This is a genomic window from Paraglaciecola sp. 20A4 (assembly GCF_011378905.1).
GTDB lineage: Bacteria > Pseudomonadota > Gammaproteobacteria > Enterobacterales > Alteromonadaceae > Paraglaciecola.
Map to the genome: position 1 here is coordinate 1 of NZ_WTPY01000010.1, position 112,591 is coordinate 112,591.

Here is a 112,591-nt window from a genome sequence, read left to right on the forward strand (position 1 = left end):
GTGCTTAAAAGTATCAAAAAATAGATATCCGGTTGCCAAAAGTAAATATGCCGTTCACCTTAAGTGAACGGCATTACGCTGATAGCGGGCGTTCGTCGTTCAATAACGTTAGGTAATTAGCCTTTGTAGCGCTGCATCACTAACGTACAGTTGGTGCCACCAAAGCCGAAGCTATTTGACATAACCGTGTTTAACTTAGCATCACGCGTGGTAGTGACTACGTCCATACCTTTTGCGGCTTCATCTAGGGTTTCTATGTTTATAGAAGGGGCGATAAAATCGTTTTCCATCATTAATAAACTATAGATCGCCTCGTTTACTCCCGCAGCACCAAGCGCATGACCAGTCATCGCTTTAGTTGCACTTAATGGTGGTACTTTATCGCCGAAGACTTGACCAATAGCCCATAGCTCTTTTACATCACCGACTGGAGTAGACGTACCGTGAGTATTAATATAATCGATAGGTTCATCAAGCCCTTCCATTGCCTGATGCATACAACGAACTGCGCCTTCACCTGAAGGGGCAACCATATCAGCACCATCTGACGTAGCACCATAACCGACAATTTCGCCGTAAATTTTAGCGCCACGAGCCAATGCATGCTCTAGTTCTTCAACGACAACCATACCGCCGCCGCCTGCGCCGACGAAACCATCGCGATCAGCGTCATAGGTACGTGATGCCTTACTCGGCTCATCATTGTACTTAGTAGAAAGTGCACCCATAGCGTCAAATTCCATAGACAATGTCCAATGTAACTCTTCACCGCCACCAGCAAAAATAATATCTTGCTTACCTAGTTGAATTTGCTCTAGCGCGTTACCAATACAGTGTGCGCTGGTAGAACATGCAGAACTAATCGAATAGTTAACACCTTTGATTTTGAATGGCGTCGCCAAACAAGCAGATACCGTACTGCCCATACAGCGTGTCACCATATAAGGACCAACGCGCCGTAAACCTTTTTCACGCAAAATATCGACTGCTTCGACTTGGTGCTGAGAAGAGGCGCCGCCTGAACCGGCAATAATACCAGTGCGAACGTTAGACACCATTTCAGGCGTAAGGCCTGAATCTTCTACCGCTTGCTGCATAGCAATGTACGCATAGCCCGCCGCATCACCCATAAAGCGTAACGTTTTACGGTCGATGTGGTCAGCTAAGTTAATATCAACTTTACCCCAAACATGACTACGCATGCCATTTTCGGCAAACTGTTCAGAATATGTGATGCCAGAACGCCCCTCTCTAAGGGACTTCGTGACTTCATTTTTGTTGTTACCAATACTAGAAACTATACCTAGTCCGGTGATAACCGCTCTTCTCATGATTAACCCTTCAAGCAAAAAATTGCTGCTTATAAAATTGCCGCATATGGTAACGATTTTAACGTCGCAACTGGTCTGCTCTTCTGTGTATAAATATCATACACAGCGCAAACTGTTCAACAAATCATCACCGGTTAAAAATAGCAATACAGTTTGGTTTATATACACTGTTTGGTTTGTTCAGACAGTTACCTTAAACTATCGCGCTTTTGAAGACTAGTCCAAGCATACTCGGAGACCCACCCGATTGACCATTAAAACAGCATATATTGAATTTAATGCCGATGGCACACCATTGGCCACGGATTTTGACGATATTTATTTTTCCGCTGCCGGCGGCGCGGCCGAAGCCGAACACGTCTTCATTCTGAATAATCAACTGCTGGATCGCTGGTCACGTTGGTCCAAAAATACCTTCGTGATAACCGAAACTGGCTTTGGCACAGGGTTAAATTTTTTAGTTACCCTAGCGACGTTCAGCCAATTTATTAAACAGAATCCCAATAGTCATTTTAGCCTACATTTTGTTAGTACCGAAAAATTTCCGCTAAATCGCAAAGACTTAGTGCAGGCGTTAGGGACTTTTGTACAATTTAATGACTTAGCAGAGGAACTTATTAGTCAGTATCCCATGCCGTTAACTGGCTGTCATAGAATGAACTTTTGTAACAATCGGGTGATTTTAGATTTATGGCTGGGTGATATCCACGATTCACTGCCGCAAATATATGTGGATCAAAAGGGCTTAGTCGATGCCTGGTTTCTGGACGGCTTTGCCCCCAGTAAAAACCCACAAATGTGGACCCACGCGTTATTTGAGCAAATGGCCAGACTCGCCAGTAACGGCTGCACATTTTCTACATTTACCGCTGCGGGCTTTGTTAAGCGCGGCTTGCGGGATGTCGGCTTTACTGTAGAAAAACGTAAGGGCCATGGTCGAAAACGTGAAATGCTCGCGGGACATATTCTTCATCCAAACAGTGAACGACAACAAGCCAAGTATTATCATCGCTCGGCCTATAGGGCGGCGCTATCGAAGTCGTTTAATTTGGACAAAAAACCGACTGTCGCTATTATAGGTGCAGGTATTGCTGGGGCGACAGCAGCCTATGCATTAGCGCAAAGAGGCTATCAATGCGATATCTATTTCAACGACTCAGCTCCTGCCCAAGGCGCCTCCGGTAACCCTCAGGCTGGGTTTTACCCTCAGTTGAATGCAGATGCTAGCCACAGCAGTCAAATTAATGCCCATAGCTTCGTATACGCCTCAGGTGTTTACCGAAAACTGTTAGCTGACGGTTACGATTTTGCTCATCAATGGTGCGGTGTATTGCAGCTTGGATTCAAGCCTGCTTTAGCAGCACGCTACGCAAAGCTAATTGACAATAATATCTGGCCAGAAGATCTAGTCCGATATGTTGACTCACAGCAAGCCCAACATATCAGTCAATGCGCTATGCCCTACAGTGGTCTATTTATGCCTTTAGGCGGCTGGATAGACCCAGTCCAGTTAGTCAAAGCGCTATTTAACGCCGCTGGGGATTTAAGCAAAACCACATTACATAACAATCAGACATTGACCGGACTTGAACGACATAATGAGCAATGGCAATTAAACTTTGATTGCTTAGCTGAAAATACCCCTAATAGACAATATCAAGCCATCGCCGATATTGTTATCTACGCCACGGGGGCCAAAAGCCAAAGTGTTACTGATTTAGATGACTTCCCTTTACGTATGGTTCGCGGCCAAGTTGAAGCCATTCCTGCTCAGCCAGCCTTAGCTAACCTCAATACGGTACTGTGTCATAAAGGATATTTAACCCCAGAATATCAAGGACAACATGCGTTGGGTTCGACTTATATAAAAGATGATCTGGCGACGGATTATCGACTCCAAGAGCAAACAAAAAATTTGGCCACTCATTATCAATCTCTTGAAAAATGTCCATGGGCACAAAATGTTGAAGGAAATGGAGCTGGCCGTGCAGCGGTGCGTTGTAGCTCACCAGATCACTTACCATTAGTCGGTGCATTGGCGGATATTGCCAAGCAAAAAATTGAGTTGGCGGATTTATATAAAGCCTTTCCGCAGACTCAGTACCCTCAAGGAAGCGATCTGCCGAACCTATATATGCTCACCGGTTTGGGCTCTAGAGGATTAACCACTGCCCCACTGATGGCCGAAATACTGGCCAGCCAAATCAGCGCTCAGCCATTACCTTTACCAAATGATTTACTGAATACCTTAAACCCTAACCGCTTTCTTATTCGACAGCTTATTCGCCGAGAAATATAGCCCGGTTAAAAGATGAAAAATCAGCAAACTAAAAGGCATAAAAATGAGGGTAATCCAGCTCTCATTCTTAGCGAAAATCAGCCTAGACTTTATTCAGCCCGACTAAACAATTGTTGCCATAAAGCTGAGACTTCGATTTTATCTTGGCCTAACACTTCTTTGTTTACGTACGCCTTTTCTAAGCTTTTTAACATGTAGGTATTCAACGTATCTAGGGAGAAGTCATCTAATCTTAAGGCGTTGCTGCCTACTAATGAAAAATGCCCCGTTAGATAACTGGCAATAAACAATTCTTGGTCATTACCGTCAATTACCACGCTGTCAAGATAAGCTTGGGTGGAATCCACAAAGTCATCAAACGCTTGTTTTGTCACGTCACAGTTTACTGATTCAATCATTGAGGTTTCTAATGTCCTATAACAATGTAAGTTGATAAATGGGCCAAAAATAGTTGTTCAGCCTATTAAAATTTGGCAATCGGATACAAAACTTGGTCTTTATACCCAGTGGTTACACTTATCAAGCCCGCGAGCTGTGCATCTAGTGCGATATCACCGGTATCTGCGATAAGAGGTTTATTATTAAGAGCCTGTAACTTTCCCTTCGTCGCGACAACTAAAAAGTTCTCGCGACCAATTTGCCGCAATACACCAGGGCTAAGTTGTTGATTACCTCGCCCAAAAATATGCCCCTGGCCACCAATTAAGGTAATCACTAGGGTGGTAGGGGCCATTGCAGTATGTTTCAGTAACACATCAGCGGACACATCGTTGGCGACTAGTCGGCCGCCTTGCACCATATCGACCCCCAATAAGGTATTGGCCAAATTGAGCTCTTGCATGATGAAGTCAACCGTGGAACCTGATCCCATCACAAATAAACGCTCGGGGTGCTCATCCATAAATTCGATCACTTGGGCGGCGATATCGGCTAACACGAGTTCATTGGACTCTCTTCCGCCCATTTTAACCGCCTGCATATAACGCAACTCACTGGGTACGCGCATCTCACCGTAATGGCGTGCGTTAACACGGCCTTGACGAAACAATACTTCATCTATATCCATAACATCAGCGTCTTGCAGCGTGACAATTTGTCCTTGAATCAACATGGCCACCACACGCCCTGCAGCTTGCGGCGTCACGGCATAAACACTTGAATGAATTTTACAGCCTGCTGGCACGCCCAACACAGGTAACGTGGCACCGACAATATGACAAATATTGCGTGCGGTTCCATCCCCCCCTGCAAACAACAGTAAGTCGACATTATGTGCTTGTAACACTTGCGCGCACTGCTCGGTATCGATCGCTTCGCTTTGCAACGTTTGTGGCTGGTATATCACTGTGTAGCTAAAGCCTAGCTCGGCGACTAAAGTTTCGCCCATTTCACCGGCTGCGGTAAAAATATGTATCTGCGTTTTAAAAGGAAGTAATTCTTCAAGGGCTAATCGTGTGCGACTATTTGCTAGTTTTTGCGCTCCTAGCGCCAAAGCTTGCGCGCGGGTATCACTGCCGTCACTGCCTTTTAAAGCCACACTGCCACCAATACCAGCAAACGGGTTTATGATTAGACCTAGCGAAAATGGCGCTTTATTGGTCATAATGCCTCCTCAATTGGTTTATCTGGATGACTCCCATCCGCATTTGGCAACGCAAACTTGGCCGCAATGATATCGTCAGTTCCATAAAATTCAGCCAAGCGCTTAATAAACAATGCCGCTCGCGGAGGAAAGCCTTCTTGTAAGTAGCGCATCACTTGCTCGTACACGTTTAACGTAAAGTGTTTCGTATCCGGTTCAACACCATTTAAGTTATCTGTACTGACACGAAATGGTTTATTCGCAGCGACGGAAAATGCCCATTCAATTGCTTGTGGTTTTATTTCTACTTGCTCGAATTGTTTTTGTTGTTGCTCGTTACGACCATCAGGGCAATACCAGTAACCGTAATCGTTGAGTAAACGACGCTGGGCGCCTGCTATGCACCAATGCGCTATCTCATGTAGTGCACTGGCAAAATAACCATGCGCAAAAATCACCTGATGATAAACACAATTATTGCCTGCTGGGATATATTCGGGCTCATCTAAGCCTTTGACCAACTGAGTATTTTCACTTTCAGCAAAGGCTGCGTTAAATAGCGCGATAGCGTCTTGGAAACGATGCGACACGTGATGCAATTCGCAGTGACTTAGATCACATGACGGTTCTGGGGAATTTAAGGTATTCATTAGGGCGGCATTCTACCGAACCCCATACTATAAACTCAAGCCGATAAACGTTCTATTGTGTTACCTCTTGCTTTACGTCAAGCTATAGCCACGACTATTTTCATCTCACCTACAAGGACATATCATGTTAAAAGGTATCGTAAAGCCGCTATTAATCGCCTGCACGTTCAGCGTGGCCTCTGCTCAAGCATTTGATGTTAAACATACTTCAGTGGCACCCATCATAGATGGCCAACAAGACGCCGTTTGGCAGCAAGCAAAGTGGCATGATATGCCGTATTTGATGGACGGCACCTTGCCTGAAAAAGCAGATTTTAATGGCCGTTATCGTTTATTATGGGATGAAAATTACTTGTACTTACAAGCTGAAATTACCGATGACATGTTAATTGACACCCATGCAGATCCCCTAGATCGTTATTGGGATGATGATGCGCTTGAGATTTTTGTTGATGGAGATGCATCAGGTGGAATTCACCAGTTCAACCACACCGCGTTGGCATATCACATTGGTCTTGATAACCAAGCAGCTGATATTGGTGATGATGAAAAGGCGCATCTGTATAATGACCATATCAGCAGTATCTGGAAGCGCCAATTAGGTACACCCAATACCGTATTATGGGAAGTGGCCATAAAACGTTATCCGAATGACTATACTGATGCAGACCCAAAAGCAGCAATTTTGCTTAAGGCTGGTGACGTTATGGGTTTTATGTTGGCTTATTGTGACAACGATGGCAGCGATGTGCGGGAACATTTTATGGGCGACCATGACTTTGAAGCGCAAAATGGTAGCAAAAACCTAGGCTTCATCACCGCCGACGTATTCGGTAAGATAACCCTTAGAAAATAATGCCTATTTTCGCTGGGGCTCACCCAAGTCTAAATCACGCTTGTTAATTATATGCCTGATTTAATTTCACAAATTTCTCGCCACCTGCGTACGGTGGCAGACGTGCAAAATATTGCCCTGGAAGCGGGTTTACAGCCACTTGTTCAGAGTGTACAAAAATGGCAAACGCTCCGCATGCACGCCACCCATCAGGCCCTGCTGAATGATCCTCTTCATGCACCCGCCCTGCAATTTTTTGTAGAACAAATATACGGTCCCCAAAATTTTAGCCAAAGGGATGCTGATATAATCCGAGTTGTACCGAAAATGCATAAGTACATGCCTAATAAAGCACTTAGTTCGTTAGCGTCTGCTCTTCGCTTACAGGCCTTGTCTTTTGAATTGGATTACGCTGTAGCCATTAAATTTGTTGAACAAGCTACATCTGAATTCATCGTAATTGACCGACAGAGCTACGCACAGGCTTATCTGGCTGGTGATAATTTATCTCTACGCCAAGAGCAAATAGCATTATTAAATACCTTAGGGATTAACCTACGCGAGGCCGTTGCGGTAAAAGGTGTGACCATGATGCTGGCCCTATCAAAGCATCCAGCTAAAGTGAAAGGCCTATTCACCCTACATCAATTTTTACAAAATGGTTTCAAAGCGTTTAAGAAAATCCCTAATAGTGAGCTGTTTATGCAAAATATAGTGACGAAAGAGCAGTGCCTTGCGTCACTATTATTTGCCCCGCAGGGGGAAAACCCGTTACCTTATGTGCCTAGTATTGAAATGACACTCGAGACCTAAACGAATATGCCGACCCCATTAGAGCACCTTCCTTGGCTACACCCAAAGCCCTTTATTTGCCAATGGCAAATCAGCCCTGAACAAATCGACCACTACAATCATGTAAACAATGTGGCCTATGTCAGCCAACTTGAGCGCACAGCTTGGGCTCATTCGAATTCATTAGGACTAAGTATTCAGCAGTATCAGGAACTGGATAGAGGTATGGCGATTAGCCGTCACGAAATTGATTACCTCGCCGCAGCATTGCTTGGAGATACCCTCGCCTGCGCGACGTGGATAATAAGCTGTGACAACAAACTAAAACTCGCCCGACACTTTCAATTTATTCGGCTTAGTGATGGCTTAACCATGCTAAAAGCGAGAACAGAATTTGTCTGTATTGCCCTAAGCTCAGGTAGACCGAAGCGAATGCCAAAAATATTTACCGACACGTACGTTGGCGCAATGATCACTGATAACGATCAATGAGCCCAGATGGAGATACGCAGTGTGACTAGCCGCGCCCGCCCTCAAAATTATGATGCTTTCAAATTGATGAGTTAGCATAGCATGACTAAAACGCACACTACCCTATTGATACTGCTTATCGCTTCAGTGGTCATTAACCTCTATCAATACAGAGAACGAATCGATACAACAAAAATTTATTTACCTGAAAGAGTTGACGCAGCAGACCAAGATACCAAAGCTGCAGTACTCGGTGAACAGGAAAGATTAGAGACCAACTTCCCCCCCACTTACGAACGTCTTGATAACGACCGATTATATCAACAAGAGCCTAAGCAAGATTTTACTAACAAACGCCCTCTCGCTCGCCGAGAGGCATACTTAGCTCAAGCCCGACACTGGTTGGCGGCTCAGGAATACGCCAAGTTAGACGAATTCCTGCCGCTTTATTTGCGTCAACATCCACAAGATATCGACTTTTTATTGCTGGAGGCTGAATATATCGTCCACACCAGCTTATTAAGTGACGCGATTATTCATTATCAAAGCTTATTGAGCTTACCATTGAGTGCCGCCCAACAAGAGCATGTGCAGCAAACGGTAACCCGTTTAACTGAAGAAACGGTAGCTGCACTTACACAAGCTAATTCTTGGGATATTTTAGCACAATTTATCGAGCCATTATTGCAGGTTAGTCCTACCAGTCGTTCACTTATATTGGCTCTTGCTACAGCTTATGCACGCCAGCAACAAGCTAACTTAATGGAAAATGTGTTGGCGTCAATTCGCTATGATGATCCTCAGGCTATCCGTATTCGACAGCTCATTGCACGACCCTATCAATCATTAACTGAACCTAATCATGACTCTCGACTTTCTGAGCCATTTACAGATCCATTTCGTCACAATGAAGATACCCCCATAGCACTACTCAAATATGGCGATCAATATGTGGTAACGACCCGCCTAAGCGGTCATCAAGTGAATTTTTTAATTGATACGGGTGCATCAACAACTGCAATTTCACGCCAAAAATTTAAGCAGCTTTTCAAGATAGTCCAAACCAAATTTGTCGGACAATTTAACGTGCAGACGGCCAATGGCACTGTCCGCTCACCTATGTATCAATTTGCCTCACTAGAGATTGCCAATCTTCACGTGAAGAATATCAATATAATGGTGTTACCGCTTGGCGAGTTAGCGCACAGTGATGGCTTATTGGGTATGAACTTTTTGCGGGAGTTCGATTTTCGAATTGATCAACAAAATGCGCAACTCTATTTACGCTAAGTTGACTTAGTTAGGTTTAGTCGAAAGAAACAGTTAAAACGGATAGCTGATGCTATCCGTGACGAAGCGGTTATTTGCTAGCAAGTAAAATCCTGCTAGCTATTCCTCTTCGCTAGGGCCTGCTATACGCGCCTTACGTTCTTGCTCTTCCTCGAACGCAGCTTTAATTTCTTCTAGAACAGTGTCTACATCCGCTTCATCGTCAGGGAAATCAAAATGTCCTGTCAACTGGGTATCAGGTTCAAGTTCACCGGATTCAAACAACGCCCACATTTCTTCCGCATAGTGCGTATCTTTCAACTCTGGAGCAAATTGACCGTAATACTCAGTCATATTGCGCACGTCACGCTGCAACATACTAAACGCATTATTATTCGCTGCAGCGTCGACCACTTGTGGTAAATCGATAATAACCGGGCCGTATGCATCAACTAAAACGTTAAATTCGGATAAATCCCCGTGCACTAAGCCAGCCAAAAGCATTCGCATAACATACACCATCACCACAGCATGATCTTCTATGGCCTGCTCAGCAGACATAGCGACGTCATTTAGGCGCGGCGCCACATCACCGTCATCGTCAGTGATTAGCTCCATTAGCAATACGCCGTCATAGCATCCGTAAGGTTCAGGCACACGCACACCGGCTTTTGCCAACGTAAATAATGCATCGACTTCGGTGTTTTGCCAAGCATCTTCCTGTTGCTTACGACCAAACTTAGAGCCCTTTTCCATGGCGCGAGCGCGGCGGGTATTACGCACTTTACGGCCTTCTTGATATTGCGCTGCTTTTTTAAAGCTACGCTTCATCGCTTCTTTATATACTTTGGCACAGCGGATTTCTTTACCACACAGTACAGCGTACACGGTGGCTTCTTTACCACTCATAAGCTGGTAAAGCACCTCATCAACAAGGCCATCATCAACCAGTGGTTGGATTCGTTTTGGTATTTTCATGGCGCCGTTATACAGCAGTTAAGGCATGCTTGGAATAGCAGCAAAAGATTGTCATACACTTACTCAATGAAACACCTTAGAAATGAAGTTAGATATTGGCTTTGAACGGACGCTTAGTCACGACTCTGTTTAGGTCACTTTTAGCGTCTCGTCATCAATTAAAAGCAGGTTAAAACACTCACACTTTGTAGTAGATTAATCTGCTAATGTTTCAATATCAAGTGCTTAAACGACGTCTCGACAAAATCAGTTAAGTTGATCCTAACAAACTTAATTTAACAAACTTTCCTCAAGCAATTTGACAATTAATGTTGCTTGAAAATCAAGATTTTAAAGCAACCTACAACACAAACCGCACATCAGTGTTGCCGGAGTGCGCGAAGTGCTATGCTGCAACCTAGGCTTTGTTGTTCACGCCATTAGGAACCCTATGAAGATAAAAATACCGAAATGTTTTTTGTTAGTTAGTTACCTTTCATTAGTCAGCTTGGGCGTAGCCCACGCCGCGATCGTTCATCCATTAGAACAAACCACTGGATTAAAACGCTTTGATGCATCTCAGCGTTTAGGTACCGACCAAAATAGCCGCAGTACCATGGACATAAAACATATCCATATTGGGGATAACGCCCTCGCCAGTGCCATGATGCTGTATGACCAAGGGGCAAAACTACACCATATTGCCCGCAGTACCCGCAGCGATAAAGTTCGCCTAAGTTTCTATCAACCCTACCAAACCTCGCGCTTAGAACAGCGAATAGAGCTGCACTTCAATAAATTTAACGGTTTCATCAATGAAATTAAAAGCCTGTATACCGTTGAGAGTGCTTATATTGGCATCAAAGAAGTATTGAAAGATGTGCTCGCATCAGCAGTTTCTAAGTATGGAGAACCTCTGACGATTGAGACTGCACGCAAGCAAATCAGCACGCAGCAAGGTGATGTGCCGCTTCATAGTTTTGTAGCAGCGTTAAACCCAAGAGAAGATGTTGCGAATGACGTTATAGAATACTTCGAAGCGTTGGAAGTATCACGCAGTGCTAAATTTGTCAGTGATGATACCGGGTACGCTGTATTGCACAGTGGCTTTAACCGATGCTATGTATGGCAAATGCACAGTTACAATGAAGTACTAACGTTGTGCTCGTTCGACCCATCGGCAGCCAATTCAGCTAATCGCGGGGTAGAATTGTCGTTGATTGATTTTGCAGTACAGGAAAAAATTGCTTCCACTGAAAAAATCAAAAGTGAATTATCGTTAAGCTTGTAAGCTGTGACAGCTATTTATCGGCACTAAAAACCGCGAATATTATAATTTATAAGCAAAATGGGGCTGTCAAATGTGTCGATTCAAGACATAATTCGGTTTCTGTCCTTAAAACGAACAAACTAGGAAAAATAAATGACTGTAAAACGTATTGGTCATCGTTACATCGATGCCGCCAGTGGTAAAACGTTAGATGTGTGGTTCCCACGCGCAAACACCCAAATTGCGCGTAGCTGCCTAGCCCAAAAAGTGGGATTGATTAGCAGCGATTTCGTTGAAATTGAACTTGAAATTGACGGCGCGCCAAAAACCATCGAAGACGCTTACCTGCGTTTGCATTTGTTATCTGAAGGCACAGTGCAACCAAATTGCATCAACCTAACTGGCATATTTGGTTTATTGACGAATGTAGCCTGGACCTCAGCAGGCCCGGTATTACCGAACAAAGTCGACGAGCTTCGTGGTGCCATTGCCAATGAACACCACCATTTAAGCATTACCTCTATTGACAAATTCCCGCGCATGACCGATTACGTTATTCCTGAGGGCGTACGAATTGGTGATGCAGACCGTGTACGTTTAGGCGCACATTTAGCTGCTGGCAGCACCGTAATGCACGAAGGTTTCGTTAACTTCAATGCAGGTACACTCGGTAGCTCTATGGTTGAAGGACGTATTTCTCAGGGCGTAGTCGTAGGCGACGGCTCTGACATAGGTGGCGGTGCATCCACTATGGGCACATTGTCTGGTGGTGGCAAGAGCATTAACGCTATAGGCAAAAACAGCATGGTAGGTGCTAATGCAGGTATCGGTATTTCACTCGGTGATGATTGTATCGTTGAAGCGGGTCTGTATATTACCGCGGGGACTAAAGTAAAGACCCCTGATGGTGAAGTGGTATCCGCACGCCAGTTGTCAGGTATGAACGGTTTGTTATTCCGTCGCAATAGCCAAACGGGTTCAGTTGAAGCGATTGTTGCAGATTCTTCTAAGTGGGGCGGTCTTAATGCCAGCTTGCACAACAATGACTAATTCGTTTTAAGCCGCTGATAAATAAGACGTTTAGTTAGAATTTAAAAATAAAACCAGCTGAAAAGCTGGTTTTTTATGCTTACAATGAATATTAGGCCCAAGGGATTATCTGCGCATTAATACCATTTCGATGCCGATTTTTATCAATCAAACCACTGACGAGTACGGTTGGCAAAATACACCAAAGACAACATAACTGGCACCTCAACTAAGACCCCCACTACTGTGGCCAGCGCAGCGCCTGAGTGAAGCCCAAACAACGATATTGCTACCGCGACGGCCAATTCAAAAAAGTTAGATGAGCCAATCATACTGGCTGGTGCAGCTACATTATGGGGTAAGCGCAGGCGTTTTGCTGCGTAGTAAGTAATGGCAAAAATACCATAGGTTTGCAGCAACAAAGGGATCGCAATTAAGACGATCATTTGTGGTTGTTCCAGGATTGTTTGTGCTTGAAATCCGAATAGTAAAACGACTGTCGCTAATAGACCAATAATTGACCAAGGCTTCAGTACACTCACAAATTTAGTAATCCTCGCATCATCGGTTTGCGACTCAGCAGTACCAGTCCCTTTATTCAACCACGAACGTGTCATCGCTCCCGCGAGTAAAGGTAAGAGCACGTACAACACCACTGAAATAATCAACGTTTCCCAAGGTACTTGAATATCACTCATACCGAGCAACAACGCACTAATCGGTGCGAACGCGAAAATCATGATGATATCGTTCACCGATACTTGCACCAACGTATAATTTGCATCGCCTTTTGTCAGTTGGCTCCAGATAAAAACCATGGCGGTACACGGCGCTACGCCAAGTAAAATCATGCCAGCTATATATTCGTTCGCAGTTTGCGGGTCGACCCAATCGGCGAATATTCCTTTAAAAAATAGCCAACCTAATGCGGCCATGGTAAAGGGTTTAACCAACCAATTAATAACCAATGTCAGTATTAAGCCTCGGGGTTTACGCCCCACATCTTTGATCGACGAAAAGTCAATTTGGATCATCATCGGGTAAATCATCAACCAAATCAGTACCGCCACCACCAGATTAACGTGTGCATATTCAAAACCAGCTATCTCTGCAAATAACTCCGGTTGCATACTGCCTAACAGCACGCCCGCAGCAATACCTAGCGCGACCCAAACTGATAAATAACGTTCAAATAAGCCCATAATACTCGCCTTACCCTTTGCTTAAAATTATATCGACCGCTGATTTACGCGCTGGCTAACCTTTTCAGCGCTTTCTACTCTCTCAGAATAACGATCTACCAAATAATCGGTGTTATCTCGCGTCAGTAAAGTAAACTTCATCAGCTCTTCCAGCACATCCACAATACGATTGTAATAAGGTGATGGCATCATCTGATCATTTTCGTCGAACTCCATAAAGGCTCTTGCCACTGAAGACTGATTAGGTATGGTTAACATACGCATCCAGCGCCCCAAAATGCGCATCTGATTTACCGCATTAAATGACTGGGAACCACCGGAAACTTGCATAACCGCCAAGGTTTTACCCTGAGTAGGCCTCACCCCACCTAATGACAAGGGCACCCAATCAATTTGGCTTTTCATAATGCCCGTCATGGCACCGTGGCGTTCAGGTGAACACCATACCTGTCCTTCTGACCACAACATAAGGTCTCGCAATTCAGCGACTTTAGGGTGCATTTCATCTTCTGCGTCCGGCAAGGGCAAACCTGTCGGATCAAATATCCGGGTATCTGCGCCCATGGCGTTGAGTAATCTAGCGCTCTCTTGCACCACTAAGCGACTAAACGAGCGCGTTCGAAGTGATCCGTACAACAACAGGATCCTTGGTTTGTGTTTTGACCCCGCACTTTTGAAATTACCTGAAGACGGAACGACGAATGACTCTGTCGCTATATTTTCTGATAAGTCTGCTGGCACCTCTGGTGCGTCAATGGGGTTAAAATCGGACATTATTGTGCTCCCAGTACAGCAAAGGCATCACGCAATGCTTGAGGATTTTTCCTGTCTAACGCCAAGCGCGACATAGCGTGTACTCGTTGAGTAATTTCTTCGATTGTCGCGCGAAAAGCATGGGCGATTTCCTCATCATTACCCGTTAATTTTGATGGATCTGATAAGCCCCAATGCACCTTAACGCTATCACCAAACCATAGTGGACAAGCCTCACCCGCCGCACTGTCACAAACGGTAATGACCACATCTGGGGCAAACGCTTCAAATTCATCCCAAGACTGGCTCTTTAGTCCGTCGGTGGCAATGCCCGCTTCCTGTAAGTATTTAATAGATAATGGGTGCACTTCACCAACAGGCTGGCTGCCTGCGCTGCGGGCGTCAAACTCGCCTTGCCCAACATGATTAGTAATGGCCTCAGATAAAATGCTGCGACAGCGATTGTGGGTACAAATAAAAAGGACTTTTAACATGATATAGCTCTACTATTTTCCGTTATTTAGTGGGTAATGGTTTTACAGTGTTAGCGAATTTTCCATACTGGCGATCCGTCAATCACAACATTCATTTTGCTTGGCAATATTCAAATTGGTAATGCAGTCATTCAAATAGGCCTCTGTATTATGGGCAGTGGTTTGCAGTACGGTCATAGCCCAATCCGGCATCTTTGGATTAATGGAATAATAAACCCACTTCCCTCGGCGCTCATCAAGCAAAATATGGCAACGGCGTAGATCAGCTAAATGACGCGACACTTTAGGCTGACTCAATTTCAAGGCAGTAATTAAATCACATACACACAACTCTTCTTCGAGATAAATTAACATTAACGCCTTAAGTCGTGTGTCATCAGACAAGCATTTATAAAACGTAAGAGGGGACAAAATCGGGGTAGACATACAACGCTCCGCAGCTTGATATGCGAAATATCATATATATGTTTTTACGAATGTCAATTATTGATTTCTGCATATAGAATGAATGTTATCAAGGGATCATTCGAAACCTAATCATTGTTACTTTTATCTAAGAGACTGGCATTTGCCTGCAATAACGAGGTATAACAAACACCTACCTCGTAGATAAAACCATTACTGATACGGAAAAAATATGCTTACAAGCAACAACTTCATCGGTGATTGGCTTCCCGTTGTCATCACATTGGGTATTTTTGGGTTGCTCACTTGGTTAGTGCAAGCCGTGTTCTTTAATAAGCTAAAGCGCACGGGAGATGAGAATATATTTGCTCGTCAGCTTGGTATGTTAACGCTTATGCTAGTGGGCCTGATCACAGTGGTGATTATGCTGCCGGTATCAGAAAGTCTAGAGCTACAGATATTAAGCTTAATAGGCTTAGTACTCTCTGGTTTGCTGGCATTTTCCTCTACCACTTTGTTTAGCAACTTGATGGCCGGAGCATTAATGCGCTTCACTCAGCCTTTTCGCACTGGCGACTTTATTAGTTTTGATACCTTCTTTGGCCGCGTAACTGAATTAGGTCTGTTTGACTGTGAAATTCAAACTGAAACCCGAGAACTGGTGTCTATTCCTAACAACCTGTTGATCAATAAACCCCTTAGCGTCATTCGCCGTTCAGGCACTATTATCAGTGTCGAATTATCTTTAGGTTATGATTTGCATCACAGCAAGATAGATGCGTTATTATTACAAGCGGCTAAACAAACTGGACTAGAAGATCCTTTTGTGCACGTTACCCAGCTTGGTGATTTTTCGGTCACCTACCGGGTCAGCGGTCTACTTGTTGAGACAAAGAATCTGCTTACTGCCCGTTCAAATTTTCATCGACATGTGCTCGATTGCTTACATGACAATGATATAGAAATAATGTCGCCTACCTTTGTTAGCCAACACGCAGGCCCAGACGTAGAGCGAAAAATCGCCCACTCCCCAGGCTTTAATCAGATACAAAACGACAGCACAGCAGAAGACGTGGTCTTTGACAAAGCAGAGCAGGCCCAACAACAAGCGACTGACAAAGTCGACTTACTCGAACAAATTAAAACCTTAGAAAGCAAAATCCCCGAGGCCGAAAAAGATCAGCGCAGAGCCATGGAGAAGCGTATCGATACGTTAAAACAAGAACTCGCTGATATTAAAAGCGTAGTAGAAACGCCAGAGGATGAATAGTGAAAGGGCCAGTGGCTAGCCTAAATAGATGAATAGCCAGCGAAATAAGTATCTATTGGAATGAAGCAGTCCATGCTCTCAAAATCCTCAGTAAGTTCATCAATCGATTGGATTGATTTTTAATTTGGTTAGTGCGCATGTTTCGTCTGCGATGTTTTCTTAAAAAACTTAAAACTCACTTCGTAAAGCCCGTCTAGATGCCTTATCCACCAAGGTAAAGCGTTTATCCACTTCCGCTTTATTATTAGTAACTTGGTGACCTTTGACTTTCACGAATACACATTCAATTTTGCATATTAAACAATAGAAGTCTTGATATAATTGATAATTGCTCAGTCGTTTGTTGCGAGCAGAGAAATAATCATTTTGTTCTAGGCTGGCCTGCCTGCTCGGTAAGTCAATGATATTCTGTGAGTCAGTATACACAGTCAAACTTGAACCTTGACCATTCACCAAAGCATCTATTTCTGACAATGCCCATAACAGGGTTTGTAATTCAAGTTTAGTCGAACTTGTTTGTTCGAAACGTTTTATTTTAACTCGTTCTTTGAGGGTATCAATCGGCAGATTCTGATCAGATATAAGTAGGTAAGCGCCATAACCCACTTTTCGCTGAGAATTAACACTACCGTCAGTAAATAGTTGTAAATCCGGCATTATTTATCCGTTTAAAAATGGCTAAGCGTGAACATTAACGTTTGCTTTTACAGCAATTTAATAATCAACGGATTGGGCGAATGAAGGTATTATATATTAAGAATATACCTATTAAGGTAACACGCATCCCGTTACACTGGCTTTTTTTCCTTTATATAAAAAACCGATGACCACAGCATTTACCTACTCCACGACCTATTTACTCGATAAAAGCCATTATATTGAAACTTACGAAGCATCGGTTCCAGCAGATAATTCAAAAAAAGTCTATCTGATTGCGGCTCTACTAGCGCTAGTAGGCTTAGCAGTACTTATGTTAACCGAGATAAACGCATTTGTGGCTTGGTTTATCATCGCCCTAGGCGGCCTAGAAGTATTTAGTATTCGTTTTAAAAAACCGTGGTGGCTGGCCAGACAATTAATCAGCAAGGCAGCCAATACAGAACTGACGTTAACCATCGATGAAGACGCCGTCAGCAGCAAATCTATTCATATTGAAAGTATCATACGATGGGCCGATATCAGCAAAATAGAAAGCACCGAAAATGGCTGGCTGCTCTATCATAACGATAGCAAAAACTACCTATCGGCCAGAGCCCTAACGGAAGAAGCAAAAGCGTTTGTTATGGCAAAAACACAATTAATAAACCCTAAAGCGAATTAAGAAAGATACCGAACGTATAGTTAATCATCACGCACTTGGCAATGCGGTAATCATCTTAACCTTATAGGTATATTAGCCGGTAAACCTTAAGTGTCAGATACATCTGATCTGTAGCGTGCTAAGCCTTTGGCTAATTTCAGCCAACTAAAAAGTGCACTAAATTTGAACTCTATATCGATGAAATAATCTGTATCGCAGCAAAATGACAGCTAAACGTAAATGCATTCGACGCGTCACTATTACTTTGACGAGATTCCATTTTTGATAGGATGTTATTAAAAATGGAAGTGCGGCAAACTAAAACTTATCATAAGACCTATTGCTTTTGTAAAAGACAAAGAAAACACGGTTTTTTACCGTAGTAGAAATTGTCCTCCTTAATTACTTCTGTTCACTGTATTCCTTATGGCATTCGGTAGAGAATACCTGATGAAATTCATTGCAGGTTTTTCGAACAAGATAAAAGACAAAATTGACGCTATCGTTAAGATAATAAAAAATAATGTAAAATGAACGAGTGGCGATAAGCCTAAATCACCTACGATGTACTTTTCGTAAATTTGATGAATGGGTATCTGTAATATGTAGAGCGAAAAACTCGCCTCACCTAAGAGCAAAAGTGGCCTTGCACTAAACATTCGAATTAACTTAGAGCGGCAAATAGAAACGGCCACAATAAAAACAAGAAAAATCGGCGCGAAAAAGCTTGAGCTAAAAGCAAACTCTAGCTCAAAAAAGTTTGAAATTTTAGATTCGTTGTTAAGTAACATCACTAATGTTGCAGTAATCATTCCCACAATAAAAAATGAAGCTGTATTATTTGTAATCGAACACTTCTTTTCTAAAACCCACATTGCACCATAAACCCCTAAGATAAAACTGCAAAAATGTGTAAGAGGAAAATAGTAGATTAGATCGTGGGAAAACGACGGGAAACCACCGTAAAAACCAGCAGATAATGCCCCTGTCGTTATTGCTTGTGTAACCCCCCACACAAATAGTGAAGCTATCATCATATGCCTAACCGACATACTCCTAGACTTAATACCATATAACAAAAATGGAAATGTTAAATAAAAAAAAGCTTCTACAGAAAGTGACCAGCCAGGACCATTTATAGATAGAGGATGAGGAGGAAACCAGGCTTGCAGAAGTGATAAATTCAAAAATAATGAAAGGTTATTTACCTGCTTCCCTTGTAAATAAGATGATAACACCATCAAAACTATTGCTAATAAATAAACTGGCATTATTCTAGCTATCCTTGCCCACCAATAGGATTTATTAATTATGTCTCTATTAAAATAGGATATACCCATAACAAATCCTGACAAAACAAAGAAAAATGTTACCATTTGTGGTCCTGCCGCTAATGCACCGGCAAAGCCGGTTGCATCGCTTCCAAAATGAAAAACAACAACAATTGAGGCTGCTATAAATCTAAAAAAAGTTAATTCATCAATTCTCATTATACACTCATACCTGAAATTATAAAAAAGCGCTCCCCCGCGCTACTGCGACAAAAATTGCTTAGCCGCTTCAAAAAGTGACCGCAGATATGTGTATAGTTTTACTACAACAGTTAAATTATTAACTAGTAATCCTTTTCATTTTTATACAATCTGCTAGAGATAACGAATACTAGGATAGTCAGTAATATTATTTGGTTTGCCGACACCTAACTGCAAAAACGATCCGCTTTTAGGCCTCTGGTAACAAGATGTAAGAACCCTGTTTTGATTCATGTATTGACGCTATAGACATATCGTAGACCGATCCGAGACATCCTAAAAAAATCAAAAAATTGCTGACCTATTATGTATCATTTATCGGCTCTAAAAACATAAGATAAGTTTGGCAAGAGCCAAACTGCTTATTAATTTAATAAAATTTTCTTAGCCGAACAAACATATTGACAGAAGGGGAAGCTCACCCAAAATTAGGTTTTGAAGGAACATACCGGCAAAAATAAAAACGCAGATTTTGCCACACCCGCCCCTTAGAGTCGATTCCAGCATTTATGCTTTTGCAAAAAAACTATTCTGCTTGGCATATAACCACGTCACCACCAGAAAGACTAAAGTAACAACACCACAAACTAACTCAAACTGATCCCCAAGTATCTCTCGATATTTCTTGGACCAAAACAATGCAAAAAAGCCATGAGAGGTCAGTAAGAATCCACACCAAAAATTAATCCGTTTTGCCCAATTGGTTTGGGTCAAACCATACCAAGCCAGATTCCCTAGCAGTACAGTGGCGACCAATAATATAGTTGGAATAATATAATGCCTACCTATTATAAAAGTTTGCAATACCGCCAAACCCGCTAATAAAGCCAACAGCGCCATAAACCAATCTAAAGAATTCGCCCAACCAAGTGATTTTTTCATAATGCCGCCTTTATTATTATTGTAGGGCTTATGCTACTGCAAAATATTAGGCAAACGCCAGTACGAAATAAGCCTAGCTCAAACATAGCAGGCATGTAGTTATAAACTTACTTCTTTACGAGCATCAAGTCATTGGCAACATCATCAAGCATACAGTCACTTTCAATGGCAGTTATTTTATTGTCGAGTGTTTTATCAAACGCTCCTGTTGCAATGGCAGCACGACTACCGTACTCCCCTAAGATAACGTTTAGTAAAATTGAAGTTGGCAAGACAGAAGCAACGCCATTAACTAATTTTTCTTGAGTCGTCGTTTTTTGTAATTCAAGGGTCGCAATATCGAGATGTGCGTCAGCACAATCAACGACCTTGTTCAAATGCCCCTTAACTAGTTCGTGGCGCTTTACGGCTGACGCGCAGCCTGACAAAAAGAATAAAGCCATAGTCACGAGCATAAGTAATGGTTTCATAGAAAATAGCCGTCAGTTTAAAAATTAATGACAGCAGTGTAGACAGGTTATTTTTCAAACAAAAGGGTGTCGCAGTTATTGTTAATGAATAGTGATAGTCGGCATACTTTTGTGATAATTATCAGCGCAAAGCGAGCCAACTCACTGCGCGAAGATTTAGTGCACTAATACGCTAATAATCCAAAGCAGCGACCTCGTTAATCCAGTTCTTTAATTTCCACATTTTTAAACTCGATGGGCTGCCCTTCACTTTGCAGAGCAATATATCCAGACTGTAATACTTTGCCGTCTTGTTTGAATATAGCGCTCTGGCCGTTCACTATTTTATCGTTGCCGTCCAGAGTGGGATGACTGTATTGCAACACGACCTGACCATTAATTAACTGAGTAATCGAATCGTCTTCGACCAATAACTCAGCAGTAACCCATTGATCTTTTGCTAATGCGGGATAATTTGAGGACAGACAATGGGCGGGATACACTTCACCTTGATACACAATGTTGGTAGCTGGGGAGCACATATTCCCCGTCATACGCTTACCATCACCTAAATCAGCCAAAAATTGCATCTCCACTGACACTGGCCAGTTTTGGTCTTTATTAATGGATTCTGGAGATTGGCTATAAAACATCAAACCGCTGTTTAATTCAGCGTATTTAGCTCCCCCCTTGGCAAATTCCCCACTAAAACGATAATCAACACGCAGATGAAAGTTTTTAAAAGATGTCTTGTAAAATAAGTGCCCAAACTCATCAGTAAATTCGTATTGATCGTAACGGACTTTCAGCAAGCCATCCTCTACGCGAAAGGTATTACCGTAATTATCCCCTGCTGGGTGGTGATTAATTTTCATCACCCAATCATCTAAATTTTTGCCATTAAATAGGGTTACCCATTTTTGTGACTCGTTGTTATTGGCGCAGCCTAATAGACCTAAGGTCATAGTGCACAATAGCAAAAGTGGTTTAACTGACATATGTGTCCTTATTTTAGTGCGCATATAGGTTAGAATTTATATAAATAGGCCAACATGAATTTATTTTCGGTGGCACTATCCACCAGCGGACTGTCCTTTATTTCATCACCTAGACTCGTGATACTGCCATCAATAAAAACTGAACTGCGTTTATCAAACAAGTACGCCACGCGCATCCCATATTCTATGTTCACCGTAGCCTCACCTTTATACATCGAGCGAGCAGCAGTAGCCTCATAAGACCGAACACCGTATTGAAAATCAACATAATTGTCATTCAAAAAAACAGCGACAATGCGCGGCGATAGCATAATCTGCTGTCCAAACATCCACGTTTTGTCGACACCAAGACTGAAAAAATAACCTTCTCTATCGCCAGATACATCGCTCATCCACTGGGCATTCACATCAAGCCAAGGATTTTGCCAATGGGCTTTAGCCCCAATACCAAAGCCTCCTTCCCGTTCGTCCATTCCCTGTAGAATAGGGGTATCTTCAATATCATCATTATCGTAGCCTCCAAAATCGTAACGGCCAGTGAGACTAAATTTTATTTTCTGAGTGCTATCGATTATTAAGCTAGGCAGTTTGATATCAATACTTGGACCAAACCAACGAATATATTGGCTTTCGTAACTTAGAAATGGAATGACAACGGTGTTTCTATCAATACCTTCAATTCCCTGCTGCTGGCTTATTGCACCTATGCCAATTCCCCACTGAGAGACATTAACATCTGGTCTACTTCCTTTATATTCAGCCACATTAGCAAACGCCGTTATAGGCCCACAAAACCCCATTAGCAAGATAACAGCATTTATCGCTATTCTCTGCTTGGGGACAGTTAAATAGGGTATTGGCATAAAGCGCTCTCCAAGCTGTATTAAATCAGCTATAATAATTTCGTGATCGCTAATAATCACACATATACAAGCATTGCTTGCAATACAGGCTCCAACACACGGCTAAAAGTGGCATTAAAACATTCCCAACGTCACTATTAACTTGCCATTTTCTACCACTACCGACTCCAGCGTTGCTTTAGCCAATTTCTGTTTTAGATCCGCATCATTTAACACATAGATAGGACGTGACTCTAAAATCGTTCCCACAACAGATTGCAGCAGTTTCTTGATCTCATTTTGCTGGCTCTGAGACACTTTATGTAGATTCAGCTCCACCAGCTTGGCATTGGTAAAATACAGCGCGCCCTGCTCTTGATTGTAAGCGAGGCTGCCTGTTATGTAGCTACTGCCAGTGCCACTATATGCGCCTAACGCACTGGCCTTAATATTTGCCCCGATCCCTATTTCGTTAGTCGCATCGAGTAAATTTAGCCGTGGTTCAGACAACGTCATGGTCACAAAAAACTTAGTGCGCGTCATGGGCATGATGGTATTTACCATCTCTTGTAGTTCGGCTTCAGTAAACTCTTTGGTATAGGCGTGCGCCTGTGACCAACTAAGCGTTAAGGAAATTATAAGGCCAAATAAATACTTCAATCATCACCTCTTGTTCTGCTACGTATTACTTGAAATCGTCTGGTATTGATACTACCTCTTGCTATTGGTTGTATGCCAGCTTTTCATTTAAACGCGAAGGTTAGTGACCATTCACTTTCTAAATAATGTCGAATAGTCTAATTTAGCGCAGAAAATTCTTATAAAAGGCTAGTTTTTGGGCAAACCTTTGATAATGTAATTCCTTTGCTTACTCAACTTTACAAACTGACTCAACATAAGGAGCATTCCCATGAAAAAGGAAACGATCTGCATTCATGAGGGTTATGAAACTGACCCCACAACTAAGTCCTGCGCGGTGCCTATTTACCAAACCGTCGCGTATGAATTCGACAATGCTCAACACGGTGCAGACTTATTCGATCTAGCCGTGCCTGGCAATATTTACACCCGTATTATGAATCCAACATGGGATGTACTTGAAAAACGGGTTGCAGCCCTTGAAGGGGGTGTTGCGGCACTTGTTGTTTCTGCAGGCAGTGCAGCAATTAACTATGCCATTTTAACGATTGCCGAAGCAGGCGATAACATAGTAGCGACGCCACAATTATACGGGGGTACCTATACCTTATTCGCGCATTTATTGCCTAAATTAGGGATAGAAGTACGCTTCGCTGATTCAGACAAAGCCGAAGATTTAGCCAAGCTAATGGATGATAAAACCAAAGCGGTGTTTTGCGAAACTATCGGCAACCCAGCGGGTAACATAGTCGACATTGAGCCCATTGCCACAATGGCTCATAAACATGGTGTCCCTTTGATAGTCGATAATACCGTCGCCACTCCTGCACTATTAAACCCAATTGAATATGGCGCAGACATAGTCGTGCACTCGTTGACCAAATACATGGGTGGCCACGGTAATTCATTGGGCGGTATTATCGTTGACTCAGGTAAATTCCCTTGGACTGAACATAAAGAGCGCTTCGCTATGCTTAATGAGCCTGAACCGGCTTATCACGGCGTGGTATACACGCGTGATTTTGGTGCGGCAGCGTATATTGCCCGAGCCCGCACTGTGCCTCTTCGCAACACAGGTTCCGCTTTATCTCCTATTAACGCATTTATGCTGATGCAAGGCATGGAAACTCTGCCCCTGCGCATGGAGCGTCACTGTGATAACGCCATAGCAGTTGCTAAGTACCTAAAAGCCCACCCGAAAGTTGAATGGGTCAGTTATGCGGGTCTTGAAGGCGATAAGTACTATGATATGGCACAAAAATATCTCAATGGTCGCCCGTCGTCATTAATGACGTTCGGCATAAAAGGTGGTTTTGATGCAGGGGTGAAGTTTTACGATGCCCTCAAGCTTATCAAGCGCTTAGTGAATATTGGTGATACCAAAACGCTCGCTTGCCACCCGGCCTCGACAACTCATAGACAATTAAATGAAGAGGAGCTAAAAAGTGCAGGTATCAGTTCAGAAATGCTGCGCTTATGTATCGGTATTGAACACATTGACGATATAGAAGCAGACCTAGCTCAAGCGTTCGACGCAGTATAAGTGCGCTAACCATACCAAACCACTGTTTCTAGTAAATGAAGCAGTGGCTTTTGCACACCTTAGAAACCTATCAAGTACTTAACTTGCATTGCCCATCTGACAAAAAATATCTAAAAGCCATGATATTTTAAAATTACTCAACATATAATCCAGCCTAGTTAAGAATAAACCTATCCACGGAACTGGAAAATATGACCTACCTGCAACTCGCCTATTTTCACCTTGCCACGGTATTGCCAGCATTTTTAATAGGAACATATTTGTTGGCCAATCGAAAAGGTACGCCAGCACACCGTTTATTGGGCAAAGTTTATATGACTCTAATGCTGATAACGGCGCTGGCTACGTTGTTTATGGCAGCCGAAGTTGGCCCTATAATTATTGGCCACTTTGGCTATGTGCATTTGTTTAGCTTACTTGTTTTATATGCGGTACCCAGCGCTTATATTGCGGTACGTAAAGGTAATATCGCTAAGCATAAACGCAGTATGGTGTTGCTATATATTGGGGCGATACTCCTCGCTGGCGTTTTTACCTTTATGCCGGGCAGAATGATGCATACCTGGTTTTTTGGCTGATTGCGGACGATAGCAAACAATACTATAAAAGAAGTAAAGAGATACGAGACTAGGCCTTTGCTTTTAGGCCTAGTCTCGCTCAAAGTATCCGATTACTTTATAAGGAAACTTCCTGCTGCATTTTTACAACACCTGTATCATCTTTAATGCTCATCGTCACTTTTGGATGCTTGTCACTCCAGTCAATATCCAGCACACCATAATTGGCTTTGGAAAACCCTTTACCCACTCGATGCTTATTTGGGCTCACTTGCTTCCACTCTTCCGTTAAACCCGACGAGGTCATTTCCCAAAGAGCTTGACCGTTTTCAAAACGGACTTGACTAAGCTCACTCCAGTGCGTATCGCCACTGACAATGACCAAATTTCTGATTTCATACTTCACTAACAAATCAAGCAAGCGTTGACGCTCTGTTGGGAAGTTGGCCCATGACTCCCATCCACTAAATTCCGGTAAGAGCTGCAAACTTGAGGCTAAAATTCGCACATCTGCCGGTTGTTGCAACTGTTCTTCTAGCCACTGCCATTGAGCATTACCGAGCATTTTTTGACTTGCATCTGTGTGCGGCAAATACGGTCCTAAATGTTGCGGGGCTTTTACCTGCCTATACTCGCTAGGCGTAACATGAGCTAATGCATCTCGGTTCCACCGTAAATCTGGCATGATGACTTGTATCCGCTTGGGGGCGCTGCCGAACATGTAGCTAGTATAAATACCATCAGACCGGGTACGTCTGATGCTATCTTGTGGCTCGTTAAAATAATCGAGCATAATTTGACGTGAGGCTTCTTTTTGCGGATAGGTTTTCCCCCCATCGTTTTGACCGAAATCGTGATCATCCCACATACCAATGGTTGGCGTAGCAGCAAGCATTCTCTGCATGCCGGGCTTAGCCCATTGCTTTTGGTATTTAGCCTTCAGCAAAGCCATATTTTCGGTATCACCGTAAATATTATCCCCCAACAACATTAATAAATCAGCCTGCTCTTCTAGCATCGGTTGCCAAATAGGCTGGTCTTTGTCTTGGTGTGAGCATGAGCCAATTAACACCTTGAATTGATGTTTGTCTGCAGAACTGACTGTAAGTACATTAGTACTACTGGGTGCTGGTGCATTGCTGCTAACGGGCATTGATGTAGTAGTGCAAGCAACACTGGTGAGACAGAATGCACTCGCAATACATATCTTAATTGATTTCATCATATTTACTTTTTGTTATTAACGGGGCTGGGACTAATCAGCATGGCCTGACCAATAGGGCGACCATTGACGCTAGCAAATGTTGCTGGATTTTGTTTGAGTAACTGTAACACAGTTGCTGCAACCTGATTGAGGCTGAAAGTGTTGCTGTTTTGTAGCTCCCCCTTAGATGCTATATCGGGACCGATAGCCGCCATCCACACTTGATTTGAACCAACAATGCCCTTTTCATATTGCGCTAAATTATCTAAGTAACCTTTTGTCGCTTTAGGGCTAGCATGGTGCTGCCAAGTCTCATTAGTCTCTCCGCGTCCATGGTCGACGGTAATGATCAAGTTAGTGTTATCTTTATATTGTGCCATCGACTGCAGTTGCTGCCATAAGCGCGCAATGAACTGGTCACTGCGATGAGCCGAACTAAGATAAGCTGGGTAATCACCATCATGAGCAAAGTCGTCTGTTTCACCTAATGCCACATAAATGACTTTAGGCTGCTTAGCGCTAATATACTCTTGAGCAAAACCCACTGTAAACCCGTCGAGTCGCACATTATGCCAAGGGCTTGGTATATCACTTTGCAATTGATTTAACCATTGGGCGTAGGGCGTTAAGCCAGCCCAGTCTGCAGGCATAAAACCAGCGTTGAGCGGTAAATTGCTACGTTCTGCATTGATAATGGCCGGAAATACAGCCCAACTACCAAATGCCGCTACCTGACCTTCGTACCCTTGCTGGGTGTTCAACCATTCTAAAAATGTCACATTAGGATTAGCAACTGGCTTATTAGAATCAATGCGTGGGTCCGCCTTACCCGTTAATATTTCATTGTATCCCGGGTAAGAAAACCACCAACTGTTACTCACATCCATGGCCGATTGCTTATCACGATTGCCGATGAGCAAACCATTTTTGGCAATTACGTTCCATAAAAATGGCATCAGTTTTTGGCGCTTTTCGTTTAGTGTCTGACCGTTGAATTCATGAGCTATTATCTCAGCATGGTTGGTAAATTCTGGCTGCTCTAACAAGCTTGCTTCATAACCTCGAAAGACTTCTTGCCAACGTAGTCCATCGATACTGATAATTAACACATTATCCGCACTGTATGCCGGTGAACTGAGTAAAATAGCCAGCAAGGTTTGGCACAATATCGCAAGTCGTTTTAACTGTTTCATAAGGATCTCATCAGTATTAAGTGAAGTGGAGTGGACTGAACTGAACTGAACATAAATAAACAAGGCGAGCTTAAGCTCGCCTTGTTTTTAGCATTCACACAGCGTTTTAGAAACGTGCTTGTGCGTTAAATGCAGCTGTGCGTGGTGCGCCAATCCAGGCTGATTGACCTGCAATCCCGCCTAAATAACTTTCATCAAACATATTGTTTACAGTGAAACGTAAATCAATCGATTGAATTCCTTTTATCGGTGCATCTAAGCTGACACCTGCATAAAAGTCAGTGACTAAATAAGCTTCGGCAACTTGGGTATTCCCCGCATCGATGAAACGATCGTCAACCCATTTAGTTGAGGCACCGATAAAGTAATTACCACGTGTCCAATCAAGGGATACAACCGCCATGTTTTCAGGAGAACCAAAGACGGTATTACCTTCTGGGAAGTCAATTGAACCGTCTGTGTATTGTGAATCATTGTATGTGTAAGAACTATAGACAGATAACTCATCAGTCACATTGAACGACAACGATGCTTCGAAACCAGATGATTCAATACCACCTACGTTGACGTAACTACCATTAGTACCAATAAGGTAATCGATGCCATCCGGTGAATCAGGGGCAATAAAGGTTAAACGGTTATCAAACTTAATACTGTAGTAGGTCAAGCTCGCATTAATGTTTTGTGAGACATAACGTAAGCCCACATCAACATTTTCTGCCGTTTCTGGCTCTACTTGGGTCAACGTCGACGCATCACGCTCAAGTACGGTATCTTTAATCGCCGCGAAGTTCTCTGCGTAACCCGCGAATACTTCTAAGCCATCAATAGGAGTTTGGGCCACGATACCACCAGAAAACAAAGTGTCTGAATCCGAATTCAACTTAGCTTTGTTCGCTGCATCAAAGTTATCTTGGCGCTCTAAGTCGACAAAGAAACGCTTTATGCCTAAGCGCACACTTGCCCAGCCCATATCGAGCTCGTCTTCTGCGTACACCATCAAGGTTTCAACTGGGAATTCACGTGAATATTGTACCCAGTAAGGGGTATGATCAAATTCAAAACTACTACGAGAATCTAAGATTTTATGCCAATCGCGAGACTCTTCGCGGTTGTAATCTTCATACCAAATACCGCCGCGTAACGTGTTATCCATGTCATTGATTTGCGTGTACCATGCAAAATCGGCATCAAAACCAAGACGTTCCTTTTGATAATGGGTGTGGCGGTATGAACCAACAGGTATAGCGCCCTGGGCATAGCAACCTGGGTCATACTCAGGTCCGGCACCACCGTATGGAGCAGTGATGGAGCTTTCACAACCGTCAATAGGGTTAACTGCTAAGCCACTCGCGTTAACAAATAATAATTGACCTAATGCGCTACCACCATAGACCGTGTTGCCTGAAGTAAGCTCAGAATGCCCAACGCCTTCACCGTCTGCGGTTACGTCGACGACATACTGCGGTACCCAATCACCGCGACCTTCGTTGTCGTGATAATAAACGTTACCCGATACTTCGAAGTTGTCGGTTTTATAATCGGCACTTAAATAAGCAAACATGTTTTCACGCAAACTTGACCAGGCTTGGCGAAAAACCTGATCCACATAAGGAATACCAACCCATTCACCTGATAAACCATCTGACTCTGGGTTTTGCTCAAATTGCGCTAGGCTAACGCGTTGATAGTTATCTTCATGAACGTCATCCCAAGAGAAATACCCTTTGATATCAACGTCGCTCACCACTGTCATAAACTTAGCCGCTAAATGATCGCGCTTGTTTTCAGCAGTCTGGGTTACCCAGTCAGTGTTTTCGCTGGTAGATGCACTAAACCATGCATAAGTATCAGCGGCAATTTCGCCGGTTTCGTAGCGTACGAAATATTTCTGCGCATCAAAACTGCCACCAGAAATACTCACCACCATAGACTCTTCCATGCCTGGGTCGATGGTTGTAAAGTTAAGCGTACCGCCTAAGGCTTCGTTTGAACGCGATGCAATATCACCGGTACCTTGAGATACCTCAACACGGCCTAAATTTTCAGTGTCGATGTAACGGTTAGCCTTCGCACCGCCGCCATAATTTGAGTTACCGTTGGCAATGCCATCAATAGTGATACCGATTTGCTGCTCATCTAGGCTTAATTGAAAGCCACGAATAGACACAGTTGTTGACCAATCATCAGAGCCAAACGTATCCCCTTCATTGATCAATACGCCGGGTAAATTATCGATAACAGCCAGTGCACTGGTTAATGAACTTTGCTGTTTTGCCATCTCATCAGACGTTTGGTTGTTTGCGTAAGAAACGCTTTTACCCACCACTGTGATTTCTTCAATTGCGGCATCGTCTGGCGCCTCTTGAGCAACGGCTGAACTGATTAAAGATTGGCTACCTATGGCCATAGCAACGCAAAGTGCTAAGTGTGTTTTAGCGGTCGTTTTCATGTGTGTGTATTCTCTTAGGATTATAAAGACCGCAACAATGTGACGACTTACCGTTACAGTTTAAGTGCAAAAATGTTGCACTTTTATGAAGTCGTAAACGTCTGGAATTGTAAAAAAAAGAGAAATATTACTATTGAAAAATAAACGACGACTCAGAAATTACATATGTTAATGGAGTGTTTTTTTACACTACTAGGCAAGCGGTATTTCTTCATTTGGAAGACAAATGAAGGTGATAGGAGTATCGGTAACGTATAGGTCTTGTACATGCAGTAACCACGTACAGAGAGTTCGATGTGATCTGCTAACCTTGCTTAGTCTTTGGGTACAAAAGCAAGGTATCTCAGTATCATGAGCAAAGCAGGCTTAGCGCATCCCGCGTTTTTCTTTGACCATCTCATAAGCGGCCTGTATGTCTTGGGCCTTGTTCTTTGCCAGCTCTAACGCCTGCTTAGGTAAACCTTTTGAAACCAGTTTATCCGGATGATTTTCACTCATAAGCTTACGATAAGCTTTCTTAACCGCTTTATCATCATCTGACTCGCTAACACCCAAAATCTGGTAGGCATCATTTAATGACTGCTGAGTAGAATAAGTGGATTGACTGCCTTGTTGTCCGCGGCCACGCTGGGATGAATGCGCCCCAGAACGTTGCCCTCCGCGTTGACGAAAACGTAACTCAGCTTCGTAAACGGATAGCAAATACAGTAATTCACTTTGCTTGAAACCGAGATGAAGTGCTGCAGTCTCCAGTACTTTTTGCTCTGCTTTGTCCATACGGCCATCGACGTAGGCAGCTTGGATCAAGATTTCGATAAAGACTTGCATAATATCCCGGCGGCCATGGCATGACTCTTTGAGTTCTAGCAGAATTTCGCGTAGGGCAAAATCAGCTTCTTTGCCTTCACGAAATGCTTGCTGAGCTTCTTTTCGTGTATCGCCTTCTAACCCCATTTGATCCATCAAGGCGCTGGCCATTTTTATCTCGACATCGCTTACCTTGCCGTCAGCTTTGGCAATATGTCCCATAACCGAGAACAAAGCGTGGAAGAATATCGCTTGCTTCTTAAAATCGTCCTGACTGGTGAAAAAACCGCTAAAACCACCCATTTGATTAAAGTCTTGGCTATAGCCTTTGTCGAACATATGCCCAACCACAAAGCCTAATATTGCTCCGGGGATACGTCCGAACATAAAACCAAAAATGGTGCCTAAAATCTTGCCGATCATTGTCTACCCTGTGTTTAAATTAATATGACTGCGTTGTGTTATTTCAATTGTGCTAGTTTAATTGCGCTAATCGTTGGGGGGTACCTATATCAATCCAAGTACCTTGGTATAAAGCGCCGGTGACTCGCTTTTGGGCCATAGCATCGATTAATACTGGCGCCAAGCGCAACTTGCCTTGTGGTAAATGACTAAACAATACACTGCTGTATATTCCAATCCCGCTAAAGGTGTATTTTGTCGCGTTAATGCTCTTGGGGATCTGCTTGAAAACGTGTTGGTCTTGCAAATAAAAATCGCCATCTCTGTTGTGTGGGGGGTTAGGAACTAAAATCAAGTGGGCAAGCAACGATGTATTCCCCTGACAGGAAATTTTTAATGGGGTGTTAGCAAGTATGTGAGCAAATGAAATGTCAGTGAAAACATCCCCATTTATCACTAAAAAATGGCTTTCGTTATGGGATGGGCCTAAAAGAGGCAACGCATGAATTATGCCCCCAGCTGTTTCTAATGCAGTCTCCTCCTTCGAATACAGTATGTCTAAATTGTATCGACTGCCATCTCCTAAGCGCTGTATTAATTGCTCGCCTAACCAAGCATGGTTTATCACTACTCGTTCGATACCTGCGGCAGCTAATCGCTCCAAATGGTACTCAATTAGTGCTTTACCCTTGACCTCTAACAACGGTTTCGGGGTGACGTCGGTTAACGGGCGCATCCGCTCCCCGCGCCCAGCAGCTAATATCATGGCGGTATTGATTTGTTTCATCGAAACTTACCTTTATTCAGCACACTTCATCGACTTACCCTTTGCCACCGGCAAGGGATACAATTTTTGTTTTTTCTGAATTCTGGCTAGCGAGTACATGGGGTAAAACGTCTTGCTCAATAAAGTCTGAGAAGGCACTTAATTGTGGGTACAATCTGCCAATATCAACTAAATAACCAAGCGTACGCGGAATATCGCCCAAATAGTCACTCTTACCGTCACGATGATGCAAGCGAGCAAAGATGCCGCTGGCTTTAATATGGCGCTGCATACCGGTTAAGTCAAACCAACGGGTAAATTGCGCAAGTGGATAGTGTGCATAGAATTGACCGTGAAATGCTTGCAACCAATCACTTACCCACTCATCAGGCCAGCGACGATAACAATCTCGTAACAAGGAAACGGCATCATAGGTAATGGGACCCACTACAGCGTCTTGAAAATCGATGACACCAATTTCATCATTAACTAACATCATCAAATTACGTGAATGAAAGTCACGATGCACACCTACTTTAGGTTGCTCGAAAAAATTGTCGGCAAGTACATTGAACGTATCAGATAGTAACGCCTGTTGCGTGGTCGTGATCGTTAGCGCTAAATGCACATTGAGCAGCCATTGGGTAAAGATTTCAAACTCCGCACTAAAAAGTTTGTGGTCATAGATTGGTAAAGGTGCTTGAGATGTAGCCACACATTGCTGTACCTTTGGCAAAAGTGCCAATGCTTGTGGGTAAAGTCGGTGGCAACTTTTTTCGTTCAGGCGATGGGCTAATTGCACATCACCAAAATCGTTGAGGCAATAAAAGCCTAAATCGTGATCAGCGGCCAATATGTCAGGCACTTTTAATCCATTGGCTGCAAGTAACTCAGCGACTAACGCGAATTTATGGCTATCTTCAAATTTTGGTGGGGCATCGACCGCAATGATGGTATGCCCTTCAAAGGTAAAGCGAAAATAACGCCTAAAGCTGGCATCACCGTAAACCATGTGTAATTGTTGACACAAAAAAGGTGTGGAATGATTAATCCAATCCATCAATTGTGCTTGTCTTTGTGCCAATGGGCTCACTTAGGACCTCGTGTTGGGGTATTATTTGACAGCGAAGAATGGCGAAATCTAGCTTTTTTTGCAAGTTTACTAGTAAATCTGTGCGAAACCCTTAAAATTGGAGCTTAACTCCCATGACTTTAACCATTATCAGGCTGCCTTTTTACCCTACCGTATGAAAATTAAGCAACCTCTTTACGTGCTCTTTCTCTCAGTCGGCTCGCTTAGCGCTGTAGCCCAAGAAACATGCCCAGCACCCAAAAATACTTTCGTGGTAGAGAAACGTCTGCCTAACGGACAAATTCAAGTTATATCTAATATGACCTCAATACAGCAAGATAATTTTGCAGAATTCGAGGGTAATGTAGAAATATTATCGCAAGACTCACAAATTATTGCCAACAAAGCGCGAATCAATCGCACCACTCAGCAATTAATTGCATCTGGGGATGTGACCTATCAAACCCCTCAATTGAGTGTCACCAGCCAGAAGGTCCTGCTCAATACACAAAATAATCGTATGGAAATTGCTGACACCCAATACGAATTCACCACAATGAATGCCAGAGGTCAGGCCGAACTATTAGTTGTCGATCAAACTCAGGGAATAGAACTCAATGGGGTGACCTTTTCTACTTGCCCAAAGGGTGACGAAGATTGGTTGGTGCATGCCGATAGCATTAAAGTAAAGCCTGATGAAACTCGAGGTGTTGCACGCAATGCTTTTTTCTATGTGCAAGATATCCCTATCTTTTATCTGCCGTATTATTCATTTCCGGTGACTGATGCCCGTGAAACTGGCTTGTTATTTCCTCAAATCAGCAGTAGCAGTAGTAATGGATTTGACTTTGAGCAACCTTATTATTTAAATCTTGATCCCCAGTATGATGCTACGATAAGCCCTAGATATATGAGTAATCGAGGCTTGCAGCTAAAAACAGAGTTTCGTTATTTGACGGAACAAAATAGTGGCCAAATTGATGTTGAATACTTGGCCAATGATTCTGATAGTTCCACTGGTGAAGATCGTTACTTTTATCGTCTTGTTCACAAAGGTGCTTTATCGGAAGACTGGCAAGTCAACGTAGATTTCAATGGCATTAGCGACGACAACTACATATCTGACCTTGGATCCGATTATTACAGCTCAGCGGATACACATCTGTATCGCACCCTAGGACTACATTATTACTCAGATGCATTAAACATGAGCCTGCAACTGAGGGATTTCGAAATCTTAGGCGACCACGACGACACCTACCGAGCGTTACCCGAGCTGAAGTTAGATTACCAAACCGACCTACCGGCAGGATTCCAATTCGATATACATTCTGAATTAGCCAGATTTGATAACGCTAACGGCACTAGTCCTAAAGCAACTCGAGCGCACATAGCCCCTACCCTTAGTTTTCCTTATGAAAACAGTTGGGGTGAATTTTTAGCCGAAACGTCTATTATGCATACGGTTTATCGTCAGGAAGATATTGAAGAAACGGCATTAGCCCGCAATGCTTCACGCACCTTGGGGCAGGCCAAGTTATATGGCGCTTTAATATTTGAACGCGATGGAAATTGGCTTGGTAGTGATGTTACCCAAACGCTAGAACCACGAGTTCAATATCTGTATACCAGCTTTGAAGACCAATCTGATATTGGTTTATATGATACTACTCGCTTATTTAATGACTTCGCAGGTTTATTCAGAGGTCAGGAGTTTACTGGGCTAGACCGCATAAGTGATAAGAATCAAGTGACCTTCGGGGTCACTTCGCGAATAATAGATAAAGATAATAGGGAACAATTTAAACTTAGCTTAGGTCAGATTTTCTATCTTGAAGACAACAAAGTGACTGCAGCAAGTAAAGAAGACGACCGTTCTGCCTTAGCCGCAGAGTTAGATTGGCGTATTGGCAGTAAGTGGTCAGCCCACACTGAAGCACAAGTATCCACTCAAACTGACAAAATTGAGCGCAGCAGTGTTGGCCTTGAATATCGGCTCGCACATGACAAAATGGTGCAAATTAGCCATCGTTATGTTCGCGATTTATCCGGTGAAAAAATCAGTCAAATGGGGTTAACGGCAAGCTGGCCAATAACACAGGATTGGTATTGGGTTGGGCGTTGGTACAGAGATATGGACCGTCACCGCACAATTGAAAGCTATACAGGATTGCAATATGAGTCTTGTTGTTGGGCACTGCGTATAGTCGCTCAGCGTCAGTTAACGAGTCGTTTTGATGATAATGGTTTGCAAAGCACGGATGAGTTTGATTCGGGTATCGCGGTGCAATTCTTGTTTAAAGGAATTGGTGGCGATAGTTCAGGGCGCGATATGTTAGAAGATGGATTGTTCGGCTATCGACAGCCTTATCTGTTAGATTAGCCCCAAGCACAATAAAAATATAACCCAAACACCTAGGTGTAAATTTAAATTAATAAGTAACCTTAAATATGAAATTAACTGTAGTCACCTTTGCCCTTTTGGCATTTATTTCGTTAAACACGTTCGCTAAGCAAACACGCTTGGATAACGTCGCAGTCATCGTCGATCAAGGTGTTGTTCTTGAGAGTCAAATTGATGAATTAGTCAGTACCGTAAAACGTAACGCATTAACTAACAATCAAACCCTGCCTTCAGACAAAGTGTTGCGTACGCAAGCAATTGAACGTTTGATTGTTGATAGCCTTCAAAGCCAAATGGCCGAACGTATGGGCATTCAAATTAGTGATCCGCAACTCGATCAAACCATCGATAATATTGCCAGAGAAGACGGCATGAGTGTTGACCAAATGCGTCAGAAGCTCGCATCTGAAGGCGTGGCGTATGAAGTTTATCGCGAACAAGTGCGAAAAGAGCTCATTACGGGTGAGGTTCGCCGCGCCAATGTTCGTCGTCGTGTATATATTACCCCACAGGAAATTAGTAATTTGGTTAAGCTCATCGATGAGCAAGGCGGTCAACAAGCTGAATACCATTTAGGCCATATCCTTATTGGATTCCCGCCAGACCCGACAGATGAAGACGTTAATAAATCCAAAGAAACGGCCACCAAAGTGTTGGAGTTACTCAATAATGGTTCTGAATTTGGCAAAATAGCGACGGCTTCTTCATCTGGATCTAAAGCCCTTGAAGGCGGTGATTTAGGTTGGATGAACATCAACTCAATGCCAACGCTTTTTGCTGAAGCCGTACAAGGTAAAAGCAAAGATGAGCTTATAGGTCCTATTCGCAGCGGTGCTGGTTTTCACGTGTTGAAAATTCTAGATGTGCGTGGGATCGAAAAAGTCGAAGTCACAGAGCTCAATGCTCGTCATATTCTGATTAAACCTTCGGTTATATTGAGCGATGAGAAAGCAGAAAAAATGCTCAAAGAATTCAGAAAAGAAATTATTGCTGGTGAAGCAGACTTTGCAGAATTAGCCAAAGAGCACTCCGCAGACCCTGGTTCTGCCTTGCGCGGTGGTGAATTAGGTTGGTCAGATCCTAATAAATATGTACCTGAATTCAGGGATACCTTGCAGACACTGGAAGTAGACGAAATAAGTCAACCGATTCGCACAGTTCACGGTTGGCATCTAATGCAACTTACAGGCAAACGCGTAAAAGACGCTACGGAAAATCTTAAAGAAGATAAAGCCTATCAGTTGCTCTTCCAACGTAAATTCGCTGAAGAAACGGAAGCATGGTTAAAAGAAATGCGTGATAGTGCTTATGTTGAATTGCTTGATAAAAAAGACAATAGCTAGTTTATGACCATTAAACTTGCGATTACACCGGGCGAACCCGCTGGGGTTGGCCCAGATTTAATTATTTCCTTGGCTCAGCATCAATGGTCGGCCATGCTGGTTGTTTTTGCCAATGCAAAGCTTATGCGCACTCGGGCTGAAACCTTGGGTTTGCCGCTTATATTGTTACCTTACGATTCATCCTGTCAGGATATTCAGCAAGCTGGAGCGCTCTATATTGTAGACATTCCTTTGCGCGCTGAAGTAAAGCCTGGGGAATTAAATCAAGATAACAGCCATTATGTTTTGGACACCCTTTACCAAGCATGCCAAAAGAATTTAGACGGTGAGTTTGATGCTTTGGTCACCGGACCAGTGCATAAAGGCATTATTAATCAAGCGGGGATCCCGTTTAGTGGTCATACTGAGTTTTTTGCTGAACAATCAAATACCCCTGACGTGGTAATGATGTTGGCGACCACTGGATTGAGAGTTACCTTGGTAACGACCCATATCCCAGTTACTGCAGTATCAGCCGCTATCACTACGTCACGGCTAAATAAAGTTATACGCATTATTGATCATGATTTAAAAACCAAATTTGGTATCGCCCAACCGCACATTTTTGTATGTGGACTCAACCCTCACGCAGGCGAAGACGGGCATATTGGCCGAGAAGAAATTGACACAATTATTCCGGCGTTAGATTCGCTTCGACAAGAGGGCTTTACCTTAACCGGTCCCTTGCCTGCTGACACTATTTTCAATCCCAAATATTTAGCCCAAGCCGATACGGTACTCGCTATGTATCACGATCAAGGGTTACCCGTGTTAAAGTACAAAGGATTCGGCCAAGCCGTCAATATTACATTGGGATTACCCTTTATTCGCACTTCCGTTGACCACGGAACCGCGCTCGATCTAGCCGCATCTGGCAAAGCTGATGCCGGTAGTTTCGACATTGCTATCAAGGAAGCCATTTCATTGGCAAAAAGTAAAAAATGAGCAAACAACACTTAGGCCACACAGCCAGAAAACGTTTTGGACAGAACTTTCTTCACGATGCGTATGTTATCGATCAAATTGTGTCAGCAATTAACCCGCAAGTCGGGCAAAATGTAGTTGAAATTGGCCCAGGATTAGGCGCATTAACCGAACCTGTTTGCGACATTATTGACAAGCTTACTGTGGTTGAACTGGATAGAGATTTGGCCCAGCGTCTTCGCACCCATCCATTTATAGCCAATAAACTTAATATTATTGAACAAGATGCACTGAAGTATGATTTTTCTGAATTATTCAGTGAAGAGCAACCATTACGTGTTTTTGGTAACTTGCCATACAATATTTCAACCCCGTTAATGTTTCACTTATTTTCGTTTGCGCATAAAGTGCAAGACATGCATTTTATGTTGCAAAAAGAAGTGGTTAATAGACTAGCAGCTTCACCTGGCAATAAAAGCTACGGTCGGCTGTCTGTTATGGCCCAATACCACTGCCATATTATGCCTGTTATCCATGTTCCACCTAGCGCCTTTAATCCACCTCCCAAAGTTGATTCGGCGGTCGTTCGTCTTATGCCCCATAAGGTTAAGCCGGTCAGCGTGATAAGTGAAGAATCCTTAAATAAGGTTTGTGCTCAGGCATTTAATCAACGCCGTAAAACAATTCGCAATAGCTTGAAAGAGAGCCTGACCGAAGCCCAGCTCATTTCTCTGGATATTAATCCTGACTTAAGAGCCGAGAATCTTTCGTTAGCACAGTTTGGCCAAATAGCGGATCTTGCCGTTAACCTTCAGGAAGAATAGATGACAACGTCTCTTAGCACTGGCCACGAGCTCAGCAATAAAATTAATATTACGGTTAATACCCAATACTTGACGGATCACCCGGCCAATGACGCAGACAAGTTCGCTTTCGCCTACGAAATTAATATTGCCAATAATAGCGATGAGAACGTGCAACTCATTAATCGCTATTGGCTCATAATTGATGGCAATGGTAAACAAACAGAAGTTGAAGGTGCAGGCGTTGTCGGTGAGCAACCATACATTGAAAACGGCACGAGCTTTCAATACAGTAGCGGCGCGGTGCTTGATACGCCTGTAGGCTCCATGCAAGGCTATTATGAAATGCAAGACAAAGACGGCGCGATATTTCGTGTACCTATCAATATTTTCCGTCTTGCCGTTCCCCATCTTATCAACTAAACCTTAGGTCTCTTATGGCTGATTATATTGTTGGCGATATTCAAGGCTGCCTAAGTGGTTTAAAAGCCTTATTAAGCAAAGTTGATTTTAACGCCCGGACCGATACCTTATACGCAGTAGGCGATTTAATTGGTCGTGGTCCTGAAGCACTCGATACCCTCGCTTATCTCTATTCCTTAGGTGATAACTTTAAAACCGTGCTCGGGAATCATGACCTTAATTTACTGGCAATACGTTGCGGCGCTAGGCGGGCCAAAAAAGCCGATAAGCTCGATGAGGTCATAGCCTCGCCAGATTTCGATAAATATTGCGATTGGTTGCGGCAAAAACCCTTAGCCATGCTGCTAAAGAGAGATATTTTACTCACTCACGCTGGCTTATATCCCGCTTGGAGCTTTGATAAAGCAATGGCCTTAAGTACTGAAATAAGTGAAGTGCTGCAATCACAACAGTGGCAACTTATGGTAAATAGCATGTACGACGACAAACCAAATATCTGGGACGATGGGCTGAGTGGCAACGACAGACAACGGTTTATCATCAACGCGTTTACCAGAATGCGTTTCTTAGAAAAAGACGCGCGATTAGAATTCAATTGCAAAACGAAACCCAGTGACGCGCCAAAATCTTTGCTTCCGTGGTTTAACATGCAAAACCCCAATATGACAGCTACGCAAAAAGTAGTATTCGGTCATTGGGCTGCCCTTAATGGCGAGACTGACACCGAACAATTTTTTGCGTTGGATACCGGTTTTGTTTGGGGTGGTAGTATGACATTACTCTGTATAGACACTATGAAACGACTGCACAGTTAAGTGTTTATATTAACACATTAGTTTCGCTTCTAACTTTTGATGACTCTTACTCTTACTCTGTCCTAACATCTCGTTAGTCACCCAAGACCCCCTAATATAGCTATGCAACTAGAGATCTGTTCAAAGAAATATATTTACCCGAAACCTATAAAGTTCATTAATGTTACCTTATATTATGCCGATACTACCAAGTACGATATTATCGTTTTTTACAAAAATGTTATCGTTTTTAATAAGTAAGCGTCAAATAACATATTTTATCTCGATAGGATCGCCATCAATAGTGTGCAAGACTAATACATAGCTTTTTAAATAGCTGAAAACAACATCATCTAATAACAATAATAATAAATACGCTTATTTGGAGATCATAAATGAAAATGACTGTAGCTACGCGCGTAGTGGGTGGCTTTGCCATTATAACTTCGTTGCTTATCGTCATGGGAATATTTTCACTCACCACTTTGAGTAATATTGACGAAGCAACCGAAGAAGTTAGCAATCTAGCCTTTCCCACTGTCAGCGGCAGTAGCCAGCTTAAAGTGTCATTTTTGAACATGGGCCGCCTTACCGCAGAAGCTTATTATGGCAATGAACTGAAAGCGCTCGAAGAAAAAAACCAAGCATTTGAAGATAGTCAAAGTATCTTTGAAAGTGAGTTTGCTACGCTTAAACGCGTCCTCAGCCAAGAGCCAGATTTAAATGCATCTTTAGCTGAAGTGGATACCATTTATGAAGATTACAAAATCAATGTCATGAAACTATTTGACAGTCGTCAAGCGGATCTAAGCATGCGCAATAAACTAAATAGTCAACTCGGTGATATTGAAGACAACGCGGACGATACCTCTTCACTTATTCTAGATTTTGCAGACCTCGATGAAGTCCAAAATAGTCCCCAGCTAAAAAATGCAGCCGAGTTAACTAACCGTCTCGAAACTAATCTAATGTCTTTGCTTACAGTAGGTGGGGAATATGTCAAAACTCAAAATCTTGTTAGAGCCGACACGCTAGGTAATGAAGTTAAACTCGTGGTTAACCAAATACGTGAAACATTAGATGAAATCCAAAAAGCAGCTGGAGCCAATGATCCCGGAGGTTCGCTTGCTGAAATATACCAAATGACAGGTTCAGTATTAGATCTAATCAGTTCTTCAACGGGCTTATTGCAAAACCAAATAAAGAAAATTAACAAACAAAATGATGCCACGGCAGCTTACAGAGCATCGGATGCCAATATAGAGTTAGCCATACAAAAACTAAACACATTATCTACCTTGGCTGATGATAAAGCCTCTGTGGCCAAAGAGTTGGTTAAAGAATCAATCGATTCCGGTAATATGAAGACTATTTTTATTGCGCTAATATCCGTGTTAATCGCCAGCTTTATTGCATATCGCAGTATTCGCGCCATCATTCGCCCTCTCAACAGAGTTAACGAGATGCTCAATATTGTCTCTTCTGGCGATCTAACCCGCCGCTTAGATGATTCTTCGGATGATGAATTTGGCACCTTGGCGAAAAACTGCAACAACTTGGTTGATAGTTTAAAAACGCTCATTTCAAGTATTGGGTCGCGTTCAGCACAATTGGCCGCTGCGTCTGAAGAAACCTCAGCCATTACCACGCAAACCACAACATCTATTCAAGAACAGAAATCACAAATTGCTCAAGTGGCCGCCGCGACAACTGAAATGCATAGTACTTCTTTGGTGGTTAGTCAAAGCGCTGAAGATACCCTGCGTCAAATTCAACACGCTGACGAAGAAGCAGAGAAAGTAAAAGCGATTTCTGAAGAAAATATTCGCACTATCGAAGTGCTTGCTAGAGATGTGGATGAAGCCGCTCAAGTTATCAATAAATTACATCAAGATAGTGCAAGTATCGGCGGAATTTTGGACGTTATCCGCGGAGTGGCGGATCAAACGAATTTGTTAGCCCTTAACGCTGCAATTGAAGCGGCCCGCGCTGGTGAGCACGGACGAGGCTTCGCAGTAGTAGCCGATGAAGTCCGCACGTTAGCTAGTCGGACTCAGCAGTCAACCCAAGAAATTAACTCCATGATTGAAGTGCTGCAAGCTGGAGCTGAAAAGGCCGTTGCGGTAATGAATCAAGGTAAAGAGCAGACTTCTGTATGTGTAGAAAAAACGGAACAATCAACTCAAGCGTTACAGTTAATTTCAGATGCGGTTCATAAAGCGTACGATGTAAGCTCACAAATTGCTCAAGCAGCCAAAGAGCAAAACGTGGTGTCTCAAGAGATTAGCGAAAAACTAGAAAATATAGTGAATATTGCCGAGGAAACCTCTGTAGGCGCTCACCAAACGTCTGCATCAAGCCATGAGGTAGCGAAGCTAGCTGAAGAGCTTCAACACTCAGTACAGCAGTTCAAAGTCTAATTACAGCTAATTATTCCACTACCCAAAAAATAAAAAGACCCCCAGCAATTGGTATGTCCAACTATTGGGGTCACTTCACAACAGGTAGCGGTTTTCTACGTCTGTGATACCTTATATTCGTCTATAAACTAACTGACTATATAAGCAGTCGTTACATCACTAATCTTCAAATAAGTTTCTATGTAGTGCTTTTACCACATCGGTACTGTCTTTCTCGCTCACTAACATCGACATGTTATGAACGTTTGCGCCGAAACAAATCATGCGTAAGTTAAAGTCAGAAACAGCAGCAAAGATACGGCTAGAGACCCCGGCAGCACTGTGCATATTATTACCTACGACCGTAACTAAATCGAAATGCTCTTCAAGCTGCACCTCACAAATTTGGCTTAACTCCTCAATCGTTTCTCGATTAAGACGCTGTAGTACAGAATTCGGAGGGTTGTCTAAGGTAAACGATACACAGATTTCAGATGTGGTCACCAAGTCAACGCTCAAATTATGTTTAGCAATAATGGTAAATACATTCTGCAAGAAACCTTGGGCATACATCATTTTCGGTGTTTTAACGGTCACCATCACTTGGTCTTTGCGACGCGTTATTGCACGATAAGACGGTTCATGTACACAATCACGCACAATCCAGGTGCCGCCTTTTTCAGGTTCTTTGCTTGAACCGACGAACACTCTAATATTTTGACGTAAGGCTGGCTCCATCGTTGCAGGATGCAATACTTTCGCACCAAAGGTCGCCATTTCAGCCGCTTCTTCAAAGCTAAGCTCGGGTAAAGGACGGGCGGCATCGGTAATACGCGGGTCCGTTGTATAAACGCCTATTACATCCGTCCAAATTTCGCAGCTCTGGGCACCTAACGCTTCAGCTAATAAGGCAGCGGTAAAATCTGAACCTCCACGGCCTAAGGTAGTCGTATTGCCCGCTTCATCAGAACCGATAAAACCTTGCGTAACTAATACTGTATTCGCAATCTCCGGCGCCATTAACTGAGTGGCACGCTGTTTTATGCCGTCGAGTTGCGGCGCCGCCTGACCGAATTCGCTGTCGGTTAGTAACACTTTGCGTATATCGAAATTATCAGCAGGTACACCATTTTGCGACAACACTTCGCTAAACAACAGAGACGCCATACGCTCGCCGTGAGATAACAGGGCATCTTTTAAATCTGGCCGATGTAGCATTTCTTCGTGAAAGGCCAGTTGTTTTAATGACTCAAGTAACTCCATTAGCTTATCGGCCACTAATGTTGGGGCACCTAAGTCATGTAATATTGCAAACTCAATTGCTTGAATTTGTTCAATATAAGCGGTAATTTCGTCTTTTGTTAGCGCCTTATGAGCTAACTCAACCAAAATATTGGTTACGCCTGCGGAAGCGCTAACCACTACAACTCTAGTGTTGTGGTTAGCTTTAACAACCTTAGCGCAATTAAGCATCGTTGCGTGAGTTGCGACACTGGTGCCACCAAATTTTGCTACGTTTATCGAAGAGTCACTCAATGTTTTTCCTAATTAAAATTTGAACAAAAAAGATGCCATAAATTACCAGTTTTTTTGCTCATATAAAGCATATTTTGTGAGTTTATGTGCACTTTTTGGAATAGGCTATACGTAAGCGCGTCTGCTAAAGCCGCTTAAATGTTCAAATTGACAATCAACGCATGAGAATTCTGCTTAAAATTTGACACACCGTGCAATAAAAATAAAATTAAGGATCCATGCTATGCTTTTCAACCGTTTCTATCGACTCACTCTAGCCACAGGGCTACTTAGCACCATAATGGTAGCCAACAGCCTCGCAGAACAACCTCGCAAAGCTGCGGCTCCTCTATTGAGTGAACTGACCTTAGCGCAAACCCAAACACTGCTGCGCACGCAACAAGTTAGTATGGCCCAGCTAAGTGATTATTATTTACAACGAATACAGAAATTTGATGAAAATGGCGCACAGCTCAATTCAGTGGCAACACTAAGCAATCAGCTTGATCAGCAAGTAAATGTTTTAGAACAAAAACTAAAAAGTGGCCAGCCTCTTGGTTCATTATTCGGCGCAATAGTGTTATTGAAAGATAATATCGATGCTACGGGTATGCCAAATACCGCTGGCTCATGGCTGATGCGTAATCACGTTCCCACAGAAGATGCTTATTTAGTGAAACAACTCAAAGCACATGATGCGATTATTCTTGGTAAAACCAATTTGTCAGAATGGGCAAATTTTCGCTCAAACATGTCCTCTAGTGGTTGGAGCAGCTTGCATGGACAAACCTTGAATCCTCATGATCCAACACGCACACCTTGTGGCTCAAGTTCCGGCTCAGGCGTCGCCGTCGCGGCAGACTTTACCTTGCTTGCGGTAGGTACAGAAACCGATGGCTCAGTTACTTGCCCTGCAGCAGTCAATGGCATAGTCGGCATCAAACCGACATTAGGATTAGTGAGTCGCAGCGGTATTATTCCCGTCGCCCACTCACAAGATACCGCCGGCACCATGGCTCGAACGGTAACGGATGCAACCATTATGCTAGAAGCCATGATGGGCGTAGATCCTAAAGATGCCAGCACGTTTGAGCCGATAGCATTAGCAACTCATCTAAAAAAGGATGGCCTTAAAGGCAAACGTATCGGTATCGTACGTAATCTGATGGGCTATCATCCGCAACTTGATGAGGTGTTCGACGCCCAACTCGCCACGTTAAGAGAAGCTGGAGCGATAATCGTAGAAAACACCAATATCGAAAATAAAGGTAGTTGGAACGACGATGAATTCATCGTGTTGTTAACTGAATTTAAGGCAGATTTAAATCATTACCTATCGCAAAGCAACGCCCCTATTCGTAGCTTGCAAGAAGCGATTGAAAAAAATATTATGGATAAAGAACGTACCATGCCTATTTTTGCTCAAGAAACATTTTTACGCGCTGAGCAATCCCCCTCGTTATCTGACAAAATCTATACTGATGCATTAGCAAGTGCCAAACGTAAAGCAGGAAAAGAAGGCATTGATGCCACATTAGCTAAGTACAACGTTGATTTACTGATAGCACCCACAACCGCACCAGCATGGAAAATTGATCATATAGATGGCGATCATTTCTTAGGCTCAGCAATCGGAGCGGCGGCCGTCGCAGGTTACCCGCATATTACAGTGCCGATGGGGGATGTAAGTGGCATGCCAGTCAATATTAGCTTCTTCGGTGCGGCAAAATCTGAAGGAATATTAATAGAAGCTGCCTATGGTTTCGAGCAAATTACCAAAGCGCGTATCACGCCTCGATTGCACTAGTTCATTGGGGGTGCACTAACAATAAAAGGGAGCGGTAAAAGGGATCATTAATTGAAGCAGGCGTAGGCAGTTACTGCGCCTTTATGACCATTTTATCGCCAACTTTTATACCGTGTTTAGCGTACCAGCCTTGATTCATCTCAAGGGCATAAAGTACTGCTTGTGACGCACCCACTGATGTTAAGTCCTGAGGCTGCATGGGCTTAATATCGGTGATTACACCGTCGCTGCGAATAAATGCCACGTCTAACGCGAGAAAAGTATTTTGCATCCACATACTGGCTTTCTTCGAACCAGAAAACTTAAACAACATTCCGCATTGTTCGCACATTGACTTACGATACATCAACCCCATTGCCCGTTGTTCGAACGTATAGGCATATTCAACCTTTAACGGTAAATCACCCACTGTAATCTCAATTAAGGGTAGTGTCTGATATTGCCCATCATCTACCGAACTTACAGCTTGAAACGTAGTTAATCCTAAGCATCCAGTTAATAAAACCGGTAGAAATAAACGTAAAAATTTTAACGACATAAATATTCCATTCGATTAAGTACAACACGACGATGACTGCCAACATATTTTCACGCGGCACTCTACTAGTCATTACAATCTACTCGCATATTAATTCACACGAAAAAACCAACTAAAACAATGAGTTAGTTTATTCACCAAGGGGTAAGTTTACTGCACCTGAGCCTATAAGTGAATAAGCCATTTTGATTAGATTGGTTAAAAATAAAATTTCATGCACAAAAAAGCCGAACAAAGCATTAACTTGTTCGGCTGTAGTTTTTTACCCTGATTTAGTTAAATCAATCAGTGTTTATGCAATGTTCAATGCAGGGATAATATTCTCTTTAGCTGCTTCGGCTGCTTTAGTGAACTCATCAATACGATCAAAGTTCAAGTAGCGGAACACATCGCCAGACATAGATTCAATCTTGTTAGCATATTCCATATATTCAGCGGTGGTCGGAATGCGACCAACAATTGCGCCAACGGCCGCAAGCTCAGCAGAGCACAAATATACATCTGCCCCGTCACCTAAACGGTTAGGGAAGTTACGTGTAGAGGTCGATAATACTGTCGAGTTAGCTAATACACGCGCTTGGTTACCCATACACAATGAACAACCAGGCATTTCAGTACGCACACCCACACGACCGTAGATGTTGTAATAACCTTCTTCCATCAACACAGCTTTGTCCATCTTCGTTGGTGGAGAGATCCACAAACGAGTCGGCAACGTTTTGTTGAATTGCTCAAGCAGTTTACCTGCTGCACGGAAGTGACCGATGTTCGTCATACAAGAGCCGATGAACACTTCATCAATCTTAACGCCAGCCACGTCAGACAACGTTTTGGCATCATCTGGATCGTTCGGGCAACAAAGAATTGGCTCGTTGATTTCAGCCAGATCAATTTCGATGGTTTCAACGTACTCAGCGTCTTTGTCTGCTTCCATTAACTCTGGGTTAGCAATCCATTCTTCCATTTTGCGTGCGCGACGCTCAAGAGTACGTGGGTCTCCGTAACCTTCGTTGATCATCCAACGTAACATCGTAATGTTAGACGTTAAGTACTCAGCAATAGATTCTTTAGACATCTTGATAGTACAACCAGCAGCTGAACGTTCTGCAGACGCATCTGATAATTCAAATGCTTGCTCAACGGTTAAGTCATTAAGACCTTCAATCTCAAGGATACGACCAGAGAAGGCATTTATTTTACCTTTCTTAGCCACGGTCAAAAGGCCTTGCTTGATACCGTACAATGGAATGGCATGCACCAAATCACGTAAAGTAATACCCGGCTTCATTTTACCTTTAAAGCGCACTAATACTGATTCAGGCATATCAAGCGGCATAACACCCGTCGCAGCGGCGAAAGCAACCAAGCCAGAGCCTGCTGGGAAAGAAATACCCATAGGGAAACGAGTATGTGAATCACCACCTGTACCAACGGTATCAGGCAACAACATGCGGTTTAACCACGAGTGGATAATACCGTCACCAGGACGTAATGAAACACCACCACGATTCATGATGAAATCAGGTAACGTGTGCTGAGTATCGATGTCCACAGGCTTAGGATAAGCAGCTGTGTGACAGAAAGACTGCATAGTCAAATCAGCTGAGAAACCTAAACACGCTAAATCTTTAAGTTCGTCACGGGTCATAGGACCAGTAGTATCTTGTGAACCAACGGTAGTCATCTTAGGTTCGCAGTAGGTACCAGGACGGATCCCATCAACACCACAGGCTTTACCAACCATTTTCTGAGCAAGGGTATAACCTTTGCCTGTATCTGCAGGTTGATCAGGCTTACGGAACAAGTCAGATGCCCCTAACTTCAACGATTCACGGGCTTTGTCCGTTAAGCCGCGGCCAATGATTAAGTTGATACGGCCACCAGCACGTACTTCGTCTAATAATACCTCAGACTTGTACTCGTACTTAGCTAGTTCTTCGCCAGTTTCAGCGTTAGTGATACGACCTTCAAGTGGGAAGATATCAATCACGTCGCCCATATTCATTTTGTCTACGTTAGCTTCAAATACTAACGCACCAGCATCTTCCATTGTGTTGAAGAAGATTGGCGCTACATTGTTACCAATACACACACCACCACCACGTTTGTTTGGCACGCCGGGTAAATCTTCACCGAAGAACCAAAGTACAGAGTTAGTCGCTGATTTACGCGAAGAGCCTGTACCGACTACATCACCAACAAACGCCACTGGATGGCCTTTGGCTTTAATTTCTTCGATTTGTTTTAGAGGACCTACTTCGCCATGTACTTCAGGTGTTAAGCCATCACGAGTCATCTTATAAGCAGCACGAGCATGCAAAGGGATATCAGGACGAGACCATGCATCTGGAGCTGGAGACAAGTCATCGGTGTTTGTTTCACCGGTCACTTTAAATACTGAATAGGTGATTTTTTCTGGCATATCAGGACGAGAAGTAAACCATTCAGCATCGGCCCAAGACTGTAAAACGTCTTTAGCGTATTCGTTGCCCGCCTGAGCTTTTTCTTCAACATCATGAAATGCGTCAAACATAAGCAAAGTATGCTTAAGTTCTTCGGCAGCCAATTCAGCCAAGTCGTTATTATCTAAGGCCTCAACCAAAGTAACGATGTTGTAGCCGCCATGCATGTTACCCAATAACTGGATAGCCGCATCTTTACTAATAAGCGGAGACGTCGCTTCGTCATTAACGATAGCGCTTAAAAAGCCTGCTTTTACATATGCAGCTTCATCTACGCCCGGTGGAACTCGCTCTGATAACAACTCAAGTAAAAAGTCACCTTCGCCCGCAGGCGGCGCTTTAAGTAACTCAACCAAACCAGCAACTTGCTCGGCATTTAATGGTTTAGGTGGGATACCTTCGGCAGAACGTTCTTCAACATGTTTACGATATGCTTCTAACACAATTAGGACCTCTTGATTGACTCAAAGAACACCGGACGTTCTTGAGTATGTAAATAAAACCGGACAAGTATAAGGCTTAACGCTGTAAAATAAAAACAACCAGTTTATTTACGGCCTTATACCGGCTATTCCCTATAAAAATAGGGGTTAATAAGATGTTAAGTATCGAGAAAAAGCATTTTACTACAGCCAAAATGCGACTAAATTGAATTTTACCAATCTAATATCATCAAAAAGTGCTAGAAACTTAAAAGCACTCACTCAATTTGAGTCTACTTCTTGTCTATGTCAGTTAAATAACAATTTAACGTTCGAATAAGGTTAATAAATATACCTGAATAATTAGTGTCAATTTAACCCAAAAACAACAATATGTTATATATGAAATATCATTTTTATCAGGAAGATAGCATGAAAATTTTCAAATTCAGTATTTTGCTTGCAGTTGCATCCGCAGCCTATTTGCTCCTGTGGCCCGTTCCCATTGAACCAAAGGCTTGGCTAGCGCCAAAAGAACGTGGCTATACAGGCCCTTATACTCAGAATAAAAAGTTAGCTAATATAGACACCTTATCACTGCAAGGTCAACAAGGTCCGGAAGACTTTGCCTTGGCCAGCGACGGAACAATCGCTACTGCCACCCATTCTGGCAATATCATGCTCTTAAAGCCCGGTGCTGAACGATTTGAACCTTGGCTCAATACAGGAGGACGGCCATTGGGAATCGAATTTGATAAACACGGTAACTTATTGGTAGCAGATGCAGAAAAAGGGTTGTTAGCCATTAATTCCCAAAGCGAGATAATCGTACTTAGCAATGAGGTGAACGGTAGTAAAATAGTGTATGCAGATGATGTGGATGTGGCGCAAAACGGCATGATTTATTTTACAGATGCCACCACTAAGTTCTCAGCCCAAGAATTTGGCGGAACATTAGCCGCAAGCTTATTGGAAGTGATAGAACACGCGGGTAATGGACGGTTATTAGCTTACGATCCACAAAGTAAGGAAACAACAATATTGCTCGACGGATTAGTCTTCGCCAATGGGGTAGCCGTGAGTCATGATCAACAATCTTTATTGGTTAATGAGACAGGCAGTTACCGAGTCCTGCGGTATTGGTTAAGTGGTCCAAAAGCTAAACAGGTCGATATTGTTATCGATAACTTACCTGGTTTTCCCGACAATATTGCCCAATCCCCTACTGGTGGTTACTGGCTCGGGTTTGCGTCACCTCGCTCAAAAAGCCTAGATGCATTAGACGATTCGCCCTTTCTGCGTAAAGTCATGCAGCGTTTGCCTGCATTTATGCGCCCGGGAGCCATAGATTATGGGCATGTGGTTAAAATAGATGAAAATGGTCAAGTCATTAAGGATTTACAAGATCCAAGCGGCGCATACCCGTTCACCACTGGCGTACTTGAAACGGATGACGCCATATATATCAGCAGTTTAACGGCTGATAGAGTAGGCCGAAAAAAACTAACCTTACTCTAAGCCTTACTCTAAGCCTTAATCCAGCTTAAGACATAATTGATGGATCACCTTACGTCACCCAGTCGGTGCTTTCCGCCCGTGGTCTTTTTGTTGACAGGTTGGATTTGCTCCCCAGCGCCGTTTATCATCAATACTTTTCTTTATTCTTTGCCCTGCATCGTCAGCCTGTAAAAATTTCTTAGCTCTATAAAAACACCCTACTTTTTTACCTTTAATAGGAGACATATTTTCATAGGCATCACTTCTTTGCCCTTTATTTCCGGCGTTTGGCGAGCATTTTAAGCTAAAGACGCATCTCTGGCACGTCCCTAGCAACAGCCAATAAGTTAATAAAGAGCAAATAACGCTTATAGAGCGCTTCTCGCAAATAATTTTTTAGCTTAAGAACAAAGGAGACATCATGAGTAATTCCTTGGAAAATAAACGGGTAGCTATTTTAGCCACCAACGGATTCGAGCAAAGTGAGCTTTTTTATCCGTTAAACGCTTTAAAGGAGGCTAACGTAAGTGTCGACATCATCTCGCTACAAAAAGGCTCTATTAAAGGCTGGGACGAAGACAATTGGGGAGATTCCATTAAGGTCGACCTAACCATACAAGAAGCTAAAAGTGAAGATTACGATGCCTTGGTACTACCCGGCGGTTTGTTCAACCCGGATACGCTTCGCACCAGTAAAGCAGCCATTGCCTTTATCAAAGATTTCTTTAGTGACGAGAAACAAAGACCAGTCGCGGCGGTGTGTCATGGACCTTGGTTATTGATAGAAGCGGGAATAGTAAAGGGTCGTAACTTAACGTCTTACCCAAGTATCAAAACTGATTTACGCAATGCTGGTGCCAACTGGCAGGATGCTCAAGTGCTGATTGATGGCCAAATCATTACCAGCCGAAATCCAGATGATTTACCGGCGTTTAGCGAACAAATTATCAAAGCGCTGAATCAATAGACCGTCATTAGCCCAATTTCCGAGACGATAACAGACGCAAATATGTGGCTGTTGTCGTTTTGCCCGCCTGATAATATATGCATAATCCCTCTTGCAACGCTTCTATATACCCATGTGGATTAGTAAAGCCTCGCCCAACAACAGTACACCGCCCATTTACCCTATTAAATGTCGAAATTTCTTACATCTATGTTGACTAAGAATTAAGTCATAAATTTAAGTAATTGAAATAATACCCTATTTTGGGTTTGGCCTAATATGTGCTGTTCCTCGGTATATGTTTAATATTACTTAGCATACAAAATCCCATATTGGGCATTTTAACTTAACTCAATTTATTACGTCTTGATGCCATAAAACCAAGTACTTGTTGTCCGAATTGAAATTACCGGAGACTTAACACTATGTTCAAATTTACCAGCTCAGCTCGATTTTTACAGTTAGTCATGCTCATGACAGTGATGGCTATTGCTCCGGCAAAAGCCAGCTTAATTTCTTTTTCTGCCGCGATTGATGGGCTTCAGGCCAATGCGGGAAACGGTACCGGCAGCTTAGCAACCGGCGTAGCGAATATGTGGCTTGACGATATAACGAATGACTTTTCTTGGATGGTCAGTTGGACCGGCTTGGCTGACGTAACTGCGGCCCATTTTCATGGTCCGGCAACACCCATGCAAAATGCAGGGGTTCAATTAGCTCTCGATAGCACCATAAACCCATCCATGGGCAATGCACTATTATCAAATCAGCAAGCAACCGATTTACTGGCTGGAATGTGGTATATAAATATACACACAGCGACCTATGGCGGCGGCGAAATACGTGGTCAAGTGTTACGGGAGGTCTCTACGCCAGGCGCGTTTTCATTATTAATGTTGCCATTGGCAGCGCTAGTATACTTGCGCCGCCGCCGTCAATAAGTCAAACATTGTCTATCACGTTACCAAAAGTCACACTTATTTAGCGTGGCTTTTAGCATTAGGCTTAGATTTCTTGCGGCTAGTGGCGTCGGCGGCAGCCGCTTTATTGTGCGGTTGATTATCACTAAAGCGGGTCAATCCTTGTTGCGCCTTTTTGGCGTTAGGCGAATGAGATCCTTTGCCTTTAGCGTAAGCTTTATTCGCTGCGCGTTTTGCGTATTCTTTGTGATCGCGCCCTTTAAGCTCGTTACGCCCCTCTGCCGGCACTAAGCACTGCGCGCCATTTCCAATCAGGTATGCCTTACCCATCTCGGTCAATGTCTTACGCAATAATGGCCAGTTGACCGGATCGTGGTAACGCAAGAATGCCCGATGCAGACGACGATGAATTTCACCTTTAGGGATCGACACATCTTCACTCTTATGCGTCACTTTATGGATTGGGTTTTTACCCGTGTGATACATAGTTGTGGCATTTGCCATCGGCGATGGATAGAAGTTTTGCACTTGATCTAATTTAAAATTACGCTCTTTTAACCATAGCGCCAGATTCAACATATCTTCATCTTCAGTGCCTGGATGGGCAGAGATAAAATACGGGATGAGGTACTGATCTTTGCCGGCTTCTTTGGTGTATTTGTCGAACATTTCTTTAAAGCGGTCATAGGTACCCATGCCCGGCTTCATCATTTTATCAAGCGGCGCTTTTTCAGTGTGCTCAGGGGCAATTTTAAGATAACCACCTACATGATGGGTCACCAGTTCACGTACATAATTAGGATCTTCAATGGCTAAATCGTAGCGCACGCCAGATGCAATCAGAACCTTTTTAACACCTTCGACCTTTCGGGCTTTACGATACAGCTCTACTGTAGGCGTTTGGTCTGTATCTAGATGGCCGCAAATTTCTGGCCACACACAGGATAAACGGCGACACGCCTGTTCAGCCTTAGGACTTTTACAGCGCAATTTATACATGTTTGCGGTAGGTCCGCCCAAGTCTGAAATAACGCCGGTAAAACCAGGCACTTTGTCACGAATTTGTTCTATTTCTCGAATAATCGATTCTTCAGAGCGACTTTGTATCACCCGCCCCTCATGCTCAGTGATCGAGCAAAATGTGCAACCGCCGAAACAACCACGCATAATATTCACCGAGGTTTTTATCATGTCGTAAGCGGGTATTTTGGCTTTGCCGTAGCTAGGGTGTGGTACTCGGGCATAGGGTAAATCGAATACGGCATCCATTTCTTCGGTTTCAAGTGGATAAGCAGGTGGATTAATCCAAATAATTCTATCGCCATGTCTCTGCGCCAAGGCACGGGCACAACCTGGATTGGTTTCTTTATGCAAGATGCGAGAAGTGTGTGCGTAATGGGTTTTTTCAGCGCGAACCACATCATAGGGCGGCAATAACACATAGGTTTTATCCCACGGTTTGCGTCTTTGGGTTTTTGAGGTAAAAGGTTGTACCACAATCGGCTGAGCTTTTTGCTCTTCAATAGCAGCCTGTTTTTCAGCTTCAGAAGAGATTGCGCACTTGTCTTCAATCATCTCATAGGGACTAATGACGGGATCAATTTTTCCAATGCTATCAAGATGCGTTGAATCAACCCCTTGCCAACCAGGCAGCGGTTCTTTGCGAATAACAGCAGTACCGCGAATATCCTGCATTTGCTCGATGGTTTCACCCGCAGCAAAGCGGTGTGCCATTTCAAGCAATGGCCGTTCAGCGTTACCAAACATGAGCATATCGGCTTTAGAATCAAATAATACAGAGCGACGTACTTTATCTGACCAATAATCGTAATGAGCAATACGTCGTAAACTCGCCTCTATACCACCAATGACGACAGGTTTTTTATAAGCTTCTTTACACCGCTGGGTGTAAACGGTTACCGCGCGATCAGGGCGTTTGCCTCCTTCATTGTTAGCCGTATAGGCATCGTCATGACGCAGTTTACGCTCAGCAGTGTAACGATTGATCATGGAGTCCATATTACCTGCGGTTACACCAAAAAATAGGTTAGGCTCACCGAGCTGCATAAAGTCATTCTTATTGGTCCAATCTGGCTGGGAAATAATCCCCACACGGAATCCTTGAGACTCAAGCACACGACCAATCACCGCCATACCGAAACTAGGGTGATCAACATATGCATCCCCAGTCACAATAATAATATCGCAGCTATCCCAACCTAAGATGTCCATTTCTTTGCGTGACATGGGTAAAAATGGCGCAGGGCCAAAACACTCAGCCCAATACTTGGGATAAGAAAAAAGGCCGCGTTCGGCTTTCATACGCCCTACAGGTTGGCGTTTAACAGGCGATTTGGCGACAGGTTGACTCAGGTTGGACATACAACTCCACAAAAAAATAAAAATGTGCTTAAAATTTGACCGCAGGAGTATATACCTAAAGTGCTTTTTAGCCCAGTAAAGTCGTTCGAAAAAGGGAATTAAAGACGCGGTGACATAGAGTGTACATGCCCATCAAAATCGATGGGCATTAAGGCTATCAAAACACTAACCTAAGAGTTAGTTGGTAACGGCTGGCTCATTAAGGCATCGAACACATTACGGGCAGGATAACCGTCTGCAATCATGTCCTGGGAAAGTTGAAATTGCCGAATACCACTGCGAGTACCGGGACCTAAAATACCGTCAGCCTTACCCACATCAAAACCCAGCTCATTTAATTTGTCTTGCAACTGGCGCATTTCATCCACTGTGTAACTCGGCAAATGCGGCAATGGTTTTGAGAGCGTACCTAGTCCAGCAATTCGATCAGCAAGATGCCCAACGGCAATGCCGTAATATTCAGAGTTATTCCAACGCAAGATCACGTTAAAGTTTTTATAGGCTAAAAATGCTGGTCCGTCATGGCCCGCAGGGACTAACAATGCGCCCTTAATATCGCCTGTACCGATAGCCTTACCATCGGTACGCGTGACGCCCGCTGTATTCCAAATGGATAACGGCTTCGGGTCGTTTTTACCGGCCAGTAAATAATTAAACGATGCAGGTAAACTAACTTCCCGCCCCCATTTATATCCTGACTGCCACCCCAAATTTTTTAAGAAGTTAGCAGCTGATGCGAGGGCGTCTTTCTCACTATCCCACAGATTTATCTGCCCATCTTTATCACCATCTACCGCATATTTCATATAAGCCGATGGCATAAATTGAGTATGCCCCATTGCCCCAGCCCATGAGCCAACCATTTGCTGATCATCTAATTTTTCACGATCGATAAGAAGTAAGGCTTGCATCAATTCACTAGAAAAATAACGGCTCCGGCGATTATCGCACGCCAATGTCACCAAAGAATCAATCACCGGACTTTTACCTTTGTAGGATCCGAAATTAGTTTCGAGCCCCCAAAAAGCTAATAAATATTGTGCAGGTACACCGTATTCTTTATTCAACTGAGCGAGGAACGCGCGATGTTTAGCCATCATTTGTTGGCCTTTCTCAATACGCCATGTATTCACGCGCTTATCAAAATAATCGGTAAACGTTTGCACGAATTCTGGCTGATTGCGATCCAGCGAAATAATTTTTTCTTTATATTTTGCGTTACCCAATACGTCCTGAGTCACCCGCGTTGATACGCCAGCCGTTTTAGCTTGGCTTTGCAGCTCAATCACGCATTGATCAAAAAGCTCACGAGGACTGTTCCCATCAGCAACCTCTTCTTGAGGTTTATCGTTAGAAGACACCTGTGAATAGACCGGTAGACTCATGCTACCCATCAGCGACAACAAACCAATAACCGAATATCTACTTAACACTGTATGCAACTTATACTCTCACTCATTATAAATACCTGAAACCATGGGGTATCATGCTAAATCACTAGCGGAAATTAACAGATTTGGGCAGAGTTTACCTACACAAATTCAGCTTTATTTACCCCCATGATATATCAACGCAGACATACTAACTGTCGTCTTCAATCCCTGCAATAACACGTCGCCAAACTGATTCAGCCATAATGTCAGTGTTGGCTTCCACATGGTCAAGCCACGTTTTACCAATCAAGTGATCATATTCGTGTAAAAAAATTCGTGCCACAAAGCCTTCTAATCGCAGGGTAACTGGCTCACCTTCTCGGGTTTGATACTCAATTTCTACCCACTGTGCTCGGCGGATATAACCTCGTAAACCAGGAACCGACAAACACCCTTCCCAATCTTTTACGGTTTCGTTAGCGCTGTGTATCACTTTTGGGTTAATCAGTACTAGGGGTGCCATGTTTGGCGCATCGGGATACCGCGGGCTAGGTCGTGATGCAATAATCATTACGGCACGTTCGTCAAAAACCTGTGGCGCCGCAATACCTACCCCATTGGCTACTTGCATGGTCTGCATTAAGTCGTCAATAAAGGTTTGCAAGGCTGCGTTGTTAATTTCGCTGTCAGTAACAGGTTTGGCCATGCTACGCAGTATGGGTTCTCCCACTTGAGCAATTTTCATATAAATGTTCTCGATATACATTGATTCGTACAGCGTTATTGTATGCGGTTTACACTAACGCACTGATATTTAACTGACCAACTGCAACTGAGCAAATTCTCGATACAGTGCATTATTCTCAATCAAATGTTGGTGCTTGCCAATCGCCACAATTTTGCCCTGATCCATAACAACAATACGATCTGCGTTGATCACGGTAGACAATCGATGAGCAATAATTAAGGTGGTTTTACCGCGCATTAGTTCATCTAGCGCTAGTTTAATATATTGCTCATTTGCTGCATCAAGTGAACTGGTCGCTTCATCAAGTAATAAGATTGGTCGGTCAGCTAGAATCGCTCGTGCAATTGAAATACGCTGTTTCTGCCCCCCCGAGAGCCGCACACCCCGTTCCCCCAAGTAAGTTTGATAACCGTCAGGCAGCAGCTGAATAAATTCCTCAGCTCTGGCCGCTTTGGCAGCAGCTTGCACCTCTTCATCACTTGCATCAGGACGTCCATAACGAATATTGTCAGCCACACTAGTAGCAAAAATGACGGATTCTTGAGGCACAAGGGCGAATTGTCGACGCAGAGTATCTAGGGCCAGTTGGGTGATGTCCACTCCTTCAAGGGTTATCTGCCCGGCTTGAATATCATAGAAACGCAACAGTAATTGAAACAAACTTGATTTCCCCGCTCCGCTAGGTCCCACCAACGCTATACGCTCACCGGCCTCAATGGCTAAACTTATTTGTTGCAGTGCTAATACGCCCTCTCCCGTTGGATAAACAAAATCAACCTGAGAAAGTGTAAGGTTACCGGATACGATTTTAGGTAATAACTCTGGGGTCAAAGGCTCTATTACTGCGCTATTGGTGTTAAGCAGCTCCATTAGTCGCTCACTCGCCCCCGCCGCTTTTTGTATTTCTCCGATCACTTCACTGATTGTGGCGACTGCCCCACCTGCCATTACCGCATAAAACATAAAAGCGGTTAACTCGCCAGCACTTAAACTACTGTTCAAAACTTGCTGCGCCCCAAGCCATGCAACAATAGTAATGGCAGTGATACTGATACCCATGATGCAAGATACCAATAACGCCCTAAAATGAATTCTACTTTTTGCCGCCAGCATCACATCTTCTACCCGCCCTTCGAACATGCTTTTATCTAAATATTCATGTGAATAGGCTTGAACGGTATGTATTTCATGTAGCGACTCGTCAACGTAAGCCCCTAAATCAGCGACTCTGTCTTGGCTGGTACGGGCGTAATAACGCACTTTTGTGCCGAAAATCCGAATGGGAAGCAATACAATAGGCACAGCAATTAACACATATAACGTTAACATGGGGCTGGTGACCAGCATTAACAGTAAGGCGCCAATAAAGGTGATGCTTGCCCTTAGCGCCATTGATAAACCCATACCCACGACTGATTGTAAGACAGTTGTATCACTGGTAAATCGTGAAATGACCTCCCCGGTGCGTGTTTTTTCAAAAAATGCGGGGGGCAATGTCAGTAAATGCGCATACACCGATTGGCGAATATCAGCACTAACACGCTCTCCTAACCAAATCATTAAATAGAAACGAAAATATGCAGCTACGCTGCCAATCAGTGCTATCGCCATAACGATAAGCATCATTTGATTAAGCTTATCGGCATTATTCGCCACAAAGCCTTCATCAACGACCACTTTTACGCCTTGACCGAGCAATAACCAAGAGCCCGAACCAATTATCAAGGCGATAATGGCGCAAATTACTTTGGCTTTATAGGGAGCAAGCTGGCCAAATAACCAACGCATTAAGGTAACAGTTTTAACGGATTTCACAGGCGTCCTAATAATCTAAATAGATAAAAGTAACGGCTAATCAGCTTGTTACTTAACGTTTGACTAAAACTAACGTTTTACAAAAAAGTACTTGAATGGATCTGGGGGCGCTTAGTACAAATTTAAATAACGCCTTAAGATAATGTTAAGTTGGCAAGACTAAGATGCCTGCACGCTCAACTGTCACTCTAGCGATTATCGAGTGCTGAATAACGTGGTGACTAGCAGTATGAAAGTTCAACACCTCCGGTTTGTATCGTGATAAGCATAATTAAACACCCTATACAGATAATGCAGAAATGTCAGTTTAGCCCCCAGCTAGCGATAGTACTTGGCGCGTTATTTGTTACACTTACTGGAAATAGCACATTTTTCAACCACTTAGAGGCAATATATCCTTGGCCTGAAAACGCGTTATTTATAGGCTCGGTGGGAATGACGCTATGGGCACTGACCAGTATAATATGTGTCCTGTTTAACTGGTTTATGCCAGTTAAACTAGCCATATCAATCGTTTTGCTTACGGGTGCAATATGCAGTTATTTCACTGACGGCTTCGGCGTTATATTTGACGTGGAAATGATCCGCAATATGTTCGCGACCAATACCGCTGAAGCAACCGATCTATTCAATGTCGGTATGTTAGGTCACGTTACGCTACTCGGTGTACTGCCCGTTATATTTTTTAACGCCATCACCATTAAAAAACAAGCAAAGTTAAAAGATATTAAACGCCGATCTGTTTTCACCGGCATTACCTTGCTTAGCAGTGTTGCGATTATCGTCGCTAATTTATTTACCTTTAGTGGCCAATACGCCAGCTTCTTCCGAGAACACAAACCTATTCGTTATTACAGCAACCCCGTTCAACCCATATATTCTTTTGCCGCACTGGCCTTACAGAATTTGCGCTCAGTGTCAGCCACTGATTTTGTATTTGAAACAAGCCGAGCCGCTATTCCTGATACAGACTTACATCGTGAGTTAGTGATAGTCGTCGTGGGGGAAACAGCCCGAGCCGATCATTTTTCATTAAATGGCTATACCCGTGAAACCAACCCACTACTGGCCAAAGAAAGCGACCTAGTATCATTTAGCCAAATCAGTAGCTGCGGCACATCAACAGCTATATCTGTCCCGTGTATGTTTTCGATCATAGGCCGAGAGGGATTTGATGTCGGCAACAGTAAGACCACAGAGAATGTTCTCGATATCGTTGCAAAAGCGGATATTAGTGTATTGTGGCGCGACAATAACTCTGATTCAAAAGGCGTCGCCGACCGCGTGCCTTACGTGAGTTTCAAAAACCAAGACACCAATCCAGTATGTAACGATGAGTGTAGGGACGAAGGAATGCTCTATGGGTTACAGGAGTATATCGACGCCCAACAACAGGATATATTGATTGTGCTGCATCAAATGGGTAGCCATGGACCAGCATACAGTAAGCGTTACCCTTCAACGTTTGAAAAATTTACCCCTGCTTGTCAAACCAGTGAATTATCAATGTGTACTAATCAAGAAATCATTAACGCCTACGACAATACTATTCTGTATACAGATTACTTTTTAACGAAAGTCATTGGCTTTTTGAAGCACAATACGCCTCGCTATGAAACCGCTATGATTTACGTGAGCGATCATGGCGAATCGCTAGGCGAAAACAATGTATATCTGCATGGCATGCCATATATGTTCGCTCCTGAAGCACAGACTCATGTGCCACTTATGGTCTGGGCTGGTTCGTCATCAGATATCGACATTGATAAAACCCGTACCTTGAAAGACATACCCAACTCTCATGATGCTCTCGCTCAGGCAATTTTACTGAGTCTAGAGGTAGATTCTGATGTTGAAGTAACGCCCGCACCTCCGTTACTGGGTATAAAAGCAGAAGATTAGATTGAGAAATGGGCTAATGAAGAAGAGAAGACCCTCGATATAAACAAGCAGCTAGGATGCGGCCTAGTATCTCTATTTATGCCCGAAACGAGGCTAGACGATTAAGATATATTAGTAGACAAGTACCCAGTGAATATCATCCCCGTAGATTATATTAGCCGTTTGTAGCGAACTGAAAATTAATCATCTCTTTAGCCGGTAAGGGGCGACTAAAATAATACCCTTGTATTAAGTCGCACCCGAGTTCACCTAATAACTTGAGTTGTTCGTGGGTTTCAACGCCTTCAGCCACCACCAATAAATCCAAACTGTGGGCCATGGCTATGGTTGCTTTTACGAGGTCAAAATCTTCTTTTTTCAAAGTTATTCCGTTAATAAAACTTCGGTCTATTTTTAATATATCAAACGAATATTGGCGTAAATAACTTAATGATGAATACCCTGTTCCAAAATCATCCATTGATAATTTGACTCCCAGCTTATTGATTTCATCTAACGCATCATCAATATAAGAGTTACCGATCATTAAGATCCCTTCGGTAATTTCAAATTCTAAGCTATTAGGTTTAATACCTTCTTCACTAAGGGATTTTTTGATAAAACTAATGAGCTCTTTATCTCTAAATTGTCGCGGAGATAGATTAACCGCCATGGTGTAATTTCGTTGATGAACGTTTCGCCACTCATTTAAAAATTTGAGGGCCTGCTCAACAACATACTTACCAATAGGCACAATTAAGCCGGTATGTTCCGCGATAGGAATAAACTCATCTGGCGTCACATTACCTAAGGTTGGATTGCGCCAGCGAAGTAAGGCTTCGGCACCAACCACTCGTCCATTTTTGACATCAATTTTGGGCTGATAATAGACTTCAAATTCGTTATTTTCTAACGCATGACTCATCTGCCCCTCTATTTCAAAACGGCGTAACATAATGTCGTTCATTTTTTTGGTAAAAAATGAATAGGTATTACGTCCTAATAATTTTGATTGATACATTGCGGCGTCGGCATTACGCAGCAAATCAGAGGTACTATTACCGTTTTCAGGATAGGTAACTATGCCGATACTTAAGGTCAAAATGAGCTCTTTGCCATCAATTTGAAAAGGTTCACGAAATATTTTGAGTAAATGTTCAGCAATCTCAATTGCGTCACGATCATTTGCCAACGCGCGTAGCAACACAATAAACTCATCGCCCCCTAAACGGCCGACAGTGTCTGCTCTGCGTAATGCGAGTGTTAATCTATTGGAGGCCTCTATCAGCAGTTTATCGCCCACTTCATGGCCTAATGAATCATTTACCTTTTTAAAATCATCTAAATCTAAAAACAGTAACGCGACTTTTTCGCGATTTCTTTTCGCTTCCTCAATCATTTGCGTTAAACGGTCGAGGGATAAAAAACGATTGGGTAATAAGGTTAAGCTGTCAAAATATGCATGTTGCCGTATTTTTTCCGCTGCTTTATGTTGTTCAGTAATATCTCGAACAATGATCACGACTTGCTTAAATGCTTTTAAGTGGCTAAGTCTCGCTTCAAAGTAACTCACGCCATTCGGCATAGTTAACTCATACTCAAAACTCGCCCCTCCCCCATGAGACATTGCTTTTGTGTTGTAAACTTTAAACTTTCTAGCGACCTTATCAGGAAATAAGTCTTTTATCGTTTTACCAATAAATTCCTTTGGTGTAGCGTAGAGATCTTTGTTATCGCCCGCGTGATAATCAATGATAGTGCCATCTTCTTCTATTAAGAAAAACCTGTCAGGCGTCGCTTCAAACACAGCTTCAAGCATATTTTCTTTAAATTTCGCTTGAGCTTGGGCCTGTCTTACCTCTGCCAAGTTAATATCAATACAGTACATTTCGTGTTTGTTATATTCATTGGTAAACAATACATGACTTGAAAAGACGCTTACATCATCACCACTTTTATTGCACAACGTGATTTCAGCTGCAGGAATTTTGATACCCCGTTCGAGCCAATCTTTGTGCGCAGAGACAACAAATTGACGCATATACTCAGGGAAAATGATGTCTTCTAGTTTTTTGCCTAGGGCTTCTTTTTCGGTGTAACCGTAAAGTAATTCGCTACCCAAATTCCAATAAATAACCCTGCGCTCTTCATCGTATCCTTGCACTGAAAGAACATCCACCGTATCAAATAATTGATAAACAGCATCTTTTATGGCTTTTTCAGGGATTAACATATCGCTAAATTAACTGCCTATTGATTTGACGGAATAAACAATGTTCTATCTCGCTACATAAATTAATAATCTATATTGCGTCTTAAAACAAGAATTTGATAACAAAAATGCTTAGTAATAATACTGAAAGGATAAACGCTATATATGATCTATGCAATGCGCAACAGACTGATTTCGAACTGTAATCTAGAAGAAATAGGAGGTCAATAAATTAACCACCAGATTTATCGAGATGTCCATGTGTTTAATTATTTATTAACAACAAAACACCTGTTAAAGCGCAATCTTTATACATAAAAGGGGCGTTTAGGCGATAGTAATCCAAAATGCTTCACCGTTAGGCGGCGATTTGAACTCTGTGACCTTCAATTGAATGCTCTAGCGCGCCTAAACTATATATCGCCAAAGCGCTTCTCCCCAGACCAACAAGACAATAAACATAGCGATAAAGACCCCAGACGAGCCCATATCTTTGGCACGGCCAATAAGAGGATGATGATCAAGGGATATACTGTCGGCCAAAGCTTCCAATGCAGAGTTAATCATTTCTGCGAACAACAAAAATAGCAAACTGATGATTAAGGCTAGCCAATGAAATGCGGATTGTTTAAGTATCAATGAGCAAGGCAATAATAGCGCACACAATATGAGTTCTTGCCTAAATGCCGATTCGAATAACCACGCCGCTTTAAAACCTTGAAAAGAACACTGCGTGGCTTTAGCAATCCGGCGCCAGCCAGTCCCATTTAGTTTATTTGATGGAATATACATATATACCTATTGTTGAAGAAGAAATAACAGAATGTATCAGTGATTTATATTGACGTGAGTGAGTTCACCTCGGATGAAAAAGCCCCAATAAAGTAACGCGCAAACACTCCAGCAAATAAGTGCACTGGCAATATCATGAGATAAAAAATGTGCTCCGCGTAATTGCTGGTCGATACCAAATACAGCCCCAAGCACTGCTCCTGGCAAAAACCAGAGATTGTTAGATGAGGATTGAAATGAATGACGCCGCCAAACCTTAGCAGCAAAATACAGGCTAAAAAAGGCATAACCACCAGAGGCATGACCCGCAGGAAAACAATGCCCAGTGACTAAATCACTAGCAAATATATCGTACAGATAAACTGGTGGTCTATTTCCACCCAATCCTTGGATATCCCAAGGGCAAGGTAACGTCGTTACGCCTTTTAAAAACGACACGATGCCAATAGCACTTAAAGTCGCGACGCACACATACGCCCCGACCTTGCGCTGCCACGGTTGCCATAAAGCCCACCAATAACTAGCAGTCGTCAGGCTCAAGAACGATAGCATCATAATGATCACCAAATATCGTCCGCCTTTATGGGCAACGGCGTCTAGCCACCAATTATTTTTAGACTGCCAATGATCAGTATAAACATACAGCTTTGTCGCTAACCATTCATCAATGCCACTGAGTTGAAGGGTCACCATAAGCAGCAGCCCTAAACTGAGGAAAAAAATAATTGAAAATAAGCGCGCCAAAATACTAACCCTAAGGATTACACAACGATCCCAGTTTACATGGCAATTATTAACACAGACTTAGGAAGATGACTTAAGGTAGCGCTTGAGTGGAGGCAGAAGTCGCTTTTGGATCTGAGTTCAACATGGCAAGGACCAATACAAAAAAGCATAAGACAAGGTTAAAAAGGGGGATCTGCAATACTGGCGGCATAAGATATATAAGCAAAACCGCGGGGATCCAAACTAACCAATTTGTCACTATAGTTGTCGGTAGATAAAGTAGAAACAAACGCTTATTTAGGGTCTGTAAAAAAGCTTCAAAACTAAATTGCGCATCTTTAAACTGATAACTTAATGTCAAAAATGGACACGTCAGTAAGGCACTAAACACAAACTGATCAAAGGCGGTTTTCTTTATAAGAGTGGCAATGTCCGTATCGTTACCAAATAAGGTAATTTGCAAGCCATAGAAGGTATCCACCAACCAGCCCATGATTGCCCACAGAGCACAATAAAAGAGCAACTGACGTTTAGGTTTAAAGCTAATCTGCCCCACACTTAATAAGTATAAATAGGGTAATAGCCCGCCAAACAAAGCCGTTGATACCACTGCATAGTTAGCGCCATGTTGTGCTTTTAACTGACCAAAAAAATTAAATACCGGCAGACTCGCTGGCCAATAAAAATAACTAAAGCCAATGCCTAAAGCGATAATTTGCAAGCATATCGCAGGAATGAAATTGACTTTTAATGCGCGCTGGATATTAGCGACAAGTAGCGATTTATTCATAATTGGCTAGGTTTTAGTGGTTTAAAATAGTTGGGCTAAAGTAAATTCATCATCAGCGAAGATAAGCAAACGCGATGATCACCCTAGCCAGTTTCTTGATGGTGTACTGGTTTTTGCTGGTATTCAATCATAATAGCGGATTACATAACCCCTATGGTGGTAAACGCAAGACCGAGATACCCCATCGTGTTCCATTTAACATTTTCCAGCACCTAATCGAAAATAAATATATGCGTGCGATAAGATAAACCTTACCCTGTCAGCGCTAACGTCGTCTGCGCTTGCATAAAGTCATTTATCTTGACGTGTCCGGGGCTCCAGCCTTGCAGGAAACGATTAAAATCAGCCCAAGCTAACGGGAGCAACGTTCGCCATTCTTGCTCTAATTCATCTATCCAAACCGTATTATCAGGCTCGGGAGCCTCGATGGCGTGCTTGCTACCGTTGTCGGCATTAACGTTATCCTCGCCTGTTTTGGTCACATTGCCTTGCAGTAATACGTTTTTTAGCTGCGCGAAGTAGTAGTCAATATACTCATCGTGTTTTGCCCACAATTGTTGTTCAGCTAAACAACTGCCCAAAAAGTACATCACGTCTTTGATACCAGCTCCTCGACCAACGTATTGAAAATCTACTGCCGCCACACGCCCATCATCACTAAAACAAAAATTAGCTAATTTGGCGTCACCATGTAAAAGGGTTTTAAAACGCGCACTGCCCAACGCCTTATCTATTTGTTGGGCACTATCTTTCAATAGCCCGGCCGGCATCGCGTTGTATTCAGCTTGGCGGGTCGTTAAATACCAATAACTTCCCACAGGCCACAGTTCGGGCGTAGTCATTTGTAAAAAACGGCCATGAAAATGCGCTAGCCAGTGCAATACAATCTTAACTTGCTCGTCGCTTGCCGTATGAAATGTCAGGCAAAAACCACTGGATGTTAGGTCTTCCATCAACAGTGTTTGCTGCTCGGTATGCACAGTGTCTTTAATTAGCGCGATATAATCAGGCACGTAACAGTCGTCATAACAAAACACAGCATAATACTGATAAAAATCAGCCTCGATTCGATATGAATCGACTTTGCGCTGATGTCCCACATCACTGTGCCAGCCCCGTGGATGATTAACTTTAGATGGCGGTTTAATATGTTTAACAATGATATTTTTATCACATTTAGGACTGTAATAGCGGGCAATTTCACCATAATTACTCCACAATTTTTGCAACGTTTGCACTTTATACAGCTGGGGATCATCGCAGTAGCGCTGAATCTGTTGCAAGACTAGTGTGTCCATACTCCTCCTATGCCCTTTTACGATGTTTCTTAGCGTGTTGTTCAAGCATAACAAATGCTATAGAACTGAAAAAGGGGCGAATAACGCCCCTGATAATTGACTAATAAGATAATTTACTGGGTAAAACGAATTCTTACTGACCCCATATTTCGCTGACGAATTGAGAATAATCAATAAAGGGATTACGGTTACCTTGATGGGAATAAGCAGCCTCATTACGGTCCAGCTCTTTTTGGCTTACGGGGTCTTGCTGATGCCAGCTTTTCAATAAATTCAGCGACCAACTTTCAAAGACACGATCGCTGCTGCCATCTAAGACTGCATTAGACGAGGTGCTATTACTTTGCCAGTTACCAATCACATTCTGATAACGAGTAGCCATATAAAAATAAGCCCGCGCAATATCCCCTTTAAATTCATCGATAGGTTCAAATACAGTGCCAGTAAATCCACTCCCTGCACCGGCAGAGCCTAAGCGAGAACCGTTACTGGAAGTAAACGTTGCACTGCCCACCTCACCAAAGGGATAACTACCGCGCTTAGAGTTTACATAGCCGTCCGTAGCAAAAATATGGTGCACATCAGAATTCATTGGCTCAACGGCTCCACCAAACCAGCTTCTAGGGAACGAATGCTCACGGTTGTAACAGTTACCCTCGCCTGAGTAATTACCACACTGGTCACTTACCGCAGTATAAGTATAGCTTTCACTGCCACTAGGGTTCTCTGAGTAAATATCTAAAATTGAGCCATCATTTTCATAATATTGGTCTCGCCCATGCGCATTATAAAAGGTCCATAGCGCACCGTAACCTTGGCTGGTATGCCCCTTAATAATATTATACAAAGATGATTTAAGACTATAACCTGTTAATCCTTGCGCACTGGCGTAATAAGCGCTTAAGCCGCCACTTCCCCCACCATTACCACCACCGCCAGAGGTTGTACCCAAGGTAAAACTTGAAGACTCACTGCTAGCAAAATCACTACCGCTGGCCAATGTCACACCGTTAAAAACAAGGCTGTATTGACCCATGCCTACGTTACAACATATACCATCTCCATAGCTATCATCGATGGTAAATACATAACTTGCGTCATCCAAACACAGTACTTCACTATAGCCAGTATTGTTAGCGTAGCCGCTACCCGAAGCTACCACCACAGATTGACTATTGGTGATTTGCCAGCTCGTTTCACTGGCATAATTGTCGGTGACTAACTCAAAGCTTCCGCTATTACTATTGCAGGCACTAGGCGCAGAGCCGCCATCACTATTGGGTTCGAAATCGTCCACATATACGATTTCTGAACCATCGAAACTTGACCCATCATAAAACCGCAAACCCACTTCAATACTGCCACTAGCACTAGGCGTATAACTGTAGCTCAATTGTTGCCATTGATTGACCAAATTCGCGGTCGAATAACCACGGTAACCATTCACATATAAACGGGCTTTAACACCGCCTTCAGTGTGGCGAACCCAAACACTGGCCGAATAAGGTTGTCCGGCAACAACATTCACGCTTTGCCTAAAATCGGTAGAACCCTGAGAGCCTGTATTTACGCTGATCGCCGCCGAACTATTACCACTTTTAACCTGACTGGCAGATTGAGTAAGACTGATCCCCGAGTCTATGGTTGTCCAACTTTCGGGCACACCAGCAGTCCAATTTTCGAAGCTTCCATTTTCGACGTTTGCATACGCAGTGTGACTAGCAAACAGCGTGGTACATACTATTAAGGCTACTTTTCTCATATTGCTCTCGTCTTAGGTTTATCGTCTTATTACGGTGAATTTGGCCATCAAAGTCTGCCCGAGATTGATGATATTTCAGTGACAAACAGAATGTTCAGGTAATTTTTTTACCATAGAATAGACCATATGGTCAATTTTTGCTCCATTAGAGCGACGGGAGATTCAGAATAATTTGGGCAATACATTGAGATTTGAAGGGAGATAAAAGGCATTGCAGGCGAATGCCCAGGAGCACTGGCAATGATGGCGTATACTTATCACAGTCGTCCTAGCCACCTCTGTGATCAGTATCCGCCGCCAATGGCGTTTTCCGTTGTACCTACTAACCATATGTAATATCCCCCAGCAAAAAGTTATTTCCCTACACAAATACCAAGGTTGATTTCGCTATATTCGTTGCAAACTGGCACAATAACCGGCTTGGCTACAAGACTTGCCAAGCAAGCTTAGACACATTTTCCCACAGGACCAGAGCATCATGACCATTTATCAAGGCAACATTCGTAAAATGCAGGTTTCCACTGACGCGCAGCATCTTGCACAATATCAGCTTCCCATTGGCGAACAACATATCGATATGAATGCACTGCTTGGCAAAGAGATTAAAGTTAGCTTCGACAATTTGATTAATTGTATTCATTGCCAAACAAAAACCAAGAAGAGCTTCAACCAAGGTTACTGCTACCGGTGTCTAACCAAACTGGCTCAGTGTGATAGCTGTATCATCAAACCTGAGCTTTGCCACTATGACGCTGGTACCTGTCGAGAGCCCCGCTGGGGAGAGGCCAATTGTCTTTCCGATCATTATGTTTATTTAGCCAACACAGGCACCATCAAGGTGGGTATCACTCGTCATGTCAGCGAGCAAGTATCCAGTCGCTGGATTGATCAAGGCGCCACTCAAGCCATGGCGATTATGCGCGTGCAGAATCGCTTAACCAGCGGCTTGGTTGAAACCGCCATGAAGGAATTTATTGCCGACAAAACCAATTGGCGCACCATGCTTAAGAGTCAGCCTGACACCTCAGATTTACAGCAATTAAAAGAAGATCTGATTACCCAAATTGAAGATCAATTAGACGAGATAACCGATGAATATGGCTTTCAGGCCATTGACATACTTGACCTGCCAGCAGTGAACATACATTACCCAGTTGAGCAATATCCTGAAAAAGTGAAATCGATTAATTTAGATAAAGAGCTAACATTCAGTGGCGTATTACAAGGGTTGAAAGGCCAATACTGGATGCTTGATGGGGATCGCGTCATTAATATGCGCAAATATTCTGGTTACCACTTACGTGTTGAAACAGCTGAATAAGCTAACCGCCACGCAAATACCTTGTGTAAAAGATAAAAAATCGGGGTACAGCATATGCTGCCCCCGATAATGTTTTTATATTACTCTGTTATGTCAGCATACTTGCGTGACCAACTAGCGGCCTAACAAGACCGCCAAAGACCTGCCTTTAGAATGTTACCGCAACCTTACCGTAAACAAATCGGCCCGAGAAACCAAACGGCGAGAACCCAGAGTATGGGAACAAGCGTGAGAATGTACCCACTTCGTCGACCAATTCACGGGTAGTGTCTGGGTAAACGTCAAACAAGTTGTTGGCGCCTAAGGTTAGGGTCAGATTTTCTGTTACATCATAACCTACGTCTAAGTCCGTCACCCATTTTCTTGGCAACACTTCGTTAGTCGCGGGGTTGCTTGATGGCTCTTGAGTTTCACCGTATTGCGTGGTGCGCAAGGTGGCGTGCCACTCGTCCATGCTCCATACCGCGCTTAAGTTAAGCTTGGTTTTAGGTGAACCCACTTCAAAACGACGCAGCTCTACATCATCAAACAAATTACCTTGGTCAAAACCCGCCCCAGCGAGTACTGCAGGTGGGTCAATAACGTCAGTTACTTCGTTTTTGTTGTAGTTAAAGCCAGCATTAAAGGCAATGTCACCCCAGTTTTGAATGTCTGTGTTGTACGAAGCCACAACATCCACACCAGAGGTTTCACTGTCAATCGCATTTAAGAAGAAGCGCGCGCGGTTAGCGCCGGTGCCAGCAAGTAATCCTTCAATGCCTTCACCCGATAGGTTGTTAGACAACACAATACGGTCATCAATTTTAATATTGTAATAATCCACTGACAAACTGAAGTTTGAATCAGGTGACCAAGTAATACCCGCACCATAGTTAACCGCTTCTTCTGCATCTAGACCCGGAGAGCCAAGTGCTTGAGCAACATTACTACTAGGCGCAAACGTACCGGTTTCAGTGGGTTCGCCATCCACGAACACGGTTGCGATCGACGTAAAGTACTGTTGCTGTAAAGACGGCGCTCTAAAGCCGGTAGACACCGACGCACGAAGAGCAATATCTTCGGACACTGTATAACGAGTAGCAAATTTACCATTAACCGTTGAGCCAAAATCAGAATAGTCTTCGTAACGTGCGGCCACTGTTACATTCCAGTTTTCGGTAATATAGGCCTCTAAATCCACATACAAACTGATGTTGTGACGGCTATTGCTGCCCGCCGATTCAGGGGTAAAGCCAGGGAATACTTGCGAGCCAGCAGACCCACCAAACTCACCTTGAATATAAGATGCTTCTTCACCCGCTTGTATCTCGTAACCTTCACGGCGATATTCAGCACCCACTGCCACGTTCAACCCACTGTCTAAGCCTGCAACATCGACTTCACGGCTAAGATCAACGTTTAAGGTAAGTTGGTCATAAATTAGCGTACCGGCATCAAATACCGTTTGGCTTGTAGGCCCAAGAGACGTATTTAAGCTGTCTTTGACGCCAAATTGAAATTCATCTTCACCGTAAACTGCAGAAGCGTCGTAGTTCCAATCGCTCATAACACCTTTTACACCAGTGGCAAATGAGTAATCGTTTATATCAGAGGTAATAATCGGTAAGAAGCCATCGGGATAAATCGCTTCAATATTGCGGCTGTCGCTGGCACGACGATAGAAACCACCGCCTTCACCTTCACGAGTACTGTACGAGCCAAATGAGTACAGTTCAGCATTTGGGTTTAACTCAAGACCCGCATTAAAGAACACGGCTACATCTTGTACGTCACCATTGCCAAAGTTGTGGTTGTAACGATCCCAAGTTAGCTCGCGGGGGTCAAGCTCACCGTCGATACGGTCGTAGTTTTCACGATTATCATAGTCAGAACGATTGCTCGCGCTTCGATCACGAAATTCAGCAGAGATATTCAAAAAACCATCTTCGCCAAGCTCAAAGCCCATATTGGCGCGCATGGTCGCTGTTTGACCGTCGGTTAATTCGCGATCGCCACCTTCAGTGAACGCCAAATTGCCGTTTTCATCAATGCCTACATCTTTTAAGTCAGGAACACCGTCCATCGTTGTTACGTTAGCACCGTATGTTACAGAGGCTGAACCACCGCTACTGGCACTTTTGAGTACAATGTTAATGACGCCCGCAATCGCATCAGAACCGTACTGAGCAGCAGCGCCGTCGCGTAATACTTCAATACGCTCAATTGCATTGGCCGGTATGGCATTTAAATCGACTGCTGATGAACCACGACCTGTTGAGCCATTAAGGTTAAGCAATGCATTAGAATGACGACGTTTACCGTTGACCAGTACCAAGGTATGGTCCGGCGCTAAACCACGCAGCTGAGCTGGGCGTACATGATCAGTACCGTCGGTCAATGAAGGCTGAGGAAAGTTGAAACTAGGCAGCAAACTGCCCAAAATCATATTGGTTTCAGTTTGCCCAGTCGTGCTTAACGATTCTGCGCCAATGATATCAATAGGCACAGGGCTGTCTTCAACGGTGCGTCCTAAACGCCGAGAGCCGATAACGCTGATCTTTTCTAGTTCATCTGCAGCTTCCACTGTTTGTTCTTGGGCGTAAACATTTGCGCCGCTTAAAATTGCCGATGAAGCACTCATCATAAGCGCGACTTTTAACCACTGCTCTTTGGCTTTAAAGATATGTGTTTTCTTCATGAGTTGTATGTCCCAGTATCAATATGAAATGCTCAACACTGCGTCGTCTTCTGCTACTGCTTTCTGTCCGGCCAGAAGAACGATTTATTATTATTATAACAGTCGTTGAATATGTGGTTGCCCAGTTAATCTGAGCTGCAAACACTATTAACACGAAAAGCCTCCATCGGCGCGATTACACATATTTAGTTACAAATTTTGCCCTTAAAAGCTTAAAAACAAACCAGTTAAATCAATAGGTTAACCCCTTCGAAAACTAAACAGTTATCGGTTAAAGAAGGCTAATGTCGCTTAAAACACCCCAACGTCTTCGATCAGCAGACGAAATATTTGGCTAAACCGTTATCACGCGCCAAAGCAAGCAAGCGACTAACGTTATACTTGCCACAAGCATGAGTAACAACATGCTTTGCTGATCCTGACAATGAATTTTCTTCGCTGTCTACTTTGCGCCCCATCGATGCAGTACACTTGGTATTAGCAGTATATTAATTGTAAAAACAGTAAGGACTTGGCGTATCAAAATTCTACACACCTCTGATTGGCATCTCGGGCAAAACTTCTTTACTAAAAGCCGTAAAAACGAACACCAAGCCTTCTTAAATTGGTTGCTTGCGCAAATTCAGGCACATGAAATTGATGCGGTAATCGTTGCCGGTGATATTTTTGATACCGGTACGCCGCCCAGCTACGCCCGGCAAATGTATAATCAATTTGTAGTAGAGCTAAGCAAACTGACCTGCACATTAGTGGTGTTAGGGGGTAACCATGATTCAGTGTCTACCTTGAACGAATCCAAGCAATTACTCGCATGTTTGCACACCTATGTCATCGCTAATACCTGCGACGATATAGAGCAGCAAGTTATCGAACTAACCGACGCCAATGATGAGGTGGGCGCCATTTTATGTGCCATTCCCTTTATTCGCCCTCGCGATGTATTGCAAAGTCGCTCAGGTGAAACCAGTGAAGACAAAAAGCTCGCCTTAAGCGAAGCGATAAAAGCCCACTATGCCAACATCTATCAACATGCAGTCACCCGTCGAAATCACATAACCGCTGGTACGGGAAGACACATACCCATTGTCGCGACCGGTCACTTAACTGCCTTGGGCGTCAGCCAGTCTGAATCTGTCCGTGAGATTTATATCGGCACCCTAGATGGCTTCGCTGCTGAGGGTTTCCCCCCTGCGGATTACATCGCGCTGGGGCATATTCATCGCCCGCAGATAGTCGCCAAGTCAGAGCATATTCGCTACAGCGGCTCGCCCATTCCTTTGAGTTTTGATGAGCTAAAATCACAAAAGCAAGTCGTGCTAGTGGAATTTGACCACACTGGCCAGCGAACAATTACGCCATTAGCGATCCCACTGTTTCAGCCAATGGCTATGCTCAAAGGGGATATTGACAGCATTACCCAACAATTAGCGGCTTATCCCATGCGTAGCAGTGAAGATGAAGGAGTTGACGAAAGCGCAGAGCAAACCGACAACAGCCAAACCTTTGCGCAAAGCAACGAACTAGCCACATGGTTGTGTATCCATGTTGAAGTGCAAGATTACTTAAGCGACTTGCAGCAAAAAATTCAAAGCTTAATTGAAGGGCGAAACGTTGAAGTACTGCAATTGCGCCGCGCCAGACATAAAACCGCGCAAAGTTTACAGCAAATAAAAAACGAGACCCTTGCTGAGCTCACCCCGTTCGATGTGTTTGAAAAACGTCTCGCCCTTGAAGCATTCGAGGGGGATCAAGAGCAACAACGCTTAGTCCAAATACGTGAAACGTTTGCCAATATAGTAGAAGAAGTGCGCCAAGAGGAGGCTAAATAATGAAAATTCTTAGCTTGCAATTTAGCAATTTAAACTCCCTAAAAGGCCAGTGGAAAATAGATTTTCGCCAAGCCCCTTTTGCCGATAATGGTGTGTTTGCTATCACTGGCCCAACTGGCGCGGGTAAAACAACCCTACTTGATGCGATTTGTTTAGCGCTCTATCACGAAACTCCGCGTTTAGGTGCTTTATCGGCCAACAATAATGAAATCATGACCCGTGGCACCGCCGAGTGTAGCGCCGAAGTGGAATTTGAAGTGAAAGGTGTGGCTTATCGCGCATTTTGGAGCATGCGCCGTTCACGGGGTAACGCCGAGGGCAATCTGCAAGCTGCCGTGGTTGAACTAGGTGAAGTGGTATCCCAGAAGGTCTTGGCTAATCAGATCAAGAAAAAATCAGAACTTATCGAGCAAATCACCGGCCTGGACTTTGGCCGATTCACCAAATCCATGATGCTCTCCCAAGGGGAGTTTGCTGCGTTTTTAAATGCCGATGAAAAGCAACGCGCTGAATTATTAGAAGAGCTTACGGGAACCGAAATATATGGGCTTATATCAGAGCGTGTTCATCAGCACTACAGCCAAGCCAAGCAACAACTGGCTGAGCTAGAGGCGCAAGCGAAAGGCGTACAGTTATTAAACCCTGAGCAAAAACAACAATTGCAAGACGAGCAACACACCTTGCTTACTGAGCAAAACGCACTGGGCAAAAAAATAACAGCCCAGCAAGCGCACGTGAATTGGTGGCAACAGCTTAATGGCGCCAATAGTGCTCTCGAGCAAGCCAAACAGCACGTGGCACAAGCCCAAGCAAACAAAGAACAACAAAAAGAAGCGCTGCAACGCCTAGCCAATAGTCACCCTAGTGAAGCATTACGAGCTCCTTTTGAGTTATTAACCGATACCCAAGCACAATGCGAGCAAGATAAGAAAAATATCACCCAAAGCGATACCTTGCTCGCTAACAGTCTTGTGACGCTAAATGAGCGTAAGGGTATTGCGCTAGCATTAAGCAATGAATTAAAAACCAGCAAAGACGCGCATATCGCCCAAGAGAAATGCATTAATGATGACGTCATCCCCCTTGATAACGAAATAGTCAAATATCAAGAGCAGACGGCTTACGTTCAAGAGAAGCATAACAACCTGAATGCTAAAAAGGCCGCAGTACTCAGCGAACACCAACGTGCACAAGCAGCGCTGACCTCCCATCAACAACGCTTGGCCCAGGCTGATCATTACCTTGCGTCGCACAAAGCCGATGGCGCCTTAAAACAATTTTTAGGTCAGTGGCAAGTCCAGGCGACCCAATTACATCAAGCCCAGCAAAGCCAAGATGCCTTAGCGATAAAAATGGCCGATGAACAGCGCCAGTTAGCGAGCGCGCAACAAGCCGTGCAAAGTAAGCAAAAGCAACATGCCGACAGTGTGATTCAAGCCAATGAGCGACAAAAAAGTTATCAACAACACACAGAACAATTAACTGCGCTTGAGCAACAGGGTGATTTAAGTGCTTTGGAACAGCGTCTTAGTACGCTAAGTCAGGTGTTGCCTGATATGTTGACGCTCAAAAACACCCAAAAGCAGTGGCTGAAGCAACACCAAGAGCTGACGCAAAAGCATAACGCTATCGAGCTTAATAAAGCCGAACAGAGCAAGCTAAATACCCAGCGTGAGGCCCTTAAAAACCAATACAAGGCACAAGAGCAGCAAGTTAAACTGTTTACGCAGTTGGTTAGCCAAGAAGAGCAACTCGTACAATTTCGCGCGGCGCTTGAACAAGGCACCCCCTGCCCTTTATGCGGCGCAAAGGAACATCCCGCTGGCAGTGATGTAGCAGTAGATATTCCCCACACGATTGAGCAAAAAGAACAAGCCGAACAACACCTTAATCAGCTAAAAGAACAAGGGCTTGAAGTTCGCGCTAAGCTAGAATCACTTATTCGCGCACATGAGGAGCTAAGCCAACGCATTGATGGGTTGCACCATGAACAAAGCGCCCTAGTTCAGCATTGGCAAACTTGTGCAGCGCACATTCAAAGCACAGATAGCACCATACTTGCAAATGAAGATAGTCAGTTATTAACCATTGAAAATAGCGAACACCTCTCTCATGTTGAACAGAAAATTAAGGCGCAATCAGCCCAGCTAAGTGAGTATATTAAACAGCTCAAAACGCAAACCACTCTGCTCAATCAACATAAAGAGCAGTGGCAGCAAAGCCAAGCTCACGTTCAAGCACACGACTCAGCGTTGCAACTTGCTCAGCATGCACTGCAAAGTCATACCCGCACAGTACAGGCCTTGAAAGAGGATCACGCTAACCTTAGCCAAAGCGTTGCCCAATTAAGTGCCACGTTAGCGGAGCAAATTCAGGGTCATGGCTACCCTGCCCCGCAAGATAACGAACTACTGCAATGGCTAAAACGTAAAGAGCAAGACGCCACACAATGGGAGCACCATTGTACCCAGCACAACGAAGCCCTAAGCCAGATTGAAAAGCTCAGCAGCACACATGCGCATACTCAAGCGCAACTAACAGACCTAGATGCCCAGTTAACAGCAATCATTCAAGAACGAGACAGCCTGACCAGCAAGCTTGCCAGCCTTAAAGAAAAGCGCTTTACCCTATTCGCTGACAAATCTGTTAAAAACGAGCGCGATAAGCTAGCTCAGTCCTTGCGCACACTCGAGCAAAGCGTCAATGAGGCACAAGAAAAGCTAAGCCTCGCTGAGCGCGAGCACAATACTCACGCAGCGAATGTGCAAAATGCTCAGGCACAGCTAACGCAAAATCAAGTGCGCTTGCGCACACGTCAACAAGCCTGGCTTGAGCGTTTAAAGAATAGTCCTTTTGTTAATCAGCAGGCCTTTGAAGCCGCGTTACTCGACGAAGCCACCCGAGCGTCACTCGAGCAACTTAAACAGCAATTAGACGACGCCCACGCCAGAGCTCAAGCGTTGCTTGAGCAAGCCCAAACACAGGTCGCTACGTTGCTAAGTACGCCTAATGCCGATCAATGGCAACAAACCAGCATGCAAGACGTGGCGAGCGCTCTTGACGTATTGTCTCAGCAGCGACAGTCACTCACCAAGCGCGAAGGGGAAATTAGCCACGCACTAAGCTCAGACAGCCAGCGTACAGGCGAGCAACAAACCCTGCTGCTGCAAATCGACCAACATAGGCAAGAATTTGAACATCTGCACTACTTACATTCCTTGATTGGCTCACAGAAAGGCGACAAATTCCGTACCTTTGCTCAAGGGCTCACCCTTGATAATTTGATGTACTTAGCCAATAAACAGCTCGAACGTTTACATGGTCGATACCTGCTTAAACGCAAAGCCGACGCCAGTTTGGCCCTTAGCGTTATAGACACATGGCAAGGGGATATTCAACGGGACACCAAAACCTTATCCGGTGGCGAAAGCTTCTTAGTCAGCCTCGCGTTGGCGCTGGCCTTATCTGAACTGGTCAGTCATAAAACCAGTATCGATTCACTGTTTCTCGATGAAGGATTCGGCACTCTAGACAGTGAAACCTTAGATATCGCCTTAGATGCGCTGGATAATCTGCATGCCTCGGGCAAGATGATTGGCGTGATCAGTCATGTTGAAGCCATGAAAGAGCGAATTGTTGCGCAATTGACGGTGACTAAGAAGAGTGGTTTGGGGGTGAGTGAGTTGGATCGTAAGTACGCGGTGGTTTAGCGCTGCACGTGAGGCAATCAGTTGCGCTGATTTATCGCTACACGACTAAGATTACGCTTCGCATCAAGCGCTTGCTGCGCAAGTTAACTATGCACTTCGCTTACTAGGCTCTTCGAAAACTTATAATATAAAACTGAGTTTAAACCCGTCCTTGGTGGTTATCCCCATAACGGAGTTACAGCTTCCCCATCCTGTTAACTCGCCACGTGAAAGAATTAAATAACTTCACCTGTCTTATGCTTTTCAATATGAAAACTACTGCTTAGAAAGTTTCATTGATTTAGTGCATTCAAAGCTACTACACCCATAAAACTCCTTTTTTTGAGCGTTATGTCACGATAATAGCTTCGTATGTAACTTTGATTTAGTAGGTTTTATATTGTAAATGGAGCATGCTGCTTCAAAAATTGCCACTGCGTTTAAATCAGCTAATAATGTTAGCAATTTGCACGCTGATAATAGCTTCTATACGTTATGTATTGGGCGGGTAACTAGATACGGTCATTTACCACTTATTTGTGGTGGACCATAAAAAACTAAGGCTAATCTAGTGAATTAAAGCTATGAGAAGGCGTTAAATTTAAAATTATAAGAGGTACATAATGGAGTTTACGAATAAACGCACCATGCTAATTACGGCATATTTATTGTTGGTGTTGGCGATAACACAGGCTATTTATACTGCTCTTTATGTTGCTGAAATAGGCTTTTCAAGACAGATTTTGTGGGGGCTAGAAGCAGTGGTATTTACTGTTCTTGTCTCTTTTGCTGGTGCGGCTATGGTACAGGCTAAAAACTCTCAACTCGGATGGTCAGCTATTGCATTTAGTGCTGTGCTTAACATCGTGCAGGTAAGTATTGGCCTGTCTTTGTTTTCATCATTTGGAAAAGTTGCGGGTAACGTTGAAGGGGCACAACCTTTAATTGGTGGTGTGGTTGCTTTGTCTTTCATGATTTACTATGCAGCCAAAGTATTATTGGGGCTAGCAGCACTTGTTTTTGGAACGGCAAGTATAGCTAAAGGTGGCAAAGCAATAGGGGGGCTTACAGCGTTAGCCGGTGTCGTTGCAATGTTTGCCAATGGCATATTAATTACCTTTGGCCGAGATGGTTTTCTTCCCTCAGGCGTTGCTGGCGGCTCAGGCGTGATGGCAACGTTACTTTTAGCGATATGCTTGATAAGTCTTTACCGTAAGGAAGATTAAGGCTTAATGTCTTACGCGAGAGAGTCTTTTTAAATAAAGAATAAACATCGGTGCATAATGCATGTGCTGATGTTTATTCTTATATGTAGCAAAATTCTTTGTCATCTAAAAGATGGTTCGCTACGTTTTAACAAATTATCTCGTATGTTAGGTGGCGCAAGGAGAATAAAAGGGGCAGAGACGTTTAAGTATTAGGTCGAAGAATTACAGACATATCAGCCCTCTTTTCCCCAAAAACGAGTGAGGTTATAGCCTTATAGCCAACATAAATTCAGAACGAGTGCCCTGCTAATTCGGCGAATCGTTTCCTAGATAAAAGCGTTGCTCACCTATGCGCTGCGTTTATCGGCATCTCATAAAATAAGCCGCCCTGGGGCAAGTCACTTATTTCCTGTGCGTCTTGACTAACAACGGTCGTGGAAACAAGCGACTATGTAGCCGGAGCATGCGCTGCGCTTATGGATTTATCGCGTTTTTTAAGCGTTGGCTGTTTATGGGTGAAATACTTTCTTTTTGTAAAAGGTCTACTTATCTTCTTTAATATGCCGATAGCTTATTAAAGCGTTATCGTACTATTACAGACAGCCATCTTTCCCAAGAAACCTAAAGGCTCAAAATGCATAACATGACAATTCGACAAAAATTATTTGCTGGCTTTGGGTTAGTGTTATTTATGATGGTGTCGTTAGTTGTTATTGGTATTCAGAATGTGAACTACATTGATGAGACCTTAACTGAAATATCTGATGTTAATTCAGTCAAACAGCGCTACGCAATTAACTATCGAGGTAGTGTGCATGACCGGGCAATTGATATACGTGACGTCGTATTAGCGACCAATAATGCTGAGGTGCAGGTATTGGCGAGGCATATTAATACCCTAGAAACCTTTTACCATGAATCTGAGCAAGGGATGAAAAACATGATTGACTCGGGGGTGATTTTTACGCCTGAGGAAATGAGTATTTTAACAAAAGTCGCTGCTATACAGAAAAAAACAACCCCGCAAATTCAACAGATTATTACCCTAACGCAACAGGGTGATGGCGCACAGGCTAAATCATTACTCGCCTCTGAGGTTGCGGGTAATTTTAAGCAATGGTTAAAAGTCATTAATGGGTTTATTGACTATCAAGAAGAAGTGAATAAAGTCGCTACCCCAAAAGCCCGCGAAGTAGCGGGTAATTTTCAATATCTCATGGTGATTATTACCAGCCTTGCCATTCTTATCGGTGTGGGCGTCACAGTTTTTATCAGTCGTAATTTAACCAATCAATTAGGGGCAGAACCCTCTGTAGCGGCCGATGCACTGGCAAATATGACCTCAGGCGATTTAAATACCCAAATCGATACATGTTGCCCTGAAAGCCTAATGGGCTCAGTAGTCACCATGCGCGAAAAACTGCGCGGGATCGTAGCCAGTATTTTTAACGGCGCAACTGAACTTGCCGGGCAAACTCAAATGGTCTCTGCTGGCTCTGAACAAGTGTATACAGCCGCCCAAATACAAGCCAAGCTCACAAGTGAAACAACTGAAAGCCTTAATACCATGCGTCAAGGGCTGGCACATGTGTCTGAATCCATGTCCCAGTCAGAAATCAATTCCGCAGAAACCTCTAAATTTGCCAAACTAGGCAAAGAAAAAATCGATGAAAGCGCCCGTGAAATGGAGTTAATCTCTAGCACGGTTGGTGCAACCGTTATGCAAATCAAACAACTAGAAGACAGAACCAAAGAGATTGGCAGTATTATCAGTGTTATTGGCAGCATCTCTGACCAAACCAATTTATTAGCCCTTAATGCCGCTATCGAGGCAGCCAGAGCAGGCGAAAGCGGCCGCGGGTTTGCGGTAGTCGCAGATGAAGTCAGAAACCTATCACTGCGCACAGGTGAAGCCACCCAGCAAATTGAAAGTATGATAAACGAAGTACAAGCCGAAACAGCCGCTTCGGTTATGGCAATGGAAAAAACCCAACCCCTTGTTGAAAACGGCCGCGCGTTAACTATCGAAACAATAGACTTATTGCTTAATATTGAAAAGCAAGCGAGCAACTCATTACGCAACGTGCAAGAAGTGGCCAGCGCAACCAATCAGCAAGTGGCGTTTATCGAAAAAATATCCATCTCAATGCAAGACATCAATACCATGTCAATTGAATCAATCGCCGCCCTGCAAAAAAATAACGAAGTCACCCAATCACTTGATGCTTTATCGCAAGAATTAAAAGCAACTGTGGGTTATTTTAAACTCGGTTGAGGGGAAGCTAGTTGATCTGCTCGAAGGCAACATGTGCTTCGCACAGTTGGTAATCGCTGCGCGGCTGGAATTTACGCTTAGTGCACACGGAGCATTCGCTACGCGAACCTAAGCATGCGCTGCACTTATCGGCATCTCGGCAATTGGAACGCCAGCCCGGTGCTCCCTGCGTTGCCCTACCTTCCAACATCCATGTTGGTCGCATTACGTTTTTGATACGGCATCCCTGCCGCACCAGCGACTCTTTCTTCTACAGCTAAGAAAGAGTAACCAGACAAATTTGTCGGGAACAACTTTGAACATCCGAAGGATGGTGCGCAGCACGTAGGGCATGGCTAGCCCGAAGTAAAGAAGCGGCCTCCAGCAAGTCACTTTACCCTGCGCGTCTTGCCTAACACTGGTCGTGAAAACGCGTTCCCGACGCTGCTTTCACTTGAATGACTTCCATGTCATTAATCCAGAGTGAGACTGAAGTGGTCTTCATCCTTAGTTCTTGTGGTTTAGCGAAGCGTAATCTCAGTGCATACAACGCATACATGAACGTCAATCAACACAGGTGTAAAAACACCTCCAGTAAATATTTATGTGTTGGTTATTATCGCAAAAAACGTTTTATGGTTTCTAAAACTTCGAGATCAGCGACCTTTAGGAGATATTAAAGAACCGTTCTAAAGCCCCTTTATCAAGTCAGCAAAAATAACTGTGATAATAGGAGCCAAAAAGAGCGTAACGGATTTGATGTTCCCTAGCAGGCCATCAACACCACTCTGGCTGGGGAACAACTCGTGTATTTTCTCTTCTGGTATAGCCTCACGATTTTGATGTGAGGATGCAATAACTAGATTTTTTAACAATTCAGTGGTCGGAACAAAGAGTGTTACGACAATCCCCGCATAGAAAACACTCATTATGAAAGGGTACACTTTCGTGAGCGAGCTAATTGCATGATTGTTATTATTTATGAAAGTGGTTAGCCATTGATATTGTAGGAATAACTGCAGGATAGTCGCTGATAAATATGTCACCATTAAGTAAAAAACAGTTTTATATATTCTTAGATATTGTATTGCATCCGAATAGCTAGACTTTCTGACCTTGAAGCAAATAAAGCTGAGCAACACGGCTACAAAGTAAACACTCAAATAACCAGTGCCCGCTGTTAGGTTTATCACCATTCGGAATTGAACAACGCTTATTGTGGTTTCAATATGCTTGTAAAGAATTTCGGCAATACCGCCGCCCAGATCTGCAAAAGATATGAAGTACCATATCAACAACGCACCGAAAACTAAAATTGCTGCTAATACAGCCTTGCGAAAGGCGTATTCATTTTTAAAGGTCAGAATAAAGTAAAGACAATAGGCTAATAAAAATATATTGATGACACTAGAGAGAATCAAAGATATACCCCAAGCAGATCTATTTAGAGTTTCATCAAGTGTTGGGTATCCGCCTCCAAAGAAGAGTTCCGCATCATCTACATAGGTGATTGAAATTCCAAGCCCCCATTCGAGCGATATGTACAAAACGATATAGAGAAAAAATAGAGTAACTGGTGTCAAAAGCACGACGACGGTGCTGAATTTTATAGAGTGTAATACAGCGTGGTTAGGCATCAACTGCTCCATGTGTGCTGAAATATATAAACTCGCTTACTAACACGCAATGCAAGTAAAGGAATAATATCCAAAAATAATCATAGCTCTTCTAACGTTATTAGAAACAAAATTTTCTAATTACAAGTCATTTAGCTTTAGGTATTTTAAACGAACTTGCCAGGAGGCCAGCCATGAACGTCTGGATAAAGCGAATACTAGGTGCGCAAAGCGCCTAAGTGAGCACAGCGAAAATTCTGTGCGCGCAGCACATGATGAGCGAAGCGTTTGCTTAGCACACGTAGTGTGTATGCAGCGAAGCTGTTCTGTGTGACCGAAGGCCATAAATAAGCGCAGCGCATGCTTTGCTTTGTTCACCGACTCAAGTCACCCCGAGCATCGAAGGCTCATGCTGGATTAATGACATGGATGTCATTCAAGTGAAAGCCGCGTCGGGAACGCGTTTTCACGACCAGTGTTAGTCGAGACGCACAGGGAATAAGTGACTTGCTGGAGAGCGGCTTCTTTTATAAAATGCGTCCATGCATTTCACCTTGCGCGAGAATCGCTTAGGCCATCCTATGGATGTTCAAATTAATTCCCGATGAATTTGTGCTTACTTTTCTTAGCTGTTGAAGAAAAGTCAGTTGGACGAAATGGATTTCGTTTGAAAAAAGGCATGGATGCCGTGTGCGCAGCACATTAATAAGCAACGCGCATGCTCAGTGTGCACAGCACATTATTAGCAAAACAACAGGTATAATAATTCATTCATAATAAAAATAGATATCTTCTGATCCCAATGTAATCCCCGCGTAACCGCATTGTTACTGACTTGTAAACGCATGCGACCTTCGTCTACAGGTCGTTAAGAGCCCTTGCACGCATTTCTGGTGCTTGAGCAGATAAAAGTTAGACGGCATACTCGATTTTCCTATATGAAAATAGTCACTTGAGAATGTCTTATGAATGCGGAAACACGCAGTTATCGACGGTATGTCCTGTTTATTCTTACCTTGGTTTATATCTTCAATTTTGTTGATCGGCAGATTCTGGTCATTCTACAAGAGCCGATTAAAGCCGAACTTGGGTTGTCTGATACCCAACTGGGTTTACTGACCGGTTTTGCTTTTGCTTTATTCTATGTGGTGGTGGGCATTCCCATTGCACGTTGGGCCGATGTGGGTAATCGACGCAATATTGTCAGTATGGCCTTGGTCGTATGGAGCGGTATGACCGCAGTATCTGGTTTGGCACAAAACTATACCCAATTACTACTGGCCAGAATTGGTGTCGGTATCGGCGAAGCCGGTGCGAGTCCGCCTTCTCACTCGATGATATCCGATTATTATGAGCCTGAAGAACGTGGTGCCGCCATGTCTATTTATAGCATGGGGTTGTATCTGGGTATTTTGGTTGGCCTGTTATTAGGTGGCTGGTTGGCTGACAAAATCGGGTGGCGTATGGCGTTTTTCGCGGTAGGTTTACCCGGCATTTTGATGGCCGTCGTGGTGCGCTTTACCCTTAAAGAGCCACCTCGCGGCGGTTCTGGTATGGTGTCTGACCCAACTGTAGGTCAAAAATATACCTTTAAAGAAACTCTTAGTTATTTATGGCAGTCTAAGCCTTTCCGTAAAGCGGCGTTTGCTGCGGGTTTCTGTGCTTTTACTGGTTACTCTACGTTAACCTTTATCCCTTCTTTCTTAATTCGAAGTCATGGTATGAGCATCTCGGAAGTAGGTGTGTCTCTGGGCCTAATTATTGGTTTATCAGGCGTAATTGGGGCCCTAAGCGGCGGCTTTTTAGCTGACAAATTCGGCAAAATCAATTTACGTTGGTATATGTGGGTACCGGCTATTGGCGTGTTACTTTCAGTGCCGTTTGCTTTGTTGGCGTTAAGTCTAGACTCATTAACCTGGGTATTGGTGTGTATATTTATCAGTAATGTTTTTGGTTCTTGTTACCTTGGGCCGACTATCGCGATTTCTCATCATTTGGTTAAGCCATCAATGCGTGCAACCACGTCGGCTATCTTGTTCTTTATTTTGAATATTGTCGGATTAGGCTGTGGCCCTGTCGTGACCGGTATGATGAGTGACGCGTTGACTCCCGAATATGGTGCCGAATCTCTGCGTTATGCTTTGATGTTCTCTAGTCTCGTTATTCTGCTCGCGGTAGTTCAGTACATTCGCAGCGGTTCAGCCGTTAATAGGCTTACCGACGACGACCAAAAGGTCACTGCTTAGGCAATAGCCTTGCGCTGTAAGGATTAAGCATTTAGTTTACTAACGTAACCATGATGACGCCTCTTAAAAGCAGTTAATTTTTGAGGCGTTATTTTAAAGCGTTGTCATTGCCCTACCTCTGACTTAAAAAAAAACAACAAGATTGCTTACGTTCCTTTTATCACGCCTGATGCTTTATTAACGCCCTTTCAACTTGCAATATGTTGACTACCTGGCTTTATTTATTCGCTACATTACCTCACATGCCTACACCCCGCTTTAAAACAAAAAGATCTGCATATTCGACATTGCTGGCGGGGAATTTTTCACTCCAAAAACTTGACCGTGGCAATATAAATAATGGATAGTTAATCACTCAAATATAATGGAATTAAAACCATTAGATAAAAAGCAGTATGGAGGGTTAATCAATATTTTAATGTTTAACAATGAAAGGAAATCATAAGGTTACGAATACACATATTGAGTTAGCGGTAGCCTAAAAATAAAAATCTATAAAAATAGATAGTGAGTTTGATTATGCAGGGAATAACAATAATAACAAAAGCAGTCTTTTTCTTGAGCTTAGTGCTGTGTTGCTCATCTACCTACGCCCAGAATTGGGATGATTTATTCGACGATGCCAAATATCAAGACGTAAAGTTATCACCAGATGGTGGACATATAGCGGTTGCCATGATGTCTGAAGGCAAGCGTGTTCTGGTTTTTTTAAATCGTACTTCAATGGAATTAGCTGGGTCGCTGAACCTATCAGGCAAAAACGAGGTGGGTGAATACTACTGGGCAAATAACGAACGCGTTGTTATTAAAATTAACCAAAAAGTGGCTGGGTTGCGTGAAGCTAGGTTTTTCGGTGAGTTATACGCCATCGATTATGACGGTACGAGAGGCAGTATTATTTATGGTTATCGAGCAGGCGAAAGTCAAATTGGTACGCGAATACAAAAACAAAAGGAAACGCGAGGCTGGGCTAACATTATCGACTTACTGCCTGAAGAGCCTAATCATATATTGATTAGCTCAACGCCTTGGAGTGATTCTGGTGATCGCGTTGCGGATATAAATAAAATTGATATCTACAAGGGACTACTAAAAGAACGAGTAGCGATTTCGCCCGTTATTACTGCAAATTTTTTAACCAATGAAAATGGACAATTAACCGTTGCTTACGGCACTGATAAAGACTTCAAACGCCAAGTTTATATCCTTCAAGATGGTGATTGGCAAAAAATACCTAACCAAGATTTTGGCAGCGCCTTTACACCGCTAACCGTAGGCACAGATAATAGCTATTTATATGCTTTAGATAATTTAGGACAAGATAAAACAGGTTTATTTAAATTCGATCTTAAAAGTGGTGAAAGCAACGCTATTTTAACAGACGAAAAGGTTGATATAACGAGTGTCTCGTTAACAACAGATGGCCGAAATATATATGGATTGCGTGTTGATGACGGTTTTCCAGCCTATTACATGCTGAATACGTCTTTACCTGAGGCCAAGGTATTTAAGAGCCTGTTGGCGACTTTTCCCGGTGAATCGGTTGACATCACCAGCCATTCCAATGACGGATCGCTGTACACCTTACTTGTCTCTTCAGACATAGATGCTGGCAGCTTCTTTATTTACGATAAAACAGCAAACGCCTTAACGTTTCTATTTAAGAAATTTCCGAAACTCAATAGTGACCAAATGGCCATGACCGATCCCTTTAGCTTTACCACGGATAGCGGTCATCAATTAAATGGTTACTTTACCCAAGCAAAAACAGCAAAAAACGCAGAAATTGCGCCCTTGGTCGTTGTCGTTCACGGAGGGCCCCACATCCGTAACTATTGGACGTACTCAGCCCAAACACAATTCTTGGCGTTAAATGGCTACTCCGTTTTACAGGTTAATTTTAGTGGTTCAACAGGTTACGGTAAATCCTTTGAAAAAGCGGCTTACGGAGAATGGGGTACGCTTATTCAACAGGATATATATGATGCATACCTGTGGGCTATCCAACAGGGCAAAGCACTGAAAGATAAAGCCTGCATTATGGGAGGAAGTTTCGGTGGTTATTCTGCGATTCAAAGTATTATCAACTACCCAACCACATATCAGTGTGCCATCAGTAATGCCGGCGTTTATGACCTTGAAATGATGTTTGAAGAGGGTGATATCGTTGACCGTTCTTGGGGAAGTCGTTATTTGGAAACTACGTTAGGTAAGGATAAAGAACATATTAGATCTATGTCACCTGTTTACCACGCTGACAAAATACAGGTTCCTGTTTTTTTAGCTCATGGTGAACAAGATCAACGTGCGCCCATTGAGCAATTGGAACGATTGAAAGACGCCTTAGATAAAAATGATAAAGAATATGAATTTTATGGCGTCAGCGCAGAGAGCCATGGGTTTTACGATCCTGAAAACCAAAAAGCCTATATGAATAAAGTCGTTACGTTTTTGAATAAACACTTGTAACAGATATTGATGTAGCAAAATCATTGCGTAACCGAGCACCCATAATAATGACTTTATCGTGGGTGCTTCTGGCAAATATTGAGTGTTATTGTTGCGCATTGGCTTTAATACGAAGTGAATAAACATACCAGCCTAATTATCCGTATCAGTACGAATTGTAGAGACACGACTCGCCTTAAACGCTAATTCAGCACTCATTAGCGCAAGTTTATTGTCAGTAAGTGGTTATTTATGATAGAAAAATACAGGGTGGCATAAATACGTGTCATCGCTTGGGTGTACTGCGCGTTTTGACATAATTCAAAAGTGATTCTCGCCTCTTTGATTCAACTATCAGATTTTAACTATCGGGAACAAACAATGAAGTTTCACATATTCGTATTCGGGGTCTTATCAGCCAGTCTTTGGGGCTGTAGTTCAGCAGAAAATCAAACAAAAATAGCAGTAGATCGACCCAAACAACAAGCCATGGTGGTCACCGCAAACCCTCATGCAACACAAGCAGGGCTAGCGGTATTGCGCGCCGGTGGTTCAGCCGTCGATGCAGCTGTCGCCATTGAAGCGGTACTAAGCCTAGTCGAGCCGCAAAGCTCTGGCTTAGCCGGTGGTGCATTTATGGTGCATTACGACAATGAAACAAAATCGTTGGCAGTGTATGACGGCCGAGAATCTGCCCCAAGTGGCGCCACACCAGATATGTTTATGTTAGAAAACGGCGACTCAATGCCGTTTATTCAAGCTAAAACGAGTGGATTGTCTACCGGCGTGCCAGGGGTATTGGCTATGTTGTCGATGGCCCATAAAGAACAAGGTACCTTAGAATGGGCGAGCCTATTTAATTACGCCAGCAAACTTGCCAACGAAGGTTTTGAAATATCTCCTCGCTTACATGGCATGTTAGAGCGTTTTGGTAAGTATATTCCTAGTACACCAGACCAAGGGCCAACGGATGCCCACGAGTACTTTTTTGATGACGCTGGTCAACCCTATCCAGTAGGTTATAAGTTAAAAAATCCTGACTATGCTAAGACCTTAGACATCATTGCTAAAGACCCAGCTGAGTTCTATCACGGCGATATAGCGAAAAAAATCGCGGCTATGGTGCAGCAGCAACCTCGAGCGGGCTCATTAACCGCAGAAGATATCGCAGCATACCAGCCGGTAAAACGTGCAGCACTTTGTCAGCCTTATCGTGATACCCAAGTATGTGGCGCACCGCCACCTTCGTCATGGGTAGCAGTGGGTATGATTATGGGGATTTTAGAAAATGGTCCTCGCCCAAGTGCTGCAGGCCCAGATGATCCCAAAAATTGGGCATTGTTAGCTCAGGCTCAGCAACTTGCTTATGCCGACAGAGACCAATTTATTGCAGATCCTGACTTTATCGATATGCCTCTTAGCGGCATGTTAAACAAAGACTACCTAGCCAAGCGCGCAACGCTTATATCAGAAAAAGCCACGCCACTGACGTATGCCGTAGGCGACCCTTGGGCCTATAACGACACGCCAAGCAATGAAACCGCGGGGATTGATGCCACGCAAGACGTTCACGGCACCACGCACTTTGTCATTGTGGATACCAAAGGCGATGTGGTCTCAATGACAGCGACAGTTGAAAGCATCTTTGGCACCACGCGTATGGTTGGCGGCATGTTTTTGAACAACCAATTAACTGATTTCTCTTTCCAGCATCATGACAAAAACGGTAACGCTATTGTTAACGCCGTTGCGCCCAATAAACGCCCACGCTCATCTATGTCTCCCTCCATTGTGTTAGACGAAGATGGCGACTTTTTAATGGCCACTGGCTCACCTGGCGGCAATAACATTATTGCCTACACCGTTAAAACATTGGTCGGTGTATTTGAATGGGGACTGGATCCACAAGCCGCCGTTGATTTGCCGAATATGGTTGCCCGGGGTAAAACCGTGCGCCTAGAAAAAGATGCCGCATCCGATTCATTAATTTCAGCCATGAAAGAAATGGGATTCGACGTTGATGCATCAAAAGGCGAAAATTCAGGCTTAAGCGTGATTATGCGTAAACCTGATGGCAGCCTTGAGGGCGCAGCAGACAAACGCAGAGAAGGCATAATCGGTACGCTTTAGAACGAGCAGCTTTGTTTTGAACAGAAACCTTCGCCAACAGATCCTGTCGAAGCAATGCATACCGTAAATAGACTTTTCAATTAACAATATGGCGGCCAATTGGCCGCCATATTTGTTTAGCGAAAATACATTTAACCGTTAGAATCGAGCAAGAAGGCCGCTTTTATGGGCTGCTTCCACTTCTGTGGCGGTGACTTTGTTATCGTTGTTTGTATCCATTAAATCAAAAAACTGACCCAGTCCAATTTTGCGATAACTGCGCCCAGCCTGATTGGCGTAAGCAAACACTTCTTCGCGCGTTACCACGCAATCACCATTTGCATCTGTGCCATCAAAACCGTAAGGCGGGTCAACTTTAACGAATTCTTCATCGCTGAGCTTGTTGTCTTGGTTTGTATCAAACAAGTCGAAAAATGTGAGTAGGGTAATACGCCTATATTTCCCTTGATCCATAAATGCTTCGAGTTCGTCACGCATAACGGTACCATCTCGATTAAGATCCGCGTTGTCCATCGGCCCGTGTGCTGCATTGTTCAACGGGCCTTGCTGTAATGCTTCGCAGACACTGCGCTGGGATCCGCCATCAGGCGGCCTGCCTTGATCACGACCACCACGATGATGACCATCCGGTGGACCCAATGTTGTGCCCGCATTTACTTTCCCAATGTCATTCGAACTACAAGCGCTCAACGAAAAAGCCACCAGCAGCGCTAGCGCGACATAAGATTTCGCATCACGATTTACCTTCAAAACGTATTCTCCTGCCAGTTAACGTTAATCAACACCGTCAGAAACAGTGCTTTAATATGTCACAAAAACCACTTTGTCACCTCACCTGCTCTTTACTGAGACTCACATCTACGTCAAAAGTGCCTTAGGGCAACTCAAGAACATATTGCTTATGATGTAACAGGATTTACTCACACCACATGCTAAAATCCCAAAATATCATTTATGATCATCATACAGCGTAATCAATAGGGACACTTTCGTGGCTGAGCCATTTAAAAACGCGTTAAATCAGCATGTTGTAGAAGATATGGCGGGATATTTCGGCCTCCATTACAAGGAGTTCGATAAGCCCGCTTTTGTAGCCGCCGCCAGTAATGGTTTGGCGTCACTTGAATTAAAGGCCCGTACTGAGCATATTACCCAGGCGATGATCCTTTATCTTCCGGCGGACTTTGCACATGCAGGCCAAATATTGCTGGCCAGCTTGCCAGCCCTGCAAGACGAGCCACCTACCTCAAGCAGCCCTGAAAACCCGGGAATATCCGGTTGGGCAGTCATGACCCTAAGCCATTACGTGGCCTTGCGGGGCCAAGAACATTTTGATTTTTCGATGATGCTGCTAAAAGAGATGACTAAACGTTTGTCGTCAGAATTTGCTATCCGCTTTTTTATTTTGCAGTCAGCGCAAAATACCTTGGCCATGTTTGCCAAGTGGGCAAGCGATCCTGACCAACATGTTCGCCGGCTTGTCTCTGAAGGCAGCAGACCCAGATTACCTTGGGCCATGCAACTTCCTATGTTTATTGCAGACCCTGCACCTGTTATCGCGCTGTTAGAACAGTTAAAAGACGATAACGAAGAATACGTTCGACGCTCAGTTGCCAATAATCTAAATGATATTGCTAAAGATCACCCAGAGTTAGTCGCCGATATCGCAGAACAATGGTTAAAAGATGCCAATAAAAACCGCCGAAGGTTAGTCCGCCATGCTTGTCGTACTTTGATTAAAAATGGTCATAAAAGAACCTTAGCAGCACTGGGCTTTGCACCGCCAGTAATAGTGTCGGCAAAGGTTAGCGTGTTAACTACGCAAGTGATATTCGGTGAGGCACTCCAGTTTAGTTTAGCGTTAACTTCAAACACGGATGCGCCCCAAGCGCTGATGATTGATTACGTCGTGCATCACCAAAAAGCTAACGGCAAAACCACCGGCAAGGTGTTTAAATGGCGTAACAGCAACTTAATGCCCCGGGAAATCCTGAGCATTGAGAAAAAACATGCCATTAAAGCCATTACCACTCGGGTTTATTATGCCGGTGCACATAGCGTTGAAGTAATAGTGAATGGGTTCTCTGTGGGTCGCGCTGACTTTGAATTAATCATGCCTTAAAGATACAAAGCACAGCGCTATTTTTAGCTAAAATGGTGTTTTTTATGGTAATGCGTTCGGTGGCGATATAGCCCTAAATAAATAGGTTGTCGTGTTATCACGCCAAGTAGTCTAGCCTTTTAATTATCAAAATATTATTTGGTTAATTAAATGAAACTCCCTCGATTGGTTTGCTTGGCAGCCGTCATACTTCTCAGCGCATGTTCACTTAATAAATCGGAAAACGAGTCTGAACCAGCTCCCGTTGTTGAAATCACCCTAAATACAACGCCCACCTTTGACGCGCCCAAAGGCTGGTCTGTGTCAAACAAAAATGAAACGGTTATATACACCGCACCTGAAGGCGATACCACACTCACTCTCGTACCGATCGCAAATGCGCTAGATGCCCAGCACGCAGCAAAAATGGCTTGGAAAACGATAGATGCCAATTTCGCACGTAAGGTAAAGCTAAGTACGCAAGAGTCGCCTGCCCGCGGATGGGATGCAATCTGGGAGATTGAATACCAAACCTCTCCTTCCGAAGAGCGGCTGGTCTCCGCCTATCCCCATCATTACGCAGGGAAGTGGACGGTCTTATTAATTGACGGTCATCTAGGCACCATGAGCAAACGAAGTGCAGCGGCACGCACCCTGTATCGAAGTATAACCCGCGCGGGATACCAAACCGAGGATCTATCAGGGCGCACAGCCAATACCTTAACGCCTGAAATCTTACACGAGCTCTTAGCATTTGTAGAAAGCGCGGCAGAAAACCTCGACATACCCGGTGCTGGTATTGGAATAATGCAAAACGGTACGCTTATATATACTGGCGGTGTCGGCGTAAAAGACATAGAAACGGGTGAGTCTATTGACGGGAATACCCGTTTTATTATCGCCTCTAATACAAAAGGTATGACAACCTTACTACTTGCTAAACTTGTAGAAATGGGACGTATCAGGTGGGACGATCCGGTGATTAATCATTATCCAAACTTTCGCTTGGGTGACGATAAAACCACACAAAGTTTATTGATTCGCCATTTAGTGTGTGCCTGCACGGGTTTACCTCGTAAAGATTTTGAATGGGTATTTAATAACACTGCAAGCACACCTGCTATAGCTGTCTTCGATGAATTGGCCGGAACTCAGCCTACTAGTAGCTTTGGTGAGATCTATCAATATAATAATCAGATGGCGGCAGCGGCAGGTTATGTGGCCGCTCATTTGCTTTATCCCAATATGGAAATCGGCGCAGCTTATGACCGCGCTATGCAAGAGTATATTTTTGCGCCCCTGAGTATGAGCAATACCACCTTCGACTTCAAAGCAGCATTAAATGGCAATATTGCTAAGCCCTATACGGTAAATTTTGATGGCGTAATTGAAGATATCAAACAGACAGCAAGTGATGGCTTTAATCATACCATGACCGCCTACCGTCCCGCAGGAGGTGCTTGGTCTACGCCAACAGATATGCTCAAATATATTCAAAATGAACTCACGGCGGGTATCAGCCCTAACGGCACGCGTTTATTTGCTGAGGCACCATTGTTAGAGCGCAGGACTCCATTTGTAGAAACCGGGGCGGGGTCTTCCTACGGTATGGGTTTGTCAAATAAAGACATGAATGGTATCGCTATTGTGAAACACGGTGGATCAATGGCGGGATATTTGTCTCAAATGTACATCATTCCAGAATCCAATGTTGGCGCGGTAATTCTAACCAATTCTGATCAAGGCTGGGCACTATTCGACCCCTTCGAACGTAAATTAATAGAGCTACTTTATAACGGTGAATCAAAAGCGGCGGCTCAAGTCACTGCAACGAAGCAAAGTATTGAGCAAGCTCGCGCTAAAGAGCGTGCTTTGTTGACCATTCCCGCAGACCCTGACGTCGTCTCAGCGCTGGCTAAAACGTATCATAGCCCCAAACTTGGAACCGTTGATATTCGCGTGATGGATGACGCGATAATGCTCGACTCGGGCGCTTGGAGCAGTCCCCTAGGTTCAAAGATCAACCCGGACGGCACGGTATCCCTCGTGGCAACAGGTGATGCAACCCTTGGGCAGTTGGAACTGCTTATTGGAGAGACAAACGGTAAACGCACGTTAAGTGTTATTACCCCGCAACATAAATACGTTTTGACGGAGCCTGACTCTTAAGCGATACACTTAGTATATACGGTACGTGCCTGGCGTTATTTGTAGGTTCAACACCTCACACACATTTATGTTCCCAACACCTTATAACTTGATCTAAGCAAGCTGAGTACTCACGTATGGCCATTTGCCAATGGTGCGAATCTTATCAGGTGCTTATAACCGCTTCTTATCGGAGCGAGTCGTTGCTCTTAGCTAAACACACCATTGACGGGGAAAGTTAATGACCATAGTCGTGTTGCATTGATTGGGTGTAGCCATTATTCTTTGCTGTACGTGTTATTTTACTAAATGCATGGGCATTAAAATAAAATAGGTAAGGCGAGATGGTTATCTATTTAATTAATTAAATTAGATAATTAGCTAACATCAACAAACATTAAGTCGTATGGAATATAGCATCTAATTAGGCTTTTAGTGTGCGTAAAACCCCGTTAGCCTGCTCGCTTTTTTTAAGGAATAAGTCCGCAATTACTATGCAAAATTCATTCATATCAGGCATTTTTTTTCTTATCTTATCGTCATTTTTTATTGGCGATTTCGCCGTTGCGCAAGAAATCCCTAGCAACGATGAAGCACAATTAATAAAGCAGATTACATTAATCGACAATAAAGACACCGAGTCGCCTCTTGAAATACTTAAACAACTTACTCCTATTATTGCTAGCTGTAAGAAAAATAACTGGCAACAGGCTTGCCTTTACGCGTCTACACTAAGAGTAGAATCGCTTCTTTCAACGACTGATCTTAACGAAGCAGAAAAATTACTTAATCCATTAATGGCGTTAGCAAATAAACTCAATAAGCCGATAATGTTAATACGCTTAGAATTAGTTGATTTAAATATTAAAGATTCTAAAGGTATGTTTGAAGGCATTCTCGAACAACAATCCCGTTTGCTTGAAAAGGCCAGTACCGTCGCATCACCTCAATTAGCAGGGGAAATTTATCATGACGTTGGCGACAGCTTGTATCAAGCTTTAGATTATACCGGAGCCCTGTTATCTCTTAATAAAGCCTATGAATCGTACCAATTAGCCAACGATTTATCCGCCGTTGGTAGAGTGCTAAACACCTTAGCGAATATAAATAGTTCACTAGGAAATAATGATATTGCGCTTGAATATTTTCAAAAGTCCCTCGCTATATCCTATGAGTTAAACAATAAATTTGGCACCTCAATTGTGCTTTTTAATATGAGCCATTCATATTTAACTAGCGATAATATCAAGGAGGCTAGGAACCATATGCAGCAAGCAATGCAATTGAGCATTGAATTAAATGATGACATTGGCGTAGCGTGGGCGAAAAAAGAATTGGCTAGCTACGATATACAGCAAGAAAACTGGCAAAACGCCATTGCGTTATACACCGAAATCGAACCTATATTTATACAAAGTGGCTCTGCGCTACCTCTGTTTGAAACACTTAAAGGGCAAGCGCTAGCGTATTTGGCGCTAAACAAATTGGACCTTGCTGCACAAAAAGCCGATCAATGCCGTCCTATTTTGAAAAACCTTAAAGATCCTGTTTATCAAATAGCGCTACATAAAGTTGATGCTGATATTGCATACGCAAAAAAGGATTTTCAACAAGCATTCGATATCTTGGCTGAGAATTATACTCTGGCAAATAATGTGCGTTCAGAAGAAAAGCAAAAAGAGATTGAAAAACAGCTTATTCGATTTAATAGCAAATTAAAAGAAAGGGAAAACCAAGCGCTATTGGTTGAAAATAAACTTAAAAATTTGCAGATAAGTCAGCATGCAGCTCAGCAGAAGTTATGGTGGTTAATAGCCGGAATTAGCAGCTTGTTATTTCTAGCAGTAGGTTTGATGCTATTTATTCAAACCAAAAACCGAAACCACTTTAAATCAATGGCATTAAATGACCATCTGACCAACTCGCCAAATCGACGGGCTATATTAGAGTACGCTGAATTACGTTTTCAAGAATCTATTCGCACCCAACAAACGTTGACGGTAGGCATAGCTGATATCGACAACTTTAAGAAGCTTAACGATAAATATGGCCATAAAGTGGGCGACGAGGTGCTAGTGGCATTTGCCACAGCATGCAAAAACACGCTCAGACAATATGATATGTTCGGTCGATATGGCGGTGAAGAATGGTTATTTGTTTTCGCTAATACTACCCCACAGGATATCTCGGCTATTTTTGTTCGAATACGCGATGAATTTAATAACTTAATACTGCAAAAACATCCTGATTTTAACAAGGTCACCTTCTCGATGGGCGTAGCAACATATAACAAGGAAGTAGATAATACACCGCAAAACTTAATTAACCGTGCCGATCAAAAAATGTATGAAGCCAAAGACTTAGGTAAAGACCAATTGGTCCTTTAGTTTATTTTATATCGCTGTTATGAAGAAAGTCATATGAAACCCGTAATAAAAATAGTGTGTGGTCAGTGCACAGACAGGGAATGAAAAGCTCTATACTTTGAGGTACGTCGTTATCTTGCTTTTATTAGTCAACATATCACTATCAAAAGGTGAAGCAGAGGCACGAGCTACTGACTTAGTAGATCAACAAACATTTTCGCTACTTTATTTCTGTCAACTTCAAATACCACATTGACAAGTTGCTCTCCTAACGCTGGGTTACGACCCTCTGGCCAAGTGATGATGGTGCCGTAGTTTGGGCCTTGATTGATATCGATGCTGATGTACATCGTTTGCGTCAAGGAAATAATATCTGGTTGTAGAAAAATAGCAGATTCGACTTCATCCCATAACTGAAAACCCGATTGCGCAAAGCGGCACCCATAAACATAAAAGCACATACCATCGAAAAGTTATTAGGGATAAATATGCTTCGCAATTTAATAGACGACCACAGCGACCCTATATATAAGACTCAGCTTTATTTATTCTCGAAAAAATGATTAAAATTCTGTTGTAGCATCTCGAAATACTGAGCCACATGTAAACCATCTACAATTGCATGATGTACTTCTACCGATACAGGCATTGCCATTTCATTGTGATTCTTCTTATATTTACCCATCACAATTTTTGGTATGGAGTCATGTTCACTTTGTTTTTGAGCATGAGAAAAGCTGGTAAAGTGTAGCCACGGTAAAACCGAGCAAAATACTTTATTCTTTTTATTGTTTGGTGACGTTAAATTTTTAAAGTCGTTTTTTATATCAGTCAGTCGTTGCTCAGCTTGTTGATAAAATACATCAAAGTCATTACAGCATCCAAATTCACAAAAGCTAAAACTTTCATCCTTGTTTAATACAGTACAACTTATGTCAACATCATCATGTACATCGACGTCATTACCATTTATGCGATACCTAAATGGTGCTATTTGATTAGCACTGTATCCGAGAATAAATAAAGAACAAATGAAAAAAGATAGCTGATTTTCATTACAGTACTTGAGTGTTTTAGCCACATCAACAGTCGCACATACATTGAAGAAGGGGTGTTTGAACGTCTTATAAAATTCAAAATGTTCTCTTCTATACCAAGTACTTAAATCTATTTTTTCAATGCTGCTCAAAAGTGATTCACTTTTATAAAGGTTATCGAATAATAATCACACAATTTCGTAGATCAAGCCACGTCGATATAAAAGCTTCAGCAAAATTGTGAGTCAGCGCTCAGGAGCCATTATTTTAATTATTCCGTTATTATTGCTTCGAGAACACATCCTATTTTGCAACTAGAGACCCAAAATAAAGGGCATTAACATAGTATAAGCATCCGCTCGCATTATTTCAGAGAGAGTGAATAGTAGAAATTATCAGTAAAGCCATAACGGCGTCTTTCACATAAAGAACGTTATTCTACTCAACATCACTGCACCTTTGCCACGCATCTTTAATGGGTTAGATTTTGGCTAGCTAATCATTTTGCCCCATGGAGTTAATTTAGCACCCCACGTAGCATCGTAATATAACTTGAGGGCAAAGGCGTATCTTTATAGGCGTTCTTGGCTACCAGCCATTTATGCATTAAGGCCAGATTGTAAGGGGGTGCGGTGGGCAGTAAATGATGTTCAATGTGGTAATTAACGTATACAGGACAGACCAATAATCGTTCCCACCAGCTTGATAGCGTGGTGCGGGTATTTTCAAACATATTAGGACTATTCGAGTTCGGTACGCCAGCGTGCTCGCCCACGTGACGAATGCGTAAAAATAGAAAGTATGTTGTACTATAGGCGACCAACCAAAGTAGATATATCCATGCTACGTTAAGCGCATAACAGCATAAGAACAACGCGAAATTAACCGCTATCCCTCTGAATAAAGCACGATTGGTCACCGTACTATTTTGCGACGAACTGCGAGTTTTCAATATATAAAACCAATACTTTAAGGCCGTTCTGCCCATAAGATCACGCAGCACTTTACGTCGCAATGATGCCTTACTAATAGGGTAAGCGGCATAGTTGGCTAGATCAGGATCATTAGTGCTGCCAACGTCTTTATGGTGAAGAGTGTGCTGACGTGAGTAGGTTTTCATATCAGTGAATACGGGAGCAGATACCAGCCAAGTACCAACAAGCTGGTTGAGCACAGTTGAATTGAAAAGACTGTTGTGACCGCAATCATGCATTAGAATAGCGAAGCTCAATTGCCGACCACCAATAATAAGTAACGCAATAACTACCGTGACAACGTTTGGCCATATAGCCACAAGCGTCATAGCAGCTATAACCCATGCCCAACAACTAACGACTAATAGCGTAGCTCGCAAGTCACTTTTAGTCATCAATTGGACCAATTCAGCTCTGGTAAATATGTCATGTGCTTTCATCAGATTATCCTTGTTCTACTAAACGTTGATCACGGTCGACTCACCCATAAATTGAGCCCAAATTTTCTGCCCACAAGCATCGTAGTCACACATGGCATGGCGCAACTGTTCACGCTTGGGGGTACAAAACATTTCATCCGGTAGCAAGGGATCTTTAACCAATAAGCTTATCGTCTCGCCCCCTAGCATAAAACTCTCTCGCAGGGCTTCTTTCACCTTTAAGTTATCAAGGCGGGCTCTGCTTTTATTCAGTTTACTTAGCTGTTGTTCGTACATGGATTGCAGTTCTTGGGTATTCCATAAAGTACTTTCCCATATGAATTGTTCGGGATTTGGAATATCCGCAGCCTTAAAGACTAACGCTTCTGACTCAAGGCCAACCAGCTGATACAAGGTGCGTAAGTCACTCAAATCCGGTAGTAAATTATTCGGACGTATCCATACTTTATTTTGCGCCTTGCGAAAACCGAAGAATTGCAACGTATTTTGGCTCAACGAGCGAATAGCTCGATCAGGATTACTCGACAAAAGAACCATTAACCAATCGTCTCTTTGCCATTGTTTGCGCCGTAAATCGCCTAATTTCCATTGCTCAATGTAATCATTGAGTAAATCAGTATTGCCGTTCATGCGGTATCCACTGCTACCGTCTGTTTCTATTTTACCCGCTGTCAAAAGACGCGTTAAGGCCACTCGCATAGTGCTTGCCTTAAAGTCGAATAACTCCCCTACCGCGATGAGCTTAGCCGCTTGGCAATAGCCACTACGGGTTAATCGCAGTACATCAAGGATAATGGTCTTGGGTGTTATTTGGTGTTTTTTAAGCATTGCGCTTGCTCGATTTAGTAATAATAACCACCTTATTATTACCATAAATTACATTTTATGCAAATTAACGTAACACCGATAAATACCCTAGTTCGGTAGTAAGCATCGAACGCACGGCGCAGCGTATTCGCAAATCACAGAAATGCGGGGAAATACGATTTGTCGAGTATAGCGATTGCGCCTGGGGCGCTAAGATAGTTAACAATAAAGGTGAAAAACTAGGCGAGAAAAAGTTGCGATTGTGGATTTCAACACGACATAAACGGTCTAAAGCAGGTATGAAAAACAATAACAAAAAGGCCTGTGGTACTGGGCCTGTGGTACAGCCCCTATGGCATAGCCCCTATGATAGGGATCTAGAAAACGTGGTGTAACTTGGGCCGCCTGTTAATAAGGACGTCAGTCTGAGCAATCATTTGCCAAAGCGACCTTTACACCATTTAGCCATCGCTGATGGGTGAATTAACCTATGTTAAAAGTGTTATGTAATAGTGGCTCAAAAATACTTAAGCCGCTATTAAATAAGACTCTTGTCTTATATTTTTTGCTTTGCGCTGGTAAGAACCTTTGCCTTTTTTGGCTTGCACTACCTGCATCTTATAAAGCTTTGATGTCACGACGGCGGCTAAAAAATTATCTTTAATTCTTCCTCGCCCTAAATCGGTTTCACCCACTTGGGTTTTCGCCAGTGTACTTTTCTGTTTACGCATTATTTTTCCTTTAAGGTTATATCGTTTTATTTAGTAATGCCCCTAGTTAGGGCGGTTGATTATATCACTGTATTACGCATCTATGATAACGATATTACAACCCACAGAGTTGTTTTAGGGTCGGCATAAATGCGCGATTATATTAGTCTGCTTTAAGAATATTAGTCAGGTACTTTCATTTTCATATTGCCTGCATAGGCTGTATCTGGGTCGCCTCCGTATCGATGTTCACGGTTAAGTTGATCAATTGCATTTATCTCTTTCGCACTGAGTTCAAATGTGTCTAATTCAAGATTAGCTTTAATATTTTTGTCACTTTCAGCTTTAGGGATAGCGATACGCCCTTGCTGTAAATCCCACTTTAAAATTACTTGCCCTGCACTGACCCCATGTTTTTCAGCGATTGCCAGAATCGCAGGATCCGCTATTGGTTTTTCACTGGTGGCTACCCCGCTCCACGTGCCTGAACCAAGTGGCGACCAGCACGAAACGTAAATATCATGTTTATCACATACTTCACATAACGTTTGCTGTGTTAAATACGGGTGCAGCTCCAATTGGTTGTAAACCGGTTTTACTTTGGCAAAAGACAACAATTGCTCTATGTCTGATTGTCTAAAATTAGACAAGCCTAACTGACGCACTTTACCCTGCCCATGAAGGTGTTCTAACGCCTGCCATGTAGCTTGAGTTTTAGCCGGATTAGGCCAATGAATTAAATATAAATCAATATAATCCATGTCTAAGCGTTTAAGGCTCGCATCAAAAGCTTTAAGGGTTTCGTCGTAGCCTTGCTCGGTATCCCATACTTTACTTACTACAAAGAATTCTTCTCTTGGTATACCCGATGCTTTAATGGCTTTACCCACACTACGCTCGTTACCATAGAGCGAGGCTGTATCGATATGACGGTATCCGGCTTTAATAGCTTTGAGTATGGTGTCGACGACATAGTCGTCGTCTTGTTGCCACCCACCTATAGCGCAAGTACCAAAACCCAGTGCGGGAAAGTGAGTACCGTCTTTTAATACGATTTCATGCTGCATAAATTATCCTCCTGTTATCAAACTAGATATGCGGTCGCTGCATATACATTCAAGCTATGATGGAGCACATAAACTGAGCCCGTGTTGTTATTACGGGCTGATTAATTGTTAAGAGGGTAAATAGCGTTTAGTAACCTATTGCCGCGCCTTGCGGGCGCCGAGCATCGTTAGCTCCGTAATAAAGTCCACTGCGCACCTTACCTGATACACCTGCGTCGCTGACATTAGATTTTTCTTCTTCTTGCTCCATATCTGGTAGCCCGACCATAATGGCTTCAGCGGCGCCCCATGTGCCTCTTTCTAACATTGTGTAACCCCGTGATTCGAGAATTTTCAGAGTGTCGGGAGATATTCCTCTTTTTTCATACATAACAATATCGGGTAACCATTGTTGATGAATTCGCGGGGCATTCACAGCTTCTTGTAAATTCATCCCGTAGTCGATGATATTCATAACCGTGTTGAGGGTAATGGTGATAATTAATGACCCCCCTGGTGAGCCGAGAACTAAGAAAGGTTGGTCATTTTTGGTCACTATAGTCGGTGACATAGAAGAAAGGGGACGTTTACCCGGGGCTATCGCATTATTCTTGCCTTGCACCAAGCCAAACATATTCTTACTACCAATTTTAGATGTGAAGTCATCCATTTCGTCGTTTAACCAAAATCCCGCTCCAGGGGCCATAACGCCACCACCAAAACGACCGTTAATGGTGTAAGTGGTTGAAACGGCATTACCGTTTTTATCGATAACGGAGTAATGGGTGGTTTGCGGTTTCTCGTGAGGAGAAACACCCGCCGCCAATTCACTTGATGGTGTGGCGTTAACCGGATCGATTTGCTTACGAATTTCAGCTGCGTACTCTTTACTTAGTAACTTTTCAACGGGTACCTCAACAAAGTCTGGGTCGCCTAACAAACTATTGCGATCAACAAACGCGTGGCGCATGGCTTCAACGGTGTAATGTATTGCATCAGACGAGCCATAGCCCATCGAACTCATGTCATAGCCTTCCAATATATTGAGGATTTGGCACATAGTCGTGCCACCAGAGCTTGGCGGTGGAGCAGAAATAAAGTCGTAACCCCGATAGGAACATTTTATGGGCGTACGTTCTTTCGCTGTGTAGTTTGCAAAATCCATTGCTGTTAAATAACCACCATTAGCCCGGGAGGCTTTTTCAATCGTTTTCGGTAAATCGCCCTTATAAAAAGCATCAGGTCCATTTTTAGCGATCGATTGTAACGTGACAGCTAATGCCTTTTGAGTCAGCCTGTCACCCGGTTGCAGCGGGCTACCATCTGCGCGTAAAAAGATTTTTTTTGCTTGCTCGTCACCGCGCATTTTACCTAAACTGGTATCAATAACATCCGTATCGCCACGGGTTAATATAAACCCTTGGTCTGCAAGCTTTATTGCAGGGGCCATAATCTGTGCACGCGTTAATTTACCTGACCCAAAGCGCGTCAAGGCTAACTCCATTCCTTTCACAGTGCCGGGTACTCCGACTGCTCCCCACCCCATGGTACTGGCCTTGGGAATAAGGTTTCCATCTTGATCTTGGTACATTGTAGCACTGGCTGCGGCAGGTGCCATTTCGCGAAAATCAATGAAATGATCGTTGCCATTAGCCAAATGTAAGGTCATAAACCCTCCGCCGCCTATGTTCCCACAGCATGGATTGACAACCGCTTGTGCGTAACCTACCGCTACAGCAGCATCGATGGCGTTACCGCCCATTTTCATAATTTCTATACCGGCTTGGGATGCAAAGCGCTGTGAAGAAACCACCATGCCATTTTCCGCTTCAACGGGGGGTAAAGATGCCCCGTAGCTTTGTATCGAAAAAAGTGAGCCCACTACCGATAGGGCTAGAAGTAACCCTTTCAGGAAGTATGTTTTATTTTTCATTTAGTATTCCTATTGATGGTCAATCGCATCACATTATCAAAGTCAGGTAAAAATAAAAAAGCAAAAAGTGTAAGCCTGTCCTTCTGTAATTCTGTAATTCTGTAATTCTGTAATTCTGGCGATTTATCGCGAGCCGTATCAATGCACGACTAGGTTGAAATACTTATATGCCACATCTCGCTAAAACATAAATAGAGTGATGAGTCGAATTAGCGTAAAGAATCCGTTTTCTTTCGTGAATTGCGTATCTTGAAAACGTTGAATTAGATGGTTTCAGATGTATTAGATTACTCTTACCAATTTGACTGGCATCGAGCTGACCCACGCTTTACGTACATGAGCGTAAGGTCAATTTAATTGCATAAATAAAAAAGGAGTCACCAAAAAGCGGCAGAGGAATATTGCCTGGGGTGAGTTGGGTGACTCCTAGAAACCATTACAACATGATCAGGTGTCAATCCTGAATCCGTTATACCTTAAATTTGGGCAGCTAAATCAGCTTAGCTAAACTAACGATGCGCATAATAAGCGGCACCGTAGAAGGCTTGCTATCGCTAAGCATGCCAGTTATTCCGCCTGCGGCAAATCCTGCTGCCGGTGCCATCGGTAGTCTACATAGTTCTCGACCGGCACTGGTTATCTGTTCTTTGCGCGCTAAAATCATCTGTTGATTTTCGTACGCTTTGCGTTCAATACTTTCGACGTCTGTTAAACGTCGACCGAGCAATAATCTGCTCATCGTTATACGATTCAACACGGACACACTCCTTTCAATAAAAAAGGCTTACCTTTCGATAAAACAGGCTGAGGGCTAGCTAGCACCTGTCGCACTCGATGTTTGTCTGGGGTGTTCAGGTTTTGTAGCACTATTTACATTGCTAGATAACGTAAGTGCATCCCATGCGCGACTAAAGCTGATGTGCCTTAACAATGCACGTATGGTGGCAATTAGCCCCCACAACACCAAACTGTTGAGCAATAAAATACAGCTTCCCACCCATGCCCAGTGCAAACCTAATTGGACTAACCCTAGTGCAAGCATTGCATTAAGGGTCAACCATAAGGTTGCTCCAACGGCAGTCAACAACAGTACTCCTGTCATTACGAGCAACAGAGCGCGAGCAGACAATTTCCACTCGCGACCCATTAGTGTTTTTGCCAGCGAGAACTGGCGCTGATAACGCTTGCCTGCATCCGCTGCGGCCCCCATCATTTCCTGTATAAGATCGACCGCTTCGGCATCGCTGCTTGCATCTCTTGCCTGATCTGGGTTTGGCGTATTCACTGTATTAACGTCTACGAAGCAAAGAAGACAATAGCATGCCAGCAGTGAACGCGATTCCCACTGTCGCTACTGGATTTTCAGAAGCAAATCGACGCACTTCTGAGCCATTCCACTGCTTAACAATCTTGTCTTGAGTTTCGCCTAGTGATTCAGCCGAACGATGAGCTGTTTCACGTACCGAACGTTCTGCTTTTGAAGCTTTATCGGCTACTGCATCTACTGATTCATGCAGAGCTTCTTGAGCTCGCTTGGAAATAGGTGAATCTTGTTTCGCAGTAGTATTAGATGACGCTGTTTTTGCATTTTCCATGGTAATCCCCTTACGATATTGTGGTGATGATTATCAAATAATTGAGTCACACCTAGTTAGCTTAAAAATTTTCTAACTCAGCTAAAAACGTTATCTTGCTGGGTTGTTACCAGGATAGAAGCAATGGATGTGCCACAGTGATATTTAATCAATAATAGTATGCACAACAAGGCTTACAGGACGATTAAGTTTATAAGTGGGTAGCGCTTCGGTAAGGCATAGTGGGAATTAATTGCACTGGCTATGCAATTATTACGAACAATAAGCAATGCATTCGTTTGGGTATAAAAGCACGCCAATCTGCATGCTTTTAGAGACATTTACTCTAATCCAGTGCATTGCCCAAACTAAGGCGCCAAAATCACTTGGTTTTGCTCTTGCGCTGTTGAAATTCATTTTTAGATTGTGCGCCGCCCGTCAATGCGACACGCATGGCTGTTTCAACATCAATATCCAGCGAAGTGACTTTGCTTCGGTCGATATATAGGGTGTACCCCCCTATTTGATAACTCAGGGGAATATACACGCCAATTTTTTCAGCGTCCTTAAACAGGCTTTTGCCACCATCTTGATTGGTAACAAAACCGATAAGATGAATACTGTCGCTAATTTGAACCGACACCACACTTTGCATTTTTTGCTGCTTGCCAACGTTGATTAAATTAACCGCGTCTTGGATAGCACCATAGAATGTTTTAACCAATGGAATACGCTCGAATATAAGCTCTCCCCAGTGCAATAAAACCCTAATGACGTAGGCATTGACCAACAGTCCGGCAAAAAATAACAACACGATCCCCGTAACTAAGCCCATACCGGGGAAGTACCATTGGGCAGGTATAATAGGAGTCAACGCCATTTCAACCGTGGTAACAAGCCAGTACAGTGCGTACAGAGTCAAGGTAATAGGGATTACTGCGAGCAGTCCTTGAACCACCAGCAGCATTATTTTTTTAAGCATTAATCTATCTCAGCGGAGGTCACAGAAGCAGTCATTCAACGCAATGAATCTGCAATATTTCATTGATTTGAAGGGATTTTATCACGTTTTACAAGCAAGTTAGCAGTTCCCGCATGGCGGATTTATAATCTTTATTTAACTCGCGAATGGAGGGGCCGATGAATCCCTTTAATTACTAAACAAATTACTGAACAAATTTTTGAATAATGGTTGCCATGCGATCTTTCACATCCATTAACGTTAAATTATCTTCATCACACGACTGGGCATGTTTTCCATTTAATTTAGCTACCTGACTAAGCGCATTCAAGTGATTTAAAATCTGCTCTGTCACATCAGTTTGCTCAGAAACAGCATCTACTATTTGCTGATTCACTTGGGTAATTCCTTCTATCGCGCTGGTCACTGCTTTTAAGTTGCCATCAGCCTCTAATACCTTATCTACACTAGACTTAGTCTGTTCGTGGCCTTGGCTAATAGCGTTGACGGCATCAGCTGTGCCCTTTTGCACATTGGCGATCATTTGCTGAATTTCTTCAGTTGATTGCTGGGTCTTTGCCGCCAAGCTACGCACTTCGTCCGCAACCACCGCAAACCCTCTGCCATGCTCGCCAGCGCGCGCGGCTTCTATAGCCGCATTCAATGCCAGTAAATTAGTTTGCTGGGCAATTCCTTGAATAACATCCAATACTGAGCCAATTTTACGGGCATCTTCATTCAAATCAGCAATGACGTTAGCGGTGTCTTCTATTTGCTGAGAGGAACTTGATATGTTTTCTATGGTTTCTTGCATCACGTGAATGCTGGTGACTGCAGATTGACTGGCTTGGGCTGCAGAGTCCGTTGCATTTTGCACAAAACCAGCAATGCTTTGTGCCACTTGCGACAATTGTTGCACTGCATTTTGTACGCTTACAGTTCCATTATTTTGATCGGTTACACCTTGGCTAATGGCACCTGCACTGTCGACCAAACTTGAACAAACTCGGTTTAAATCTTGTTGGGTCGAGTCTAATCCTGAATGAATTTCGAGTAAATCGGTGCGTAAAGTCTCAATCGACTGCGCCATTTTGCCTATTTCATCTTTGCGCGCAAAAAATAAAGGGTTTTCGAGGCGTCCTAGACTCACGTAATAAATATGACGGCTAAGCTGACGCAGTGGCGTAGTGACTATGACTTTAATGGCCCAAAGTAGAATCCCAGCGCCTATTAACAAGGTTACTAGCAAACTGACACTGCCCCACCAGAGCGAACGAGTCACTTGTGCGTTTTGGTACTTATTCTGGGCGACAACATGTTTGTTAATTTGTGCACTGAGCGTTTCAAGTAATTTGGTGGGAGCGCGGTCAATCCCCGCTACGGCGTTATCGCCAGCGTAAGGGTCAAAACCTGATTGAATAAAGCTCTGGTAGCCTTTTTTATATTGCTGGAGTAAGGCGCTATGCTGAGCAGAGAAAAGCGCGAGCTGCTGACTGACATCATCGCTCACCTCGATGCTTTTAAACTGCTGAAGATAATCCTCAATATCCTGGTGACGAGCTAAGAAACTGTTCCAATACTTTTCTCGCTTAGCGCTGTCTTTGCCTCGCAGCAAAACGTTTTTCCATTCTTGAACTTGGCGTTTGAAATTTAAGTTCACGGTGTCGATAAGCAATGTTGCTTTGACGTCCCGCTCTAACAATTCACTATATTGCGTCATATGAGAACTGAGATTATTGATTGTTAATGCTGCAATCAAACCAAGGACGACGACAAACACCATCAGTACACTGAATATTTTTGAACTTAGTTTTCTCATAGTAAACAGCATCTTATCCTATTGAATTAACAGAAAGTTATTCCGATTTATCGGTAGAAAGGGTTAACTCGTTTCTGATACCCAGTATTGTTAACACAATCCACACACTTGATAATTATATATCGCCCCAATTTAATATTTTATGAATAAAGTTGTTTAAGCCAAATATAATGTCCCTTTACTTAGGCATTGGGCATTGGGCATTGGGCAGTAGCCTGTCACGAGCACACGAGCGGTAAATACAATTTTGATTCTTGGTTTAACCCTATTTTATAATGATAGTAGTTCGTTAATCGTGATTTGTGTCGTCAATCCACTTAAAGTGGGCCAAAGGGTAGCCTAAAAACCATTTTGCTCTATCTAGCACTATGCGTGTTTTAATAAATTAAAAGATAAATTGGGATTGTCGCTTAACGCCGTACATGCCTCGTTCAAGGCTTTGATATCGGGAAAACAACTAAACGATATATAATCCACATCCCCGCTGAGCTGCATGCAATCCATGATATGCGGCATATCTTTAATAACGTCAGCAAATTTGCGCCGCATTGCTGCGCTATTGTTATCAGAGGTAAATTCTATATAGGCAAATACATATTCACACAGCTGCTCTAAATCAACGTCAGCATGGGACGCTCTAAAATAGCTTGCTTCCTTTAACGCTTTAACCCGTCGAAAACACGCACTCGTGGATAGACTCACTTTTTCCGCTAATTCAATATTGGTTAAATCGGCTTGTAAATACAAAGAACAGATTAAGTAAACCTTAATAATCGACGCGCATTATGGTGTTAACAAAGTGTGCTCCGCAATATGACAACAGGATATTGCGCCACCATGGCTGCTGTTATTAGGTGTACCAAATCGTAAATGAAAAATGCTTATCTACCACTCGCTGGCTTTATTGCTCTTTCCCCTTGGAGCACATCACATGCCGCTACATTGACACAAGCCGGGTGCATTGCACTTTTCGCAACAGACAGCGAGTCATATGTACAAAAATCACAGATTGAGCCCCAACTCATTGCACGAACCATCAACATTGATACGCAGCCAATCTTTGACGAAAGCGCAGATGACACGGTGGCAATACACAGGTTTGCCAACTGGATGCACTATGACACCCAAGTAAGTGTGGTAAAACGCCTATTACCTTTTAAATCAGGGGAAGAGATCACTGCATACGAACTCGCCGAAGCAGAACGTATATTGCGCAGTGAAAGCTACCTCAGAGATGCGAGTGTAACCGCTGAGCGGGATTGCGATGGCAATACTCAGGTCGATGTGACCACCTGGGATAACTGGTCTTTGCTACCGACCTTTAGTTTTGGCCGCAAGGGGGGAGAAAACAAATTAGCCCTAGGCTTTGAGGAAGACAACGTTTTAGGCACAGGAATACGCACCACAGTGCGCTACAAAAAAGATGATCAGCGCTCAGGCTATCAAGTTGATTTTAGATCCCCCGTTCCTTATCTGTCTCACGCGACTATCTCTACCCGTTTTATGGACAATGACGATGGTCAGATGGTGCAGTTAATTCTCGATGATCCGTTTTATCAAAGCTCAACCCAGAATATGTTCAATATACATTATGAAACGGATCAACGAACCGAGCGTCTGTACCAAAATGGTGAAACCCGCAACCGGTTTGCGCTGGATCACGATTTCCAACAATTTACTTACGGTTGGCTACTTGATAACAACCTAAAGGCTGATAAATACGGAAACGTGCTGCGCTTAACGGCTGGTATCACCAAGGATCGTACGCGTTTTACCTTACCTGAGTTTGAACAAACTGCACAGGACTCACTCTTTTTACCGGTCGACCGAGACTATATTTACCCTTGGCTGGGGCTCGAGTACCGCCAAGCCGAATTCAAAGTGATGTCGAATGTTTATCTCATTGGGCAAAACGAGGATGTGAACTTAGGTTGGCATCATAGTGTGCGTTTTGGGATCGATATGAACACTCAACAAACGGATTCTCGCTTGTTTCATTTGGACTTTAGCAGTGATAAAGGGTATCAGTGGCAAGATTATTTGCTGTTGTTATCCGCCCAAGGACAGAGTGTATTTGATGGCAATGATCAGAATCAATTGAAGATCGCCGTTAGCGCCGAGCATTTCTACCGACTCGACGACACGTGGTCACTGTATAGCAAGCAAAGTCTGGTGACATCTGCTCAGCAATTTCTCGATCAACCTGTGGTAATAGGTGGCGACACGGGAGCACGTGGTTACCCGTTGCAATATCAACACGGTGAACATAGTGCCTTACTCAATGCAGAAGTACGCGTCTATCCAAAATACAATATCTATAAATTATTCGATGTGGGCATGGTCGCCTTTGCCGATGTAGGCCGCGCTTGGGGCGGGGACGAAGCGAGGCTGAATGACTCCGACTCGATACTATCGAGTGTCGGTATCGGCGCGCGTATCTACGCCAGTCGCTCAAGCCATCGCAATGTCATTCACATCGATATCGCGAAGCCTTTAGTTAACTCTGAATTCGTCGATAGTTGGGAATGGCGCCTACAGGTTAAAAATAGCTTTTAACGTTCATCACGTCGCGCTATTTATCTTCATCAAGTTTGGCTAACATTCCCATAAGTAAAGCGCGTATTTAGCTTAAAGCGTTAACGCCCGCCATTCGCCTTCAGCTAAATCACCTAAACTGTATTCGCCAAACTGCGCTCGGTGTAGCGCATCAACGTGATAACCACAGGCTGCGAACATTCTTCTAACTTGATGGTATTTACCTTCATTTAGCGTCACATTAGCCACATTTTCTTCGACTATTTCGATTTTAGCGGGTAAACATTGCTCCTCACCATCCCCTAAAATTACGCCTTTGGCAAACTCATCAACAATACTTTGCTGCAATGGTCTATCCACGTGGACGACGTAAAGTTTATTAACGTGATGTTTAGGTGACGTAAGCTTATGTACTAATTTGGTATCGTCTGTGATTAATATCAGCCCTGTGGTGTCTTTGTCTAAACGCCCAACACTGACGATTTTAGGGTTGCGAGACTCCCAGCGAGGTGGCAATAAGTCATAAATACGCATACCTTCGTTGTTATCGTGACTGCACACATACCCTAAAGGTTTGTTGAGCATAACCAAAATACCTTCAGGCATGTCCAATGGCTCTGCGTCCACCAGCACGTTTGCAGGGTCTACTTTTTGCGATGGGCTCTTGGCAATTTCCCCTGCCACACGAACGCGTTTGTCTTTGAGCAAATAACGCGCTTCTCTGCGACTGCAATAACCTAAATTACTCAGTAGTTGGTCGAGACGTTTAACAGCAGGCATATATATTCCAATGGTTGAGGGGATAGGGTAAATAACGCTGACAATATTATCAAAAGTGAGGACTATTTTTGCGGCGCTGATTATGCCACACAGATAGGCAATACCAAACCACAGTCAACGAATGCAAATTAATTAGGTATGATCAATGTTTAGCTGAACAGCCAAGTAGAAGGTCTGAGCGTAGGACACCTTGTTACTTTAGGTCTCAATATTTATCTGCTCACGTTTAAACAAAGCCTGTAAGACCTCTGTATAGGGCTGATATTTACGCCAATTACCAATAGACTTCTGGTTTATGGGTTCCCGCACTTGTACCTTGCTCGCAGTAGACACCGGCGCTTGATTCCGTTCCACATGCAAGCATTGGGGTTGCCAAGGTAAGTCACAAAAATCCAGTAAACATTCAATATTCTTTTGCGGTTCCCGTACAAGTTGCTCATAGTTGAGTAACATAAAATTAGGCGTGTTTTGGGTCTGCCATTGATGGGCTAAATGATGAAAGCGAGCGTAAAACCGTCCGATATTCTCTAAATCGTAGGCATAAGCATAATATGGACTGTTAAGTGAAAAAAGCTGGCGATAATTGCCTATGCAGGTATCCATAGGGTTACGCAACAAGCAGACGATCTTAGCATTCGGGAATGCTCTTCGTATTAAACCGATATAAAAAAAGTTAAAGGGCAATTTATCAACGAAGCGTGGTGTATTCCCTACCACGGCTAGTGTTCGCTCAAGATAACGCTCGGCTATTTGCACAGGAGGTAACAACATTGCCTTTTGCAACGTTGCAACGTCTAGCACGTGAGGAGACGACGTCCCTGATAGCTCTTTCACTGCAACACCAAAATCCTGCAATTCACCTGCAGATAATACGTCACTGTGATTGCTCAGAATTCGCTCGACGAGGGTCGTCCCTGAACGTGGCATACCCAACACAAATATAGGCTGGTTGCTAGCATGCCCTGCTGCCATTTCTTTGTTGGTCGGCGCGCTTAACTGGGTTTGTTGCACACTGTCGAAAAGCATTTCGTCGTCATGAAAGGTGTATGTCAAACTGTTGAGCTTGTCGCGTTTTGCCGCATCTAAGCTCTCAAAAGCACGAGGATATTGTCCAAGTGCCTCGTATTCTTTGGCTAGCGCATGAGCGATATGTAGGGATGCATCTACGTGCTTGGTGCGTTTAGCGGCTGTTTGTAATCGTGCGACATGGTTGTCCTGTGCTGATACACCACCGAGATCCGACAGGGCGAAATGTGCTTGATGATAATCAGGGGCTAAAGTGATTGCCCGTTCAAAATAGACCCTGGCAGTAGCAAACTGGCCAGCAAACTTACTGGAAACAGCAAAGTTATAACAAAACTGTGCATTGTCTTTGTCCACAAGTAAGGCTTTACCGAAATACTGCAATGCTTTTTCATGCAGCCCCACGCGACTTAGGGCAACACCAAGGGTATCGAGTGCTAATGGACTATTCACTTGCAACAGAGGGGCCTGTTCTGCGGCATGGATCACAGACTGTGCTTCCCCCCTCAGGGAGTAGCATTTCGCAAGATAAACCCAGTACTCTACATGAGTAGAAAGAGATAACGCTTTTTCTAGCAACTTTATCGCTTTTGCAATTTGTCCCACTTCGATATTAACCATAGCTAACAAAAAGTAGGCGTCGCTGTGCGATGGATC

89 protein-coding genes are annotated in these 112,591 nt (G+C 43.4%); 35 read left to right on the top strand and 54 right to left on the bottom strand.

Annotation, left to right across the window (positions count from 1 at the left end):
* Positions 1-116: 116 nt before the first annotated feature.
* Positions 117-1,331 carry a beta-ketoacyl-ACP synthase I gene (gene fabB, locus GQS54_RS11540; protein WP_166424141.1) on the bottom strand — a complete coding sequence of 405 codons (1,215 nt, stop codon included), beginning with the start codon at positions 1,329-1,331 and terminating at the stop codon, positions 117-119.
* A 247-nt stretch (positions 1,332-1,578) separates the two neighbouring features.
* On the opposite strand from fabB, the gene mnmC reads away from it, so the two are divergent.
* Positions 1,579-3,630 carry a bifunctional tRNA (5-methylaminomethyl-2-thiouridine)(34)-methyltransferase MnmD/FAD-dependent 5-carboxymethylaminomethyl-2-thiouridine(34) oxidoreductase MnmC gene (mnmC, locus tag GQS54_RS11545; RefSeq protein WP_166424142.1) on the top strand — a complete coding sequence of 684 codons (2,052 nt, stop codon included), beginning with the start codon at positions 1,579-1,581 and terminating at the stop codon, positions 3,628-3,630.
* An 89-nt stretch (positions 3,631-3,719) separates the two neighbouring features.
* Here mnmC and GQS54_RS11550 read toward each other — a convergent pair whose 3' ends face one another.
* The 3 genes from GQS54_RS11550 to GQS54_RS11560 form a co-directional block, all read right to left on the bottom strand.
* Entirely contained in the window at positions 3,720-4,028 is a 309-nt protein-coding gene (locus GQS54_RS11550) for a YfcL family protein (RefSeq protein WP_166424143.1), read from the bottom strand.
* Positions 4,029-4,093: 65 nt separating this feature from the next.
* On the bottom strand, positions 4,094-5,233 hold the full coding sequence (locus GQS54_RS11555) for an ATP-NAD kinase family protein (protein ID WP_166424144.1): 1,140 nt from the start codon (positions 5,231-5,233) through the stop codon (positions 4,094-4,096).
* Entirely contained in the window at positions 5,230-5,862 is a 633-nt protein-coding gene (locus GQS54_RS11560) for an elongation factor P hydroxylase (protein ID WP_166424145.1), read from the bottom strand. Before GQS54_RS11560 ends, GQS54_RS11555 begins: the two co-directional genes overlap by 4 nt.
* A 124-nt stretch (positions 5,863-5,986) precedes the next feature.
* Between GQS54_RS11560 and GQS54_RS11565 the strand changes: the two genes are divergently transcribed.
* The 4 genes from GQS54_RS11565 to GQS54_RS11580 all read left to right on the top strand — a co-directional run bounded on the left by GQS54_RS11565 (position 5,987) and on the right by GQS54_RS11580 (position 9,250).
* Positions 5,987-6,718 carry a sugar-binding protein gene (locus GQS54_RS11565; protein WP_166424146.1) on the top strand — a complete coding sequence of 244 codons (732 nt, stop codon included), beginning with the start codon at positions 5,987-5,989 and terminating at the stop codon, positions 6,716-6,718.
* A gap of 102 nt (positions 6,719-6,820) precedes the next feature.
* Entirely contained in the window at positions 6,821-7,510 is a 690-nt protein-coding gene (locus GQS54_RS11570; protein ID WP_346766572.1) for a hypothetical protein, read from the top strand.
* A 6-nt stretch (positions 7,511-7,516) separates the two neighbouring features.
* On the top strand, positions 7,517-7,981 hold the full coding sequence (locus GQS54_RS11575) for an acyl-CoA thioesterase (protein WP_166424148.1): 465 nt from the start codon (positions 7,517-7,519) through the stop codon (positions 7,979-7,981).
* 81 nt (positions 7,982-8,062) lie between these two features.
* Entirely contained in the window at positions 8,063-9,250 is a 1,188-nt protein-coding gene (locus tag GQS54_RS11580; RefSeq protein WP_166424149.1) for a retropepsin-like aspartic protease, read from the top strand.
* Between the two features lie 99 nt (positions 9,251-9,349).
* On the opposite strand, the gene GQS54_RS11585 is transcribed toward GQS54_RS11580, so the two are convergent.
* On the bottom strand, positions 9,350-10,207 hold the full coding sequence (locus GQS54_RS11585; RefSeq protein WP_158771058.1) for a PA4780 family RIO1-like protein kinase: 858 nt from the start codon (positions 10,205-10,207) through the stop codon (positions 9,350-9,352).
* Positions 10,208-10,637: 430 nt separating this feature from the next.
* Here GQS54_RS11585 and GQS54_RS11590 point away from each other — a divergent pair, with 430 nt between their 5' ends.
* Both GQS54_RS11590 and GQS54_RS11595 read left to right on the top strand, forming a co-directional pair.
* Positions 10,638-11,477: a hypothetical protein gene (locus tag GQS54_RS11590; RefSeq protein WP_205967731.1), complete on the top strand. Its 840-nt coding sequence runs from the start codon at positions 10,638-10,640 to the stop codon at positions 11,475-11,477.
* A gap of 132 nt (positions 11,478-11,609) precedes the next feature.
* Positions 11,610-12,506: a DapH/DapD/GlmU-related protein gene (locus GQS54_RS11595; RefSeq protein ID WP_166424150.1), complete on the top strand. Its 897-nt coding sequence runs from the start codon at positions 11,610-11,612 to the stop codon at positions 12,504-12,506.
* A 143-nt stretch (positions 12,507-12,649) separates the two neighbouring features.
* Here the strand turns inward: GQS54_RS11595 and arsB are convergent, their stop codons facing one another.
* From arsB to GQS54_RS11615, 4 genes are all read right to left on the bottom strand, one after another.
* A complete protein-coding gene (gene arsB / locus GQS54_RS11600; protein ID WP_166424151.1) occupies positions 12,650-13,687 on the bottom strand; it encodes an ACR3 family arsenite efflux transporter in 1,038 nt (345 codons plus the stop codon).
* A gap of 27 nt (positions 13,688-13,714) precedes the next feature.
* Positions 13,715-14,461, bottom strand: a complete 747-nt coding sequence (arsH, locus tag GQS54_RS11605) for an arsenical resistance protein ArsH (RefSeq protein WP_166424152.1) — start codon at positions 14,459-14,461, stop codon at positions 13,715-13,717.
* Entirely contained in the window at positions 14,461-14,934 is a 474-nt protein-coding gene (locus tag GQS54_RS11610; protein WP_166424153.1) for an arsenate reductase ArsC, read from the bottom strand. Before GQS54_RS11610 ends, arsH begins: the two co-directional genes overlap by 1 nt.
* A 78-nt stretch (positions 14,935-15,012) precedes the next feature.
* Entirely contained in the window at positions 15,013-15,360 is a 348-nt protein-coding gene (locus tag GQS54_RS11615) for a metalloregulator ArsR/SmtB family transcription factor (protein WP_166424154.1), read from the bottom strand.
* A 211-nt stretch (positions 15,361-15,571) separates the two neighbouring features.
* On the opposite strand from GQS54_RS11615, the gene GQS54_RS11620 reads away from it, so the two are divergent.
* Positions 15,572-16,609: a mechanosensitive ion channel domain-containing protein gene (locus tag GQS54_RS11620; protein ID WP_166424155.1), complete on the top strand. Its 1,038-nt coding sequence runs from the start codon at positions 15,572-15,574 to the stop codon at positions 16,607-16,609.
* A gap of 168 nt (positions 16,610-16,777) precedes the next feature.
* Here GQS54_RS11620 and GQS54_RS11625 read toward each other — a convergent pair whose 3' ends face one another.
* Positions 16,778-17,266, bottom strand: coding sequence for an RNase H family protein (locus GQS54_RS11625; protein WP_166424156.1), 489 nt, complete (start codon positions 17,264-17,266; stop codon positions 16,778-16,780).
* A gap of 166 nt (positions 17,267-17,432) precedes the next feature.
* Here GQS54_RS11625 and GQS54_RS11630 point away from each other — a divergent pair, with 166 nt between their 5' ends.
* Positions 17,433-17,930 carry a YcxB family protein gene (locus GQS54_RS11630; RefSeq protein WP_166424157.1) on the top strand — a complete coding sequence of 166 codons (498 nt, stop codon included), beginning with the start codon at positions 17,433-17,435 and terminating at the stop codon, positions 17,928-17,930.
* A gap of 377 nt (positions 17,931-18,307) precedes the next feature.
* Here GQS54_RS11630 and GQS54_RS11635 read toward each other — a convergent pair whose 3' ends face one another.
* From GQS54_RS11635 to GQS54_RS11660, 6 genes are all read right to left on the bottom strand, one after another.
* Complete coding sequence (locus tag GQS54_RS11635; RefSeq protein ID WP_166424158.1) at positions 18,308-19,399, bottom strand: acyltransferase; 1,092 nt, start codon at positions 19,397-19,399, stop codon at positions 18,308-18,310.
* 549 nt (positions 19,400-19,948) lie between these two features.
* A complete protein-coding gene (locus GQS54_RS11640) occupies positions 19,949-20,323 on the bottom strand; it encodes a hypothetical protein (protein WP_166424159.1) in 375 nt (124 codons plus the stop codon).
* Positions 20,324-20,430: 107 nt separating this feature from the next.
* Positions 20,431-20,793: a hypothetical protein gene (locus tag GQS54_RS11645; RefSeq protein ID WP_166424160.1), complete on the bottom strand. Its 363-nt coding sequence runs from the start codon at positions 20,791-20,793 to the stop codon at positions 20,431-20,433.
* 197 nt (positions 20,794-20,990) lie between these two features.
* Entirely contained in the window at positions 20,991-21,770 is a 780-nt protein-coding gene (locus GQS54_RS11650; protein WP_166424161.1) for a DUF1080 domain-containing protein, read from the bottom strand.
* A gap of 29 nt (positions 21,771-21,799) precedes the next feature.
* On the bottom strand, positions 21,800-22,633 hold the full coding sequence (locus GQS54_RS11655) for a MipA/OmpV family protein (protein ID WP_166424162.1): 834 nt from the start codon (positions 22,631-22,633) through the stop codon (positions 21,800-21,802).
* 114 nt (positions 22,634-22,747) lie between these two features.
* Positions 22,748-23,272, bottom strand: coding sequence for a DUF1439 domain-containing protein (locus tag GQS54_RS11660; RefSeq protein WP_166424163.1), 525 nt, complete (start codon positions 23,270-23,272; stop codon positions 22,748-22,750).
* A gap of 250 nt (positions 23,273-23,522) precedes the next feature.
* On the opposite strand from GQS54_RS11660, the gene GQS54_RS11665 reads away from it, so the two are divergent.
* Positions 23,523-24,794 carry an O-acetylhomoserine aminocarboxypropyltransferase/cysteine synthase gene (locus tag GQS54_RS11665; protein WP_166424164.1) on the top strand — a complete coding sequence of 424 codons (1,272 nt, stop codon included), beginning with the start codon at positions 23,523-23,525 and terminating at the stop codon, positions 24,792-24,794.
* 191 nt (positions 24,795-24,985) lie between these two features.
* Positions 24,986-25,372, top strand: a complete 387-nt coding sequence (locus GQS54_RS11670) for a DUF2306 domain-containing protein (RefSeq protein WP_166424165.1) — start codon at positions 24,986-24,988, stop codon at positions 25,370-25,372.
* A gap of 97 nt (positions 25,373-25,469) precedes the next feature.
* Here GQS54_RS11670 and GQS54_RS11675 read toward each other — a convergent pair whose 3' ends face one another.
* From GQS54_RS11675 to GQS54_RS11700, 6 genes are all read right to left on the bottom strand, one after another.
* Positions 25,470-26,576: an alkaline phosphatase D family protein gene (locus tag GQS54_RS11675; protein WP_240919915.1), complete on the bottom strand. Its 1,107-nt coding sequence runs from the start codon at positions 26,574-26,576 to the stop codon at positions 25,470-25,472.
* Between the two features lie 2 nt (positions 26,577-26,578).
* Entirely contained in the window at positions 26,579-27,748 is a 1,170-nt protein-coding gene (locus tag GQS54_RS11680) for an alkaline phosphatase family protein (protein WP_166424166.1), read from the bottom strand.
* Between the two features lie 106 nt (positions 27,749-27,854).
* Entirely contained in the window at positions 27,855-30,200 is a 2,346-nt protein-coding gene (locus tag GQS54_RS11685) for a TonB-dependent receptor (protein WP_166424167.1), read from the bottom strand.
* Positions 30,201-30,566: 366 nt separating this feature from the next.
* Positions 30,567-31,430, bottom strand: coding sequence for a co-chaperone DjlA (djlA, locus tag GQS54_RS11690; RefSeq protein ID WP_166424168.1), 864 nt, complete (start codon positions 31,428-31,430; stop codon positions 30,567-30,569).
* A 52-nt stretch (positions 31,431-31,482) separates the two neighbouring features.
* Positions 31,483-32,196 carry an N-acetylmuramate alpha-1-phosphate uridylyltransferase MurU gene (gene murU / locus GQS54_RS11695; protein ID WP_240919916.1) on the bottom strand — a complete coding sequence of 238 codons (714 nt, stop codon included), beginning with the start codon at positions 32,194-32,196 and terminating at the stop codon, positions 31,483-31,485.
* Between the two features lie 34 nt (positions 32,197-32,230).
* Complete coding sequence (locus tag GQS54_RS11700) at positions 32,231-33,268, bottom strand: phosphotransferase (protein WP_166424169.1); 1,038 nt, start codon at positions 33,266-33,268, stop codon at positions 32,231-32,233.
* A gap of 97 nt (positions 33,269-33,365) precedes the next feature.
* Between GQS54_RS11700 and lptD the strand changes: the two genes are divergently transcribed.
* From lptD to GQS54_RS11735, 7 genes are all read left to right on the top strand, one after another.
* Positions 33,366-35,630 (top strand): LPS assembly protein LptD, encoded by a 2,265-nt coding sequence (gene lptD, locus GQS54_RS11705; protein WP_166424170.1) that lies wholly within the window; start codon positions 33,366-33,368, stop codon positions 35,628-35,630.
* A 68-nt stretch (positions 35,631-35,698) separates the two neighbouring features.
* Positions 35,699-36,994: a peptidylprolyl isomerase SurA gene (gene surA, locus GQS54_RS11710; RefSeq protein ID WP_166424171.1), complete on the top strand. Its 1,296-nt coding sequence runs from the start codon at positions 35,699-35,701 to the stop codon at positions 36,992-36,994.
* Between the two features lie 3 nt (positions 36,995-36,997).
* Positions 36,998-37,978: a 4-hydroxythreonine-4-phosphate dehydrogenase PdxA gene (gene pdxA / locus GQS54_RS11715; protein WP_166424172.1), complete on the top strand. Its 981-nt coding sequence runs from the start codon at positions 36,998-37,000 to the stop codon at positions 37,976-37,978.
* Positions 37,975-38,781 carry a 16S rRNA (adenine(1518)-N(6)/adenine(1519)-N(6))-dimethyltransferase RsmA gene (gene rsmA, locus GQS54_RS11720; RefSeq protein WP_166424173.1) on the top strand — a complete coding sequence of 269 codons (807 nt, stop codon included), beginning with the start codon at positions 37,975-37,977 and terminating at the stop codon, positions 38,779-38,781. The genes pdxA and rsmA overlap by 4 nt, the downstream gene beginning before the upstream one ends.
* A complete protein-coding gene (apaG, locus tag GQS54_RS11725; RefSeq protein ID WP_166424174.1) occupies positions 38,782-39,183 on the top strand; it encodes a Co2+/Mg2+ efflux protein ApaG in 402 nt (133 codons plus the stop codon).
* A 14-nt stretch (positions 39,184-39,197) separates the two neighbouring features.
* Positions 39,198-39,998, top strand: a complete 801-nt coding sequence (locus GQS54_RS11730) for a symmetrical bis(5'-nucleosyl)-tetraphosphatase (RefSeq protein WP_166424175.1) — start codon at positions 39,198-39,200, stop codon at positions 39,996-39,998.
* Between the two features lie 374 nt (positions 39,999-40,372).
* The gene (locus tag GQS54_RS11735) at positions 40,373-42,397 is read left to right on the top strand and encodes a methyl-accepting chemotaxis protein (RefSeq protein ID WP_166424176.1); all 2,025 of its coding nucleotides are present in this window, start codon (positions 40,373-40,375) and stop codon (positions 42,395-42,397) included.
* A gap of 159 nt (positions 42,398-42,556) precedes the next feature.
* On the opposite strand, the gene lysC is transcribed toward GQS54_RS11735, so the two are convergent.
* A complete protein-coding gene (gene lysC, locus GQS54_RS11740) occupies positions 42,557-43,912 on the bottom strand; it encodes a lysine-sensitive aspartokinase 3 (protein ID WP_166424177.1) in 1,356 nt (451 codons plus the stop codon).
* A 223-nt stretch (positions 43,913-44,135) separates the two neighbouring features.
* Here lysC and GQS54_RS11745 point away from each other — a divergent pair, with 223 nt between their 5' ends.
* Positions 44,136-45,698 carry an amidase gene (locus GQS54_RS11745; RefSeq protein WP_166424178.1) on the top strand — a complete coding sequence of 521 codons (1,563 nt, stop codon included), beginning with the start codon at positions 44,136-44,138 and terminating at the stop codon, positions 45,696-45,698.
* A 70-nt stretch (positions 45,699-45,768) separates the two neighbouring features.
* Here the strand turns inward: GQS54_RS11745 and GQS54_RS11750 are convergent, their stop codons facing one another.
* Both GQS54_RS11750 and acnB read right to left on the bottom strand, forming a co-directional pair.
* Positions 45,769-46,236, bottom strand: coding sequence for a DUF192 domain-containing protein (locus GQS54_RS11750; protein WP_166424179.1), 468 nt, complete (start codon positions 46,234-46,236; stop codon positions 45,769-45,771).
* A 292-nt stretch (positions 46,237-46,528) separates the two neighbouring features.
* A complete protein-coding gene (acnB, locus tag GQS54_RS11755; protein ID WP_166424180.1) occupies positions 46,529-49,141 on the bottom strand; it encodes a bifunctional aconitate hydratase 2/2-methylisocitrate dehydratase in 2,613 nt (870 codons plus the stop codon).
* Between the two features lie 411 nt (positions 49,142-49,552).
* Between acnB and GQS54_RS11760 the strand changes: the two genes are divergently transcribed.
* Entirely contained in the window at positions 49,553-50,638 is a 1,086-nt protein-coding gene (locus GQS54_RS11760) for an SMP-30/gluconolactonase/LRE family protein (protein WP_166424181.1), read from the top strand.
* Between the two features lie 54 nt (positions 50,639-50,692).
* On the opposite strand, the gene GQS54_RS11765 is transcribed toward GQS54_RS11760, so the two are convergent.
* Entirely contained in the window at positions 50,693-50,863 is a 171-nt protein-coding gene (locus tag GQS54_RS11765) for a hypothetical protein (protein ID WP_166424182.1), read from the bottom strand.
* Positions 50,864-51,038: 175 nt separating this feature from the next.
* Here GQS54_RS11765 and GQS54_RS11770 point away from each other — a divergent pair, with 175 nt between their 5' ends.
* Positions 51,039-51,584: a type 1 glutamine amidotransferase domain-containing protein gene (locus tag GQS54_RS11770; protein ID WP_166424183.1), complete on the top strand. Its 546-nt coding sequence runs from the start codon at positions 51,039-51,041 to the stop codon at positions 51,582-51,584.
* Positions 51,585-51,988: 404 nt separating this feature from the next.
* Positions 51,989-52,504, top strand: coding sequence for a CHRD domain-containing protein (locus GQS54_RS11775; protein ID WP_240919918.1), 516 nt, complete (start codon positions 51,989-51,991; stop codon positions 52,502-52,504).
* A gap of 36 nt (positions 52,505-52,540) precedes the next feature.
* On the opposite strand, the gene GQS54_RS11780 is transcribed toward GQS54_RS11775, so the two are convergent.
* From GQS54_RS11780 to GQS54_RS11795, 4 genes are all read right to left on the bottom strand, one after another.
* Complete coding sequence (locus GQS54_RS11780) at positions 52,541-54,865, bottom strand: YgiQ family radical SAM protein (protein ID WP_166424184.1); 2,325 nt, start codon at positions 54,863-54,865, stop codon at positions 52,541-52,543.
* Between the two features lie 170 nt (positions 54,866-55,035).
* Positions 55,036-56,307 carry a lytic murein transglycosylase gene (locus GQS54_RS11785; protein WP_166424185.1) on the bottom strand — a complete coding sequence of 424 codons (1,272 nt, stop codon included), beginning with the start codon at positions 56,305-56,307 and terminating at the stop codon, positions 55,036-55,038.
* A 139-nt stretch (positions 56,308-56,446) separates the two neighbouring features.
* Positions 56,447-56,983, bottom strand: a complete 537-nt coding sequence (gene def, locus GQS54_RS11790; protein ID WP_166424186.1) for a peptide deformylase — start codon at positions 56,981-56,983, stop codon at positions 56,447-56,449.
* Positions 56,984-57,052: 69 nt separating this feature from the next.
* Positions 57,053-58,801: an ABC transporter transmembrane domain-containing protein gene (locus tag GQS54_RS11795; protein ID WP_166424187.1), complete on the bottom strand. Its 1,749-nt coding sequence runs from the start codon at positions 58,799-58,801 to the stop codon at positions 57,053-57,055.
* A 258-nt stretch (positions 58,802-59,059) separates the two neighbouring features.
* Between GQS54_RS11795 and GQS54_RS11800 the strand changes: the two genes are divergently transcribed.
* Positions 59,060-60,703: a phosphoethanolamine--lipid A transferase gene (locus GQS54_RS11800; protein WP_346766573.1), complete on the top strand. Its 1,644-nt coding sequence runs from the start codon at positions 59,060-59,062 to the stop codon at positions 60,701-60,703.
* A gap of 154 nt (positions 60,704-60,857) precedes the next feature.
* On the opposite strand, the gene GQS54_RS11805 is transcribed toward GQS54_RS11800, so the two are convergent.
* The 6 genes from GQS54_RS11805 to GQS54_RS11830 form a co-directional block, all read right to left on the bottom strand.
* Positions 60,858-62,915 (bottom strand): bifunctional diguanylate cyclase/phosphodiesterase, encoded by a 2,058-nt coding sequence (locus tag GQS54_RS11805; protein ID WP_166424188.1) that lies wholly within the window; start codon positions 62,913-62,915, stop codon positions 60,858-60,860.
* A gap of 387 nt (positions 62,916-63,302) precedes the next feature.
* Positions 63,303-63,686, bottom strand: coding sequence for a diacylglycerol kinase (locus tag GQS54_RS11810; protein ID WP_166424189.1), 384 nt, complete (start codon positions 63,684-63,686; stop codon positions 63,303-63,305).
* Positions 63,687-63,722: 36 nt separating this feature from the next.
* Entirely contained in the window at positions 63,723-64,379 is a 657-nt protein-coding gene (locus GQS54_RS11815; RefSeq protein ID WP_166424190.1) for a phosphatase PAP2 family protein, read from the bottom strand.
* A 124-nt stretch (positions 64,380-64,503) separates the two neighbouring features.
* Positions 64,504-65,202 (bottom strand): hypothetical protein, encoded by a 699-nt coding sequence (locus tag GQS54_RS11820; RefSeq protein ID WP_166424191.1) that lies wholly within the window; start codon positions 65,200-65,202, stop codon positions 64,504-64,506.
* A 251-nt stretch (positions 65,203-65,453) separates the two neighbouring features.
* Positions 65,454-66,500, bottom strand: coding sequence for a phosphotransferase (locus GQS54_RS11825; protein ID WP_166424192.1), 1,047 nt, complete (start codon positions 66,498-66,500; stop codon positions 65,454-65,456).
* 133 nt (positions 66,501-66,633) lie between these two features.
* On the bottom strand, positions 66,634-68,262 hold the full coding sequence (locus GQS54_RS11830) for an endonuclease (protein ID WP_166424193.1): 1,629 nt from the start codon (positions 68,260-68,262) through the stop codon (positions 66,634-66,636).
* 478 nt (positions 68,263-68,740) lie between these two features.
* Here GQS54_RS11830 and GQS54_RS11835 point away from each other — a divergent pair, with 478 nt between their 5' ends.
* On the top strand, positions 68,741-69,583 hold the full coding sequence (locus GQS54_RS11835) for a DUF2797 domain-containing protein (protein WP_166424194.1): 843 nt from the start codon (positions 68,741-68,743) through the stop codon (positions 69,581-69,583).
* 148 nt (positions 69,584-69,731) lie between these two features.
* Here GQS54_RS11835 and GQS54_RS11840 read toward each other — a convergent pair whose 3' ends face one another.
* Positions 69,732-72,260 (bottom strand): TonB-dependent receptor, encoded by a 2,529-nt coding sequence (locus GQS54_RS11840; RefSeq protein ID WP_166424195.1) that lies wholly within the window; start codon positions 72,258-72,260, stop codon positions 69,732-69,734.
* 518 nt (positions 72,261-72,778) lie between these two features.
* On the opposite strand from GQS54_RS11840, the gene sbcD reads away from it, so the two are divergent.
* From sbcD to GQS54_RS11860, 4 genes are all read left to right on the top strand, one after another.
* The gene (sbcD, locus tag GQS54_RS11845) at positions 72,779-74,089 is read left to right on the top strand and encodes an exonuclease subunit SbcD (RefSeq protein ID WP_166424232.1); all 1,311 of its coding nucleotides are present in this window, start codon (positions 72,779-72,781) and stop codon (positions 74,087-74,089) included.
* A complete protein-coding gene (locus tag GQS54_RS11850) occupies positions 74,089-77,799 on the top strand; it encodes an SbcC/MukB-like Walker B domain-containing protein (RefSeq protein ID WP_166424196.1) in 3,711 nt (1,236 codons plus the stop codon). The genes sbcD and GQS54_RS11850 overlap by 1 nt, the downstream gene beginning before the upstream one ends.
* 602 nt (positions 77,800-78,401) lie before the next feature.
* Positions 78,402-79,004 (top strand): thiamine biosynthesis protein ThiC, encoded by a 603-nt coding sequence (locus GQS54_RS11855; protein ID WP_166424197.1) that lies wholly within the window; start codon positions 78,402-78,404, stop codon positions 79,002-79,004.
* 616 nt (positions 79,005-79,620) lie between these two features.
* Positions 79,621-81,261 carry a methyl-accepting chemotaxis protein gene (locus GQS54_RS11860; RefSeq protein ID WP_166424198.1) on the top strand — a complete coding sequence of 547 codons (1,641 nt, stop codon included), beginning with the start codon at positions 79,621-79,623 and terminating at the stop codon, positions 81,259-81,261.
* Positions 81,262-81,929: 668 nt separating this feature from the next.
* Here the strand turns inward: GQS54_RS11860 and GQS54_RS11865 are convergent.
* Positions 81,930-82,877, bottom strand: coding sequence for a hypothetical protein (locus GQS54_RS11865; protein ID WP_166424199.1), 948 nt, complete (start codon positions 82,875-82,877; stop codon positions 81,930-81,932).
* Positions 82,878-83,821: 944 nt separating this feature from the next.
* Here GQS54_RS11865 and GQS54_RS11870 point away from each other — a divergent pair.
* From GQS54_RS11870 to ggt (GQS54_RS11880), 3 genes are all read left to right on the top strand, one after another.
* Positions 83,822-85,102, top strand: a complete 1,281-nt coding sequence (locus tag GQS54_RS11870) for an MFS transporter (RefSeq protein WP_166424200.1) — start codon at positions 83,822-83,824, stop codon at positions 85,100-85,102.
* Between the two features lie 519 nt (positions 85,103-85,621).
* Positions 85,622-87,571: a prolyl oligopeptidase family serine peptidase gene (locus tag GQS54_RS11875; RefSeq protein WP_205967732.1), complete on the top strand. Its 1,950-nt coding sequence runs from the start codon at positions 85,622-85,624 to the stop codon at positions 87,569-87,571.
* Between the two features lie 360 nt (positions 87,572-87,931).
* Positions 87,932-89,680, top strand: coding sequence for a gamma-glutamyltransferase (ggt, locus tag GQS54_RS11880; RefSeq protein WP_166424202.1), 1,749 nt, complete (start codon positions 87,932-87,934; stop codon positions 89,678-89,680).
* Positions 89,681-89,818: 138 nt separating this feature from the next.
* On the opposite strand, the gene GQS54_RS11885 is transcribed toward ggt (GQS54_RS11880), so the two are convergent.
* Positions 89,819-90,430, bottom strand: coding sequence for a hypothetical protein (locus tag GQS54_RS11885; RefSeq protein ID WP_166424203.1), 612 nt, complete (start codon positions 90,428-90,430; stop codon positions 89,819-89,821).
* Positions 90,431-90,671: 241 nt separating this feature from the next.
* Here GQS54_RS11885 and GQS54_RS11890 point away from each other — a divergent pair, with 241 nt between their 5' ends.
* The 3 genes from GQS54_RS11890 (at position 90,672) to GQS54_RS11900 (ending at position 96,316) form a co-directional block, all read left to right on the top strand.
* Positions 90,672-91,802 carry a DNA alkylation repair protein gene (locus GQS54_RS11890; protein WP_166424204.1) on the top strand — a complete coding sequence of 377 codons (1,131 nt, stop codon included), beginning with the start codon at positions 90,672-90,674 and terminating at the stop codon, positions 91,800-91,802.
* Positions 91,803-91,952: 150 nt separating this feature from the next.
* The gene (locus tag GQS54_RS11895; RefSeq protein WP_166424205.1) at positions 91,953-93,950 is read left to right on the top strand and encodes a serine hydrolase domain-containing protein; all 1,998 of its coding nucleotides are present in this window, start codon (positions 91,953-91,955) and stop codon (positions 93,948-93,950) included.
* Between the two features lie 473 nt (positions 93,951-94,423).
* The gene (locus GQS54_RS11900) at positions 94,424-96,316 is read left to right on the top strand and encodes a diguanylate cyclase (RefSeq protein WP_166424206.1); all 1,893 of its coding nucleotides are present in this window, start codon (positions 94,424-94,426) and stop codon (positions 96,314-96,316) included.
* 167 nt (positions 96,317-96,483) lie between these two features.
* On the opposite strand, the gene GQS54_RS11905 is transcribed toward GQS54_RS11900, so the two are convergent.
* From GQS54_RS11905 to GQS54_RS23525, 13 genes are all read right to left on the bottom strand, one after another.
* On the bottom strand, positions 96,484-96,756 hold the full coding sequence (locus GQS54_RS11905) for a hypothetical protein (RefSeq protein WP_205967733.1): 273 nt from the start codon (positions 96,754-96,756) through the stop codon (positions 96,484-96,486).
* Positions 96,757-96,836: 80 nt separating this feature from the next.
* On the bottom strand, positions 96,837-97,484 hold the full coding sequence (locus GQS54_RS11910) for a CatA-like O-acetyltransferase (RefSeq protein WP_166424207.1): 648 nt from the start codon (positions 97,482-97,484) through the stop codon (positions 96,837-96,839).
* A 365-nt stretch (positions 97,485-97,849) separates the two neighbouring features.
* Positions 97,850-98,746: a fatty acid desaturase family protein gene (locus GQS54_RS11915; RefSeq protein WP_166424208.1), complete on the bottom strand. Its 897-nt coding sequence runs from the start codon at positions 98,744-98,746 to the stop codon at positions 97,850-97,852.
* 18 nt (positions 98,747-98,764) lie between these two features.
* The gene (locus tag GQS54_RS11920) at positions 98,765-99,574 is read right to left on the bottom strand and encodes a PaaX family transcriptional regulator C-terminal domain-containing protein (RefSeq protein ID WP_166424209.1); all 810 of its coding nucleotides are present in this window, start codon (positions 99,572-99,574) and stop codon (positions 98,765-98,767) included.
* Positions 99,575-100,080: 506 nt separating this feature from the next.
* Positions 100,081-100,284: an alternative ribosome rescue factor ArfA gene (gene arfA, locus GQS54_RS11925; RefSeq protein ID WP_166424210.1), complete on the bottom strand. Its 204-nt coding sequence runs from the start codon at positions 100,282-100,284 to the stop codon at positions 100,081-100,083.
* A 161-nt stretch (positions 100,285-100,445) separates the two neighbouring features.
* Positions 100,446-101,330, bottom strand: a complete 885-nt coding sequence (locus GQS54_RS11930) for an aldo/keto reductase (RefSeq protein WP_166424211.1) — start codon at positions 101,328-101,330, stop codon at positions 100,446-100,448.
* A 127-nt stretch (positions 101,331-101,457) separates the two neighbouring features.
* Positions 101,458-103,242 (bottom strand): gamma-glutamyltransferase, encoded by a 1,785-nt coding sequence (gene ggt / locus GQS54_RS11935; protein ID WP_166424212.1) that lies wholly within the window; start codon positions 103,240-103,242, stop codon positions 101,458-101,460.
* A gap of 490 nt (positions 103,243-103,732) precedes the next feature.
* Positions 103,733-103,999: a hypothetical protein gene (locus tag GQS54_RS11940; RefSeq protein ID WP_166424213.1), complete on the bottom strand. Its 267-nt coding sequence runs from the start codon at positions 103,997-103,999 to the stop codon at positions 103,733-103,735.
* 54 nt (positions 104,000-104,053) lie between these two features.
* Entirely contained in the window at positions 104,054-104,527 is a 474-nt protein-coding gene (locus tag GQS54_RS11945) for a hypothetical protein (RefSeq protein ID WP_166424214.1), read from the bottom strand.
* A gap of 4 nt (positions 104,528-104,531) precedes the next feature.
* Positions 104,532-104,837, bottom strand: coding sequence for a DUF883 domain-containing protein (locus tag GQS54_RS11950; protein WP_166424215.1), 306 nt, complete (start codon positions 104,835-104,837; stop codon positions 104,532-104,534).
* 361 nt (positions 104,838-105,198) lie between these two features.
* Entirely contained in the window at positions 105,199-105,798 is a 600-nt protein-coding gene (locus GQS54_RS11955) for a DUF502 domain-containing protein (protein WP_166424216.1), read from the bottom strand.
* Positions 105,799-105,982: 184 nt separating this feature from the next.
* A complete protein-coding gene (locus GQS54_RS11960; RefSeq protein WP_166424217.1) occupies positions 105,983-107,596 on the bottom strand; it encodes a methyl-accepting chemotaxis protein in 1,614 nt (537 codons plus the stop codon).
* A gap of 366 nt (positions 107,597-107,962) precedes the next feature.
* The gene (locus tag GQS54_RS23525) at positions 107,963-108,298 is read right to left on the bottom strand and encodes an Lrp/AsnC family transcriptional regulator (RefSeq protein WP_346766574.1); all 336 of its coding nucleotides are present in this window, start codon (positions 108,296-108,298) and stop codon (positions 107,963-107,965) included.
* Between the two features lie 168 nt (positions 108,299-108,466).
* On the opposite strand from GQS54_RS23525, the gene GQS54_RS11970 reads away from it, so the two are divergent.
* Positions 108,467-110,152: an outer membrane protein assembly factor gene (locus GQS54_RS11970; RefSeq protein WP_166424218.1), complete on the top strand. Its 1,686-nt coding sequence runs from the start codon at positions 108,467-108,469 to the stop codon at positions 110,150-110,152.
* Between the two features lie 72 nt (positions 110,153-110,224).
* Here the strand turns inward: GQS54_RS11970 and GQS54_RS11975 are convergent, their stop codons facing one another.
* Together GQS54_RS11975 and GQS54_RS11980 are read right to left on the bottom strand one after the other, a co-directional pair.
* A complete protein-coding gene (locus GQS54_RS11975) occupies positions 110,225-110,911 on the bottom strand; it encodes a pseudouridine synthase (RefSeq protein ID WP_166424219.1) in 687 nt (228 codons plus the stop codon).
* A gap of 198 nt (positions 110,912-111,109) precedes the next feature.
* The coding region (locus GQS54_RS11980) for a tetratricopeptide repeat-containing sulfotransferase family protein (RefSeq protein ID WP_240919919.1) at positions 111,110-112,591 on the bottom strand (1,482 nt) is incomplete at its 5' end.

Excerpts from the sequence above, each read along its gene's own strand:
- fabB (WP_166424141.1), bottom strand. The coding sequence starts at position 1,331 with ATGAGAAGAGCGGTTATCACCGGACTAGGTATAGTTTCTAGTATTGGT.
- GQS54_RS11550 (WP_166424143.1), bottom strand. The coding sequence starts at position 4,028 with ATGATTGAATCAGTAAACTGTGACGTGACAAAACAAGCGTTTGATGAC.
- GQS54_RS11555 (WP_166424144.1), bottom strand. The coding sequence starts at position 5,233 with ATGACCAATAAAGCGCCATTTTCGCTAGGTCTAATCATAAACCCGTTT.
- GQS54_RS11560 (WP_166424145.1), bottom strand. The coding sequence starts at position 5,862 with ATGAATACCTTAAATTCCCCAGAACCGTCATGTGATCTAAGTCACTGC.
- GQS54_RS11565 (WP_166424146.1), top strand. The coding sequence starts at position 5,987 with ATGTTAAAAGGTATCGTAAAGCCGCTATTAATCGCCTGCACGTTCAGC.
- GQS54_RS11575 (WP_166424148.1), top strand. The coding sequence starts at position 7,517 with ATGCCGACCCCATTAGAGCACCTTCCTTGGCTACACCCAAAGCCCTTT.
- GQS54_RS11580 (WP_166424149.1), top strand. The coding sequence starts at position 8,063 with ATGACTAAAACGCACACTACCCTATTGATACTGCTTATCGCTTCAGTG.
- GQS54_RS11585 (WP_158771058.1), bottom strand. The coding sequence starts at position 10,207 with ATGAAAATACCAAAACGAATCCAACCACTGGTTGATGATGGCCTTGTT.
- GQS54_RS11590 (WP_205967731.1), top strand. The coding sequence starts at position 10,638 with ATGAAGATAAAAATACCGAAATGTTTTTTGTTAGTTAGTTACCTTTCA.
- GQS54_RS11595 (WP_166424150.1), top strand. The coding sequence starts at position 11,610 with ATGACTGTAAAACGTATTGGTCATCGTTACATCGATGCCGCCAGTGGT.
- arsB (WP_166424151.1), bottom strand. The coding sequence starts at position 13,687 with ATGGGCTTATTTGAACGTTATTTATCAGTTTGGGTCGCGCTAGGTATT.
- arsH (WP_166424152.1), bottom strand. The coding sequence starts at position 14,461 with ATGTCCGATTTTAACCCCATTGACGCACCAGAGGTGCCAGCAGACTTA.
- GQS54_RS11610 (WP_166424153.1), bottom strand. The coding sequence starts at position 14,934 with ATGTTAAAAGTCCTTTTTATTTGTACCCACAATCGCTGTCGCAGCATT.
- GQS54_RS11615 (WP_166424154.1), bottom strand. The coding sequence starts at position 15,360 with ATGTCTACCCCGATTTTGTCCCCTCTTACGTTTTATAAATGCTTGTCT.
- GQS54_RS11620 (WP_166424155.1), top strand. The coding sequence starts at position 15,572 with ATGCTTACAAGCAACAACTTCATCGGTGATTGGCTTCCCGTTGTCATC.
- GQS54_RS11625 (WP_166424156.1), bottom strand. The coding sequence starts at position 17,266 with ATGCCGGATTTACAACTATTTACTGACGGTAGTGTTAATTCTCAGCGA.
- GQS54_RS11630 (WP_166424157.1), top strand. The coding sequence starts at position 17,433 with ATGACCACAGCATTTACCTACTCCACGACCTATTTACTCGATAAAAGC.
- GQS54_RS11635 (WP_166424158.1), bottom strand. The coding sequence starts at position 19,399 with ATGAGAATTGATGAATTAACTTTTTTTAGATTTATAGCAGCCTCAATT.
- GQS54_RS11640 (WP_166424159.1), bottom strand. The coding sequence starts at position 20,323 with ATGAAAAAATCACTTGGTTGGGCGAATTCTTTAGATTGGTTTATGGCG.
- GQS54_RS11645 (WP_166424160.1), bottom strand. The coding sequence starts at position 20,793 with ATGAAACCATTACTTATGCTCGTGACTATGGCTTTATTCTTTTTGTCA.
- GQS54_RS11650 (WP_166424161.1), bottom strand. The coding sequence starts at position 21,770 with ATGTCAGTTAAACCACTTTTGCTATTGTGCACTATGACCTTAGGTCTA.
- GQS54_RS11655 (WP_166424162.1), bottom strand. The coding sequence starts at position 22,633 with ATGCCAATACCCTATTTAACTGTCCCCAAGCAGAGAATAGCGATAAAT.
- GQS54_RS11665 (WP_166424164.1), top strand. The coding sequence starts at position 23,523 with ATGAAAAAGGAAACGATCTGCATTCATGAGGGTTATGAAACTGACCCC.
- GQS54_RS11670 (WP_166424165.1), top strand. The coding sequence starts at position 24,986 with ATGACCTACCTGCAACTCGCCTATTTTCACCTTGCCACGGTATTGCCA.
- GQS54_RS11675 (WP_240919915.1), bottom strand. The coding sequence starts at position 26,576 with ATGATGAAATCAATTAAGATATGTATTGCGAGTGCATTCTGTCTCACC.
- GQS54_RS11680 (WP_166424166.1), bottom strand. The coding sequence starts at position 27,748 with ATGAAACAGTTAAAACGACTTGCGATATTGTGCCAAACCTTGCTGGCT.
- GQS54_RS11685 (WP_166424167.1), bottom strand. The coding sequence starts at position 30,200 with ATGAAAACGACCGCTAAAACACACTTAGCACTTTGCGTTGCTATGGCC.
- djlA (WP_166424168.1), bottom strand. The coding sequence starts at position 31,430 with ATGATCGGCAAGATTTTAGGCACCATTTTTGGTTTTATGTTCGGACGT.
- murU (WP_240919916.1), bottom strand. The coding sequence starts at position 32,196 with ATGAAACAAATCAATACCGCCATGATATTAGCTGCTGGGCGCGGGGAG.
- surA (WP_166424171.1), top strand. The coding sequence starts at position 35,699 with ATGAAATTAACTGTAGTCACCTTTGCCCTTTTGGCATTTATTTCGTTA.
- pdxA (WP_166424172.1), top strand. The coding sequence starts at position 36,998 with ATGACCATTAAACTTGCGATTACACCGGGCGAACCCGCTGGGGTTGGC.
- rsmA (WP_166424173.1), top strand. The coding sequence starts at position 37,975 with ATGAGCAAACAACACTTAGGCCACACAGCCAGAAAACGTTTTGGACAG.
- apaG (WP_166424174.1), top strand. The coding sequence starts at position 38,782 with ATGACAACGTCTCTTAGCACTGGCCACGAGCTCAGCAATAAAATTAAT.
- GQS54_RS11730 (WP_166424175.1), top strand. The coding sequence starts at position 39,198 with ATGGCTGATTATATTGTTGGCGATATTCAAGGCTGCCTAAGTGGTTTA.
- GQS54_RS11735 (WP_166424176.1), top strand. The coding sequence starts at position 40,373 with ATGAAAATGACTGTAGCTACGCGCGTAGTGGGTGGCTTTGCCATTATA.
- GQS54_RS11745 (WP_166424178.1), top strand. The coding sequence starts at position 44,136 with ATGCTTTTCAACCGTTTCTATCGACTCACTCTAGCCACAGGGCTACTT.
- GQS54_RS11750 (WP_166424179.1), bottom strand. The coding sequence starts at position 46,236 with ATGTCGTTAAAATTTTTACGTTTATTTCTACCGGTTTTATTAACTGGA.
- GQS54_RS11760 (WP_166424181.1), top strand. The coding sequence starts at position 49,553 with ATGAAAATTTTCAAATTCAGTATTTTGCTTGCAGTTGCATCCGCAGCC.
- GQS54_RS11765 (WP_166424182.1), bottom strand. The coding sequence starts at position 50,863 with ATGTCTCCTATTAAAGGTAAAAAAGTAGGGTGTTTTTATAGAGCTAAG.
- GQS54_RS11770 (WP_166424183.1), top strand. The coding sequence starts at position 51,039 with ATGAGTAATTCCTTGGAAAATAAACGGGTAGCTATTTTAGCCACCAAC.
- GQS54_RS11775 (WP_240919918.1), top strand. The coding sequence starts at position 51,989 with ATGTTCAAATTTACCAGCTCAGCTCGATTTTTACAGTTAGTCATGCTC.
- GQS54_RS11780 (WP_166424184.1), bottom strand. The coding sequence starts at position 54,865 with ATGTCCAACCTGAGTCAACCTGTCGCCAAATCGCCTGTTAAACGCCAA.
- def (WP_166424186.1), bottom strand. The coding sequence starts at position 56,983 with ATGAAAATTGCTCAAGTGGGAGAACCCATACTGCGTAGCATGGCCAAA.
- GQS54_RS11805 (WP_166424188.1), bottom strand. The coding sequence starts at position 62,915 with ATGTTAATCCCTGAAAAAGCCATAAAAGATGCTGTTTATCAATTATTT.
- GQS54_RS11810 (WP_166424189.1), bottom strand. The coding sequence starts at position 63,686 with ATGTATATTCCATCAAATAAACTAAATGGGACTGGCTGGCGCCGGATT.
- GQS54_RS11815 (WP_166424190.1), bottom strand. The coding sequence starts at position 64,379 with ATGGTGACCCTTCAACTCAGTGGCATTGATGAATGGTTAGCGACAAAG.
- GQS54_RS11820 (WP_166424191.1), bottom strand. The coding sequence starts at position 65,202 with ATGAATAAATCGCTACTTGTCGCTAATATCCAGCGCGCATTAAAAGTC.
- GQS54_RS11825 (WP_166424192.1), bottom strand. The coding sequence starts at position 66,500 with ATGGACACACTAGTCTTGCAACAGATTCAGCGCTACTGCGATGATCCC.
- GQS54_RS11830 (WP_166424193.1), bottom strand. The coding sequence starts at position 68,262 with ATGAGAAAAGTAGCCTTAATAGTATGTACCACGCTGTTTGCTAGTCAC.
- GQS54_RS11835 (WP_166424194.1), top strand. The coding sequence starts at position 68,741 with ATGACCATTTATCAAGGCAACATTCGTAAAATGCAGGTTTCCACTGAC.
- GQS54_RS11840 (WP_166424195.1), bottom strand. The coding sequence starts at position 72,260 with ATGAAGAAAACACATATCTTTAAAGCCAAAGAGCAGTGGTTAAAAGTC.
- GQS54_RS11850 (WP_166424196.1), top strand. The coding sequence starts at position 74,089 with ATGAAAATTCTTAGCTTGCAATTTAGCAATTTAAACTCCCTAAAAGGC.
- GQS54_RS11855 (WP_166424197.1), top strand. The coding sequence starts at position 78,402 with ATGGAGTTTACGAATAAACGCACCATGCTAATTACGGCATATTTATTG.
- GQS54_RS11860 (WP_166424198.1), top strand. The coding sequence starts at position 79,621 with ATGCATAACATGACAATTCGACAAAAATTATTTGCTGGCTTTGGGTTA.
- GQS54_RS11865 (WP_166424199.1), bottom strand. The coding sequence starts at position 82,877 with ATGCCTAACCACGCTGTATTACACTCTATAAAATTCAGCACCGTCGTC.
- GQS54_RS11870 (WP_166424200.1), top strand. The coding sequence starts at position 83,822 with ATGAATGCGGAAACACGCAGTTATCGACGGTATGTCCTGTTTATTCTT.
- GQS54_RS11875 (WP_205967732.1), top strand. The coding sequence starts at position 85,622 with ATGCAGGGAATAACAATAATAACAAAAGCAGTCTTTTTCTTGAGCTTA.
- ggt (WP_166424202.1), top strand. The coding sequence starts at position 87,932 with ATGAAGTTTCACATATTCGTATTCGGGGTCTTATCAGCCAGTCTTTGG.
- GQS54_RS11895 (WP_166424205.1), top strand. The coding sequence starts at position 91,953 with ATGAAACTCCCTCGATTGGTTTGCTTGGCAGCCGTCATACTTCTCAGC.
- GQS54_RS11900 (WP_166424206.1), top strand. The coding sequence starts at position 94,424 with ATGCAAAATTCATTCATATCAGGCATTTTTTTTCTTATCTTATCGTCA.
- GQS54_RS11905 (WP_205967733.1), bottom strand. The coding sequence starts at position 96,756 with ATGTGCTTTTATGTTTATGGGTGCCGCTTTGCGCAATCGGGTTTTCAG.
- GQS54_RS11915 (WP_166424208.1), bottom strand. The coding sequence starts at position 98,746 with ATGAAAGCACATGACATATTTACCAGAGCTGAATTGGTCCAATTGATG.
- GQS54_RS11920 (WP_166424209.1), bottom strand. The coding sequence starts at position 99,574 with ATGCTTAAAAAACACCAAATAACACCCAAGACCATTATCCTTGATGTA.
- arfA (WP_166424210.1), bottom strand. The coding sequence starts at position 100,284 with ATGCGTAAACAGAAAAGTACACTGGCGAAAACCCAAGTGGGTGAAACC.
- GQS54_RS11930 (WP_166424211.1), bottom strand. The coding sequence starts at position 101,330 with ATGCAGCATGAAATCGTATTAAAAGACGGTACTCACTTTCCCGCACTG.
- ggt (WP_166424212.1), bottom strand. The coding sequence starts at position 103,242 with ATGAAAAATAAAACATACTTCCTGAAAGGGTTACTTCTAGCCCTATCG.
- GQS54_RS11950 (WP_166424215.1), bottom strand. The coding sequence starts at position 104,837 with ATGGAAAATGCAAAAACAGCGTCATCTAATACTACTGCGAAACAAGAT.
- GQS54_RS11955 (WP_166424216.1), bottom strand. The coding sequence starts at position 105,798 with ATGCTTAAAAAAATAATGCTGCTGGTGGTTCAAGGACTGCTCGCAGTA.
- GQS54_RS11960 (WP_166424217.1), bottom strand. The coding sequence starts at position 107,596 with ATGAGAAAACTAAGTTCAAAAATATTCAGTGTACTGATGGTGTTTGTC.
- GQS54_RS11970 (WP_166424218.1), top strand. The coding sequence starts at position 108,467 with ATGAAAAATGCTTATCTACCACTCGCTGGCTTTATTGCTCTTTCCCCT.
- GQS54_RS11975 (WP_166424219.1), bottom strand. The coding sequence starts at position 110,911 with ATGCCTGCTGTTAAACGTCTCGACCAACTACTGAGTAATTTAGGTTAT.